Consider the following 112,562-nt stretch of genomic DNA (forward strand, 5'->3'; position numbering starts at 1 on the left):
AGAAAGTCGCGCTCGATCTGGTCGACGCCATGGTTGCTGCCGCCGACGATAAGATCAGCGACGAGGACGTTCAGGTCATCGAGCGTTCTGCCTGTCCGACCTGCGGTTCCTGCTCGGGCATGTTCACGGCCAATTCGATGAACTGCCTGACGGAAGCTCTCGGCCTGTCCTTGCCTGGCAACGGCTCGACGCTTGCAACCCACTCGGACCGCAAGGAACTCTTCCTCGAGGCCGGCCGCCGGGTCGTCGCGCTGGCAAAACGCTATTATGAGCAGGACGATGTGACGGCTCTGCCGCGGACGATCGCCAGCAAGGGTGCGTTCGAGAACGCCATGGCGCTCGACATCGCCATGGGCGGCTCGACCAATACCGTGCTGCATATTCTCGCGGCTGCCCACGAGGGCGAAGTCGATTTTACCATGGATGACATCGATCGCCTCTCTCGCCGCGTTCCGTGCCTTTCCAAGGTGGCGCCGGCCAAGGCCGACGTTCACATGGAAGACGTGCATCGCGCCGGCGGCATCATGGCTATCCTCGGCGAACTGAATCGCGCCGGACTATTGAATGCCGATCTGCCGACCGTCCATGCCGCAACGCTGGGCGAAGCGCTGGCTCAATGGGATATTGCCGTCACCGACAACAAGGCGGCTCTCGAACTCTTCAGTGCTGCCCCTGGCGGCGTCCCCACCCAGGTTGCCTTCAGCCAGAGCGCACGCTGGGAAGAGCTTGATCTCGATCGTGAAAAGGGCGTTATCCGCGATGCCCAGCATCCCTTCTCCAAGGATGGCGGTCTTGCCGTCTTGAAGGGCAATCTGGCGCTCGATGGCTGCATCGTGAAGACGGCCGGCGTCGATGAATCGATCCTGAAGTTCTCCGGTCCGGCCAAGGTCTTCGAAAGCCAGGACGCCGCCGTCAAGGGCATCCTCAGCAACGAGGTTGTGGCGGGCGACGTCGTCGTCATCCGCTACGAAGGCCCGAAGGGCGGCCCGGGGATGCAGGAAATGCTCTATCCAACGAGCTATCTGAAGTCGAAGGGCCTCGGCAAGGCCTGCGCCCTGATCACCGACGGCCGCTTCTCCGGCGGCACCTCCGGCCTGTCCATCGGTCACGCTTCTCCGGAAGCGGCAAACGGCGGCACGATCGGTCTGGTGCGCGAAGGCGACATGATCGACATCGACATCCCGAACCGCACCATCAGCCTGCGCGTCGATGAGGCGGAACTTGCCGCTCGCCGCGAAGATCAGAACGCCAAGGGCTGGCATCCGGCCGAGCCGCGCAAGCGCAACGTCACCACCGCGTTGAAGGCCTATGCCGCTTTCGCGACGAGCGCTGACCGCGGCGCCGTTCGCGATCTCGGCGGGAAATAACTAAGCTCCTTCGCCCCGCGAAGCGGGGAGAAGGTGGACTCCAACGGTCGAGCGTAGCTCGGCCGTGAGAGGACGGATGAGGGGCTTTTTCGAGCTTTATCGTGACGGCAGAGTTTGACTTAGGCGCGCTTGCCCCTCATCCTAGCCCTCTCCCCGCAGGCGGGGGGAGGGGATATCTCCGACGAAGCCCTCCAAGCCTTTGCAAAACACGCCCTTACAGCGGCCGATTGATCTGCTTATAGGCCTCGTTCAGCTCCTTTTGACGCTCCTGATAGGAAGAGGTGAGGCAAGCGACTTCGGCGCCGCAAGCCTGCCGCTTCTTTAGCCATTCCGTCTGTTGATCCTGCATCGCGCCGCGCGCACTCATGGCGAGCAGGCCCGAGAGCAGGTCGAACGTCGTCACCATTCTCACGTCCGCATCGTTGAGCGCTCTGACGCTGCATATCGTCTTCTCGTCCGGTTTCAGGTTCTGTGCCTCGCAATCGAAGCTGGCAGCATGGGAGGGGCCGGCCATACCGAAGGAGATGATGAAGGCGGCTGCGGCAAGATGGATCGATCGCATGTGTGGCTCCCTTTGACGATTCCCAACGCGAAATGCATGACAACATGTTTTTGTTCATCGAACCTGTTTTTTATCGCCGCCAACGTCCATTTATGCTTCATGCTTCCGCCCTCTTTTCTTTCTAGCGTCGGGCGCTACAACGTTGTTTCAAGAGCATTAAAGAAGGAAGTTTCCATGCAAGTCCTCCTGAGGGGCACCGCCGTTTCGATGATTGCCCTCATCATGGCGATGCCGCTTTCCGCCGAGGCGCAGACGGCGAAGTCGGTGCCGCAGAGCCAGGTGCAGATGCAGCTTTCCTTTGCGCCGCTGGTCAAGCAGACTGCCGGTGCGGTGGTGAACGTCTATGCCGAGCGTATGGTGCAGCGTCAGTCTCCCTTTGCCGGCGATCCCTTCTTCGAGAAGTTCTTCGGCCAGCGCATGCCGAATCGCACCGAGAAGCAATCGTCGCTGGGCTCCGGCGTCATCGTGGAGGCGAACGGCACCGTCATTACCAACAACCATGTCATCGACGGTGCTGACGACATCAAGATCGCGCTTTCGGACGGCCGTGAATTTCCCTGCAAGGTGGTGCTGAAGGATGATCGCGTCGATCTCGCCGTCCTGAAGATCCAGTCGAAGAACGAGAGCTTCCCGATCCTGCCGATCGCAAATTCCGATGCCGTCGAGGTCGGTGATCTCGTGCTGGCGATCGGCAATCCGTTCGGTGTCGGACAGACCGTCACGAGCGGCATCGTCTCGGCGCTTGCCCGCAACCAGGTGAAGAACGAAGTCGGCTTCTTCATCCAGACCGATGCATCGATCAATCCCGGTAATTCCGGTGGCGCGCTGGTGAATATGAATGGCGAGCTGATTGCGCTCAACACGGCCATCTTCTCGCAGGGCGGCGGCTCCAACGGCATCGGCTTTGCCATTCCCGCAAATCTCGTCAAGGTCTTCCTTGCGGCTGCCGATCGTGGCGACAAGTCTTTCGAGCGTCCCTATATCGGCGCCTCTTTCGAACCGGTGACCTCGGATGTCGCCGAAGCGCTTGGCCTGGACAAGGTGCGCGGCGCGCTGGTGACCAAGGTCGTCGATGGCGGGCCGGCGGCAAAGGCCGGCCTCAAGCCGGGCGAAGTGATCACGGCGCTGAACAATATTCCGGTCGAGCATCCCGATGCGCTCGGCTATCGCCTGACCACGGCCGGCCTCGGCGCGACTGTATCTTTGACGGTACTGGACAGCGGCAAGGAACATCAGACCACGATGACGCTTGCCGGAGCGCCTGAATCCACGCCGCGCGACGAACGGGTGATCGAGGGCAACAATCCCTTCTCCGGTGCGACCGTCGCCAATCTCTCGCCGCGCGTTGCCGATGATTTGCACCTGCCACCCGATTCGACCGGTGTCGTCATTGAACGACTGAAGTCCAATTCGCCAGCCGACCGTCTGGGATTTGCGGCGCGGGATATCGTCATTTCGATCAATGGAGTTGCGATCAACACCACGGAGATTCTTCAGAACACCGTCACCTCCAACCCGAGCTTCTGGCGCGTGGAAATCGAACGCGACGGGCAGCGTATCCGGCAGTTCTTCCGATGAGCGATGATCTGTTTGCACCGCGGATACCGGAGGAGGTCGCCAACAAGCGGCCTCTGGCCGATAGGCTGCGGCCGCAAACGCTGACTGATGTCACCGGTCAGTCGCATCTGACCGGCGAGGACGGCGTTCTGCGCCGGATGATCGAGGCGGGTTCGCTCGGATCGATGATCTTCTGGGGCCCTCCTGGCACCGGCAAGACGACCGTTGCCCGGTTGCTTTCGGGCGAGGCGGGTCTCGCCTTCGAACAGATCTCCGCGATCTTCTCCGGCGTCGCCGACTTGAAGAAAGTGTTCGAGGCGGCAAGGCTGCGCCGCATGGACGGCCGCCAGACCCTGCTCTTCGTCGACGAGATCCATCGCTTCAATCGCGCTCAGCAGGATAGCTTCCTGCCGGTGATGGAAGACGGCACCGTCATTCTTGTGGGAGCGACGACGGAGAACCCGTCCTTCGAACTCAACGCCGCTCTTCTCTCCCGTGCCCGTGTCCTGACGTTCCGCTCGCATGATGAGGAGAGCCTGGAGGAGTTGCTGCGCCGGGCCGAAGCCGTGGAAGGCAAGCCGCTGCCGTTGACGGAGGATGCCCGTGCCAGCCTGATCCGCATGGCCGATGGTGACGGGCGCTCGGTGCTGACGCTGGCGGAAGAGGTCTGGCGCGCTGCGCGCAAGGACGAGCTCTTCGATCCCGATATGCTGGTCAAGATCGTTCAGCGCCGCGCACCGGTCTACGACAAGGCGCAGGATGGGCACTACAATCTGATATCGGCGCTGCACAAGTCCGTTCGCGGTTCCGACCCGGACGCCGCCCTCTATTATCTCGCTCGCATGTTCGACGCCGGCGAGGATCCGCTTTATCTCGGCCGCCGGCTGGTGCGCATGGCGGTCGAGGATATTGGCCTTGCCGATCCGCAAGCCCTGGTGATCTGCAACGCCGCCAAAGATGCCTATGACTATCTGGGGTCGCCGGAAGGCGAGCTGGCGCTGGCGCAGGCCTGCGTCTATCTCGCAACCGCGCCCAAATCGAACGCGGTCTATACGGCTTTCAAGGCGGCGACGCAGGCGGCCAAGCAGAACGGATCTTTGCTGCCGCCCAAACATATCCTCAATGCGCCGACGAAGTTGATGCGCACCGAGGGATATGGCGACGGCTATCGTTACGACCACGACGAGCCTGACGCCTTTTCAGGCCAGAACTATTTTCCGGAAAAGATGGGCCGTCAGACCTTCTACGATCCGCCGGAACGCGGCTTCGAGCGCGATATCCGCAAGCGGCTGGACTGGTGGGCTAAGCTGCGCAAGGAGCGAGGCGAGCACTAGTCCTTACTCACTTGCCGGTGACGTCTTGCGGCGCTTTCTGCATGCGTGGCGCAGGTGTCTTGTCGACGATCTTCACGCTCGATTCCGCCAGGCCGTTATGGCCCTCCATGTCGACAACGACATGCCAGTGACCGAATTCCGGGATCGCGAGCCGGATCGGCGATTTCTTGGCGACGCCGCCTAAGAACTGATGCTTAAGGGTTTCCGTGAAACGCTCGAAATTCGAGCCGTTCATCAGCCTGACATTGGCGATGGCCGAGAGGGTGATTTCGATCACCGTGCCAGCGCGTTGCTCCTTGAGATCGTAATGGCTGTAGCGGAAGGCAGGCTTCGACATCGTGGTTCTGTTTTCTGGGACACCCGGTGCGAAAACCTACCCGAATCCGGGTTAAGGAAGCGTTCGGTCGGGTGGCGGCTGTCGAAGCCTGCGTGGGGCGGGGTCTAGTGCAGATTGGATGAGGAGGATGCGAAGCCGTCCAGATCGAGGACGGTGCCCTCGGGCGCATGGCAGATATCGGCGGGGTTATGGTTGCATTCCTCAGCCGCAAAGTGCAGGGCGGCGGCTTCGCTGCGGAAGAGGCCGCCTACTAGTCCCTCGCGGTCTTGAACGATCCAGCTGCCGCGACGGTCACGGCCGACAATGAAGCGGGCCGGGACGGCTGACAGGTGATTGCGGGCCGAGCGGCGTTGAATATGCAGTGCATTTGCCATCTTTTTTCCTCTTGGATCTCTTCAGCTGCGCTCAATGTCCGGCCAGACGCATTGCCAGCTGCAACGCGCCGGCAATGAGGAAGACAAGTCCGAGACGAGGAGCGATGGAACGGATGCCATGCAACACAACATCTGAGGAGATAGGCCGCTCGCCCTTGGCAAGAGCCGCGGCACGAGGACGTTGAAGGGGATCGGCGGATGAGCCGGCATGCGTAAAGCGTGACATCATAGTTCCTTTCCAGTGTCACCCGCACCGCAAGTCCAAAGGACCCATTCCGGTGCTACACTGTTGAATCTATGGGTGAGTTGCTAGGATTTCCATTTGTCTGAACTGGGGAAAATATAAAAATCTCATAGGGATAGATCGGATTTATAAACAAAGCCGGAAGGCTTGGTGTGAGCTCGGGCGGCCGCTGCCGTCGAACTGGAACGGCGCGATGGCAGTCTCGATCTCCGCTGCGGTTTCGGCCGTGACGCCGACAAGCGGCAGGCGCACTTCTGGTTCCATATGCTTCATCAGTGCCAGGGCGTGCTTGACTGTAGCAGGCTCGTTTTGACGAGCGAGCGCTTTGAATAGAGGTCGCAACCGCTCGTCGATCGAAAGGGCGGCGCCAAGGTGACCACAGGCGGCCGAGTGCTGCATCGAATGGAAAAGCCTGGGAACGATATTGGCCGCATTGGAAAAGCAGCCATGGCCGCCGGCAGCCGTGAAGGCGAGCGAGCTGGTATCGCTCGAGGTATAGAGACCGAACCATTCCGGCAGCAGAGAGCGCCAGAGATCGATGCACCGGAGGTCGCCACTGCCGTCCACGATCCCGACAATGCCGGGAATTTCGGCCAGTCGGGCGATCGTCGCCGGCGCGAGATCGATGGCGGTATGCGATGGCTGGTTATGGATGATGAGCGGCGTGCCGGTCCGCGCCGCTATCTGCTCGAAGTGATGAACAACGCCCTTCTGTGTCGGCTTCGAATAATAGGGAACCGTCACAAGCGCTGCATCCGCGCCAAGCCGCTGAGCTTGCAGCGTTTCTTCGATTGTTGTCGCCGTGTCGTTCGTGCCTGTCGCAACAATGACGGGCGTCCTGCCTTCGGAAAGCTCGACGCAGATTTCGATGATGCGCGCGCGTTCGGCCTCGGTCAGCGTCGGGCCTTCGCCGGTCAGCGAACAGGCCAACAGCCCATCGACGCCATAAAGCAACTGCCGTTCCACATGTGCCATCAGATCGACGGCGTCGAGTGCGCCGTCACGAAATGGCGTGACAAAAGCGGTGATTGCACCGCCGATGCGCCTCTTCAAGCCTGGTTTGCCCATAGTGGCGACGGCTCAAAGATAATGCAGCACGATGAACAGCTCCAGGCCGCCGAGTAGCAGCCCGAAGGCGAGCATCGACCAGAATGTGCGTTTCTCGCGAATCTGGCGTTCATGAGATTGGCGCTTTGGCTGAGTCTTTGTCGCTGGAGCCGATGCGGCTGCGCGGTGGTGCCGCTCGTCGCTGTTGTGAACGAGGACCCTGATGGATTCCGTCAGATTGGGTGCGTGCGTGTCGAGCATGGCATCTACCTCCATATTTCGACAGAAGCGTAATCCCTGGTCGCATAGGAAATCCATTCGCGGCGGAAGGCGAAGAAGTAAGTGCGATATAAAGAGCCGCTTAAGGCCAAAATGGGCCGCGCAGAGCGCTGTCGTGGATGGCGAAAACGGGTAGGTGCGGCCCCGGCGGCGAGCCGCTATCCGGCCGCCAACAGGTTGTTCCGGTCAAGCTGTGTGACCAGCGCGAGGATCGTCGCGGAGACCGGCGTCGCGACACCCGTCAGCTTGCCGAGCGAAACGACGACGCCGACGAGAGGCGTGATTTCCAGCGCCTTGCCGGCAAGCAGGTCCTGCAGCATCGAGGTGCGCACAGGCCCGATCTGCCGTGAACGGCCGAGTCGTTCCTCAACGGAGAGGGCCAAATGCGAACCCAAAGCCTCGGCAACCGCTTTCACCTCGCTCATGACCTGACCGACCATCGCCGAAAGAGCGGGATCGTTCATGATATCGGACATCAGTGCCCGTGTGAGCGCGCTGATCGGGTTGAAGGCGGCATTGCCCATCAGCTTGCTCCAGATATCGTCGCGTATGCGTTCGGAAATGGAGATCTTGACGCCGGCCCTTTGCAGCACCGCTGCAATGGCTTCTATGTCCGCGGTCGTCTCGCCGGACGGCTCGCCCAGAATGAAATGGCCGTTGTTGGCGAGCCGAACCTCCCCTGGACCGACCACTTCCGCCCCCTGATAGGCAACGCAGCCGATAACGCGTTTGGGGCCGATCAGCCGCCAGAGATCGCCATTCGGGTCAAGCTCTTCCATCTGGTGTTCCGCGTGGCCGCTCTGCCGGTCCCGATGAAAGTACCACCACGGCACGCCGTTGAGGATCATCACGACGCGAGTGCCGGCATGCAGGAGCTTGGCGATGCCGGGCACGGCTGCGGCCAGCTGATGACCTTTAAGCCCTGTGATGACGAGATCCTGCGGCGGCAGCTCGCCCGCATCGTCCGTTGCTGTCATCTGCGCCACGAGGGGTTGATCTGCCTCTGCCTCCCAAAGGCGTATGCCGCCCGAGCGAATGGCCTCCAAATGCGCCCCTCGTGCGACGACGGAGATCTGAGCTTGCTCGCTCGAGGAGGCCAGCTTTGCCGCAATCGCACCGCCGAGCGCGCCGGCGCCGTAGATGCAGATGTTCTTGAAGGGGGAAGACGTCATGGCGTGGTGCTCCGAGTCAGATCGCATGCGCTGCAAACTATGTCATGCCGGTGATTTGGCGAGTGGTTTCTTGAACCGGCCGCAATCGGAATCGAAAATCGCCGGACCTTCCTGCACAGTACAACCATACGGAAATTTCACCATGCTCGTTTGGGTAGCGATGAAATCAATCCGGCGGGAAAAAAATGGCTTCGGGGGTGCCGAGCAGGTTTCTGTAAGGATCACCCAAACTTGATCGGCGTTTCGCAGAGGCGCTCATCATCGCCGCCTCTCTCCTTCAAGCACATGTTTTCCAATCGCCGCGTGCTCGGGCTATTCTTTACCACAATCGCATCCTAACCTGGACGATATCGCTCTGGACCGGGGACAACCGGTACGGTATCGGTTTGTCGCTCGTCCTTTCTAAGTTGATGAATTCACCGGGGAAGATCATTGCGTTTTGAAGCCCTAAACCGTCTATGGGACAGCGTTCGGGAGACCAGCCATGATTTCCGCGCCTCGACGGACGTCTTTCCTGTCGTCGATATCGAGAAGCTTGGCTCTACCCTCGATCTGAAAGAGAAGGGTGCCGCAGCAGGGCGGCAAAACCGACCGACACCGGACGCGCAGTCTTTCGACGAAACGGAACAGCGTATCGTCGCCTGGGTCGAGGCGGAGAAGAAGAGTTCCTACCAGATCCTCGAAGACCAGTTCCAGACCTTCGACAGCCGCTTGCGCAACCTCGATTTTGAAGGCCAGTTCGGACTGATCCGCCAGGCGAATGCCTCCAGTGTCTCGGATTTCAAGGCGGAAGTGGCAAGCGGCGTCGATGAGCTTCATGGCCTGCGCCGCAAGCTGAAAACCGCCGAGGACGAGATGGTGGCTTTCAAGGCTACACACAAGCTGCAGCGCGCCGCCAAGGTTTCCAGCAAGGCGGCCTGGGGCTTCAAGGTCTCGCTCATCGTCTTCCTCGTGCTCATCGAAATGGTGATGAACGGCAGTTTTCTCGCCAAGGGAAGCGAGCAGGGCCTTGTCGGTGGGGTGACGGAGGCAGCCGCCTTCGCCTTCCTGAATATCGGCATGGCGCTGATATTCTCCTTCTTCTGCGTCCGCTTCCTGGTGCATCGGTCCTACGCGCTGAAACTGCTCGGCCTTCTCGGGCTCGTCGCCTATGTCGCCGTCGCGCTGGGCATCAACATCGCGCTCGCGCACTACCGCGAGGTCTCGGCGACGATTTTGAGCGGGGCCGGTGCCGAAGTGATCCAGCGCCTGAAGGCAGCACCGCTTGGGCTGCAGGAGCTGAACTCCTGGATGCTCTTTGCCATCGGACTGATGTTCTCGCTCGTCGCCTTCATCGACGGCTGCTATCTCACCGATCCCTATCCCGGCTTTGCCGGCGTGCAAAAGCGGCTCGATGCGGCGAGAGACAATTATATCGACCGCAAGCTGGACCTGATCGAAGACCTTCGCGAGATCCGCGACGAGCACAACGGCAAGATCGAGGAGATCATCCGTGACCTCTCGCTGCGCCGGCAGGAAACGGCCGCTATCATCGCCCATCGTGCGAGGACCGCGGGCCTTTTTGCCGAACACCAGAACCATCTCGAGCGCGCCGCCAATGTGCTGCTCACCTCCTATCGCGACGCCGATCGGGCTGCACGCGCTGAGCCCGAACCGTCCTACTTCAACTCGGCTTACAAGATGGAGCGCCTGACGCCAGTGATCCGCACCGAAGAGGAATGGGACGACAAGGTGTTGGGCTCGCGCATCCAGGGTGCCCAGGCGGAGTTGTCTGAGCAGATCAAGCGGATCGGCGACGAATTCGAGCGCGCCATCGAGAAATACCATCAGCTCGATAATCTTTTCCCGGAGAGCATCCTTGGCTCGACGCAAGCGGCGTAGCCGGCGCGGCGGATCCGCCGGTCTTATCATCGCAACGGTTTGTCTCGCCGTCCTGTCTCTCGGGATCGTCGGCGCTTATGGCTGGCTGCGCTACAAGGCGAACGGCAATGTCGCCGTCGATCAGGCCTCGCTCTGCCCGGTGGATGGCCCGAAGGCGGAAACGGCCATCCTGCTCGATGTCACCGATCCGATCTCAGATACAACGGCGCTCGACCTGCGCAACCAATTCCAGAAAATCGTGACTGATGTGCCGATAGGCGGCGCCATCGATATTTATGCGTTGACCGAGAAGGAAGGCGAGCTCATCCAGACCTTCCACGGCTGCAACCCCGGAAGCGGTGCGAGCGTCGACGAATGGACCAGCAACCCGCGTCTTGCGCAGGCACGCTGGGAGAAGGGATTTCAGAAGCCGCTCGCCGATATCGCCGGCAAGCTGACCGAGGGCGAGTCCGGCAGGCTGTCGCCGATCATGGCGGCCATCCAGAAGATCAATCTGGAAGTCTTTGCCAGCGCTCCTCATGGTCTGCCGAAGCGCCTCTACATCGCCTCCGACATGATCGAACACACCGCCGCCTTTTCGAATTACCGTGACGGCGCCTCCTATCAAAAGTACCAGCATAGCCCGGCAAACGACCGTTTCCGGACGTCACTGGATGGTGTCACGGTCAAGATCCTCGCCTTTCAAAGGCCGAACATGAAGTTCAGCATGGAGGATCTCGCGAATTTCTGGGCGCAGTGGATCAAGAGCAACAGCGGTTATTTCGACGGATTCGTGCGGTTGGAGGGGATACGCTGATGGCCGGAACCGAAGCGAGATATGTCATCCGGGATTACGGGCCGATGGTGCTTTTCGCCTCCATCACCATTGGCGGCATGATCTTCATCTGGTCGTCCAAGCTCATGGAATGGTCGCTGCCGATCGTGACGGGCGTACCGCTGGTGCTGATGGCGATCTACTTCGTCGTATCGCTGGCCTTTGCCGGTTTCCGGCTGCACAACGAGCAGGCAGGCGACAACCTTTACTACATGGGTTTTCTCTTCACCCTATCGAGCCTCGGTGTATCGCTCTATCTCTTTGCAGGCGAAACATCGATCGAGACCATCGTTCGCAATTTCGGCATTGCCGTCACCTCGACCATCGCCGGTGTGACGCTGCGCATCCTCTTCAACCAGATGCGGCGCGACCCGATCGACATCGAGCGCAGCGTGCGCCACGAGCTTGCGGAAATGACGCGGCGCGTCCGTACCGAACTTGATTCCTCGTCGCGCGAATTCTCGCACTACCGGCGTGTCAGCAACCAGATGCTGTCGGAAGGGTTCGAGGAGATCGCGCGCCAGGCCGAGCGCAACGGCCAGGAGATCAACAAGATCCTGGAAATGCTGGCAAAGCAGGCGGTAACTCCGATCAACGAAGCAGCCGCCCAGCTGACGACGACGACATCGCAGCTTTCGGAGATCATCGGCACGTTCGGTGCTGCCGTCGAGAATGTCGGCAAGAAGCTGGAAGAGATCCGTTCGCCGGAGGATGTCGTGCGCGCCGAGCTTGCGCCGGCAATTACGGCGATCAAGGAGATGTCGGAGGCACAGCTGCAACCCTTGCGCAACATCGAAGCGGCGCTCGGTCGCATGGCGGAAGCGATGGGGCAGACGCCGCCGGGATCAGCCGCTGATCGCGATGCTGTGTCGACAAGCGAAACGGTGCCGCAAAAACGCTGGTGGCATCTATGGTAGCAGGAGGCTCGGACACTCAGCCGAAACTGGAGCATAAGGGCTACAATCGCGGCCTGATCCTTGGCCTGACGATGGCCGAATCCATGTTGCTTCTGGTCTTCTGCCTGCTGCTCGTAGCCGCCGCCTTGATTTCGGCGGAGAGAAACAAGCGCTATGAAGTCGAACGCAAGCTGCAGAAAGCCGAACAGCAGGTCGCCGTGCTTGAGAAGAAACGGGCCGAGCAGGCGACCGAGATCGTCTTGCTGCAGTCCAAGGTCGTCTCGGGCGATCTATCCGCTGCCGATAAAGCTGCGGTGGACAAGCAATGGCGGGAACTGGTGCTGGCGAAAAAGACGCTCGACAGTATGGCAGACGAGGGTGCGACACCGGGCGATTTGCAATCGCTTGCCAAGGTTGCGGCTGTTCTGAAAGAACATGGGGTCTCGATGGCGGCCGCGTCCGACCAGGTCAACAAGCTATTGGCCGGCAATGGCGGCGGGAACGGCATGCATGACTGGCCGCCCATCATCAATCTCGACGACGCCAAGAAGAATTATTTCCAATCCGGAAGCGCCGAGCTCACCGGCACCTTTGCGCAACTGCTCGACGGCACCATTACGGACGAAATTGCCACCAATCTCAGCCTCTACGGTGCCAACATCGTCGAAGTGATCGGCCACACGGACGAGCAGCCGGTGTCGCGCGAGAAATCCAATCTCGACGATACGCTGATCAACGCGATGGCCGGCAAGCTGCCGGTCTCGGCCTTGCTGCCGGCTGACAATGCCGGGCTTGGGCTCGCCCGCGCGATCGCGGTCGCCAACGTGCTCAAGGCCAATCCCAAGCTGAAGGATGCCACGATCCTGCCGATGTCCGCCGCCCAGCTGATCTTGCCGGGCGACACCATCACGTCCGGCCAGCGCGGTGCCGTCGAGTCACGACGTCGCATCGAAATCCGCGTACGCGGCAGGACGACGCCCGTTGCCGTCATCAACGCCGCCGCTGCACCGTCTGCCAATACGCAATAGCGCCGCTCTGCGAAGCTATCAGCTTCTGAGGCCGGGCGCCTCGTAGCCTGTCCGCTCAACGTACTCCGTATAGCCGCCGGTATACTGATGGATACCCTCGGGCGTCAGCTCCAGAACGCGATTGGAGAGCGCCGCCAGGAAATGCCGGTCGTGCGAGACGAACAGCATGGTGCCCTCATATTGCGACAGCGCTTGAATGAGCATTTCCTTGGTGTCGAGATCGAGATGGTTCGTCGGCTCGTCCAGCACCAGCAGGTTCGGCGGATCGAAGAGCATGATCGCCATGACCAGCCGCGCCTTCTCGCCGCCCGACAGCACGCGGCATTTCTTCTCCACGTCGTCGCCGGAAAAGCCGAAGCAGCCGGCGAGCGCACGCAGGGAGCCCTGGCCTGCCTGCGGAAAATCGTGTTCTAGCTGCTGAAATACGGTGCGCTCTCCATCCAGCAGATCCATGGCGTGCTGGGCGAAGTACCCCAACTTCACGCTGGCGCCGAGCGCGACACTGCCTTCATCCGGCTCCGTCGACCCGGCCACCAGCTTGAGCAGGGTGGATTTGCCGGCACCGTTGATGCCCATGATGCACCAGCGCTCGCGGCGGCGTACCATGAAATCCAGTCCTTCGTAGATGCTGCGGCTGCCGTACTTCTTGTAAACGTTCTTCAGCACGGCCACGTCTTCGCCGGAGCGCGGTGCCGGCTGGAACTCGAACGCAACGGTCTGGCGCCGCTTCGGCGGCTCGACGCGATCGATCTTTTCCAGCTTCTTCACGCGGCTCTGTACCTGCGAGGCATGCGAGGCGCGCGCCTTGAAGCGTTCGATGAACTTGATTTCCTTGGCAAGCATGGCCTGCTGGCGCTCGAATTGCGCCTGCTGCTGCTTTTCGTTCTGGGCGCGCTGCTGCTCGTAGAACTCATAGTCGCCCGAATAGCTGGTCAGGTTGCCGCCGTCGATTTCGATGATCTTGGTGACGATGCGGTTCATGAACTCGCGGTCGTGCGAGGTCATCAGAAGCGCGCCTTCATAGCCCTTCAGGAAGGCTTCCAGCCAGATCAGGCTTTCGAGATCGAGATGGTTGCTCGGCTCGTCGAGCAGCATGACATCAGGGCGCATCAGCAGGATGCGGGCCAGCGCCACGCGCATCTTCCAACCGCCGGAGAGCGCGCCGACATCACCGTCCATCATCTCTTGGCTGAAGCTCAAGCCCGCCAGAACCTCACGGGCGCGGCCCTCGAGCGCGTAGCCGTCCAGCTCTTCGTAGCGCGCCTGCACTTCGCCGTAACGCTCAATGATTTCATCCATTCTGTCGGCCTGATCCGGATCGATCATCGCGGCTTCCAGCTCGCGCAGTTCCGCAGCAACGGCGCTCACGGGGCCGGCACCCTCCATCACTTCCGCAACGGCGCTACGCCCGGACATCTCGCCGACGTCCTGATTGAAGTAACCGATGGTGACGCCCTTATCGACGGAAACCTGGCCCTCGTCGGGCTGCTCCCGTCCGGTGATCATGCGGAAAAGCGTCGTCTTGCCAGCGCCATTGGGGCCGACGAGCCCGATGCTCTCGCCCCTGTTGAGCGCAGCGGATGCCTCGATGAAGAGGATGCGGTGGCTGTTTTGCTTGCTGATATTTTCGATACGAATCATGTTTACGCGAGGCCCGGATAAGTTTTCGGCGCCCTTATGCCACGGCTCAGGCGCTCTGTCGCAGCTTTTTGGCCGGAAGATGTGGTCAATGGCAAACTGACGTCAGCCGCGATAAGCAGGCTGCCGCCGTGTCGGTCGCATTCTCCGGAGTATCGGCCGCTCTATATACAGGTAACAGACGATCGCAAAGGCCAGAGAACCCAATGCGATTAATACGGGCTGCGCGGCATGCGGCACGCCGAAGCGGAGCAGCAGCGCCGTGACTAAAATACCGGTCAGCACATGCCAGACGTAGATGGAATAGGACGCGTCCCCGAGGAAATGCAGGAACGCCAGTTTGGGCGCGCCCCGCTCCCGTTCTGCGAAAACAGCGCCTGACAACAACAGCACTGCGGGCACGCCCCAGCGAAGGGCTCGGTCGACATGCGCCAGCAGATCACTCGCCAGCAGCAGTATAAATCCGACGATCATCAGGCCGATGGCGGCGCCAAACGGCAGCCGGAAGCCCTGTTTCCACAAACGCCCGACGATGATTCCTGCCGCAAATTCCAGAATGACCGGCTGCGTGAAAACACTGATATAGCCGAGGGGCAGCAGATAATGCGCCATGACCGCAGCCACCAGAGCCACCACCAGGAACCATAGCCGCCTGAACTCCGGCAAAAACAATGAAATGGAAAAGATGAGATAGAAGAACATCTCGTAGGACAGGGTCCAGCCCTGTTCGACAAGCGGATGCAGCGCCTCATCCTTCGTGACCGGCAAGAAAAACAGCGAGCCGATCAGATTTCCTATGCTCGAATTCGTGTTGAAGAAGAACTGCGGCTTCGACATGGCGACGGCGAATGTTGCTGCCGTCGCAATCCAGTAAAGCGGCACTATTCTGCTGAGCCGACGCAGCATGAATTCCTGCGGACCGATCGGTTTCCCCTCGGTCGTAATCCACATGATAAAGCCACTGATGACGAAGAATATGTCGACACCCGCTGCGCCGGCCTTGAATTCCAGTCCGTATGCCTCGCTGACATGGAAGCAAAGAACGGAAATTGCGGCGATGGCCCGCAGATATTGAATGCTCGTGATATCGTTGCCGATCTTCATGACGGTGCCTCGCGCGACTGGATTGTCATCGCCGACAGCTGGCCGGCAGGGCTTAGCGATAGAATGCGTCGAAAGGCCGAGCACCCATGCAGAACGGCTTGGAGGGCACGGCGGACCGAATGTCACCGCGGCAACAATTCCAGTGAAAAGGGATCATTTCGTGGCCGAAATCGGGCATTTCGGCTGAGAAGCGGTGGCGCCGATCAATCGAGGCTCTCCTTCATGCGCCGGATGCCTACTGATCTGCCGATCGCCCGTAAAGGGGCTTCGATGTCATCTGCGTATTTCGGGGAAGGCGAAATTTTCCACCCAAAGCGGCAGGTCTTGCTCTTAGCGGTGTCCATTCCGAAGCCGCCGGTGCATTTGTTTCACTGTTTGTTCTGCAAAGCATTTTCCAGGCGCCGAAACGCCTGGAAAGAGAGTTTTAGCTGAATCGGCCGTCTGCCGATTTTTAGTGCCGTTCGGTCAATACCTCGGCCGGATCAGCTGCAGCCGCTCGTTGCGCCGCAAGTGTCGCACTTCTCGCAGGTGCCGTTGCGCACCATCGTGAAGTTCTGGCACTCGGTGCACATGTTGCCGGTGTAGCCCTGCATGATCGAGCGGGCGCGGCGTTCGGATTCCAGCTTCTTGGCTTCCGTTTTGGCCGTCGCGGCGTCGCTTGCGGCTTTGTCGGTGAAGAGGCCGGTGGTGGTTTCGTCCGCCAGTTCTTCGGCGATCTCTTCGGCCAGTTCCTTGGCGCGCTCTTCATAATCGCGCTTGAAGGCGACGACTTCGGAGGTCGAGACGGCACTCGTCGGCTCCAGCTTGCGGACCGTGTTGCCGGCAAAGGCTGTGACGGTTGCAAGCGATGCAGCGCGTGCCGGGGCGGCCGTTGCCGAACCCTTGACGTCGGCTGCCGGGCGCTCGCCCGATGTCGGAACCAGCGTCGGCTTGTAGCCGCGGGTCAGGCCCTTGGAGACGACATCGGCCTTGCCTTCGGACACGCCGCGACCAAGCGCCGTGTTGTTGAAGTCCGAGGTGTCGACATGGGCAAGGTCATGGCGACCGAGATAGGAGATCGCCAGTTCGCGGAACACGTAGTCGAGGATCGATGTTGCGTTCTTGATGGCGTCATTGCCAGTAACGATGCCGGCCGGCTCGAACTTGGTGAAGGTGAAGGCGTCGACATATTCCTCGAGCGGCACGCCATATTGCAGGCCGAGCGAGACGGAGATCGCGAAGTTGTTGATGAAGGCGCGCAGAGCCGAGCCTTCCTTGTTCATATCAAGGAAGATTTCGCCGAGGCGGCCGTCGTCATATTCGCCGGTGCGCAGGAAGATGGTGTGCCCACCGATCTTGGCCTTCTGGGTGTAGCCCTTGCGGCGGCCGGGGAGCTTCTCCTGGCTGCGAACGACCTTCTCGATGACGCGTTCGATGATCTTCTCAGTGATGGTGACGGCCTGGGCCGCAGCCGGAGCCTGCAGGAATTCCTCCAGCGTATCCTCATCATTGTCGTCTTCGATCAGCGAGGCATTCAGCGGCTGGCTGAGCTTGGAGCCGTCGCGGTAGAGCGCGTTGGCCTTGAGGCCAAGCTTCCAGGAGAGCATGTAGGCGTTCTTGCAGTCCTCGACGGTTGCCTCGTTCGCCATGTTGATCGTCTTGGAGATGGCGCCCGAAATGAAGGGCTGGGCTGCCGCCATCATGCGGATGTGGCTTTCGACCGAGAGGTAGCGCTTGCCGATCTTGCCGCAGGGGTTGGCGCAATCGAAGACGGCGAGATGCTCGTTCTTGAGGAACGGTGCGCCTTCCAGCGTCATCGCACCGCAAACATGGATGTTGGCGGCCTCGATATCTTTCTTGGAGAAGCCAAGATGGTCGAGCAGGTTGAAGCTGATGTCGGCCATCTGCTCGTCGGAAACCTTCAGCGTTCCCTTCAGGAAGTCGGCGCCGAGCGTCCACTGGTTGAAGACGAACTTGATGTCGAAGGCGCTCTTCAGAGCGGCGTTGACGGCATCGACCTTCTCGGCAGTGAAGCCCTTCGCCTTCAGCGTCGACGGGTTGATGGCAGGAGCCTGGTTCAGGTTGCCATGGCCCACGGCGTAAGCTTCGATCTCGGCGATCTGGCTTTCGGAATAGCCGAGCGTGCGCAACGCTTCCGGAACGGCTCGGTTGATGATCTTGAAGTAGCCGCCGCCAGCGAGCTTCTTGAATTTCACCAGAGCGAAGTCCGGTTCGATGCCGGTCGTGTCGCAATCCATGACGAGGCCGATCGTGCCGGTCGGTGCGATGACGGTGGCCTGGGCATTGCGGTAGCCATGCTTTTCGCCGAGTTCCAGCGCCTTGTCCCAGGCAGCCTTGGCATGAGCGACGAGGTCCTGGTCCGGATTTTCGGAGTGGATCAGCGCCACCGGATTGACCGACAGGCCCTCATAGCCCGAAGTTTCGCCATAGGCGGCGCGGCGATGGTTGCGAATGACGCGCAGCATATTCTCGCGGTTCGGCTTGAACATCGGGAAGGTTCCGAGTTCGGATGCCATTTCGGCCGAAGTCGCATAGGCGATGCCGGTCATGATAGCGGTCAGCGAGCCGGCGATGGCGCGAGCTTCGTCACTGTCATAGGGAATGCCCGACGACATCAAGAGGCCGCCGATATTGGCGTAGCCGAGGCCGAGCGTGCGGTATTCGTAGGAAAGCTCGGCGATGCGGCGCGAGGGGAACTGCGCCATCATCACGGAGACTTCGAGAACCACGGTCCAGAGGCGCACGGCGTGCTCGTAGTCGGCAATGTTGATGCGCTTCGTCGCTGCATCCTTGAAGGTCATCAGGTTCAGCGAAGCGAGGTTGCAGGCCGTGTCGTCGAGGAACATGTATTCCGAGCACGGGTTGGATGCGCGGATCGGGCCGGCAGCCGGGCTGGTATGCCAGTCGTTCATCGTCGTGTTGAAGTGCAGGCCCGGATCTGCCGATGCCCATGCGGCGTAGGAGATGGATTCCCACAGGTCGCGGGCCTTCAGCGTCTTGATGACCTTGCCGTCCTTGCGGGCGGTCAGGTTCCAGTCACCGTCATTCTCGACAGCACGCAGGAAGTCGTCCTTGATGGAAACGGAATTGTTGGAGTTCTGGCCCGATACGGTGAGATAGGCTTCCGAATCCCAGTCCGTGTCGTAGGTCTTGAATTCGAGATCCTTGTAGCCCTGGCGGGCGAACTGGATGACGCGCTGAACGTAGTTCTCCGGAACCTGGTCCTTCTTGGCGGCGCGGATTTCGCGCTTCAGGGCAGGGTTCTTGGCCGGGTCAAAGCAATCGTCATTGTCGCCTTCGCAGTTGACGGTCGCCTTCATGATCGCCTTCAGATGCTTGGCGACGATCTTCGAGCCGGTGACGAGGGCTGCAACCTTCTGCTCTTCCTTGACCTTCCAGTTGATGTATTCCTCGATATCCGGATGGTCGATGTCGACGACGACCATCTTGGCGGCGCGGCGCGTCGTGCCGCCCGACTTGATGGCGCCGGCAGCGCGGTCGCCGATCTTCAGGAAGCTCATCAGGCCAGAGGAGCGGCCGCCGCCGGAAAGCTTCTCGCCTTCGCCGCGCAGCATCGAGAAGTTCGAGCCGGTGCCCGAGCCGTATTTGAACAGGCGAGCTTCGCGAACCCAGAGGTCCATGATGCCGCCTTCGTTGACGAGGTCGTCCTCGACCGACTGGATGAAGCAGGCATGCGGCTGCGGATGCTCATAGGCCGACTTAGACTTGGTGAGCTTGCCGGTGAAGGGGTCGACATAGTAGTGGCCCTGGCCGGGACCGTCGATGCCATAGGCCCAGTGCATGCCCGTGTTGAACCACTGCGGCGAATTCGGCGCGACGCGCTGGGTGGCCAGCATATAGGCAAGCTCGTCGCAGAAGGCAGACGCGTCTTCTTCCGACGAGAAATAGCCGCCCTTCCAGCCCCAGTAAGCCCAGGTGCCGGCCAGGCGATCGAAAACCTGGCGCGCATCGGTTTCAGAGCCGGTCTGCTGATCCTTGGGCAGGTTCTTCATGGCCGCATCGTCGGGCACGGAGCGCCACAGGAAGGAAGGAACGTCGTTTTCTTCGACCTTCTTCAACTTGGCGGGCACGCCGGCCTTGCGGAAATACTTCTGCGCCAGAATGTCGGCGGCAACCTGCGAGAACTGCGCGGGAACGTCGATGTTTTCGAGACGGAAGACGATCGAACCATCGGGATTCTTGATCTCGCTGGTCGCCTTGCGGAATTCGATATCCGCGTAGGGTGATTGCCCGGCCTTCGTAAAACGACGTTCGATGCGCATAGTCCCAATCCTTATTCGTTGGTACGCGCCAAGGTGAAAGCAAGGCGCAGAAATTCACATTCCAGCATCGCGATTTCAACGCGCAGCCAGTCTTCAGTCCGCTTTCTGACAGGAGGTGTCACCCGGAGATGGCTTCCTGTATCTTGTGGTGATGGTGGCTGCAAACACTAAATATAGTATTAACAGCTTATTGCCGCCAGTCCCCGCATCTGTTTTTTCGGCAGCATCGATATCGGCACAAAAACCCCCGAGGCGGTCACCAGCAATGGTGAAACGCCTTGAATCCAAATCCGATTTCGAATTGAGAACCAGCCCTTGTAAACCCGCCTGGTTCAGTCGCCGCCGCAACGTCGTCCATTAACTTTGAAAGACCCGATTCCGTCAAGGGGTGGTTTGTAATGGATTGCTAACCACAATATCTTGTGGGCTTGCCTGTGGAAACTGGGGAAACGCCAGTAGGGTAAGAGATTCAAGAGCTTGGGGGAGGGTGCTCGCCCTCCGTGCGATCGCGAATGAAGCATGCGCCTTCACCGCCGGTGTCAAAAACGACAAAATTGTGACCGTGGCCTCAATACCATTGGCAGCTTGGCAAAATCATGCCGTCACGCATGATGATTCGCGCGGAAACCCTTGAATCCCGTGCATTCCAGCGGATGCGGCGCCCACTAAATGTAGTGGGCGCCGCAGCGCCCACGTCTATTAACGTCATAGAGCCATGCTCCGGCAATGCGCACGGAATCACAACTGATTCGCGGCATGAGCCTCCGAGATCAGCCGCGATGACCCTTGGCGATCGGCTCTTGATAGGTGAAGCCCATGTCCCACGGGAAGTAGATCCAAGTGTCCTGGCTGACTTCCGTGATGAAGGTGTCGATGGTTGGCACACCCGTCGGCTTGGCGTAGACGCAGGCGAAATGCGCCTTCGGCAGCATGGCGCGGACTTCGAGAGCCGTTTTGCCGGTATCGGTGAGATCGTCGACAACGAGCACGCCTTCGCCGCCATTGGCAGACAGTTCCGGGGCGATGCCCTTGAGCAGGTTCATTTCGCCCTGGCTGGAATAGTCGTGGTAGGAGGCGATACAGACGGTATCGATCAGGCGGATATTGAGTTCGCGCGAGATGATGGCTGCGGGCACAAGGCCGCCGCGCGTTATGCAGACGATCGCCTTGAATTCGCGGTTAAGGCCAGCAAGCCGCCAGGCAAGCGCGCGGGCGTCTCGATGGAACTGATCCCAGGATACGGGAAAGGCTTTATCGGGCAGGGACATGGCAGAAGCTCCGGGGCATGGAATAATGACGCACCGGCAACACCGGCGACCCTGAGCAGACCCCGCGAAGGGCACGGACCTTGATCCAAGTCCGGAACGCGATCGCCGACTGTCTACTTGAACAGGATCTCATCCGGGAAAAGCTACAGGCCTTTCGGGATCATGCTCCTTCGACCGCGTGATCGGTTCCCTGGCGGGAGTTCTGTCATCGGTCGCTGCTTTCTGCTGGATTTACTGGCAAAAGGCAATAGCTGCAGTGCAGCGAACCGGTGCACATCCGGACCGGCAGCCGCCCGTTTCGATCTTTAAGTCGATCAGCGCGCCAGCAGCGTCATTGCGGTCATAGACTGCAGCAATGTGCGTGTCGTGCCGCCGAAGATCATCTGCCATAGCCAGGAGTGCGTGTAGGCGCCCATGACCAGCAGGTCGATACTGTCATCGGCAAGGCGGTTTTCGATGACTTGTGATGGCGTCGACTTGCCGCTGCAAGCTGCCATCTCGAACCTGGCGCGAACACCATGGCGCGTCAGCGCAGCTGCAATCTGGGCACCGGTTTCCTTGGACGGATGCGGGTCCTTTTCATGCGTGCTGACCGAAAGGATCTCGACGGAATCGGCTGACTTGAGGAAGGGCATGGCATCGAAGGTGGCGCGCGCCGCTTCCTTGGAGCCGTTCCAGGCGATCAGGACACGGCGGATAGGCTTCGGCTCCTTCAGTATATAGGGGATCAGCAACACAGGCCGACCGCTGTCGAACAGGAAGGTTTCGACATCGACCTGGGAGTCGGCATATTTCGACGGGTCGGGCTGCACGGCAACCAGCAGATCTGCGCTGCGGGCGGTCTCGACCAAGGGCTCTGTGCCGTAACCGATCGTGCTGGCAAAACTATACCAATCATAGTCGAGACCCGCGCTCTCCATTTTCCTGCGGAACAGGCGCTCGATTTCGACCGCCTGATTGTGCGCAACATCCTGCAATGCCTGAACTGCGACGGGATCGGGGATCTCCATCGGTGCCACGAGCGGCACGGTCGAGACGATTTCCGCATGGAGGCCGACGACATGGGCGCCATGCTCCTTGGCGAGCGCCGCCGCAAACTCGGCAGCGACCCGCGTATTGTTGGGATTATCGAGAACGGTCACTATCGTTTTGTAGGACATGAAGAGATCTCCCACGCGGAAGGGTTGGATCGGATCATGATATCAGCATTCCGCTACAAGATAATGCCCAGAATACGTTCCTGGTTCCCCGCAACATGCACGCCGTCGTTGAATGTCACGCTTCAGCCGACTGATTTTCCTTGGCTTTCGATTGCCGGATGGTTTCGATCATTGCGCGCACTTCCGCCGCGACATTTTCAACCAGCTCGGCCGAGCGGCCCCTCACGACGATCTCGGTCGAGAAGAATTGACCGACGTAGCGCGGGTAGGAGCCGATGCTGGTATCGGGATGCGCCTTCTGGATGAGGCCGAGCGGCGTGCCGATCTCGCCCTCGCCATAGGGGCAGGAAATGGCGGTCGACAACACCCGCGCGCCGGTCTTAAGCGTCGGGATAACATTGTCGAGCATCGCCTGGAAAACCTGCGGCACGCCGGCCATGACATAGACGTTGCCGATGTTGAAGCCGGGGGCCGTCGAGACCGGATTGGCGATATGCTTCGATCCCAAAGGCATGCGAGCCATGCGCTGGCGAGCCTCGGTGAACTCCATCTCACGCCGGGCATACATTTCGCCCATCAGCCGCATCGCCTCGGCATCGTGCTCGCAGGGCACGCCGAAAGCCTTGGCAATGGCATCAGCGGTAATATCGTCATGCGTCGGGCCGATGCCGCCTGAGGTGAAGACATAGTCATATTGGCTGCGCAAGGCGTTCAGAGCTGACACGATGGCATCCTCGTCGTCGGCAACGATGCGAACTTCCTTCAGGTCGATGCCAGCCAGTAGCAGTACGTCGGCGAGATGGCCGATATTCTTGTCCTTGGTCCGGCCGGAGAGCAATTCGTCGCCGATGGCCAGCATGGCGGCTGTGACAATGGTTTCGTTTGACATGAAGACATCCAGGAAAATGCGCATTGGCGCGTTCGCAAAAAGTTCGAAATAGGTAGCGCTGTTTACTGCGAATGCAAACGCTCGTTTTCACATCGCCATCAGTGATCGCAAGATGTTGCAAATGAATTCTCGTCTACGCAGAATGAACAGTGCGTTCTGAGCATGGGGGCTGCTCGGCTGTCGTATCGCTGATAAAACCTAGTGCAACACTTAACGCGTCCAGCAAACAGGAGACGTTCTTATGGCTAAGGTTCTGGTTCTCTACTATTCCGCTTACGGTCACATCGAGAAGATGGCCTATGCCGTCGCAGAAGGCGCAAAGTCCGCAGGTGCCGAAGTCACCGTCAAGCGCGTGCCGGAACTCGTGCCGGAAGAAGTTGCGAAAGCCTCTTACTTCAAGCTCGATCAGGAAGCTCCGATTGCAACGCCGGACGAACTGGCCGAGTACGATGCGATCATCGTCGGCTCCGGCACCCGTTTCGGCACCGTCGCCTCGCAGATGCGCAATTTCTGGGATCAGACGGGTGGCCTCTGGTTCGCTGGCAAGCTCGTCGGCAAGGTCGGCTCGGTCTTCACATCGTCCGCGACCCAGCACGGCGGCCAGGAATCGACCATTCTTGGCTTCATCCCAACCTTTTTGCATCAGGGTATGGCCGTTGTCGGCCTTCCCTATGCTTTCCAGGGCCAGATGGGCACGGAAGAAGTCAAGGGCGGCTCGCCCTACGGCGCTTCCACCATCACCAACGGCGACGGCTCGCGCCAGCCGTCCGAAATCGAGCTGGAAGCAGCAAAGTATCAGGGCGCCCACGTCGCCAAGATCGCTGCCAAGCTCACTGCTTGATCTGATCTAACGGAAATCCGGACGGGGCGCGGCGAAAGCCGCGCCTTTTGTTTGAGCGATAGCAGCCGGCGATCTGCGGCACTTGCATCGACTTGACCGCGCTCACCAGCCGGGTTGAAGGCGCCAGAGGCGCGTATCTCAGAAAGCTGCAGTCCAATTCAAAAAACGATTGCGCGACGCTTTCCAAATCACACAACGCAAGATATTGAAATCGCCCAGCGCGGACGTGGCGAAACTGGTAGACGCAAGGGACTTAAAATCCCTCGGCCTTTGGCTGTACGGGTTCGACCCCCGTCGTCCGCACCATCGGCTTATCAGGAAACGGGTGGCTGCCGCTTTGGCCGATGGCTAATCTGATCCAATCAACCGGATCGGAGTATGCCATGTCCATCTTCCTTCATCTGCATGAGATCGCGGCAAAGCGTGGAGACGGTTTGCGCCCGGAATTGATCAGGGCCTTGCAAGACACATGTCAGCAAAACGAGGTCATCTCGCTGGCTGCGCAACGGTCAAAGGCTGTCTTCGAGACAGCGGACTCACCGGAAATGGAGCAATCAGGCGATTGGAAGCATCGCACGCATGCGAAGTGAGTAAGGCGAAGCCCGCCGGCGCCGACGGATCGGTGTTGGGCGGGCCTCTAACCATCGTCATGATGGCTGTGTCATATTGGATGCAGGGGGAGCTTTGCTGTCAACTCGCAGATTTTGGGAGTTCCTCTGTCAGAGGCATAAATGGTTAACTGCCCGTTTGCGGCAATGATATCGCGACGGCAGGTCTGAAAGCGCGACAAACAGGCTTTCTTTGCTCATGTTTCCTGTGTCATAGCAGGGATGGATTGAAGAAGGACGGATAAGCCTTGGACAAACAGACTGTTCTCGACGCAACCGAGGCCATGCGTGGCCTTTTTTCCGCAACGCCGCTGCAGCTGAACGAGCATCTTTCCGCCCGCTATGGCGCGGATATCTGGCTGAAGCGCGAGGATCTGACGCCGGTGCGTTCCTACAAGATTCGCGGCGCCTTTAATTTCTTCCGCAAGGTGATTGCCGAAGGCGGCACGGAAAAGACTTTCGTCTGCGCATCCGCCGGCAATCATGCCCAGGGTTTTGCCTTCGTCTGCCGCCATTTCGGCGTGCCCGGCGTGGTCTACATGCCCGCGACGACGCCGCAGCAGAAGATCGACAAGACCCGCATCTTCGGCGGCGAATTCATCACCATCAAGCTCTTCGGCGATTTCTTCGACCAATGCTATCACGCCGCGCGCGAACATGTTGAGCGCATCGACGGCGTCATGGTGCCACCCTTCGATCATGTCGATATCATCGAGGGGCAGGCGACCGTTGCAGCCGAGATCGCGGAGCAGCTCCCCGCGGGCGTTGTCCCCGACCATGTCCTTCTTCCTGTCGGCGGTGGCGGTCTTGCAGCCGGCATCACCGGCTATTTCGCCGACAAGCTTTCCCGCGACGCCTTCGTTTTTGCAGAACCTGCGGGAGCGCCGAGCCTGCGCCGCAGCATCGAGGCGGGACATGTGATCACGCTGGCTAAAGTCGACAATTTCGTCGATGGCGCTGCCGTCGGCCGTATCGGCGAGCTGAACTTCGCCGCCTTGAAGGGCTTTGCAGCCGATCAGGTCAAGCTGATCGAGGAAAACGCCATCTGCGTCACCATCACCGATATGCTGAACGTCGAAGGCGTTGTGTTGGAGCCTGCCGGTGCGCTGGCGATCACGGCGTTGGAAAAGCTCGATCGCGACAGCATCCGCGGCAAGACCATCGTCGCCGTCGTCTCCGGCGGCAATTTCGACTTCGAGCGCCTGCCCGACGTCAAGGAGCGCGCCATGCGCTATGCCGGGCTGAAGAAATACTTCATCCTGCGTCTCGCGCAGCGCCCCGGCGCGCTTCGGGATTTCCTCAACATGCTCGGCCCGGAAGATGATATCGCCCGCTTCGAATATCTGAAGAAGAGCGCCCGCAATTTCGGTTCCATCCTGATCGGCATCGAGACGAAGAACCCGGATAATTTCAAGCAGCTTATCGCCAACTTCGAAAGTTCCGGCATGGGCTATGAGGACATCACCGAAAACGAGATCCTGGCAAACCTGATCATTTGACTTTGCGACCCCGCAACCTTCATGCTAAAGGCGATCCATGGCTTCGTTCTTTTCAAATATCATCTCGATCTTCACCGGCGGCGCAACGCAGCCGGGCACTGAAAAGTCTACCGCTCCGGCCGTCAGCGCCGAGCCGCAGGTGCATGCCGGCTGCACGATCTATGCGACGCCGCAGCGCGAGGGCAATCAGTTCCGCCTCATGGGCCGGATCGAGAAGGATGTGAACGGCGAGATGCTGGTGCGGACGTTCATTCGCGCCGATGTTTTCACCTCGTCGGACGATGCCGTGGAATCGGCGTTCCGCAAGGCGCAGCAGATCATCGACCAGAACGGCGCATCGCTGTTTGGCGATGGCGAAAAAAGCCGCCAAGTTTGATAGCAAGCGGATTCATTTAATATGCGTCTGATGCAGGGCCGCCTCTCGCATCCGCTTTTGGCGGCCCATAACACTTACTGAAATCGATGGCTGTTGGATCTTCGCAGGCTTAGGCCGCGCGGAACAGCTTTGCGCCGGAGGGCGCATTGACGGCGCCGCCGTCGACCGTGATTTCGATGGCCGTAACGTTGGCGGAATCGCCGGAAGCCAGATAGAGCGCGGCCTTGGCGATTTCGTCGGCTTCGCTCATGCGGCCGAGCGGGCTAAGACTGCCGAAGCGCGCCTCCAGCGCATCCATCGCCTCCGGCGTGGCAGCGCGCGTACCCCAGATCGGCGTCTTGGTGGCGCCCGGCGTCACCTGGTTGACGCGGATGCCGCGGGGGGCGAGTTCAGAGGCGAGATTGCGGGTCATGGCGCGAACGGCGCTCTTCGTGCCCGCATAGGCGGAATAGCCGGGAATGCCGAGGACGGCATGCACGGAGCCGTTCAGGATCACCGAACCGCCGTCGTTCAGATGCGGCAGCGCCGCCTGCACGGTGAAGAAGACTCCGGTGAAGTTGACCCGTACGATGGTCTCGAATTGCTCAAGCGTGGTTTTGCCGAGCGCGGTTTCGCCGGCAATTCCGGCATTGGCGAAGACGACATCGAATTTTCCGAGCTTCTCTGCAGCCTCGGCAAACGCCTTCTCCATGGCCGGGATATCGGTGGTGTCGGCCTGTAACGCCAGCACGTCGCCGCCGAGCTCCTCGGCTGCCGCAGCAAGCGTCTTGGCATTGCGGCCGGTGATGGCGACCTTGGCGCCTTCAGCTAGGAAGAGGCGGGCGGTGGCGAAGCCGATACCGCTGTTTCCGCCAGTGATGAGGGCAACCTTGTTCTTGAGACGCATGTTCGTAGCTCCTGTTGGCTTTTGTCACGATCTGGATTATGATCGTTATCTATAAGGATTATGATCGTAATCCATTTTGTCAAGCCAGGCAGGAAAGGATTTTCGATGGGCCGCTCGCAATTGGAAAAGCAAAAGACGCACGAACGCATCGTGACGCTTGCCGCCAAACGTCTGCGCGAGGAGGGATTGGAGGGAATCGGCGTCGCCGATCTCATGAAGGAAGCCGGTTTGACCGTCGGGGGCTTTTACAAGCATTTCGCCTCCCGCGACGAACTCGTGGCGGAAGCCATGGAATCGGCGATCGGATCATGGCGACGGCAACAGGAGGAACAGGGGATTGACCCCGCGAGCATCTCGCTAAACGACTATGTCGATAGCTATCTCAGCGAACGTCACCGCGATCATTGCGGCGAGGGCTGTGCCTATGCGGCGCTCACGGCAGATATGGCGCGCAGCAGCGATGCGGTCCGCACCGTGGCGACGGAGGGCTTGCAAAGAAATTTCGAGACCATGACGGCGCGCATGCGACAGCCCGAAACCGCCGAAGTCAGACGGAAGGCAATCATCGCCTCCTGCCTCATGACCGGCGCGCTCGGCCTTGCGCGCGTGGCGAACGACGAAGCGCTTTCCAGTGAAATTCTGGAGACCGTGAAGCAGTTCGTGAAGGAGCTGCCACAGGCAAAATAGCAAAGCGGCCGGTTGGAGCCGGCCGCCTGTCATCATCAGAATAATGCTGTCGATTAAGCGGCGAGAGCCAGCTCGGAAGCGCGGGCCTGAGCGGCGCCGACAGCCTTTTCGGCGGCTTCCGGACCAAAAGCGACGCCTTCGACGTAGACAGTCTCGACATCGGTGATGCCGATGAAGCCGAGAACCGACTTCAGATAGGGAACGGCATGGTTCAGCGGAGCAGCCGGGCCTTCGGAGTAGACACCGCCGGAGGCGAGCACGATGTAGGCCTTCTTGCCGGTCGCCAGGCCCTTCGGGCCGGTTTCCGTGTAGGTGAAGGTGCGGCCGGCGCGGGCGATGTTGTCGATCCAGGTCTTCAGCGAAGAGTAGATGTTGAAGTTGATGAGGCCGGTGCCAATGACCAGCGTGTCGGCGGCGAGCAACTCGTCAACGAGCGCTTCGGAAACCTTGATGGCTTCGTTCTGCTCGAGCGTGCGGGCGTCGGCCGGCGTGCGGATAGCGGCCGTGAAGGGGCCGTCGATATGCGGCAGGTTGTCGGCGGCGAGATCGCGACGAACAAGCGTCTTGCCCGGGTTGTTGGCCTTGATCTTCTCTGCAAGCTCGACGGCGATCTTGCTGGAGAGCGAATCCGAGCGGGGGCTGGAGGTCAGAAGCAGAATGGAGGACATATCCGTTTTCCTTTTCAATGGGTTGCGAAAATCGGCTGGGAGAATCCGATCACGTTCGGTTCAGTAGATAAGTCCTCAGTGCTATCGAGAGAAACTGTGATAATATGGATTGTAATTATCGATAGAATGGATGGCCGATGCTTCCCAATCCCACCCTTGACCAATTGCAGGTGTTCCTGACCGTCGCAGAGTCCGGCAGTTTTTCCGCGGCTTCGCGTGCGCTCAATCGTGCCCAATCGGTCATCAGCTATACGATCGCCAATCTGGAGGCTCAGCTGGAAATGCCGCTGTTCGAGCGTTCCGGCTCCCGCCAGCCGAAGCTGACGGATGCGGGCAGGGTGATGCTTGAGGATGCGCGCCGCATCCTCTCCGATCTTCAGGTGATGCGCGCCAGAGTGAAGGGTTTGAAGACCGGGCTGGAGGCAGAAGTGGCTGTCGCCATCAGCGTCATGGTGCCCGTCCATGCCACGGTCGAAGTGCTACGCGAATTCCGCGATCGCTTTCCTTACGTTTCGCTGCGTCTCGACACCGGCGAACTCGGCACGATGCTGGAACTTGTTGCGAGCGGCAAGTCGACGATCGGCATTGGCGGGGCGGTGATCAGGCAGGACGATGCGTTGATGATCGAGCGTATCGGTCATTCCTTCATGATGCCCGTCGCAGCACCGACGCACCCGCTGGCACAGATCGGAGGGCCGCTGACGCTTGCCGATGTCCGCGAGGAGGTCCAACTGGTCGTCACCGACGCCTCAAGCCTGACGAATGGCAAGGATTTCAATGTCCTGTCTTACAAGACATGGCGCGTCAGCGATATCGCCACCAAGCATCAGCTAATACGAGGTGGCCTCGGTTGGGGTGGGTTGCCGGCATCCTTTATCATGGAAGATTTGCAAAAAGGGCGGCTCGTGCCGCTGCCTCTCGATGCCTACGATCAGAGCGAATACCCGATCTATGCGATCCGCAAGCTCGACAATCCGCCCGGCCCGGCGGCGGCCTGGATGATCGAAGCCTTCCGTTCACGCCTGTCTCAATGTCCGAACCAGGCGGATTTCAAGGCGGCGGTCGAGATGTTCCATCCGGGAGACAAGCGGCTGGCCGCTGAATGAAAGTCCTCTCCCCGCAAGGAGGAGAGGACCATATCGTTGGGACTTACAGCACCAGACGGTAGTTGCGGAAGCCGTCCGTGCCTTCGCCGGCGTCCTCGATCTTCACGCTCTTGACCTGAGCGAGGAAATCCTTGGCCTTTGGCGAACTCTGGAACAGGACGGTCGTGCCCGGCAGCGGCTTGAAGATCCAGTTGCCGTCGGCGGTCGGGTTGATCGTGCCCTGATCGTGGACATAGCGCACGATGACGTCGCGGTTGGTGTCGGGCGCCTGGTAGATGACCTTGTCGGCCCGGATTTCCGGGAAGTTGCCGCCGCCGCCGGCGCGGTAATTGTTGGTGACAACAACGAACTTCTGCGCGGGGTCGATCGGCTTGCCATTGAACTGCAGGTTCTCGATGCGGTTCGAATCGGCATTAAGGAGCTTGCCGTCATCGCCGAAGCGGCGCGGCTGCGAGACATCGATCTGGTAGGTGACGCCGTCGATGACGTCGAAGTTGTAGGACGGGAAGCTATTGTTGATGATATCCGCATCCTTGGCGCCCGGCTTGACCTGGTTGAACATCGCGGCCGACATTTCCAGCCAGTTCTTGACCTGCGCGCCGTTGATGACGACGGCCTGCACCGTATTCGGATAGAGATAGAGGTCGGCGACGTTCTTGATGGCGATATTGCCGGCGGGAACGTCGGTATAATAGTCGGCGCCGTTGCGGCCGCCGCACTTGAAAGGTGCTGCAGCCGAAAGGATCGGCAGATCCTTGTACTGCGTTTCCTTCAGCATCTCCTTGATATACCAGACCTGCGCCTGGCTGACGATCTGCACCGACGGATCGTCGGCAACCAGCGCGAAATAGGAGTAGAGCGGTGCGGAGGTCTTGCCGACGGGCGTGCGGACATAGGTCAGCGTCGCCTCATGCTCGGCCTTAGCGGCTTCGACCACTTCCTTCTTGTCGGCGACGTCGGCGACGACCTTCTTCTTGTCGTCGCGATGATAGATCGGCCGTGCTTCAGAGGTGAAGTCGACGATCTTCCAGCTCTTGCCGTCCTTCTCCAGCAGAAGATCGATCAAGCCAAGATGCGAGCCCCAGAAGCCGGCCATGACGGTGGGCTTGCCGTGCAGCGTGCCCTTCACCGGATCGGCATCCTTGATGCCGTCCCAGGTCTTCGGGCCGGGGAAGACGAGATGCTGGTGGCCGGTGAAGACGGCATCGATGCCATCGACCGCGGCCACGTAGAGCGAGGCGTTTTCCATTTTCTCGCTCGGGCCGCTGCCGTCGATGCCCGAATGCGAAAGGGCGATGACGATATCGGCACCTTCGGCCTTCATGACCGGGACCCAGGCCTTGGCGGCTTCGACGATATCGCGGGTCTGCGCCTTGCCTTCGAGGTTCTTGATGTCCCAGAGCATGATCTGCGGCGGCACGAAGCCGATGAAGCCGATCTTGATCGGGCTTTCATTGCCGGAGCCGTCCTTGATCTTCTTTTCGAGGATCAGATAGGGCTTGAAGAACAAGTCGTCTTTCGTCGGGTCGGAGGCAAGCTGACCCTTGGTCAGGTTGGCGCACACGAACGGGAAGTTTGCACCACCCAAGACCTTGAACATGAAGTCGAGGCCGTAGTTGAATTCGTGGTTGCCGAGCGTTCCCACAGAATAGCCGAGCGTGTTCATCGCCTTGATGACGGGATGGACGTCGCCGTCCTTCATGCCGTGCTGATAGGCCATGTAGTCGCCCATCGGGTTGCCCTGCAGCACGTCGCCGTTGTCGATGAGGAGCGAGTTGGTGGCTTCAGCGCGGATATTGTCGATGATCGTTGCCGTACGCGTCAGACCCATCGTGTCGTTCGGCTTGTCGGCATAATAGTCATAAGGGAAGACGTTGACGTGGATGTCGGTCGTTTCCATGAGACGCAGATGCGCCTGGTTGCCGGCTGCGCGCGCGGCGAAAGGATGCAGCACGATCAGCGCCGCCGTGGCGCTGAGGCCTTGCAGCAGTGAGCGGCGCGACATGCTGGGCAAATCCAGAATGGAAGACATGAAACACTCCTTCAACGATAGGGCTATTGTCCGTCGATCATCTCTCGGGTGAAGGGAGACTAGGACTATTTTCGAAGGTGTGCACCAGGAATGTGACAGGCTTATTGTGGTTATATGCCAGTCGGTGCCAACATTTGTTCAGCGTTTCAGAACCGGCTTTATGTCCTTGTGGAAAAAGCGAAAATAGGAAGCGACCTTTGCCGCGGCATTGGACGAGCGATCGAACTCGATGCCGATGCGGCCATTATGGGCCCAGCGCACGAAACCATCGAGCAGGCCGATATCGTCGCATTCGACGCGAACCTTGCTGCCTGCCGCGGCATAGAGCGGCGACTGCAGATCGAGTGCGATCCCGCTGGTGGAAATATCGACGACGCGACCGGCGACGAGCTTGGTGAAATAGCGAACCTGACCCATCAGCCGGGCGTGTTGGCGCGGCGAACCTCGTGTCTTGATTTTCAGATTGCCTTGGACGAGAGATTTCGAAGAGAACTGCATGATGTTATCCCGGCTCATACATCTTTTTCCCCTTCTGGATAGCAGGCGTGCATTGAGGGATGCTTAGCATAGTCGCTAAAATTGTAGGCGGTCGTCCCGAATCGGTACCGGCACCCAGGTGCCTGAACGCGACCCGCGATGTGACTATTGAGAGGTGCAGAACATGCGTATCGTGTCGTTAAATGCGTGGGGCGGCAGGCTGTATGGGCCGCTGATGCCCTATCTTGTCGACGTTGATGCGGATGTTCTGTGCCTGCAGGAAGTGGTTCGCACGCAGGATGCGGACACCGGATGGCTGGTCTATCGCGATCACGGCGTGGAGCTTCCGCAGCGCGCCAATCTCTTCGAGGAGCTGAAGGTTGCTTTGCCGGCTTACGATGCCTTCTTCCTCCCCGTAGCACGGGGCGACCTTTTCGATGGGGACCGACGGTTTCATTCCGAATTCGGCTTGGCGACCTTCGTGCGCAAGACCTATCCGATCATCGGCCAAGCAGCCGGCTTCATCCATGGCGAATTTTCGGGCGATGGCTACGGGCCGCATCCGCGCTCGCGCAACGCTCATTGCATCCGCCTTTTCGACTATGAACACGGCTATCCCGTCACCATCGCCCATATGCATGGCCTGCGTGACTTGGAAGGCAAGGGCGACACGGCTGCACGCCGCCATCAGGCAAATGCGTTTGTCGAACTCATCCGGCAGGTGAAACAGGACGGCGACCGGCTGGTCGTCTGCGGCGATTTCAACGTGCTTCCTGATAGCGAAACCTTCGAAATCCTCGGCAGCCTCGGGCTCGTCGATCTGGTCACCTCACTGGGACATGACGACACGCGCACGTCTCATTACCGAAAGCAGCCGCGCTTTGCCGACTACATGCTGGTGACCTCGAATGTCGAGGTGATCGGCTTCGATCCCGTCGCCGAGCCCGAAGTCTCAGATCACCGCGCGCTGCTGCTGGATCTGCGTTGAAAATGATCAGAGGCCGACATTCGGCCTCTCTATGACTTCGCGCAGGGCAAAGCTCGAATTGATCTTCACGACATGCGGCAGCGCCGAGAGCCAGTCGCGGTGAATGCGCTCGTAGTCCTCAAGATCCCGGGCGGCGACGCGCAATATGTAGTCGTATTCCCCAGACATCAGGTAGCAGGCCAGCACGTTCGGGCAGCGCTTTACCGCCACCTCGAATTCCGAAAGCGTCTTGGCGAACTGGCCGGATAGCGAGATGTGCACGATGGCGATCATCTTGTAGTCCAGCGCCTTCTGCGACAGATGCGCGTGATAGCCGGCGATGACGCCGCTCTTTTCGAGGATATCGAGCCGGCGGGAGCAGGCCGAGGGCGATAGGCCGACCTTTTCGGCCAGTTCCGCATTGGTGATCCGCGCGTTCTGCTGCAGCATCCGCAGAATCGAATGATCTATGGCATCAAGGTCGGACATTCGAAGATCTTTCGAAAAAACTCCTATCCACGCAATAAATCACGAAAAATGACTGCAGCGCAATTTGTCTTTGCAAGGACATTGCGGGGCTGTGGTGGTCTGATCTCAGGCGGAGAAAATATGAGACGCACAAGCGTTCGAGGAGGAGTGAAATGCGCGTTGGTTGCCCCAAGGAAATCAAGAACCATGAATATCGCGTCGGCCTGACACCGGCGTCCGTTCGTGAATATATCGCCCACGGCCACGAGGTCTGGGTGGAAACGAAAGCCGGTGCCGGCATCGGTGCCGACGATCATGCCTACGTGGCCGCCGGCGCCAAGATCGCGGCAAGCGCCAAGGATATTTTCGAGAAGTGCGACATGATCGTAAAGGTCAAGGAGCCGCAGCCCTCCGAATGGACGCAGCTCCGCGAAGGCCAGCTTCTCTACACCTATCTGCATCTCGCGCCCGATCCGGAGCAGACCAAGGGCCTGCTCGCTTCCGGCGTGACCGCCATCGCCTATGAGACCGTGACCGACGAGCGCGGCGGCCTGCCGCTGCTGGCGCCGATGTCTGAGGTCGCCGGTCGTCTGTCGATCCAGGCCGGTGCAACGGCGCTGCAGAAGGCCAATGGCGGCCTCGGCATCCTCCTCGGCGGCGTGCCGGGCGTGCTGCCGGCCAAGGTGACGATCATCGGCGGCGGCGTCGTCGGCCTGCATGCTGCCAAGATGGCGGCCGGCCTCGGCGCCGACGTCAGCATCCTCGATCGCTCGCTGCCGCGTCTGCGCCAGCTCGATGATATCTTCAACGGCCGCGTCCACACGCGCTATTCCAGCATTCAGGCGCTGGAAGAAGAGGTCTTCTCCGCAGATCTCGTCATCGGCGCCGTTCTGATCCCCGGTGCGGCAGCGCCGAAGCTGGTGACGCGCGAAATGCTGTCCGGCATGAAGAAGGGCTCGGTCATCGTCGACGTCGCCATCGACCAGGGTGGTTGCTTCGAGACCTCGCATGCGACGACGCATTCCGATCCGACCTACGTCGTCGAAGGCGTCGTGCATTACTGTGTCGCCAACATGCCGGGTGCCGTTCCCGTCACTTCGGCACATGCTCTGAACAACGCCACGATTTATCATGGCCTTGCCCTGGCTGATCGCGGCCTGCGCGCCATCGCGGAAGACAAGCACCTCCGCAATGGCCTCAATGTTCACAAGGGCCGCGTTACCAACAAGCCGGTGGCCGAAGCGCTCGGCTATGAGGCCGCAGCACCCGAAAGCGTCCTCAACGTCGCGTAATATCAATCAAGTGGAGGCGCCAGCATCGGCATGTGCCGGCACCTCCACCTTGTCGATCCTGCATTGATAGCAATTATTGCGCGCCGAGCGGACGTGGATATAGGCGATGTCGGGACGTTCCAGCAGCGAAGCCGCATAGGCTGCGATATCGCCGGTCGGCGTCACGGCGCCGGTTCCGTAGACAATGCGATCGTTCTCTCCATAGCCACGCACGATGAAATCCCGGCTGCTCGCCAGCACGGGCGGCAGGATTTCTTCCGCGTCGTAGCGCTGGCACGGCGTCTTGTGCAGGAAGATGGGACCGGTTTCTGCATAGGGCTGCAATTCCGGGAAGGGACGGTAGGCGAAGACGAATAGTTCCTCGCCGGCATCGATATTGCGCAGGCAATGGCGGCAGGGATGGCCCGGACCATCGGAGATTATAGTCTCCGGCTGGTAACCATAGGCATCCGCGCCGCCGCGCCACATAACTTCGGCATCTGTCGCGGGCATTGCTGCAAAAGCGATGGAGAACATGGCAAAGCTCCTTTCGAGATCTGCCATGTGATGCGCCGGTATGGGGTGGGAAACCACCCGATTCCTGCCGCCTATCTCTTTGACTCTCGCCAACTCAACATCGTGCCGAGCGATTGCGCAGGCTAAGGCGTTCTAGCCCTTTTTGGCGAGCTCGAGCAGTTCCTTGTCGCTCAGCGGCCTGACGATGCCTTCACCGGTCGAAGTCGGCGAGAAGCCGAACATCTGGTAGAGCTGCAATGCCCGCGGATGATCGAGGTTGTTCGTCGTCGTCACGATCCGCTGCGGATTGAGCGTCCATATCGCGTAAAGCGCCTGCAGCAGGAACCATTTGCCGATGCCAAGGCCAAGAGCGTGCTCCATGAGGCCGAAATGACTGAGCTCGATCGTCTCCTCATCCTGACGGAAATATTCGAAAAAGCCGGCCGGAGCGCCATTGACGTAGAGCACGCTGATATTGTTGCGCTGGTCGTGAAGCGCGGTCGCCAAGTCCTCGTCAGAGAGGCGGATCCGGTCCACCCAATGCCAGCGGGCCCCCACCTGGCGGTAGAGATGGCGATAGAAGGGCAGCGGAATATCGGGCGCACGCATGATCGCCGTCTGGATATTGACGGGCACCGCCAGGCTGGTCTTGGGCGGCGCAGTCATTTCCAGACGGGTGATGTGAACCTTGATGGACGAGGGCGTTTTCACCACGATGCTGCTCAATCTTGACCGGTGACGATTGGCGTGTCCGCCCGGCTGCCCCATTCCGACCAGGAGCCGTCGTAGAGTCTGTTGCTGCCATGGCCGAGGGATTCGAGCGCCAGCGTGATGATGGCGGCGGTAATGCCGGAGCCGCAGGTCGTCACCACAGGCTTGTCGAGATCGATGCCGGCCATCTCGATTGTTTCGCGTAGTTCCGGCAGCGACTTGAACTTGCCGTTCGTGGCGAACACGCCGGACGGCAGGCTTCTTGCGCCCGGCATGTGGCCTGAGCGCATGCCTTCGCGCGGCTCAGGCTCAGTCGCCGCAAAGCGCCCGGCGCTGCGGGCATCGGCGATCTGCGAAGAGCTGGAGTCGACAATGCCACGCATCTCATCGAGCGCGACGACGCGACTGCCGTTGAACTTGGGCTTGAAGATCGCGGCTTCGAAGGCGGGCAGGGCCGTTTCGAGCGGTCGCCCTTCAGCCTTCCAGCCATCCAGGCCGCCATCGAGCACAAAGACGTTCGGCGCACCCATGACGATGTGGAACAGCCACCAGACGCGCGGCGACGCAAAGACACCGGGGCCGTCGTAGATGACGATGCGGTCTGTCTCGCTGATGCCGAGCTTGCCGACTTCCGCGGCGAAGAATTCGGGCGAAGGAACCATATGCGGCAGGTTGGTCGAATGATCTGATATCTTGTCCTGATCGAAGCGGATGGCGCCCGGAATATGGCCGCTGGCATATTCGGCGTCGGCATTGCGCTTCTGCGCCGGCAGATAGAAGGATGCGTCGAGGATGCGCAGATCCTTGGTGCCCAGCTCGCCTTGCAGCCAGTCGGCGGATACGACGAAACGGCTCTTGTCCGCGGCCATGATGATCTCTCCCTGCTATGATTTCTTGGTCTTGATATCGGGATCCAGGCGCTTGCCCGGTCAATTCTCGTCGGTCGGCGTGCCGAAACGAATGCGGAAGCGGCGGTTTTCCTTGCCCTTCTTCTCGATCTTGGCGATGTGGATCGCACCGACCTCCTGCGTCTCGGACACATGCGTGCCGCCGCACGGCTGGCTGTCGACGGCCGAATCCTCGCCGATGCAGACGAGGCTCACGCGGCCGAGCCCCATCGGCGGGCGCACATTCTTGGATTTGACGATGTCGGGATTGGCGACCAGTTCCTCATCTGTGATCCAGCGGAGGAATACGGGATGGTTCTCGTTGACGAGCGCCATCATCCTGGTCGTCACCTCGTCCTTGTCGATGGTTTCGCTCATGTCGAAATCGACGCGGCTTTCTTCCTCGCCGACCGCCGCACCTGTGATCGGGTAAGGGCAGACAACCGAGAGCAGATGGCAGGCCGTATGCATGCGCATCAGCTTGTAGCGACGCGCCCAGTCGATATGCAGCACCAGCTTCTCGCCGACGATGGGCCGCGGTTCGCCGTCGAGCGGAACGTGGATGATGATGTCCTTGATAGGACCATGCTTCGTCTGACCAAGCGTGATCCTGGAGCCGTCACCGCGCTCCAGGAAACCCGTATCGCCCGGCTGACCGCCCGAGGTGGCGTAAAAGCAGGTCTGATCGAGCTCGATGCCCCCGTCTTCGTGAATTGCGGTTACCACTGCTTCGGCGGTCGAGAGATAGAAATCATCACGATAAAGGGCATTGACGGTCATATGATCACGCTGTTGCTTCGTATGGGACGGTAATTTCCGCCCGCTTTTCCAGATAGGCCGGCAGCGGCAGGCCCTTGGACTTCAGGAAGTCCGGATTGAAGAGCTTCGACTGATAGCGATTGCCGTAATCGCACAGAATGGTCACGATCGTATGTCCGGGACCGAGATCCCTAGCGAGACGGACCGCGCCGGCGATATTGATGGCCGTCGAGCCGCCCAGGCAGAGGCCCTCGTACTCGACCAGGTCGAAGACGTAGGGCAGCGCTTCCGCATCGGTGATCTGGTAGGCGAAGTCAGGCGTAAAGCCCTCCAGATTGGCCGTCACGCGACCCTGGCCGATGCCTTCGGTGATCGAGGAGCCGGAGGATTTCAATTCGCCATTTTTGTAGAATTCGTAGAGTGCCGCGCCTTCAGGATCGGCAATGCCGATCTTGATGTCCTTGTTGAAGGCGTGCAGGCCCATGGCGACGCCGGCCAGCGTGCCGCCGGAGCCGACCGAGCAGATGAAGCCGTCGATCTTGCCATTGGTATCGGCCCAGATTTCCTTGGCCGTCGTCTCGATATGTGCCTGCCGGTTGGCGACGTTGTCGAACTGGTTCGCCCAGATCGCGCCGTTCGGCTCCGTCTTTGCCAGCTGTTCGGCAAGCCGGCCCGAGACCTTCACGTAGTTGTTCGGATTTCTGTAGGGGACGGCGGGAACCTCGACCAATTCGGCGCCGAGCAGCTTCAGCGCGTCCTTCTTTTCCTGGCTCTGCGTTTCCGGAATGACGATGACGGTACGATAGCCAAGCGCCTTGGCGACGAGCGTCAGGCCGATGCCGGTATTGCCGGCCGTTCCCTCGACGATGACGCCGCCAGGCCTCAGCAGCCCCTTTTTCTCGGCATCGCGAATGATGTAGAGCGCGGCCCGGTCCTTGACCGACTGGCCGGGATTCAAAAATTCGGCCTTGCCAAGAATGGTCGAGCCCGTCGCCTCGGAGGCGCCCTTGAGCTTGATCAACGGCGTATTGCCAATTGCTTCTAGGACGGACGGATGGACGGTCATTGGAATCTGCCTTCTGTTCACAACTACTGTAAGAACGGTCTTTTCCCTTCACAAGGCTACATAGGCAAGAAATTCTGTTCCTCGCTATTTGTTCGCGCTGCAAAATTCGACTTGGCGGCATTCATTTGCCGAAGCCGTCTATGGGATTGGTCAGTCTCCGATCGGTGACATCGATTTCCCCATCGAGCCGCTAAACTGGCCGAAAGCGGCCACAATGATACGCTATTTCTAAAATGCCACGGACGGTCGCGGTTTAAGCGTTTGATTGACGCGGCCGCCAGTCAAGGAGAAGAGCCATGAGCCCGTTCATCGCACGTCCTGAACACGGAGTCGTCTGGATTACCGGCGCCAGTTCCGGTATCGGGCGCGCGCTTGCGCTGAAGCTGGCGGAAGAAGGGTACAAAGTGGCCGTTACGGCCCGCAGCCACGAGAAGCTCTTGGCGCTGCAGGCCGAGGCAAGCGCGCTTGCTGGCAGCATCGTCGTGCTCGACGGCGATGTCACCGATACCGCGGATATGGAGCACACCGTTGCCGCAATCGAATATCAGCATGGCCCGGTTGCCATGGTGGTCTTGAACGCCGGCATCTATCTGCCGGCGCGGGGCGAAGACCTCAATCATGAGGTGTTCGAGCGCAGTTTTGCGGTCAATCTGCACGGTGTCGTCAACTGTCTCGTTCCGGCCGTCCGGCATATGCGCGCCAGGGGATACGGCCAGGTTGCCCTTGTGTCGTCTGTCGCCGGCTTCGGCGGTCTGCCCGGCGGCGCCGCTTACGGAGCGAGCAAGGCCGCGCTCATCAACATGGCCGAAAGCCTGAATTTCGAGCTAGACCGAATGGGCATTCATATCCAGCTCGTTACTCCCGGCTATGTCGAGACGCCGCTGACGGCGCAGAACACGTTCAAGATGCCTGATATCGTATCGGCACAGAAGGCGGCAGACGCAATCGCGGCCGGATTGAAATCGCCTGCCTTCGAGATCAGCTTCCCGAAGGGTCTGATCTATCGGGCGAAGCTGCTGAAGTTCCTGCCTTACAGCCTCTATTTCCGGGTGCTCAGGTATTTTCTCGGGAGCGGTCAAAAACGCCGGTCGGTCGGGCCGCGCATAACCGCGCATCCGGCCGAATAGCGCCTATCCATCATTGTTAAGCGATGCGTGTGCCGCGAGTGCACGCTGTCGCGCCATGGTGTGATCGACGATCGGCCGGGGATAGTGCTTGCCGAGTTCTATGCCGGCGCGCTTCAGCACATCGTCGGGCGCTTCGAATGGCCGATGGATATATTTGCGGTCGAGGTCGGCGAGCTCCGGCACAAAGGTCCTGACATAGCCGCCATCCGGATCGAATTTCTCGCCCTGCAATATCGGGTTGAAGATGCGAAAGAAGGGCGAGGCATCGGCGCCGGAGCCTGCGACCCATTGCCAGTTCGCAGCATTTGCTGCCGGATCGGCATCGACGAGTGTGTCGCGAAACCAGGCCTCGCCCTCGCGCCAGTCGATCAACAGATCCTTGATCAGGAAGGAAGCCACGATCATCCGGACGCGATTGTGCATCCAGCCGTGGCGCCAGAGTTGCCTCATGCCGGCATCGACGATCGGATATCCCGTTTGCCCCCGCCGCCAGCTGTCGAAGAGTTTGGCGTCCGCATGCCAGGGGAAATCGTCGTAGCGATCATTCCAGTTAGCGGAGCTCAGCTTCGGAAAATGGAAGAGCTGGTGATAGCAAAATTCCCGCCAGGCAAGCTCCTTGCGAAAGCGAACGATATTGTCCGTGGGGACCTTGCCGGTGAGCCGTCGCGTTGCATGCCATATGCGGGCGGGCGAGATTTCTCCGAGTGCCAGATGCGGTGAGAGCAGGGAGGTTGCCGGTCTGTCCGGAAAGTCGCGATCGATTGCGTAGCCGTCGATCGCGGTCTCGATGAAATCCTGCAGTTTCTCACGTGCGGCGGCTTCGCCAGGTGTCCACATCTCCGGAAAAGCGGCTGCCCAGTTCGGCTTGGTCGGCAGCAGCGACCAGGAGCCGAGGGAATCCGATTGCGGCGAGTGCAGAGGAGACAGAAGCTGGTCGGGCGCATCGATCGGAAATGGCGGCTCGCCGGATTGCTCCAATGCACGCCAGAACGGCGTATAGGTCTTGTAATGGTTGCCGGTGCCTGTGCGTAGGCGCGTCGGTTCATGCAGCAGCTGGCCCGCAAAGCTGTTGGCCTCGATGCCTTTGTCTCGCAGCGCCTTCTTGACCTGCGTGTCGACCGCTATGCCGGCTGGATCGTAACGCCGGTTCCAGACGATGGCCTCGGCGCCAGTTTCCGCAAGCAGCTCTTCGAGCACCGCGAGCGCATCGCCTTGTCGAAGAATGAGCTTGCTGCCGAGCGCATCAAGAGCTTTCTGCAGGGCAGCGAGCGAATGATGCAGCCACCACTCCTGTGCTCCGCCGAGCGGTCCGCACCCCGTCGCTCTCGGCTCGCGAATATAGACCGGAATGACTGGGCGGCCCGATGTCGCGGCGGCATGGAACGCGTGGTTGTCGTCAAGGCGAAGATCCTTGCGAAACCATAGCAGGATGGGAGTTGGCTCTTTCCTCGATGTCGTCATGATCCTGGCCGATCGCCCGTTCTTTGCTTCTTCATGCGCTTTTTCGCCACCGGAACCAGTATACTTTGTCCGTCTTCAAATAGTTCCACCACCGCGCGTTTTATAAGCGAATCCTACACGCAACTCTCGTGAGGAAATCTGGATGTCGTTTGTGATATAAGGGGTCCTTGTCACTGTTCTGTAATGCAAATTCGTTAGCAGTCCACCCGATTGACATGCCCAGATTTGACAGGCGGGGAAGATTGAAATGGCGGAAATTCGGATCGAACAAGTTCGCAAGGCGTATGGACGCAATCAGGTTGTCCATGGCGTCGACCTGAACTTCCGCTCGGGAGAATTTGTCGTCATTCTCGGCCCGTCCGGCTGCGGCAAGTCTACGCTGCTGCGCATGATCGCTGGTCTTGAGGACATATCGTCAGGCGAGATCGTCATCGACGGCAAGGTGGTCAACCAGCTCGAGCCGCGCGAGCGCGGCTGCGCCATGGTGTTCCAGAACTACGCGCTTTACCCTCACATGAATGTCGCCGCCAACATGGGCTATGCCTTGAAGGTGGCGGGCGTGCCGCGCGAGGAGCGTGACCGCCGCATCAAGGAAACCGCCAAGATCGTCGGTCTCGAAGATTTCCTCGCCCGCAAGCCGGCCGAGCTTTCCGGCGGCCAGCGTCAGCGCGTCGCCATGGGCCGCGCCATCATCCGCGAGCCGAAGGTCTTCCTCTTCGACGAGCCGCTCTCCAACCTCGATGCCAAGCTGCGCGTCCAGATGCGTGTCGAGATCCGCCGCCTGCACAAGCGCCTGTCGGCGACATCGGTTTTCGTGACCCACGACCAGGTCGAGGCCATGACGCTCGCTGACAAGCTCGTCGTCATGTACAAGGGCAATGTCGAGCAGGTCGGCACGCCGCTTGAAATCTACAATACGCCGCGCACCCGCTTCGTCGGCTCGTTCATCGGCTCGCCGGCGATGAACTTCCTCGAAGGGACCTTCTCGGCTAACGGCGAACAGTTCATCTTCGATGGCCTGCCGATCGACATCGATGCCAATATCGGCAAGCGTCATGCCGGCGACCCGGTCGCTCTCGGCATTCGCCCGGAACATGTACGTCTCGTTCCGGCAGGCACTCTGGGCGCTATCCCGGCAACGGTGGATTTCGTCGAAGAGCTCGGCGCTGGCCGCGTCATCCATTGCGATATCAACGGATCGAGCTTCGCCGTTGCCGTATCGGATCACACCACAGGTCAGACCGGCCAGTCCGTTGGGCTGGAGCTGCCGCAGCAGCACACGCATCTCTTTGCCCAGGATACCGGCCTGCGGCTTGATGCCGTTGCCTCCGTCGCGCCGCTCAAGGTGTTGGCACACTAAAATTTCAAACATCAATTTTCAGTACGCGCGCCCGGAAATCCTCACCGATTTCCGGGCTTTTTTGTCTGCGCGAGTGAGGAGAGGCGCCGCCAAAGGTCCAAGACACCCGAGCCGAGATCAGCGCATCACGCAGACCATCGCTGTCAGCTGCTCGTGAGTACCGTCCAGTTTGAAAATCAAGTCTTGGCGGGACTTAGCCGCTATCCTGGCGGGTAGCTTGATCAGCGCGGTTTCTGCGCTGCTATCCCTTGGAGAGGGACAACTTGTCCCAAGTGGTCGATCGACGCTTTTAGACGGACCAATGTAAATGCCTGCCGCTCGTTTCGATAGGAGCGGCAGGCTGCTCGATCACTTTTCGGTAGCGATCAGGCCGCGAACGAACCAGCGCTGCATGAGAACGACGACGGCAAGCGGCGGCAGCATGACGATCAGCGTGCCGGCCATGGCGATATGCCATTCCGGAAGGCCGCCGATGTTCGGGATGAGCTGCTTGAGCTCTGTTACAGCCGTCATGTGTGCCGGATCGGTGGTGACAAGCAACGGCCACAGATACTGGTTCCAGGCCCAGAGGAACATGATCGTCCCGAGTGCCGCCATATTGGTGCGCGACAGCGGAAGCAGGATGTCGATGAAGAAGCGCAACGCTCCGGCGCCGTCCATGCGTGCGGCCTCGGTCAGCTCGTCCGGTATGGTCAGGAAGAACTGACGATAGAGGAAAGTGCCGGTCGCCGTCGCGATCAGCGGCAGGATCAGGCCCATCGAGGAGTTAAGCAGCCCGAGGTTCAGCGAGACCTCAACGCCTGTAAGCTTTTCGATGAGCCAAGTCATGCCGGTGATGTCGAGAATCCCCTGGAAGGGCGACAGGACGTTCGCTGCGACCGCATAGGTCGGCACGATACGCACTTCGAGCGGCAGCATCAGTGTTATGAAGATCAGCCAGAAGATGAAGTGGCGGCCGGGATAGCGGAAATAGACCAGCGAGAAGGCGGTGATCGCCGAAATGAGCACCTTGCCTATCGCCACGCCGGTGGCGAAGATCAGGCTGTTCAGCAGCTTGGGGCCGAGGTTGGCGGTCGTCCAGGCCGTCTTCATGTTGGCCCAGAATTCCGTGCCGGGAATGAGCGACATCGGCACGTGGTTGACGTCGGTCATATTGTGGGATGCGGCGATGGCGACGATGGCTATCGGTCCCACGGCTACCACGAAGCCGATAAACAGGATCAGATGGGTAAAGAAGTTGAGAATAGGTGTGCGCTCGACCATGTCAGCCTCAACGGTAATGCACGCGCCGCTCGATGAAGCGGAACTGGAAGATGGTAAGCACGATGATCAGCAGCATCAGAATGATGCTCTGCGCCGCCGCACCGGAAAAATCGAGGCCTTTGAAGCCGTCGGAATAGATCTTGTAGACCATGAGGTTGGTCGAGTTGTGCGGGCCGCCTGATGTCATGATGTCGACGATGCCGAACGAATCCTGGAAGCTCTCGGTGATGTTGATGACCAGCAGGAAGAAGATCGTCGGCGTTATCAACGGGAACTGGACGTCCCAGAAACGTCTGAGCACGCTCGAACCGTCCATGGCAGCCGCTTCGATCAACGAGCGAGGAATTGCCTGGAAAGCGGCCAAGAAGAAAATGAAGCTGTAGCCGATATATTTCCACGAGAAGGCGGCGATGACGCAGGCCATCGCGGCGTTTCCGTCGAGGCCCGGGTCCCAGATTCCTGGCCACCACTGATTGACCACGGCAACGAGGCCGGCTTCTGGCGCCAGGATGAAGCGGAAGGCCATCGCCGCCGCGGGAGCTGCGATGCCGTAGGGCCAGATGAGCACGACGCGGTAGATTTTCGAGCCGCGCAGCTGCCGGTCGGTCAAGGCTGCGAGCACCAGCGCGGCCACCATGGAAATACCGGTGCTGATCGCCGCGAAACTGATGCTGATCGTAACTGAGTTCCAGTAGTCGGCGTTGGCAAGAATGGATTTGAAGTTATCGAGGCCAACCCAGATATTGCCGCCGCCCCAAGGCTGCTGCAGCGTCAGCGACCAGAAGACTGCCTGACCGGCCGGCCAATAGAAAAAGGTGAAGATAAGGAGCAGTTGCGGCACTGCGAACAGGATGCCGACGCTCCACTTGTTGAAAGTTATACGTTTTTCCATTGTCTCTTCCGGCTTGGAATCCCGATGGCACTCTTGCGCTCATAACGAACGTCCGCCGGGAAACCCCGGCGGACGCTGCCTGTCATGCGATGCGCTGCTTACGGCAGCTGCTTGCCCTTGTAGGTGGCTTCGAAGCGGTCAAGGACGGCGTCGCCGTTCTTGACGAGGTTGTCGATGCCTTCCTGAACGCTGACCTTGTTGGCGAAGATGGCCTGCATCTGATTGCCGAATTCAGCGCGGATCTGCGTGAAGTTGCCGAGGCGAACGCCGCGGGTGATCGGAGTCGGCTCGGAAGCGGTCAAGCTGGCGATCGCGACTTCGCGGCCCTTATAAGGCGCCTTGTCGTAGAAACCGCTGGACTTCATGAAGTCGAAGCCGGACTTCTTCACCGGGATGTAGCCGGTGTTGGTCGACCAGAAGAGGGCGGTTTCAGGCTTGCCGATGAAGTCGAGGAATGCTGCCGCACCCTTGTATTCGCCAGCCGACTTGCCGGAGAGAACCCAGAGCGACGCGCCGCCGACGAGCGAATTCTTGCGCTCGGTGCCGGCGTAGACCGGAAGTTCGGCCACATCCCAGGTCATCCCAGCCTTCTGGGTTTTGGTGACCGAACCATGGTCACCGACCGAGGTCATGATCATCTGGCAATCGCCCGATGCAAAGGCCTGAACCATGTCCTGGCCGAGATCCTTGGACTTGATCTTGATGAGGCCCTGGTCGTACCAGCTCTTGAGGTCGGTTACGTACTTGACGAACTTGGTCTTGTTAACCGTCAGACGGGCGTCAATGCCGTCATAGCCATTGTTCTTCGTGGCAACCGGCTGGTCGTGGATGGCAGAGAACTGCTCCATCAGCTGCCAGCTTTCGTTGCCGGAGATGTTGATGGCCATCGGGCAATCATAGCCGGCGCCCTTCAGCGCCTTCATGGCTTCGGCGGCTTCTTCCCAGGTCTTCGGAGCGGCGGTCTTGCCGATCTTGGCGAACGCGTCCTTGTTCCAATAGAGCAGGGCGGTCGAAGAGTTGAACGGGAAGGAAAGCAGCTCACCCTTGGACGTTGCGTAGTAGCGGGCGATGCCGGGGAAGTAGTCGTTCCAATCGACCTTGTAGCCGTTTTCAGACATCAGCTTGCCAACCGGGTAGTAGGCGCCCGAAAGCATCATGGTCGCGGTGCCGACGTCGTAAACCTGAACGATGGCCGGCTGCTTGCCAGCGCGGAAGGCGGCAATCGTGTTCTGCAGGGCGGCGTCGTAATTGCCCTGGCTGACGCAAGAAACTTCATAATCCTTCTGGGAATCGTTGAAGTTCTTGCACAGCGTCTGAACGACACGCTCCAGATCGCCCGACAGGCCGAACCAGAAATCGAACTTGGTCGGAGCGGCAGCTGCAGGCAGAGCCAGCGCTACGCTCATGACGCCGGCTGCAGCAGCCGAAATGCAATTTTTAAGTTTAGACATAATCCCTATTTCCTTTTTGAAAGCTCGGAACCGGTGGTCTTGCGCAAGTCCGCGGTAGCGGCGTTATAGACAAGCTGTGTGACAGTTTGTTGAGGGCAGGAATCCCCGCGTTGGCGGGCTTTTTCACTCAGGGAAGAGGTTTGCGAACAATCGTTCTTCGCAGGATCGTGCATTTGAGATTTTGCTAATCAAGGCCGGCAAGGTGCCTTGCCTCGCCCTGAGTCTGTTGGCGGGCGGGAGGCGTGCGATCGTCTTTATTGCTGACGCGTCGAATGCTGTTGCAAGATGACCGTCAGCGAATCCCGAAGGCAGTGGAAGGAATGAGGATATGGGTCTAAGCGAGCGGCAGAAAATGTCAGCGGGAGAGTGGTACTGCTGCTTCGATCCCGAACTCGACGCCTTGCGCTGGCAGGCGCGTGAGGCCGTACATGCACACAATACAATGCCACCCTCGCAGCGCGGCAATCTCGCTCCGGCCTTGTCTCTGCTCTTTGCCGACATCGGAAAGGGCGCTTTTATCGAAGCGCCGTTTCACTGCTCCTACGGCATCAACATTTCGCTCGGTCGCAGGGTCTATATGAATGCCGGCTGCACCATTCTCGATAGCGCCGGCGTGCGCATCGGTGATGGCAGCATGCTGGGGCCGGGCGTCCATATATATTGCGCCGAGCACCATAAGGATCCGAAGCTGCGGGGAGCGGGGATGGAAATCGCGCGGCCGGTCACGATCGGCGCGAGCGTGTGGATCGGCGGCGGGGCCATCCTTGTCGGCGGGGTGACGATCGGCGACGGCGCGATCATAGGGGCGGGTGCGGTGGTGACAAAGGATGTTGCGCCAGGCGCTACCGTCGTCGGTAATCCTGCCCGGCCGGTTGGTGCAAGATAAAGGGAGCTAGTTCGCCGGACGGCGCCTTCTTGCCCACCACACGGCGAAGCGACGGCGCCAGCGGCGTACTGCGGGCATATCGTGCGACAGCACGATGAGGCCCAGTGGCAGCATCCAGAAGCCGAGGATCGGCAGAAAGCCAAGCAGGCCACCGAAGACGAGCGCTATCCCCAGGCCGAGGCGGGCAAGGCGCGACCGGGGCAGGGGAATTCTCACCGAGCCAAAAACAAGCTCGCGAGTGGAGGGATCGATGCCGAAACGCCTTGTTTTCCGGGCATTTCGATCGGCGTTCGCTGTCGTTCCGCTTTGATCGGTCATCCACAGGAAATGGTGAGGCGACAAAATAATGCAAGAGAAATACATTTTTTTGAAAAAACCGCTTGGCAAATCGGGAAAGCATTTGTAGAAGCCCACTCACACCGCGCCAAGCGCATTCCCTGGTAGCTCAGCGGTAGAGCATTCGACTGTTAATCGACAGGTCGCCGGTTCGAATCCGGCCCGGGGAGCCACTTTCTTCCACAGAACTTCGGAAGTTTATCGCATCGACATGGTGCCGATTGGCTTATGCCGATGGGCAACAGCGGGCGGACCCTATCAGCGCAATTTTGCAGTTTTATTGCATCCGCTTCTGCCCGCGCGATTTTGACCGGAATCGTTTCGATGCGCTAGGTCCCTTGTCCTCGTTGACCTGCCTCCTCTCTCCATGTCAGCTTGCCGCCGTTCGTCCGGTGGACTTCGGCCTATGAGGCGGTACCGGGAATATGGGCCGGATCGGCATATTGGGGAGGTGACAAATGGTTGAGAATGCGAGCCTTCGCAAAGGGGCAATGCTGGGATGGGTCCTCAGCGCCATCGTCATTCTGGCACTGGCGGCCGATGCGGCTGTCGATTTGTTTGCGCCCGCATTGGTCAGTGCGGAAATCGAAGCGACGGGCTTTCTGATCGACCAGGCAAGGTTGCTGGGTCTCATCATCCTCGTCTGCGCGATCCTTTATGCAATTCCAGGCACGGCAGTTCTCGGAGCGATCCTGACGACGGGCTTTCTGGGTGGCGCTATCTGCACTCATTTCCGCCTTGGAGAAGTCGGCTCTCCTCCGCAACTTATAAGTTTATTTTTAGGCGCCTTGGCATGGGGCGGCCTCTACCTTCGCGACGAACGGATTCGAGCACTGCTGCCAATCCGTTCCGCGATCGACTGAAGAACCGAGAGCGCGCTGCGGCAGAGCCGCCTTTATGCTGCAACAACAGGCGCTTGCATCCATGTCGATCCGTTGTTTCGCTGTCCAAGGTCGTTCTTGGGTGAGAGATGTGTCGGCTTGATGCCGCGGTAGTTTTGCCGTAGGCGCGCGGGGCATTTCATTAAATTTCGTTCACGTTGTGGTTGCTCTCGCTAATGTGAGCAGATGTTCATGTGTCGTTAATGTGAGCCGGCGCATTTGCTTAACAGCGCGATATGCGCAGCATAGTCCCCAATGCTTTAGAGGTTCGACATGAAAAACCTGCTTCTTGCTTCTGCACTCGCACTGGCATCGGTCTTCGCCGTCAGCGTACCATCCGAGGCGGCTCCGATGTATCATCGTCACCACCATCATCATCACTGCCAGATGAAGAAGGTGAAGCATAAGGTTCACGGCCACTGGGTCGTCCGCAATGTCCGCGTTTGCCGCTAACCGGTAGGAGCTTCAAACCGGCGCAAGTTAGGTTTTCACAGCAATTCGGCCGCTACCGATATCTCGGCAGCGGCCGTTGGTTTTTGGGCTCCCGTTGTGACCGGGACGCATGCCGGGCGGGCAGCACATCGCTACCGGCATATGCCTTTTTAGAACTGTGCGGCGACCTCAGGGACGGATTTCCAGTATCACGCCGCCGTGGTGTGGGTGGTGATAGCGGCCCTCGTCATACCAGCCGCGATGCCAGCCTCGGTCCCAATGCCGGCGATCCCAATCCCGGTCGTCGCGCCAGTGGCGGCGCTCGCGATCGCGCCAATAGGCCCGGCGATCATAGTCTGAATCGGGGTGCCAGCGTGAGCCCTGTTCCTGCACGAGAATGACATTCGCGGTCGTCGCCGGCGAAACGCCGAGCGGGGCTGCCGTCGTCGGCAACGCGACCGACAGCACCGAACCCACGGTCAATGCGGCGGTCAGAGCGATTGAAGCGAGATATTTCAAGGCGGTAACTCCTTTATTCAGCTTCGTCCCTTTGCCGGTAAACGCCACGGCTGCGACAATGTTCCCCCTTCTGGTTGATCGGGGTGATGCCGCGACACGCGCTAATGGAGAGGAAGCCTTCGTTTTCAGGAGCTTACCGACAAGAAAAAAGGGGGCCGGCAGGGAAAGCCGGACCCCTTTCTTCTCTGATCGGAGGTCAAATCTGATCAGGTTAGAAGTTGCGTTCGAAGCGCAGGATGCCTGAAACCGTATCGTCGTTGGCATAATCATAGTGAACGTAAGTCAGTTCCGGCTCGATGAGCAGGTTCTTGACCGGGTTCCACTTGATGTTCGTGGTTGCTTCGAAGATCTTGCTGTCGGTGTAGGCGAGCTGGACGTTCCACTTCAGCTTGTCGTTGACCGGAACGCTTGCGCCACCCCAAACTGCCCAGTCACCCCAGCCGCACTTGGACGCGTTGACGGTGCCGTTCGGTGCCGTGCAAGCAGAGACGTCCTGGTTGGTGCCGGCGTACTTGTTGAGCTTGTCGCCGTCGGTGTTCCAGCCGCCCATCAGGAAGGCAGAGAATGCGCCGAAGTCGGCATCGACGCGAGCCTTGATAGCGCCTTCTTCGACGATCGAGTCATAACCACCGACAACCTTGAAGCCCCATGCGCCAGACTTGAAGCCGGCACCGGCAACGACATCAGGAGCGTAGTGGTTTGCCTTGTCGTCCGTCCACCAGCTTGCGCCGTAGGAAGCGCCGGAGCCGCTGGAGTTGCTGTCTTCAACCGAGACCACGGCCGAGAAGCCGTTGCCGGCATCATATTCGTAGGTGATCTGGTTCAGTTCGTACGGGCCGTCATAGATCACGTCGTCGTTGATGACGTCGCCGGCGTAACCGATGTACGAGTTGTACTGCGAGTCTTTCTTACCGACCGTGAAGCCGCCGAGGCTGATGTAGGACCACAGCAGGTTGGTGCTGGTGGCATTGCCGTCGTGCCAGTCCCAGCGAACGATGGTTTCGGTCTTCAGCGGGCCGTATTCGGTGTCGGTCGCGGTGCTGACGTTCAGCTCGGCGCGGGTGTGCCACAGCGTGCCATTGTGGCTGTTGCGGTTGTAGGCGTCGTACCATTCACCTTCCGTACGAACCTTGCCGCCGATCTTGAGGCAGGTCTCGGTACCCGGGATGAAGAAGTAGCCTGCACCGTATGCGTCGCAGATGCGAACGTATTCCAGCGGCTCCGGCTCAGCAGCAACGATGGCGTCGGCTGCGTGAGCGCCGGAAACTGCTGCCAGCGCAGCAGCGGAGCCGAGAAGAAGGCTCTTGATGTTCATAGTAACTCCAATCTCTCTTGATTGGGCCTGAGATATTGCGCCGAAAAACAACGTGCCCAACCCCATCCCGCTCATGTTCCCTATCAGTAGGTGCGAAGTAATAAGCTTCGCGAACTAATTCCTGAACCCGCTTCGCTGATTTGGCAAGATGATAAGGTGAGCGAACTATATGCGTGCTATTCGAAAAAGAGGTTTGTTGCAAAAATGACGCAAATCATCGGCTGCCGACGATAGATCGCGCTTTGCGTTCAACTAGGAGTGCTGAGACAAAGAGATGCCGTTGCAACGGAAGCTAGGAAGAAGCCTAGCTGTCACTGTCGCATCTCACGCAGCATGGGAATTTTCGACGCCAGAATCTGGAGAAGTTTGCGGCTAATGACGACAAGGGAAGCGATTCTATTGGCGTCGGAGATGACGAAGATAAAGCTTGCCCCGCCTTATGTCTGTGCCCTAGCGGCGAACGAAGGCGGCGTTGGTGCGTCCGACGACACTACTGGGGGCGCAGTCTCGTCGGACGCGGCACTGTCCGGTTCAGGGGTGGCATCCAAACCGGTAGCAAAGAGCCTAGCATCTACCTTAGGTTTCTATAACCTACCTGAATGGGCTGGCAGCGGATGAACCCCTGCGACGAATTCGGTACGCGGCAATGACCGCTGTTCTAGAAGGGTCCGAAATGCGCTCGATTCTCAATCTTTCTGGGGCGGCACTACAAGCGAGGCTAAGCGTATTTGCAGCGCATGTCGGCACTTCGTTGGATAACCAAATCGATGAGGATAGCAGCTCACTTCGACGGGGATCTCTCCCATCGCAAATGAAGGATCGGGTAGGGACGGCCCTGATCGTCCAGCTCCGAACGGCTTGTCACCTTGAATCCTAGCCGCGCATAAAGCCGATCGCTTCGGGATTCTGCTCGTTGACATCGACAGTGACGACATCCTTCTCCGTCCGGAAGCTCTCGAGGAGGAGGCGCCCCAGGCCCATTCCTCGGCTATCGGCATGAACGAAGAGCGCGTTGATGTGATGCCCGGTGGTCCCCAGGAAGGCATGGGGCAGGTCATTGCCATCGACCGCCACCGTAAACCCGGCATTCGGCAGATAATCCTCTGCAACCATCTTGCCGATCGCCTCGCGATCCGACGTATCAAGAAACTGGTGGGTGGCTTCGACTGCAGTCCGCCATATTTCATAATTACGCGCTAGATCGCCCGGCTTTGCTCGCCGCAACTGGAACATGTCAGATCCTCGGATATCTTTTCGTCGTTTTCAGATACTCGCTTGAAGTCGCATATCCGGCGCCGAATCTCCGCTTATGGGCGGGGCCTGCGTGGAGCCGATCTGCAACGCTACACCGAGCTTTTCGGATATCGTCCATCGTGACGTGATCCAAAAGTGGCAAGAAGCCGATGTACTCAACTTCTGTTATATGGGAGCAAGGCGCGGTCAACCCGTCGGTTCGAGGGTGGGGCCGACGGGGACTAACTGACTTCCTTGGCAATGAAGCCATCGGTCTGGCGCTTCCACAGACGGGCAAAGAGGCCATTTTGCTCGACCAGTTCGTCCGGTCTGCCTTGCTCCACGATGCGTCCCTGGCTCAGCACAATGATTCGGTCCATCCTTGCGATGGCCGCATTTCTCCCATGCGGAGGGACAATTGCCGTTATTAAGTGCATAGACTTGTCACAAGCCGCCGCCGATGACGAAAAAAGAGCGATATTCAGAATGAGGCCCTTGCGTCGATTCAAGATTCGTTCTAAACGCCCGCCATCACTCGCCTTTATACATCGGATGGCCTCGTGGCGGAGTGGTTACGCAGAGGACTGCAAATCCTTGCATCCCGGTTCGATTCCGGGCGAGGCCTCCATCCTTCCCCAAGCGCTCGTATAACTAGCTGAATCCCATCGGAATTTCAGTTTTTGCGAATGGGGTTTGAACGTCCTTCGGCTCCCAAAGCCAAGCGTGGCAATTCGTTCTCGCGTCCTCTCAATCGGACACACCGACGACCCCTCGACGGCGTCGCATCCGCAAGCTGCAGGCCCATCGGATGGGAACAGGAAGGGCGCCTATTCTTCCAAGCAGGGAAAGGCGAATTTGAAGGAGCGTGCGATCAGCGCGCTGGCGGGCCGCTCGAGCTGCCAGGAATGCTCCGACATCCATTTGCAAGCGATCATGGTCGCTCTTGCGTTGCTGAGATCGGGCGGGAGGCAGAAGGCGCCGACGAACTGCTGAAGATAGCGTTCGTAGCGGGATGAGTTCTTCGGCGTCTGCTTTGTGGCGCGGATCGTCAGATTCTTCGTGCGCTGCGCTTCGTCGAGAATTCCCTGCACGTAGACCGAGGCAAGCGCCTGTTCTTCCTCGCACCATTCATCGAGCTGTTTGCCGGTAACGGCATGTTCGATGACCGGTGCTGCTTTTTCTGAGCTTTCTTCGCAGAGCGCGATCTGAGGCATGAGGAGAAGGGACGCTGCGAGGGAGAGCGAAAGCCTCATTCGACGACCTACATCATGGAGGAAAGACTGGCAGCCAGAAAAACCACTAACGGCAGGGAAGTTGCCACGAAAAGCACGAGAGAGACAGGCATCCAGCCACCTTCTATTCAAATTTAATCTTAGCCCGAAGAGCTTCGGGCCGGAAGGTCGATCGGTCACCACGTTCAGGCGGTCCAATATCATCAAACGTGGTCCTGGGAGGTTAACATTTTATTAATAGATGTACCGCTTTGACGGGCCTCCTGATTTTAGGAACGTGGAGGCGGAGGGTTTTGCCCTAGCTCGCTTTCCCTTCGAAGAAGTCGCGTTCGCTTGAGAATATGAGGTGAGGGCACCTGGATCGGGGTGCCTGGCCCCATATTCGAGCAATCGGTTGTTGTCTGGCGGCGACGCATCGGTATGAATCTCGGCGCCTGTTGCAGCGATGCCTTGAAAGCGTAGCCGCAGGCGATTAAGACACGCGTAGCACTGTAGCAAAGCCGGCCTGGTAAAGGCGCAAGAGGATATGATGGATTTCGAAGCAGCACGCGTGAAGATGGTCGAGAACCAGGTCCGTACGACGGATGTCACCTCCCATTCCGTGTTGAGTGCATTTTTCGCGGTGCCGCGCGAAAATTTCGTGCCGGAGAAGTCGAAGCTCCTGGCCTATATCGATTGCGATATCGAGACTGCCCCGGCAGCCGCAGGCAAGCCCGCTCGCTTCCTGATGGAAGCCTCGCCGCTGGCCAAGCTGCTGCAACTCGGTGCTATTACCAAGGAAGACAAGGTTCTAGATATCGGTTGCGGCACGGGCTACGTGTCCGCCGTCCTGTCGCTCGTCGCAGGCAAGGTCGTCGCTCTCGAATCGGATGCGGATCTCGCCGCCCAAGCCAAGACCAATCTCGCAGCACTCGGCTATGAAAACGTCACGGTCGTGACCGGCGATCTCGAAAAGGGTCACGCCGGCGACGCACCCTACGATGTCATCTTCCTGAATGGCTCGATCGAGCAGCTGCCGCAGGCGCTTCTGGACCAGCTCGGCGAGGACGGACGCCTGATCGCCGTGCTTGGCTATGGCCATGCGGCGCGCGCCACCGTTTTCATGCGCGAGCGCGGCGCTTTCTCGGAGAATGTCTTCTTCAACGCGTCGATCAAGCCGCTGCCTGGCTTCGCCAAGGCCAAGGAATTCGTATTCTGATTATTTGAAGATCGGCAATGCATTCGGCAGGCGCCTTCGGGCGCCTGTTTTTTATTGTGCGCGCATATGGCAGAATCAGCCGTAGCGGTGCGATTCGCCGTCATCGTTACAAAACTGTGCATCACCGGGTTTAGTGCTTTCCAGGTGATTTTTTTCCCGGGGACAGTCATCTAGGGTGGCCCTGGTTCGAGCGCCGCTTTGGTGAGTTTCCGGTCGCTGAATATGGGAAAACGGGGATGAATATGGCTCAGCCAAATGTAGTGCGTGAACCGTCCATGGAAGAGATCCTGGCGTCGATCCGCCGGATCATCGAAAGCAACGAGCCCGGCAGCACGAAGCCGATGCCAGCGACACATTTTGCCGCTGGCGGTGGAAGTGAAGACGATATCCAGCTGACCGTCGATGAAGAGTTCGCTGCTGCCGATCGAGCTCGTGCTTCTACACAGGATCCGCGTTTCGTCGCTGCAAACTCGCAGGTGCCCGTTTCCGAGCCGGAAAGCGCCAACCGTGGCCTGTCGCTTGCTGATGTCGCCGCGCGCGTTCGTGCCGCTTCCGAGCGCAATGCCGCATTGCTGAGTGCCGGGCGCGAGCTGCCGCAGCAACGGGAATTGCCGCCGGCCATGGCTGCACGCCTTGCTGAAGCGCGAGTCGAGCCGGCTATCGACTATCCGTTGCGACACGCGATTTCCGAAGTCGCGCCGCCTGTGGCGGTGGTACCGCCTGCTGCCGAGTTGGAACCCGAGATGGAAGAGATCAAGCCACCGGAAGCTGTCGCAGCTCCGCAGCTGGTTGTGCCGCTGGTGGAGACGCCGGCCTTCCACGCTCCAGAAGTACCGCGGCCGGCTGCATTGGAAGCCGAAGCCGCGCTGACGCCTGCTCAGGCTGCGCCCGCATCGTCGGCGCTGATGTCCGAAGACACTGGTGCGCAAGTCGCCCGCTCGTTTGAAGAGCTTGCTGCCATCGTCGATGGCGGCCCGCGCCGCTCTCTCGATGAACTGGCCCAGGAGATGCTGCGGCCCATGCTGCAGGAATGGCTCGACGACAATCTGCCGACCTTGGTGGAGCGCCTCGTGCGCGAAGAAATCGAACGAGTGGCACGCGGCCCGCGCCGCTGACAGCCTTGAGCTTCGGGTAGACGATCCGCCGCTCCGGGCTCCGGGGCGGCTTTTTTATTGACTCGCTTCCAGCCATCCTATTTACAACCCGCATCACCCAGTCCTCTAGATCCGGTCAAAAAATGCTCGACAAAACATATGATTCCGCCGCCGTCGAACCGAAGATCGCCCAAAAATGGGATGAAGCCGACGCTTTTCGCGCCGGTGCGAACGCCAAGCCGGGCGCTGAAACCTTCACCATCGTCATTCCGCCGCCGAACGTGACCGGTTCGCTGCACATGGGTCATGCGCTGAACAACACGCTGCAGGACATCATGGTGCGGTTCGAGCGCATGCGCGGCAAAGACGTTCTCTGGCAGCCCGGCATGGACCATGCCGGCATCGCCACGCAGATGGTCGTCGAGCGTCGGCTGGCCGAAAGGCAGCAGCCGGATCGCCACAAGATGGGCCGCGAAGCCTTCATCGACAATGTTTGGGAATGGAAGGCTGAATCGGGCGGTTTGATCTTCAATCAGCTCAAGCGCCTCGGCGCTTCCTGCGACTGGTCGCGCGAGCGCTTCACCATGGATGAGGGCCTGTCGAAGGCCGTTCTCGAAGTCTTCGTCACGCTCTACAAGGAAGGCCTGATCTATCGCGACAAGCGGCTGGTCAACTGGGATCCGAAGATGCTGACCGCGATTTCGGACATCGAAGTCGAGCAGCACGAGGTCAATGGCAATCTCTGGTACCTGCGTTACCCGCTGGAGCCGGGCGTCACCTATCAGCATCCGGTCGCCTTTGACGAAGACGGCAAGCCGACCGAATGGGAAACGCGCGACTATCTCGTCGTCGCCACCACCCGCCCCGAAACCATGCTCGGCGATACAGGCGTCGCAGTTAACCCGGACGACGAACGTTACAAGTCGCTCGTCGGCAAGCATGTCATCCTGCCGATAGTCGGCCGCCGCATCCCGATCGTGGCCGACGAATATCCGGATCCGACGGCTGGAACGGGCGTAGTCAAGATGACGCCGGCGCATGATTTCAACGACTTCGACGTCGGCAAGCGCCGCGGTCTGCGCGTTGTCAACATTCTGACCCCGGAAGCCACCATTGCCATCAAGGACAACGAGGATTTCCTCGAAGGTCTCGATCATCCTGCCGCACTGCACGGCGCTTGGGATGAGCTGGAGGGCAAGGACCGTTTCGAAGCGCGCAAGATCATCGTCCGCATTTTCGAAGAATCCGAATTGCTCGACAAGATCGAGCCGCACAAGCACATGGTTCCGCATGGCGACCGCGGTGGCGTGCCGATCGAGCCGCGACTGACCGAGCAATGGTATGTCGACGCCAAGACGCTAGCCGAACCGGCGATCGCCTCTGTTCGCGAAGGTCGCACCAAGCTCGTTCCGAAGAGCTGGGACAAGACCTATTACGACTGGATGGAAAACATTCAGCCGTGGTGCGTTTCCCGTCAGCTTTGGTGGGGTCACCAGATTCCCGCCTGGTACGGACCGGATGGCCAGGTCTTCGTTGAGAAGACCGAGGAAGAAGCGCTGCAGGCCGCTATCCAGCACTATCTCTCGCATGAAGGGCCGATGAAGGCCTATGTCGAGGATCTGCTTGAGAACTTCAAGCCGGGCGAAATCCTGACGCGCGACGAAGACGTGCTCGACACCTGGTTCTCGTCTGCGCTCTGGCCGTTCTCGACGCTCGGCTGGCCAGATGAGACGCCGGAACTGGAGCGCTACTATCCAACCAACGTCCTCGTCACCGGCTTCGACATCATCTTCTTCTGGGTTGCCCGCATGATGATGATGGGCCTTCATTTCATGAAGGATGAGAACGGCGAATCTGTCGAGCCTTTCAGCACCGTCTATGTCCACGCCTTGGTGCGTGACAAGAACGGGCAGAAGATGTCGAAGTCCAAGGGCAACGTCATCGACCCGCTGGAGCTGATCGACCAGTACGGCGCCGATTCGCTGCGTTTCACGCTGGCGATCATGGCCGCACAGGGCCGTGACGTGAAGCTCGACCCGGCCCGCATCGCGGGTTACCGCAATTTCGGCACCAAGCTCTGGAACGCTACGCGCTTTGCCGAAATGAACGGCGCCAAGAGCGATCCGCATTTCGTGCCCGAGGCTGCCGAGCTGACCGTCAACCGCTGGATCCTGACCGAGCTGGCGCGTGCGGAGCGTGATGTCACCGAGGCGCTGGTAAGCTTCCGCTTCAACGATGCGGCGGGCGCGCTCTATCGCTTCATCTGGAATCAGTTCTGCGACTGGTATCTCGAACTGCTGAAGCCGATCTTCAATGGCGAAGACGAGAATGCCAAGGCGGAGGCTCAATCCTGTGCCGCCTATGTTCTGGAAGAGACCTATAAGCTGCTGCATCCCTTCATGCCGTTCATGACCGAAGAGCTTTGGGCGCACACGGCGGGCGAGGGCAAGGAGCGTGATGGCCTCATCTGCCATGCCGATTGGCCGGCTCCGTCCTATGCCGACGACGTTGCTGCCGACGAGATCAACTGGCTGATCGACCTCGTCTCCGGCATTCGCTCGGTTCGTTCGGAAATGAATGTGCCGCCCGCTGCTACCGCGCCGCTGGTCGTCGTAGATGCCAATAGCCTGACCCGCGAGCGCCTGTTCCGCCATGACGCCGCCATCAAGCGTCTGGCGCGTGTCGAGGCGATTTCGCTGGCCGACACGGCACCGAAGGGTGCCGCCCAGATCGTTATCGGCGAGGCGACCGTCTGCCTGCCGCTTGGCAGCCTTATCGATCTGTCGGCCGAAAAGGCCCGTCTCGAGAAGGCGATTGCGAAGAACGAGCAGGAGATCGCCCGCATCCTCGGCAAGCTCTCGAACGAAAAGTTCGTGGCCAACGCGAATCCGGACGTCGTTGCCGCCGAACGCGAGCGTCTCGGCGAACTCGAAGGGCAGCAGGCCAGCCTCAAGGTGGCGCTGGCCCGGGTCAGCGAGGCCGGCTGAGGACGAAGATCCAATCAATTGAAATAGTTAGAAGGGCATGTGACGAAGGTCGCGTGCCCTTCTTTTTTGTCCGGCCGATTCTGGACGAGCCTGTTGGGCGATGGAATTCCCGGCCGCCAGCTTCGCGCAGGCGAAATATATTATCCTTAAAATCAGTGGGCATTTTCGAAAAGCTGAACTGTTGTCAGATTGTAACAGAAATGTTGCAGTGAAGAATGGGAATCTACGCGGGGATAAAAATGATATTAAAAAGGCAAAATCTGACTAATTTTACCGCCCCAGTGATGCGGAGTTCACTTTCTTACGTAAACCAATTGCTAACTCAGGTGTTCATCGCTCTTCCTGGCCGCATTGCCAATTCACTCGATCGTCGCAACAATCGAATAAATGAATGCACCAGTGGGGGAGACACAATGGCATTTTCAATTGCGTTGAGGGGCGCAGTCGCACTCGTCATCGGCACGTCTTTCGCGGGCGCCGCTTTTGCGGGCGGCCTGGATCGTGGCGGTTACGACATCGACCTGCTCTTCGACAAGGGACGTTATGTTTTCGAGTCCGGCGTTACCTACGTCATGCCCGACCGCAAACTGAAGAACGCCAAGGACATTAATCCGCTCGACGGCAATCTCAACAATCGCAGCCGTTCGGTCGATGCGTCCGCAAATTATGCGATACCCTATGCGGCCTTTAAGGTCGGTATTACCGACGACCTCGATTGCATGGCCGACTATTCCCAGCCATTCGGCGGCCATCTCAACGAGGGCCCGAATTGGGCCGGCGCCAACAATGAAATTGAGACGAAGGTGCGGACGAACAATTATTCGGCCACCTGCTCGTACAAGTTCGATATGGGTCCGGGGCAGCTGCGCGTGATCGGCGGCGGCTTCTATCAGGAAGTCAGCGGCTTCAAATCGCGACTGGTCTTCGACACTCCGGCGCCGATCTCTGCACTTTATAACGGCGTCGGCTCGCTTGACGTCGACGGCCATGGCTGGGGCTGGCGTGCCGGCCTTGCCTATGAAATTCCGGAATACGCTTTCCGCACCAGCCTCGTCTACAACAGCCGGGTCAAATACGACAACCTTAAGGGTAGCGTCGATTTGACCCAAGTGCCTCCACCCGTTGTTCCCGGCGGCTTCGGTGGCAAGGTGACCTCCGTCTTCGGATCGGCCGATGCGCCTGACTCGCTGGAGTGGAAGGTTCAGACTGGTATCGCGCCGGACTGGCTCGCTTTCGGTTCGGTCAAGTGGACGAACTGGAGCGTTCTGCAAAGCATCGCGCTCTGCCCGACGGCCAATAGCAGCATCGCTTGCAACCGAAAGACTCAGTTGACGTCGCTTGATCTGCTCTATCAGGATGGCTGGACCATAACCGGCGGTATTGGGCACAAGTTCAATGACCAGTGGAGCGGTGCGGTCAGCCTGACCTGGGATCGCGGCACGAGCGAGGGCTATGGCATGAACAGCGATACGTGGACGCTAGGCGCCGGCGTTGCCTATAAGCCGACGGAGCATGTTCAGTTCAATTTCGGTGGCGCGCTTGGTCTGATGACCAGCGGCAAATCCGGACCGGTCACCCGCGGCGGCGTCGTCTATGGCAATGATGCCACCTATAGCTTCGGTAATGATTTGGTTGCAGCTCTTCAGACTTCTGTGAAGGTCAGCTTCTGACGATAAACTCCTGGATTGAATAGGTTTATCGCTTATTCTCTCCTGTCGGACTCAGCGCTGCGAGCTCCATCGAGCCTCACAGCGTTTTCTTGCCGGGTCGTCGCCCGTTAGGCCGCGAAAATGGTCTGTGTGCGCGATTCATGGTTAAGGAAATCTCAGCACCGGTAAAATTTTTGTGACGAATTAGCAACACTCTATTTCAAGAGACTGCAGGTCCGTGATCAGATCGCAATTTGTCCATTTCCCGCCACAAATGGGGAGCAGCGATTACGTGGGCACAGGGGCAAGCCTTGTAGAAAGTGCGTAAGCGGTCGATGGGTGAACTTCCACTTTGGCATAAGCAACAATCCGGGATCGGAGCCGTCATGCTTCCGATGCGGGGGGGAAGTCTTTGTCTGCCAAGGGAAGTCGTCGACCCGACGATGTCCAATCTCACTCATTGGAATTCGAATGAGAACGCCGGTTCGGCGGTGAGATACGATAACGGCCGCGCAAATGCTGGTTTGGACATAATTGCAAGCTATGCTCGCAATTGTGGCAAACAGCCTCGGTTGAATGCCACGGGAACCGTCCTTTCCAAGGATGATCCAGTCTCGTGCGCCATCAGGGAAAACATTCGCGAATCTGGCGGCGCGTGTACAAACGCCGTGACAGGTCCGAATGGAGCGAAAGAAATCGACTGTTATGTTTAAGTCCGAGTTCATATCAGCGAGAGTCATGATGCTCAGCCTGTCCCTTGCCACCGCGGTGGCGCTGGCAGGCCAAGCCCGGGCATTTGATATCAATGCCGGCATCAGCAAGGAATCAGGTCCGTTCGATCTCTTCAAGTTCGGTTTCAAGGCCTACAAGAACGGACAGAAGGAAGAGGCGGTCGAGGCCTATCGCTACGCCGCCGAAAAGGGCCACACGGGCTCGCGATGGGCTCTCGCCAACATGTATGCCGATGGCGATGGCGTCACGCAGAACGATTTCGAAGCCTTCAAGATCTACAGCGAGATCGCCCAGCAGGGCGTGGAGCCGGGCTCGGAAGACACCGGCTTCTTCATTAATGCGCTCCTGGCTCTCGCCGGCTATTACAAGAAAGGCATTTCCAACAGCCCGGTCAAGGTTGATCTCGGTCAGGCTCGCCAGCTCTATTTCCAGGTCGCATCGACCTTCGGTGTTCCCGAGGCTCAGTTCCAGCTTGCGCAGATGATGCTGTCAGGCGAGGGCGGTGCCTCCAACGTGCAGCAGGCCAAGAAGTGGCTGAACCAGGCGCGCAAAAGCGGCCATCCTGGCGCCATGGCCGTCTTCGGCAATCTTCTTTTCCAGGAAGGGCAGTCCATTCGCGGCCTGGCCTTCATGACGGCCGCGCTCGACAAGTGTAAGCCGAAGGACTGCGGCTGGATGGAAGACATCCAGGAGCAGGCGTTCTCTGTCGCCAATGAGAACGACCGCCGTGTCGCAGTATCGATGGCACATCAGCTCGATGTTGCCGGCCCCGACTGATCGGCTGACACTTTAGGACGCGAAGAGCCGCAATCGAGCCTGATCGGTCAGATTTGAAGCCTAGTTGCTGAAATCAAGGTGCGCGATTACAGGGACATGATCCGAGGGTTTTTCCCAGGCGCGTACATGCTTCTCAATCGCGGTCGCGGTGAGGCGATCGGCAGCTTCCGGCGACAGCATCAGATGATCGATGCGGATGCCGTTGTTCTTCGGCCATGCGCCGGCCTGATAATCCCAGAATGAGTAAAGCTTGACCGCGTCCGTCGTTGCACGCACCGCATCGGTAAAGCCGAGATGTTCGAGCTGACGGAAGGCTTGGCGCGTCTGCGGCAGGAACAGAGCATCGCTTTCCCAAACCTTCGGATCGAAGCAATCATAGGGCTCCGGGATGACATTGTAGTCGCCGGCAAGCACCAGGGGTTCCTCCAGCGCCAGGCGACCGACTGCGAATTTGCGCAGGCGTTCCATCCAGGCGAGCTTGTAGGGATACTTTTCCGTATCGACTGGATTGCCGTTCGGCAGATAGAGGCAGCAGACACGCAACGCGCCATGCCCTTCGACCGAGAACACCGCCTCGATGAAGCGGGCCTGTTCATCACCATCGTCGCCCGGCAAGCCACGCGTCACTTCATCCGGCTTGGTCTTGGAGAGGATAGCAACGCCGTTGAAGCCTTTTTGCCCATGCGTCTCGACGTGATAGCCGAGCGCCTCGATCTCCAGCCGCGGAAAACCTTCGTCGACCGTCTTGATCTCCTGTAGGCAAACGATGTCCGGGTTTGAATCCTTCAGCCACTGGCAGAGGTTCTCGATACGCGCTTTGACGCCGTTGATGTTCCAGGTGGCGATTTTCATGGGTGGCCCATTCCTTTGCTTCGCTCCGTTGTATCCGCAGCGGATCGACTTGACTACAGCCCATATGAGAACCGGCCCGGAGCAACTGCTCCCGGCCGGCGATCAAGCTGTGGAAAAAGGGTAGGGATCAGATTGCGAAACTCGTGCCGCATCCGCAGCTTGCGACCGCATTTGGATTCTTGATCTGAAAGGATTGTCCGAGAAGATTATCGACGAAATCGATCTCCGAGCCGGCCATATAGACCAACGAGAGCTGATCGATCAGGACGGTCGCGTCACCCTTCTCGACGACCACATCATCGTCTTCAGGACCGTCGACGAGATCGAATTTATAGGAAAATCCGGAACAGCCGCCACCTTCGACGGCGACGCGAAGCGCACGTTTTCCAGCTTCCGCACCGACGATAGCAGCGATTCGCTTCGCCGCGGCATCCGACAGGGTAACACTTGTCTCAGTCATAACTTCCTCCTGCCGGGGTCAAGATCCGGAGAGAACCATTCAGCCGTCAAACTTTCAAACGGCTGATATCCATAGCCTTTATCATGAAAGTCAGGCCGGTGACAGCAATGGTTTCATGGTTGAGCCACGCACCATTTTGCTGTTTTCTTGTCTATAGGTATGAAGGCCGCAAAGCGGCGTCAATGGGGCCGGGCGTTCGAAGACCGGATGGAATGTCCGAATGCCAGGAAGCGACTGCAGGGAAACGACGATCGCGCCTATAGTGGTGCGGGAGCCAAATGCCGGAATGGATTGATAATGACAATTGATACGCATGCATTGGGTTTCGGGTATGGGGAAAAGGCAGTCTATGCGACAGATCCCTGGGCGTCGCGAGGGAGGCTCTATGAGGAGGGCGGCAGCCCGACACGCTCCGAATTCCAGCGCGATCGCGACCGCATCGTCCATACGACCGCTTTCCGCCGGCTGAAGCATAAGACGCAGGTCTTCATCGCCCAGGATGGCGATCACTATCGCACGCGGCTGACGCATACGATCGAGGTGGCGCAGATTGCTCGCGCTCTGGCGCGTGCCCTGAAGCTGGATGAGGACTTGGCGGAAGGCGTGGCGCTGGTTCACGATTTCGGCCACACGCCTTTCGGCCATACCGGCGAGGATGCGCTGCATGAGGTGCTGCTGCCCTTTGGCGGCTTCGATCACAACGCCCAATCCCTGCGCATAGTGACGAAGCTCGAGCGCCGCTACGCCGATTTCGATGGTCTCAATCTGACCTGGGAAACGCTCGAAGGCCTGGTCAAGCACAATGGCCCGCTGATGACGCCGGACGGCAAGGGAATCCATGGTCCCGTGCCGCAGCCGATCCTCGATTATTGCGAGATCCACGATCTCGAAATCGCATCTTTTGCCAGCCTGGAGGCGCAGGTCGCCGCGATCGCCGATGATATCGCTTATAATACCCACGATATCGATGATGGGCTGCGTTCCGGCTATCTGACCTTCGAGATGCTGGAGGAGGTGCCATTTCTTGCGGGGCTGATGGCCGAGGTAAGTGCGCGCTATCCGCATCTGGAGCCGAGCCGCTTCACGCATGAAATCATGCGCCGCCAGATCACCCGCATGGTCGAGGATGTCATCGCTGTTTCGCAGCAGGCGCTTGCCGAGATCAAGCCGGAAAGCGTTGCCGATATTCGCGCCGCCGGCCGCGTCACCGCGACCTTCTCGCCCGAAATGGCCGAAACCGACAAGCAGATCAAGCAGATGCTGTTCAAGCGCATCTACCGTCATCCGGATATCATGCGCATCCGCGCCGGTGCGGCGCAGATCGTCACGGATCTGTTCCGTGCCTATATGGACAATCCGAAGGAAATGCAGAGCCACTATTGGGTCGATCATATCGCCGGGCTTGCCGTCGCCGCCAAGGCAAGGCATGTCGGCGACTATCTGGCCGGCATGACGGACACCTATGCCATCAGTGCCCACAAGCGGCTGTTTGACCAGACTCCCGATTTGCGGTAGGCAGCGGCGGCGTCGGGCCGATAGCGGCCCGCCGAAGCTATTGCGTGGACCAGATCATGAACCTTTTCACCGACTTCGAAGTTAGAATTAAGAACGCTCTCGAGCAAATTGATATTGTAAGAGAAAAGCGATCCGAACTTGACTTCGGGCGTGTCGGTGTGGAGCCGCCGCGAGATGCCAGCCACGGTGACGTCGCGACCAATGCGGCCATGGTCCTGTCCAAGCCGCTGGGCACGAACCCGCGGGCGCTCGCCGAAATTATCGTCGCGAAGTTGAAGGAAGATGCCGACGTCGCCGAGGTTTCGGTGGCCGGCCCCGGCTTCATCAATATCCGCCTTTCCGTCGGCTACTGGCAGCGCCTCCTGTCGACGATGATCTCCGAAGGTGAGAAATTCGGCCGCTCCAAGCTCGGCGAGGGGCAGAAGGTCAACGTCGAGTATGTCTCGGCCAATCCGACCGGGCCGATGCATGTCGGCCATTGCCGGGGCGCCGTTGTCGGCGATGCGCTCGCGAACCTGCTTGCCTTTGCCGGCTATGCCGTCACCAAGGAATATTACATCAACGACGCCGGTTCGCAGATCGATGTGCTGGCGCGCTCCGTCTTCATTCGCTACCGCGAAGCGCTCGGCGAGCAGGTCGGCGAAATTCCGGCCGGCCTCTATCCCGGCGATTACCTGGTTCCGGTCGGCGAGGCGCTGGCCAAGGAATTCGGCACTAAGCTGCGCGGCATGCCGGAAGATCAATGGCTGCCCATCGTCAAGGATCGTGCTATCGACGCGATGATGGCGATGATCCGTGAGGATCTGCAGGCCCTGAACGTTCATCATGACGTGTTCTTTTCCGAGCGCACGCTGCACGCCAACGGCGCGGCCCTGATCCGGACCGCGATCAACGACCTGACCTTCAAGGGCCACGTCTACAAGGGTGCGCTGCCGCCGCCGAAGGGCCAGTTGCCGGAAGATTGGGAAGATCGCGAACAGACGCTCTTCCGCTCGACGGAAGTCGGCGACGATATCGATCGCCCGCTCATCAAGTCGGATGGCTCCTACACCTATTTCGCCGCCGACGTTGCTTACTTCAAGAATAAGTTCGACCGCGGCTTCAACGAGATGATCTATATTCTCGGTGCGGACCATGGCGGCTACGTCAAGCGGCTCGAGGCCGTGGCGCGTGGTGTATCGGAAGGAAAGGCCAAGCTGACCGTCCTTCTGTGCCAGCTCGTCAAGCTGTTCCGTGATGGCGAACCGGTGAAGATGTCGAAGCGGTCGGGTGATTTCGTCACGCTCCGCGAAGTCGTCGACGAAGTCGGTCGCGATTCGGTACGGTTCATGATGCTCTACCGGAAAAATTCCGAGCCGCTGGACTTCGATTTCGCCAAGGTGACGGAACAGTCCAAGGACAATCCGGTCTTCTACGTGCAGTACGCACACGCTCGCTGCATGTCGGTGTTCCGCCAAGCCAAGGAGGCCTTCCCGGATCTCGATATCGGCGCGCTCGACCTGTCAAAGGCCGTCATCGACACGATCTCCGATCCGGCCGAGCTTCAGCTGGTCGCCAAGATTGCAGAATTCCCGCGAATCATCGAAGCTGCGGCACAGTCTCAGGAGCCGCATCGCATCGCCTTTTACCTGTATGATCTGGCAAGTTCCTTCCATGGACACTGGAACAAAGGTAAAGATTTACCTGAATTACGATTTGTTAACGATAAGAACCGAGAATTGAGCATTGCCAGACTTGGGCTGGTGTACGCTGTCGCGTCGGTTTTGAAGTCGGGTCTCGGTATCACCGGGACCGCAGCACCGGATGAAATGCGATAAACGTCACCATTTACCCACATTGCACTGGCATTAGTTGTATCGTTTGCGAGTGGAACGGGTGATGGCAGAAAAACAGTTGGCGTATCGCGCAAGCGGAAACGACGGGTTCTTTGCGGAGGACGATCCGCTAGCCGAACTCGCCCGCATCGTGGGGTTCGAGCCGCGCCCCGCTGCTCAGGCAGCTCCCGCCGCGCATCGGCAGGAGCCCGCCTTCAATCTCGAGGACGAGCTTCTTCGCGAATTCGAGCGTTACGATACGCCTCGTATGAGTCCGGCAAATGACGTTTCCGCTCCCGCGGCACAGGTGCCCTCCGTTGAGCAGGGTCAGGCTTCGCGTCCCGCCGAGCCGGTGCGGGCTGAGCCCGTATTCGAAGCGCCGCCCCAGCCTGTGGCTCCGGCCAAGCCGATCATGGGTGCTCGCGATCTGATCGATGAGCTGGAAATGTCGATTGCTCCGGCTTTGCAGCCGGTTGTTCAGCCGGCTCCGCAGGCCGCTGTGGTGGAGCCGCCGGTCGCACCTCCGGTCGTCAAGACGCCGCAATCGGCCGCAGCCACCGTTCGGCTGCCGCTTGCCAACTTCACGCTGGCATCTGCCTCGCGCGAGCAGCCCGCTCCGGCCGTAGTATCTCCCGTTGCTCCTCAGGCGCCGAATGCCGCGTCTGTCGAGGCAATGTTCGAAGACATGGCGGTCGATTTCGCACCTGTCGAAGTCGCGAAGCCAGCCTATGAGCCGCAGCTGGTCGCAGCGGCGCAACCGGCTCCTGCAGTCGCCCAAGTGCCCGAGCCGGCGAAATCCCCGAATGTCGATGCGGCTGCTCTTTCTGCAGAGATTGACGCTTTGCTGGCGGATGTGGATCGTTATCCCGTTCCGTCGAGAGCGAGTGCCCCGGCAGAGAAGGCCGAGCCCATTTTCGGGAATTTCGGTCCCGCCGTCACCGAATATCCGGCTGAACCTGTCGCTGCTCCGCAGCATCATGAAGAGCCAAATCCGATCACCTTTGGTGCCGAGGATCCGTTCGCGGGCCAGGACTTCGAGTTCGATCTTGCCGATATCGAGATGGAACTTGCCGAACTCGATTTCGCCGAAGCTGAAAAGTCCGCCGTAGCCCGTCAGCCGGCTCCTTCTGCTTCGTTTGTAGAGCCGGTAGTTTCCCGCGCGACGCCGGTTGCGCCGGCGCCTGTCGCTCCTGCTTCTGTCGCCGCAGTAGCGCCGCAACCGATCCCGGCTGCACCCGTTGACGTGCCTGCCGCCCGCAGCGCTGCCCCGATGTTCGATGCAGACCAACTGTTGCCCTTCGACCCGACGGAAATCTCCGACACGGAAGAGCGCGTCGAAACCTTCGAAGGATCGCATGTTCCGCATCTGCCTGTAATCGAGCCGGAGGAACCAATCGCCGTTCCGCCGGAATATGATTTCGATATCGATTCCGAAATGGCGAGCCTCTTGGGTACGCCGGCGAAGGAAGCAGCACCGGAAGCGGTCAAGTCCGCAGCCGCTGCCGCGCTGGGTGTCGCTGTTACCGCCGCCGCTTCTTCCTGGTCGAAGAACGCCGCTGCCCAGCCCGCTGCGGCCGTTGCAAAGCAGCCGATCGAAGAATTCGATGAGTTCGAGCGCGCGCTCGAAGAGGATTTCCGCCGCAGCTATCGCGAGGCATCCAGCCCGGTTGAGAACGTTGCCCGGATGACGCTGAACCCGGCAGCGGGTAGCCGTCGTCCCGTTCGTTCCGTGCGCGGCATGGTGACGGCAGCTGCTGTCATCGCTGTACTCGGCGCCGGTGCCTACGGTGCCTATAGCTGGGTCCGTCACGGCGCGCCGATCTCTACGTTCTCCGGCGAGCCGCGTGTGATCACTGCCGATGCCGATCCGGTGAAGGTCGCTCCGGAAAATCCGGGCGGCACCGTTGTACCGAATCAGGACAAGGCTGTTTATGACCGCGTGGCCGGCGACAGCACGGCGGCGCCGAAACAGAAGGAACTGGTTTCCTCCAACGAGCAGCCCGTCGATGTCGTTCAGAAGACGCTGATCCCCGAATCCATCTCTCCGGATGATGGTAGCGGTGATCAGGTGACCCCGACCGCTGTTGGAGAGACCCAGGATCCACGCCTGCTGCCAAATCAGAACGGCGGCAACACGAATGTTGCAGCCAATGGCGACGATCAGGTGCCCGCGGTGTCGCCGCGCAAGGTACGTACGATGATCGTGAAGCCCGACGGTTCGCTGGTTGCACGGGACGATACAGCTCCTGCGGCCGCCGACAAGCCGGCGCCTGCTGCAGCCAAGCCGGCTGCGAACAATCAGGTCGCCTCGGCGAATGCCCGGCCGGCGCCAGCCAATACCCAGGCCGCAGCTCAGCCTAACAATGGGGATGCGGCAAGTGCTGAAAGCACGCCGATCCGCGTCGTCAAGACCAACCCGGTCCCGACGACTCGTCCCGAACCTGCCAAGGCAGCCACTCCCGCTCCGGCGCAGGAGGCTCAGCCCAAGCCGCAGCCGAAGCAGGTGGCCTCGGCAGCTCCGGCCGCCGCCTCTGCCGCAAGCGGTGGTGCTTATGGCGTGCAGATCGCATCTCTGCCGACCGAAGCCGACGCGCAGAAGTCGCAGGCGAACCTCAAGATCAAGTTCGCCAGCGTGATCGGCAATCACCCGCTCGAGATCCGCAAGGCCGAAATCGCCGGCAAGGGCACCTACTATCGCGTTCGTGTCGTCGCCGGCACGAAGGATGAAGCCGCAGCCATTTGCGAGCGCTACCGTGCCGCTGGCGGCACCTGCCTGATTTCGAAGTAAGCAGTCGGGGCTATCAAACTTAGCCCGGTCTAGTTTGAAACAATCCGCCCGCAGAGATGGACCTGCGGGCGGATTTGCATTTGATGGCTTCCTATCCGGACATTTGGCGAGAGAATTTGAGCTTCGAAGGCTGTCGTTTCCGTTGAAACGCCCTGTTCTTGTGTATCCCGCCTTGACGTCACTCGCGTTTCGCGGCGTCAGACTCTATGATTCGGATATGACCGAATCGAAATCCATGATCCTTGGCTGTAGCGGCCATACCATCACGCCCCAGGAGCGCTCTTTCTATCAAGGGGAACAGCCATGGGGCTTTATCCTGTTTGGCCGCAATATCTCGGAGCCGGCGCAGATCGCCGATCTCGTTGCGTCCCTGCGTGAGAGCGTCGGGCGTGACGCACCGGTCTTCATCGATCAGGAAGGCGGCAGGGTGCAGCGCATCCGTCCGCCGATCCTGCAGCATTATCCGTCGGGACAGGCTTTGGGCGACATCTATCGCCAGGATCGCGAGCGCGGCCTGCGCGCCGCCTGGCTGATGTCGAGACTTCATGCCTTCGATTTGCTGAAGTTCGGCATCAATGTCGATTGCCTGCCCGTTCTGGACGTTCCGGTCGAGGGATCGAGCAACGTCATCGGCAATCGCGCCTATGGGGCCGATCCGGTGACAGTAACAGAGATGGGGCGCGCAGCGGCGGAAGGGCTGAAAGCTGGCGGCATGCTGCCCGTCATGAAGCATATGCCCGGCCATGGCCGCGGCTTTGCCGATTCGCACCACGAACTGCCCGTCGTCTCCGTTCCTCGTGCGGAGCTCGAGGCCCACGATTTCGCACCGTTCGTGGCGCTCAGGGACGAGCTGATGGCGATGACCTGCCATGTCGTCTTCACCGACATCGATCCGGAGAACCCAGCGACGACGTCGCGCAAGGTGATCGGGGAGATCATCCGCGATCATATCGGCTTCCAGGGGCTACTCTTGTCGGACGACACCTCGATGAATGCGTTGAAGGGCACGATCGGCGAGCGCGCAGCAAATATTATTGCCGGCGGATGCGATATCGTGCTGCATTGCAATGGTGTCATGGACGAGATGCAGCAGGTGGTTCGCAATGTTCCCGCCCTAGCGGGTGCGTCGCTGGCAAGAGCCAAGGCGGTCGAAGCGGCATTCGGCAAGAATGATGGCGCCGACGAAGCCGCGGTTCGCGCCGAGTTCGATGCGATGTTTGCGGTGGCGTAGAGCGAGGCTCCGAGGAACTGATAGGTGACAAGGTGAGCGGCACGGAAAAGCTTCAGCAGGCGGCAACGCCGATGGACAAGCTCTGGCAGGAGGGCGAGACGCAGCGCGGCTCGCACGAGCCGGCCTTGGTCGTCGATATCGCTGGCTTCGAGGGGCCGCTCGATCTTCTGCTGCATCTGGCCCGCACGCAGAAGGTCGATCTTTCCCGCATTTCCGTGCTGGCGCTTGCCGAGCAATATCTTTCGTTCATCGATCGGGCCCGGCGCATTCGCATCGAACTTGCCGCCGACTATCTCGTCATGGCGGCTTGGCTCGCTTATCTGAAATCCAAATTGCTGATCCCGCAGCAGAGCAAGGAAGACGGTCCGACGGGCGAGGAGATGGCAGCGACGCTCGCCTTCCGCCTGAAGCGCCTTGAAGCAATGCGCGATGCGGCAACGAACCTGGTGAACCGCAATCGTCTCGGCCGCGATATCTTTGCCCGCGGGGCGCCGGAGCATATTCCGAATCGGCGTCAATCCGCCTTCGATGCCAGCCTCTACGACCTCTTGACCGCTTACGCCGGCTTGCGCCAGCGCCAGGCCGTCACACAGGTGACGATCGAGAAACGCCGCGTCTGGTCGTTAGCCGATGCCCGGACTATTCTGGACAGGATGATCGGCGAAATCACAGATTGGACCGCTCTGGAACACTATCTGCTGCGCTATATGACAAGCTCCGCCGACCGTGTGACGGCCATTGCCAGCGCCTTTGCGGCGTCGCTTGAACTGGTGCGCGAAGGGCAGATGGAAATACGCCAGGACGGCGCGTTCCAGCCGCTTTACATGCGGCGCGGGCCGAAGCATTCCTCGCTGGAAGCAGCGGAATAGGGCAGGGTACGAGCGTGACCGAGCCGCGAGACGATCAGGAGAGCACCGAGCACGAGACGGCAGCGCCGGAAGCCGTCGAGCACCGCCTCGGCGAGGCCGAGCGCATTGCGGAAGCGCTGGTTTTCGCTTCGGCTCAACCGGTCTCCGAGTCCTTCATTGCCGAACGCGTCGCGAAAGGCGTCGATGTCGCCGCCGTGATGCGGAAACTCAGGGCCGATTATGCCATGCGCGGCGTCAATCTCGTGCAGATAGATGGCGCCTGGGCGTTTCGGACGGCCGCCGATCTCTCATTTGTGATCCGGCGCGACGAGAGCGAGGTGCGCAAGCTGTCCCGTGCTGCGCTGGAGGTCTTGGCCATCATTGCTTATCACCAGCCGGTGACGCGCGCCGAAATCGAAGACATCAGGGGCGTGCAGACATCGAAAGGCACGCTCGATGTATTGATGGAATCCGGCTGGGTCCGTTTCCGCGGTCGCCGCCGTACGCCGGGTCGGCCTGTCACCCTCGGTACCACTAGGGATTTCCTCGATCACTTCGGTCTGGAAGAGCTGCGCGATCTGCCCGGTCTCGAAGAATTGAAGGGGGCGGGGCTGCTCTCAGGCCGTATTCCGGCCAATTTCAATATTCCGTCGCCATTGATGAGCGACGAACTGACGGAAGATGAGGATCCGATCACGCAGATGGATCTGGAGGAGCTGGGCTTGCTGCCGCCCACTGGGGCGCCCTCGGAAGACTGAGCCCTCGCTCGCAACAGCCCTCGGAAAAACATTAGCATTTTCTTTCGAAAGCCGATGGCAGGTCTCTCTTTTGCCATCAGTGGATGCGAATATGAAAGCATCCTCTCGACCCGGAGACGTTTGGCCGCCGCTACCGGCGTTTGTCATTCCGATATGCGTGGATGTACTCAATTTTGTTGTTTGAAAAACATCCGCAAACGTCTTACATCGGGGGAACATTGAAATCGGGAGTTATCGCAATGGGTTCTCTAAGCATATGGCACTGGCTGATCGTCCTCGCCATCGCGCTGTTGTTGTTCGGTCGTGGAAAGATCCCGGAGCTGATGGGTGACGTTGCCAAGGGTATCAAGAGCTTCAAGAAGGGCATGAACGACGAGGACGAAGCTCCGGCGCAGCCGACAACGTCCCGCACGGTCGAGCACAAGGCTGACGAAACGAAGTAATCATGTCGGGCAGGCGGATGCTTTAAGGCGTGCCGTTGGCCCAGGAGCCTTTGCATGTTCGATATTGGCTGGTCCGAGCTGGTGGTTATTGCCGTAGTGGCCCTGGTGGTTATCGGCCCCAAGGAATTGCCGGCGACCTTGCGGACAATCGGCAAGATGACGGCCAGAGCCAGGAAGGTCGCTGGCGATTTCCGCGCGCAGTTTGATGAGGCCATGCGCGAGGCGGAGCTGGGCGATGTGCGCCAGACGATCGCCGATGCCCAGAAGCTCAATCCGGTCAACTCGCTGCGCGAAGCCATGAACCCGCTGAGGGAGATGGGCAACGAGATCAAGGCCGATCTGCAGCGCTCCGCAACGCCGGACAAAGCAGCTCCTGCCGCGACGCCATTGCCCTTAGAGCCGGTGGCTGGTGTGTCGAATGGCTTGGAGGAGGCGCTTGCGGCTACCGCTGCCCCTAGCAATCCGTTGCCGGTCGTTGCCCCGGCGCCGCAGCCCGCAGCCGTCGTAAGTGCAGCTGTCGATCAGCCGAAAGCCGTTCGCAAGCCTCGCGCAAAGACAGCCGTCGCTGTTAAGAGTGCCGCTGCCGCCAAGACGCCTGTCGTTGCGGAGAAACCAAAGCGTGCCCCGCGCAAGATCGCGGTCGCTGCTGCAGAGAAAGCGCCCGCAGCTCCCAGGGCGCGTTCCACAGCCAGCAAGACGGCGCTGAAGACGCCTAAGAAGAAGGACCAGGCATGACGGGTGATATCGACGATAAGCCGCAGCCGCTTATCGAACACCTCATGGAATTGCGCACGCGGCTCATCTGGTCGCTCGTGTCGTTCTTCATAGCCTTCATCGGATGTTTCGCCGTGGCGAAGCACCTGTTCAACTATCTGGTCTATCCCTACAAATGGGCCGTCGAATGGGCTCATCTCGATCTTGCCAAGTCCGAGCTGATCTATACGGCACCGCAGGAGTTCTTCTTCACCCAGGTGAAGGTCGCCATGTTCGGCGCCTTGGTCATTTCCTTCCCGATCATCGCTGCGCAGATCTACAAATTCGTCGCCCCCGGCCTCTACAAGAACGAGCGTTCTGCCTTCCTGCCGTTCCTGATCGCATCGCCCGTCCTGTTTCTGATGGGGGCCGCGCTCGTCTATTTCTTCTTCACTCCCATGGTGATGTGGTTCTTCCTGAAGATGCAGCAGACGCCGGCCGAGGGCCAGGTGGGCATCGCATTGCTGCCGAAGGTCTCGGAATATCTGAGCCTGATCATGACGCTGGTCTTTTCCTTCGGCCTGGTCTTTCAATTGCCCGTCATTACCACGCTGCTGGCGCGCGTCGGCCTGCTGACGTCGACGTGGCTGGCGGAAAAGCGCAAGTTCGCGATCGTCTTCGCCTTCATCGTTGCTGCCGTGCTGACGCCGCCGGATCCGATGTCCCAGATCGGTCTTGCACTGCCGACGATCCTTCTCTACGAGATTTCCATCTACGCGGCGCGACTCGTGGAACGCCAGCGTACCCGGCAAACGCTTGAAGAGAGTGGCGAGAGTTCCGACGTCGCCAAGACGGATTAACGTCTAAGCGACGGAGACCCCAGCCTCGTTTCTCAGGTATTTGCCGTTTCGACCTCCGACCGAAGCCTCGGTCGGAGTTATACTCATGTGAAACGACCTGGAACGAAGATGCTTGATATCAGATGGATTCGTGAGAATGCCGAGGCTTTCGATGCTGCGCTTGCCAAGCGCGGTATGGAGTCTCTGTCGCAAAGCCTCATCGCGCTCGACGAGAAGCGCCGCTCCGTCATTCAGTCCGTTCAGGATATGCAGTCCCGCCGCAATACCGCCTCGAAAGAGATCGGCGCGGCGATGGCGCAGAAGAACAGCGAGCTTGCCGAAAAGCTGAAGGTCGAAGTCGCCGACATCAAGACCTCGCTTCCGGCTGCGGAAGAGGAAGAGCGCACGCTGACGGCCGAGCTCAATGATGCGCTTTCGCGCATTCCCAACATTCCGCTCGAGGATGTGCCCGTCGGCAAGGACGAGCATGACAACGTCGTCAAGCATTCGTGGGGCGCAAAGCCCACCTGGAACCATCAGCCAAAAGAGCACTTCGAGATCGGCGAAGAGCTCGGCTACATGGATTTCGAGCGCGCGGCGAAACTGTCCGGCTCGCGCTTTACGGTGCTGACCTCGCAGCTCGCACGCCTGGAACGGGCGCTTGGCCAGTTCATGCTCGATCTGCACACCAACGAACACGGCTATACCGAAGTCAGCTCCCCCTTGATGGTGCGTGACGAGGCGATGTTTGGCACGGGCCAGCTGCCGAAGTTTGCCGAGGATCTGTTCAAGACCACGGACGGCCGCTGGCTGATCCCGACTGCCGAAGTGACGCTGACCAACCTCGTTTCCGGCGAAATCCTCGATCACGAAAAGCTTCCGCTGCGCTTCACGGCCCTGACGCCATCCTTCCGCTCCGAAGCAGGCTCGGCCGGCCGCGACACGCGCGGCATGTTGCGCCAGCATCAGTTCTGGAAGTGCGAGCTGGTGTCGATCACCGACGCCGAGAACTCCATTGCCGAGCATGAGCGGATGACGGCCTGCGCCGAAGAGGTGCTGAAGCGCCTCGGCCTGCACTACCGCGTCATGACGCTCTCGACCGGCGATATGGGCTTCGGCGCGCGCAAGACCTACGACCTCGAAGTCTGGCTGCCGGGGCAGGATACCTATCGCGAGATTTCTTCCTGCTCCGTCTGCGGCGATTTCCAGGCCCGGCGCATGAACGCGCGCTATCGCGGCAAGGACGACAAGAACACGAAGTTCGTTCATACGCTGAACGGCTCCGGCACTGCCGTCGGCCGCTGCCTGATCGCAGTCCTTGAGAATTATCTCAATGCCGACGGTTCCGTCACTATCCCAGACGCACTCCTGCCATATATGGGTGGTCTGAAGAAGATCGAGAAAGCAGCATAATCGAACGGTGGGGCGATGCGTATTCTTCTGACCAATGATGACGGCATTCATGCCGAAGGACTGGCTGCGTTGGAGCGTATCGCCCGCACTTTATCTGATGATGTCTGGGTTGTCGCGCCGGAGACGGATCAGAGCGGCCTTGCGCACTCGCTGAGCCTTTCCGAGCCGCTGCGCATGCGCAAGGTCTCCGACAAGCATTATGCATTACGGGGCACGCCGACCGATTGTGTCATCATGGCGCTTCGGCAGGTTCTGGATAAAAAGCCCGACATCATCCTTTCCGGCGTCAATTCCGGCTCGAACGTCGCCGATGACGTGACTTATTCCGGGACCATCGCCGGCGCGATCGAAGGCACGCTTCAAGGCGTGCGCTCCTTCGCGTTGAGCCAGGCCTATATCTATGAGAATGGCGCCAGAATCGTACCTTGGGAAGTTGTCGAGACGCATGCATCGGCTTTGCTCGGCAAGCTGATGGATGTCGATTTGCCCGACGGCACGTTCCTGAATCTGAACTTCCCGAATTGCCGTCCCGACGAGGTCGCCGGGACCGAGGTGACGGCGCAGGGCAATCTTGCTTTCAACGTTCAGATCGAAGAGCGGGCCGACGGCCGCGGCTTCCCATATTATTGGCTTCGTTTCGGCGAACGCAGTGGTATCTTCCGTCCGGGAACCGATATTCAGGCGTTGAAGCAAAATCGCATTTCGGTAACGCCTTTGAAACTGGATCTGACAGATTATTCGGCGCAGGACCGCGTGGCGCGGGCGCTTGGTATGGAGTAACGGGTTGACACCTCGTTTGGTGGAAAAGGAAGGCTTTGCGGCCGTGGTTCTGCGGCTGCGGGCAGAGGGCATATTGGACATCGATCTGATGACGGCGGTCGAGCAGACGCCGCGCCTGCCTTTCGTGCCGCCGCAGTTTGCCGATGATGCTTATTCCAGCCGGACCATTCCCATCGAGTGCGGCGCCTTCATGGAAGGCATCGACCTAGTGGTGCGCATTCTTCACAGCCTCAAGATCAAGCCGGGCCACCGCGTTCTCGAAATCGGAACCGGCAGCGGCTTTACCGCCGCCGTCATGGGACGAATCGTTGAGCGCGTGCTGACCGTCGATCGCTACAAAACGCTGACGACATCGGCGCAACAGCGCATGGATACGCTCGGGCTGCGCAATGTCATCATCCGCCAAGCCGACGGCAGCGTCGGGCTGCAGGGCGAGGGCACCTTCGATCGCATCCTGGTGACTTCCGCCTTTTCGACCATGCCGCGCTTCTATGCCGAGCAGCTGGTATCCGGCGGATCCATGATCGCGCCCCTGATAATCTCCGATGAAGTCTGCCGCCTGGTGCGGCTGACGAAAACCGGAAGCCGCTTCGAGCGCGAGGAACTTTTCGACGTTCCTTATCAACCGATCGTGCCGATGCTCGCCTCTTATCTCTGAGGCCCAATTCAGGTTTCTGTAGCTGAAGCGGCCGGGTAGACGGCCGTTTCGCTTTTCTATGGTTAGCAATTCCTCAAAAAAACATATGCCTCACCAGTGCTTTAACCGCATGGTAAGATTAACGCGCTTTAATAGACCCATAAACGGTTGCGTCTAAGTGGGTCGAGTCATGGGTTTCAGTCTTTCTTCAAACTTCGGTAAATCGGCAGGGAAAGTCCTTGTGGCCATTCTTCTGGCGAGCACTGCAACAGCTTGTAGCTCAGACACGACCCGTTTCGGCGGGCTCTTCTCCAAAACGGATAATGTGACGACCGGTTCGATCAACCGGCGCAGTCTCAATGGTCCGAATGGAGATCCTGTGCCGCGCGCCGACGTCGCCCAGGCGGGCGGCTACGGCCAGCAGGATTATTCGCAGCAGAGCGCACCGGTGGCGCAACCCTACCCGAACTCGTCGGCTCGCTACAATCCGTCTTATTCCAGCGCTCGCGCATCCGCAGCCCCTGTCGCGATCCAGCGCTCCGAACTTGCACCCCCCGGCGCATCTGCCCAGGCTGTTCGTCCGCGGGCCGTCTCCAGAGCGGAAAATGAAGCGCTGGCACAGCCGTTCCCCGCATCGCGCAACAATAATGGTTCGCGCAATGCTCCGGCTCTCGCCCCCGATACCTTGTCGACGGGCACGATCAAGGCAGCCGCTGCAACGCCGCAGATGTCTCCGGGCTGGACCACCGTCAACGCTCCGAGCGTGACGCTGCATCAGGGTGAGAACATCGCATTGCTGTCACGTCGCTACGGCGTTCCGGAAAAGGAAATCCTCCGGGCCAACGGCCTGCGCAATGGCGCCGGTGCCCAGCCCGGTCAGCAGATCATTATTCCGACCATGAATGGCGCAGGTGCCGCAAGCCCCGCCAAGATGGCCTCGGAAGCGACCGATCTTTCCAAGGGCGGCAAGATGCCCGGTCCGGCAAAGGCGCCGCAGCAGCAGGACACTCTCGCGCTGCCTTCGGGCAATCAGATGCGCGGCAAGTCTCAAGCCGGTCTCGCTGATCCGAACAAGCTCGCTGCCGGCAACGGCAAGGGTCCAGGCCCGAAGGGTGCCGGCAGCTATGTCGTCAAGCCAGGCGACTCGCTGGCAAGAATTGCCAAGGAAAGCGGCGTGACGGTTGCCGAGCTGAAGCGGGCGAACGGCATGCAGGCTGGCGACGGCATTCGCATCGGCCAGGCGCTGACTTTGCCGCATGGCGCAGTCGCTGCCGCCGATCCCGTCAAGACGGCTTCCATCGAGCCGCAGAAGGTCTCGGTCAAGCCGGGCGTGGCGCCGGTGGCGGAACCCGTTGCAAAGCAAGCACCGAAGGTTGCTGCTCGTGCCGACACGTCGACCGATGCCGCAAAGCCGAAGGAGGTTGCCTCCGCTTCTCCGAGCCAGTCGATCAACGATGCCGCCAAGTCCGATACGCAGGCGGATGCGCCTGAGGCGACCGGCATCGGCAAATATCGCTGGCCGGTCCGCGGCGCCGTCGTCGCCGGCTATGGCTCCAACGTCAATGGCAGCCGTAACGACGGTATCGACATCTCCGTTCCCGAGGGTACGCCGATCAAGGCTGCCGAGAACGGCGTCGTTATCTATGCCGGCAACGGCCTGAAGGAACTCGGCAACACGGTTCTCGTTCGCCATGACGACGGTACGGTCACGGTCTACGGCCATGCGGATGCGCTCAGCGTCGCTCGCGGGCAGAAGGTCCAGCGCGGTCAGACTCTCGCGACTTCGGGCATGAGCGGCAATGTTAACCAGCCGCAGTTGCACTTCGAAGTCCGCAAGAATTCGGCCCCGGTCAACCCAATGACGTTCCTTGAATAATAGGTAGTGCGTCTTCAAGGACTCTGCAAAAAGCCCGGCCAAAGCCGGGCTTTTTGTCGTTTGCGGTTTGGTTGGAGGATCAGTCCCGATTGAGCGCGATGCGCAGCCGACCGGCGCGATCCTGGATATATTGCCAGGCAACGCGGCCGGAACGGGCGCCGCGCGTCGTCGCCCATTCGAGCGCCTCGTGATGCATCTGGGCGCGGTCGAGATCGAACTTGAAGTGATCGGCATAGGCGTCGATCATCTGCAGATAGTCTTCCTGGCTGCACTTATGGAAGCCGAGCCAGAGGCCGAAGCGATCGGAGAGCGAAACCTTCTCTTCCACGGCTTCGGATGGATTGATCGCAGTCGACTGCTCGTTTTCCATCATATGCCGCGGCAGCAGATGGCGGCGGTTCGACGTGGCATAGAACAGCACATTATCAGGCCGTCCCTCGACACCGCCGTCCAGCGCCGCCTTCAGCGACTTGTAGGCGGTGTCGTCGTGGTCGAAAGAGAGGTCGTCGCAGAAGATGATGATGCGATGCGGCGTCGCCTTCAGGATGTCCAGCAACACCGGCAGGGACGAAATGTCCTCTCGATGCACCTCGACCAGCTTGAGGGAGATGCCCGTCGAGCGGCGCACATCCTCATGCACCGCCTTGACGAGCGAAGACTTGCCCATGCCGCGTGCGCCCCAGAGCAGCACGTTGTTGGCGGCAAAGCCGTCCGCAAAGCGCAATGTGTTCTCGTGCAGAATGTCGCGCACGTGATCGACGCCGCGAATGAGGGTGAGAGCCACGCGGTTTGGCCGCTGTACCGGCTGCAGATGAAGCCGGGCAGGGGCCCAGACGAAGCAGTCGGCGGCGTTCCAGTCATTGACGGCCGGAGCCGGTCCGGCCAGTCGTTCGAGCGCATCGGCAAGACGGCGGACTTCGGCAAGGATCAGGGCGTTTTGGTCTTCAGTCACCGTTTTCCTCCTGAATGTTGAACAAGAAAGTCGTAAAATGCGCGCTGTCTTGCCGGGTATCATGCTCCTTCCGGAGCTGAAAGGCTAAGAGACCGGGAAAACGGTACGGTTGGCGGCTGTTTTTGTTGCAATCGCCATGCGCGTAACTATATTCCGGCCACCTGACGCGGGGCCCGTTCCCGCTAGGAGTTCAAGGGAGTTCTCGATGTTTATCACCAACGCATATGCGCAGAGCGCGACAGATTCGGCCGCGAGCGTTTTTGGCGGGTCCGGCTTTGAAATGATCATCCTGTTTGTGCCGCTGATGGTCGTTTGGTATTTCCTTCTCATCCGTCCGCAGCGCGCGCAGGCGAAGAAGCGTGACGAGATCCTGAAGAATATTCGCCGTGGCGATCAGATCGTCACCAGCGGTATCGTCGGCAAGGTCACCAAGGTCGTCGACGACAAGGAACTCGAAGTCGAAATCGCCGAAGGCGTCCGCATCCGCGTCGTCCGCAGCGCCATTTCGGAAGTTCGCGTCAAGGGTGAACCCGTCAAGGCCGACGCCGCGTAAGCTTCTCACGTGCAGGCAGCTCGCCTGACAGTGCATGTCCTCGAAAATCGGAATCGACTTTCTTGCAGGACTATGCACAAATTCAAGGTGTTACTGCGCCCTTCGCAATCCTCGGTGAAGGAGGGGCGCAGTAGAGAAGCCCAAATTCGAGAGAGCGATGCTGCACGTCTCCTGGTGGAAGACCACCCTGATCTGGTTCGCCGTTCTCCTGAGCGTGCTCCTTGCCGTTCCCAATCTGCTTGGCGAACGCACCCTTTCCTCTCTTCCTTCCTGGTGGGCGCATAGAAAGATCGAGCTCGGGCTCGATCTGCGCGGCGGTTCGCATCTCCTGTTGAAGATCGAACGCGACGACGTCGAGAAGGATCGCCTCGAATCTATCGTCGGCGATATCGCGACGCGGTTACGCACCGTCAACATCGCCTATTCCGGTCTGACCGGAACCGGCCGCAAGATTCAGCTTCGCGTCAACGACCCTGCACAGGTTCAAGCTGCCGTGACGGCATTGCAGCCGCTCACTGCCGGCTCGGATAAGCCGGCTGTCAAGCTTTCTCAGGGCGAGAATGGCGCGATGACGCTCGATATTACCGACGTCGATATCGACAGCCATGTGTCCTCGGCAATCGCTCGCTCGATCAAGGTTATTCGCGACCGCATCGCGCAGCTGGGCGTAGGCGAGCCCCTGATCCGCCGCCAGGGAAGCGATCGCATTATCGTGCAGGTGCCTGACCTCGCTGATCCGCAGCGGCTGAAGAACCTTCTTGGCCAGCCCGCCAAGCTCAGCTTCCGCCTTGTCGATCAATCGATGTCGGTTCAGAACGCCATGGATGGCCATCCGCCGGCTGGCTCCGATATCATGTTTTCCGAGGACGATCCGCCAGTCGGCTATCTCGTACAAAGGCAGCCGGTTCTCTCCAACGTGGATTTCGCCGATGCTGTTGCCGTGGCGAACGGCCAGAATGGCGGTGGTACGGTTTCCGTCAAGCTGACGCAGGAAGCGGGGCACCGTTTCGCGCAGGCGACGGCAAGCAATCTCGGCAGAATCATCGTCGTGGTGCTCGACGATCAGGTTATCTCGAGCGCCGCGCTGAAAACGGTGATCGCAACAGGTGAAGTCGACATTCCCGGGGACTTCGCGGCCAGAGGCGCCCAGGATCTGGCAGTCATGCTCAAGAGCGGGCCGCTGCCTGCGACGCTGACCACGGCCGAGGAACGGACTATTCAGCCTGGCCTTGGCAGCGATACCGCACGCTACGGCATCATAGCCTGCGCCGCCGCCGCGGTCTTCGTGACCGCATTGATGATCGGCTTCTATCGCCTGCTCGGTGTTGTCGCGACCATTTCGCTGGTCATCAACATCATCATGGTGGTGGCGATCATGGGGTTGCTCGGCGTCGCGCTGACGCTGCCGGGTGTCGCCGCCATCGTCCTGATCATCGGTATCGGGCTGGATGCCCTGGTGCTGATTTACGAGCGCGTGCGTGAAGAGGAAAAGAAGACGCATCTTCTCGTCGACGCGCTGCGCCACGGCTTCAACAAGGCTGCCGCAACCGCAGCCGATGCCAATCTGACCGTGCTCATCGTCGCCGCCATTCTCTTCTATGCGAGCAGCGGCTCGGTGCGCGGCTTCGCCGCCACCCTGATCGTCGGCGTTTTTACCACGTTCTTCACGTCCTGCTTCGTCACGCGCTCGCTTGTGGATATGTGGATATCGCATCGCAAGCCGCGCACATTGCTGGTTGGCGTGCGCAGCGGCATTTTCGACAATGCCAATATCCGCTTCATGGGCATCCGCCGCTATACGTTCACGGTATCTGCGGCCTTGTCGGTCGCGACGCTTGTTGCCTTTGCGACGATCGGCATGCATCTCGGCATCGATTTTGCTGGCGGCTCCATCATCGAGGTTCGCGCCAGGCAGGGCGTAGCCGACCCGGCAAATATCCAATCGCGGCTTCAGGATATCATTCCAGGCAACGTGCAGGTCGATCGGCTCCCCGATCGCCTGGGTGCCGTCGTCCGCGTGCACGCGCAGGAAGGCGGGGAAAATGCGGAGCAGTCTGCGGTCACCCTCGTTCGCGAAGAGCTGGGGAAGGATTACGACTTCTCCCGCGTCGAGGTGGTTGGGCCTGCCGTATCCGGCGAGATCACGAGAACGGCTTCCTTTGCCGTTCTTGCGGCGCTGATCGCGATCCTTGTCTACATATGGTTGCGCTTCGAGTGGCAGTTCGCAGTCGGCGCGATCATCGCGACGTTGCACGACGTCATCCTGACGCTTGGCCTCTTCGTCCTGACCGGCATGGAATTCAACATGACCAGCATCGCCGCGATCCTGACCATCGTCGGCTATTCATTGAACGATACCGTCGTCGTCTACGATCGCATGCGCGAGAATCTCAAGCGCTATTCGAAGATGCCGTTGCCGATCCTGATCGATGCTTCCATCAATCAGACACTATCACGTACCATTCTGACTTCCGCGACGACGCTTGTGGCGCTGCTCGCGCTCTACATCTTCGGCGGCCAAGTGATACGTTCGTTTACTTTCGTGCTGCTTTTCGGCGTCGCGGTCGGCACTTTCTCGTCGATTTATATTGCGGCGCCCGTGCTGATCCTGTTCAAGCTGCGTCCGGACAAATTCCAGACCGGCGGTGAAAGCAATGGGCCCGCGGCCGGTGACATCCAGTCAGGCAAACCAGCGGTGTGATACATTGGCAAAAGGCATAGAAATTCGTAAGGCGCATTTTCCCGGGCGCGCACCGATCGACACTTATGGCAATGGCGGTTTCCGTTTCGCCGACATGTCGCATCGCGGCTCGCTGCTTTGCCTGCCCTCCGGCATTTACGGCTGGGACATAGTGGAAGGCGATGCGCTGACAACGGAACGCTTCCAGAAGGTGCTCGACGAAGCCGCGCAGATCGAGGTCCTGCTTGTCGGCACGGGCACGCAGCTGCGTCCCCTGCCGGCCGAGCTGAAGGCAGCTTTGCGCGCCAGACAGATTTCGTCGGACCCGATGAGCACGGGAGCGGCCGTGCGCACCTTCAATATCATGTTGTCCGAGTCGCGTGCCGTCGCCGCCGCATTGATTGCCGTTTGACGCCGGATCCTTGAGCATGACGACAACAGCCGCGCCCCGGGGCAATCGAGACATCTGCCTCGCCACTCTTCGCGATACCGACCGCGATCGCTATCTCGCCTGCCTGCTGGCACCGGAGGAGAAGCGTCCGGCGCTTGCAGCGCTTTATGCTTTCAATGCCGAATTGGCGCGCATACGCGATCTCGTGCATGAACCGCTGCCCGGTGAAGTGCGCATGCAGTACTGGCGCGACCTTCTCGAGGGGCAGGCGCACGGCTCGAGCGAAGCCAATCCGATCGCCGCCGAGCTTCTGACTGCCATCGAGCACTACCGTTTGCCGCGCCAGACGCTGATCGACATGATCGACGCGCGCATCTTCGACCTCTATGACGATCCGATGGAGACGCGCGGCAATCTGGAGGGCTATGCAGGCGAGACGGCTTCGGCGCTTATCCAGCTTGCCAGCCTGGTTCTATCAGCGGACGAGGCCAAGCGTTCCGCCGATGCGGCAGGCCATGCCGGTGTCGCACAGGCGATTGCCGGTCTATTGTTGCTGATGCCGCTCCATCGTCATCGCGGCCAGCTCTATCTGCCGCTCGAGATCCTGACCGCAACGGGCCTCGATCGCGATTCCTTCCTCGCCGGCAGGGACAAGGCGCGCATTTCCGTGGCGATCGAGGCATTCGCGGGGCTCGGCCGCGAGCATCTGGCCAAGGCAAGGGCGGCGGGCGCCATACCGCAGGCGGTATTCCCGGCCTTTCTACCCGCGACCTTGGCCGAGCCTGCTTTGAAGAAGGCACAGAAGCTCGGCGCCGGTCTCTTCGATCAGTCTCCGGCATTGACGCAATGGCGTCGGCAGACGCGCATGGCGATAGCATCGATCACAAAGAAAATCTAAAATACACCAAGCTCGCACAAGTCTCGCCGTCTATGGAGATGGATGGCACTTGATTTGCATTTCAGGGGGAGCTGCCATGGGTATTATCGTCTGGTGCATACTGTTTGCGATTGTCATCTTCTTTGCCTATTTCGCGACGCGCATGGCATCGCAGAACAAGGAAGACGGCCTGCACGATACCGGCCTTGCCATTCTGGAATTCGGCCGCGCCTTCCCGAAGGAAGCGATCAGGCAGCTGCAGACAACGGCCGACGGGCAGGCGGTCTTCGTGCGCCTGCATGACGACAAGGCTGGCTTCATGCGCAATGTGCGCAATCATTTCAGCGTCCACCTGATCGAGCCCGGCCGGGCGCGCGCCAAGATCTCAGGAACCGGCCGCGGTTTGACGGTCGATTTTCTAGATGTGCCGCATCACAACGGCACATTCGAGTTCAAGACACCAGCCGAAGCTGCCGAGGTCTCGCTATGGCTGCTCGGCAATTATGTCGCTGCCGACGAAGTCCGGCCTGAACACCACGCGCCGCCCGCAGAGGCTTGAAATCTCAGGCTTTAGATTTCAGGCGCTTTCCGCAAGCACAGGTGCCGACACGCCAAGCCATTTGGCGCAATCGGCAAGGGCGCGCTTGGCGATGAGCTGGCGCTTCATGATGGTCTTGTCCTTGCCACGAAAGCGCTTGATGCCCTCCGGCTTGACGATCGAACCTGGCTCCAACTCAGGGAAGAGCCCGAAATTGATGTTCATCGGCTGGAAGGAGCGTTTGCCCGGCTCTTCGTCCGAAACGATGTGCCCGCCAGTAATGTGGTTCAGCAGCGAACCGAGCGCCGTCGTATCCGGCGGCAGCAATGGCGCTTCGCCCTTACGCTCCGCTGCGGCGAAACGGCCGGCGAGCAGTCCGATGCTTGCGCTTTCGACATAGCCTTCGCAGCCGGTGATCTGGCCGGCGAAACGCAGGCCAGGCCGGGACTTCAGCACCAGCGAGCGATCAAGCAACGTCGGCGAATTGATATAGGTATTGCGGTGCAGGCCACCGAGGCGGGCGAATTCGGCATTCTCGAGCCCGGGAATCAGCCGGAAGATCTCTGCCTGCGCCCCATACTTCAGCTTGGTCTGGAAGCCGACCATGTTATAGAGCGTGCCGAGCGCATTGTCCTGGCGCAGCTGCACGACGGCATAGGCCTTGACCGTGGGATTGTGGGCGTTGGTCAGGCCCATCGGCTTCATAGGCCCGTGGCGCAGCGTTTCGCGACCGCGCTCGGCCATGACTTCGATCGGCAGGCAACCATCGAAATAGGGCGTGCCTTCCCATTCCTTGAAGCCGACGGCGTCGCCGGCGATCAGCGCATCGACGAAGGCGTTATATTGAGCTTCGTCCATCGGGCAGTTGATATAGTCCTTGCCGGTTCCGCCGGGGCCGACCTTGTCGTAGCGGGATTGGTACCAGCAGACATCCATGTTGATGCTTTCGCGATAGACGATCGGCGCGATGGCATCGAAGAAGGCAAGCGCATCGGCGCCGGTTTCCGCCTGGATGGCGCTGGCAAGGCCGGGTGCGGTCAGTGGGCCGGTGGCGATGATCGCCTGGTCCCATTCCGCGGGTGGCAGGCCCTGGATTTCTTCCCGGAGGACAGTGATCAGCGGATGGCTTGCGATCGCCTGCGTCACCGCAGCCGAAAAACCATCGCGGTCGACCGCGAGCGCCCCGCCGGCAGGCACCTGATGCTTGTCTGCACATGCCATGATGAGCGAACCAGCCATGCGTATCTCGGCATGGATGACGCCGACCGCATTGCTGGTCGCGTCGTCTGAGCGGAACGAATTGGAACATACGAGCTCGGCGAAGTCGTCGGTCTTGTGGGCTTCGGTGCCACGCACGCCGCGCATCTCGTGCAGGATGACCGGCACGCCGGCATTGGCGATCTGCCATGCGGCTTCCGAGCCGGCAAGGCCGCCGCCGATGACGTGGATGGGGAAGTGAGAACTGGTCTGTGTCATGCGCGCGTCATTATCACGACCGGGGCGGCGATCCAAACGCTTTGCCAAAGCATGTTGCGCAAAAGTGCGCCACGGTTTTGCGGTAACGACACGCACAAGGCCGGCAGTTTGAAACGCAAAGAGCGAATCTGAAAGATCGCGACGCGCTTTAAGTGTCGGAATCAAAAACGGCGCCGAAGGGCGCCGTCTTGAAGCAGTCTGCAATTCCCAACGATTAACGGAAGGAACGAGCAGCGATGTTGCGGATCTCGTAACGGCTGACGCCGATGTCCGACAGGGTCTGGCTGGAAAGGTTGCCGAGTTCGTTCAGAGTGCGGCGGTAGCTGATCCAGTTCTTTGCAATGCGAATCGGGTTCATGATCTTATCCTCAGTAGCTTGGTTGCGGGCGGAACGATTACCGCCTCAGCGATTGCATTCTATATAGGCGCAAACCCGTCTTTTGTGCAGTGCAAATAAAAGGCGTCTGCTATGCGTTTGTGCAATATGACGCCCAAAAAGCCACCAATGCCTAGAATTTGTACGCCACGTTTCTTGCGAATGGCTCAAGGCGGATCGTGTCATGTTGCGTCGCACAACGGACAAAAAAGAACGCCCGTCGCGGAGGTCCGCAACGGGCGTTGAGAAGGCTATCGCTATGGGGCGAAGCCTATCCGGCGATTAGCGGCCGGTGGCTTCGCGGGCAACCCGATGAATGTCGGCGCGGTCGATGCCGAGGTCGTGCAGTTCGCGGGCGCTCATGCGGCCGAGTTCGTTTACGGTCTGACGATACTTGCGCCAGTTGTTGAAAGAGCGGGTCAGGTTCATTTTCAGTCCCTTTCGAGGATTTGGAGATCTCGCGGCCCCGTGGTTGGTTCCGTCGTTGATCCGATGCCTCTTTATATATGCTGCGGTGCAAGAACTAAAAGCGCCAAAGCATCATGTCACCTATGCATTGGGCGCACGTCTTCCGGGCGCTTTGCCTAAGAAGATGGCTGATTTGTGTGCATATCGCGGCCGAACGACGAGCGCCATCTCGGCCCAAGCCCAGCGTCTCAAGGGGCATTCTTGCGCTTGCCTCCATTGAGCCATGTTTTCGTCAGCCTTGCTATTTTGAAGTAGGTCGAGCTCCTCAATGGCTGCCGTCATCTTGTCGATTTCCGCTCTGCCAATTCCAGTGCCTGATGTCGGCCAGTGACGAGCTTAAAACGGTTTAAAGGGCAAAAAATAACGCCCACCGCGGGAGGAGGATGCGGTGGGCGTCATTTGTGGTGATTGACGACTGGGAGGAGGAGTGTCGTCAATCCATCGGAGCGCACTGGGAGGAGGAGTGTGCGGCTCCGAATTCTATGGTCAGGATATCAATCCTCAGGCTCTTCCGACTTATGCCGGCCCGGCGCGCCACCGCCGTGTGCTATTGCATTATCAATAGTATGATTTTTTGATTTTGTGCAGCGCAATAAATTCATGAGAGGTATGTCGTCTGCGCATATCTTTTATCGGTATCGCGATACCGATGCCTATAATACCAATCAATCGATTAATGTCGTATTAACGAAGAGCGTACTCGCTTGCAGTGCGTCGATTGGGAATGTGCGCCGGCCCGCATCGATTGAACGACGATTTGTGATAACTCTTCTCTATGCGGGGAGTCGCAGCAAGGGGGCGGGGATGTATAGGGGCAGGCTGGAACGGGACCTGAAGATCTGGGTCGACAAAGGTCTCGTCGATGCGTCGACGGCAAAGGCCCTGTTGCGCGAATATGACGGCCGCGAGACGAGTTTCAGCGCGGGCCGGGTATTGGCCATCATAGCCGCAGTGCTGCTCGGTCTCGCCATATTGCTGTTCATTTCCGCAAACTGGGAGGCTCTTCCGCGGATTGTTCGCCTCACCGGGCTGGTGGCGATGATATGGGCCTTCTATCTTGCATCAGCATACTTGCTGGCGCAGGGGCGTTCCATCCTCGCGTCCGGATTGCTGATTCTCGGCACTTTGAGTTTCGGCGGCGCCATGGCGCTGGTTGGCCAGATGTATAATCTGTCCGGCGATGAACTTAGCATGATGGTCGTCTGGTTTGTGGCGGCCTGCGTCGTGGCGGCGCTGTTTCGCTCCGCAGCGCAGGTCGGCCTCGCGGGCTTTCTGGCCTGGGCATTTTGTGGTGTCTATCTCTGGGAGCACTTCGATCAATGGTACGGAATCATGCCATGGATACCGCCGCTGATGGCCGTGGTTCTGATTGCGCTTGTTCGCTATGCCGATGCGCCGCTCGCCAGGCATTTGGCTTATCTCATGCTCGTCGGCTGGCTGACCTGGCTTTTTCCCCGGCATGAGGGACTGACTACGGCGATTTTGTTTGCAGCCCTCGGGATGGTAGCTTTTCTGGTCGTCAGCATATCTGCCTCGCCACTCATGCCCTTTGCGCGAACGGCGGGAGCTGCGCCGGCCTTCTATGCATTTCTGATCGCGTCGATCGGTTTCTTTCTGGTCCATGCCGAGATCAGTAACGGCTCCTTTGAAAATAATGTCTGGGTCGAAGACAAGGTGCCGCTTATCGTTGTGGCCGCGGCGACGCTGGTCGGCTCGGTCGTTGCCATTGCGCTTAGTGGTCGTGACAATGGCGCGGTACGCTACCTCGCTTACTTCGTCTTTGCCTGCGAGATTCTCTATCTCGCCAGCGAGACGATCGGCTCGATCATCGGCACGGCCGGTTTCTTCCTCGTCGCAGGCGTGCTCGTTGCGATTGCCGCCTGGCTGGTCATCCAGCTCGAACGGCGCTTTTCCAACAATGGCGGGCAGGGGACACGGGTATGAGCGATATAGCCGAAAGGAGCCCAGCCGTCGGCGCCCGTCGCCTATGGACCGCGGCCATCATCGTTGCAGTCCTGCAAACCGCCGTTCTCGCTTATATGGTCGGCGAGCGGGCCTGGGGGCTGCGAAGCGGCGTCGAAGTCATCCTGAAGACCGCGCCCGTCGATCCGCGCGATCTTCTACGCGGCGACTACGTCACTTTGAACTATGATATCTCCCGAGTGCCGGTCTCGACGCTGGTCGGTGGACCGCCGAAAGAGAGCCTCAGCAATCAGGTTCTGTCGGTGCGTTTGAAGAAGCAGGACGATGGCTATTGGGGCATCGCCGAATCGTCCCTCGGAACGCTCGAGCCCAAGCCTGACACGGTCATCTTGAAAAGCCTGCCATTCGACTATGTTTCCTATGGTGACCAAGCCGACGGTAAGGCGACCATGTTCGTAAACTACGGTATAGAGCGTTTTTATGTGCCCGAGGGGCAGGGGCACGATATCGAAAGCGCACGCAACGATAGGCGCGTCTCAATCGCCGCTCGCGTTTCCTCGGATGGCGCCGCCCATATCCGAAGCCTGCTGCTGGACGGCAAACCCGTCTATGAAGAGCCGCTCTACTGACGATATCTGCGCGACTATGTCCGATAAGCTTTGGGCGTCGTCGCGGAACCGTCATTTTTCCTTTGCGTGGTTTGAAACGGGTGATATAGAGACGCCGCGCTCCGGAAGGCCCATGGGCAGGCATCGCCATGCGGTTTTGGGAACGCGGGTATGGTGAAATTGGTAGACACGCCAGATTTAGGTTCTGGTGCCGCAAGGCGTGGGAGTTCAAGTCTCTCTACCCGCACCAACACTGTCTTGTGGACGGGGGGAGGCTCTAGCCTGTCTTCCTATATGCCGCAGGGCGCGCCATCTTGCCCAAAGCATCCCGCTTTCGATGAGGAAGGGGATAAGATGTTTTGGCTCGTGACGGGATAGAGCTGCCTTTTGCGCGTTCATTCGAAGGCGCGGCGCTCTTGCAAGGTGAAAGAGAATTGCATCCAAGCCACGCTCGGGATTTTCCGGCGTCGTGCTCATCGAAACGAACGGCTGTCTGGGCACGGCCGCCATGAATGAAGGTAGGACAATGCAGGTTATCGAAACGCTCGCTGAAGGGCTGAAGCGCGAAATCAAGGTGGTCATCCCGGCCAAGGACATGGAAGTGCGCATGAACGAGCGCCTCGCCGAGGTCAAGGACAAGGTCCGCATCAACGGCTTCCGTCCCGGCAAGGTTCCGGTCTCGCACCTGAAGAAGGTCTACGGCAAGTCGATCATGGCCGATCTCGTCAACGAAATCGTTCGCGATCAGCCCCCGGCGATCCTCACCGAGCGCGGCGAAAAGTCGGCAACCCAGCCGGAAATCGCCATGACCGAAGATCAGGCAGAGGCAGAAAAGATTCTTGCTGCGGAAGCCGATTTCGAATTCACGCTTTCCTACGAAGTCATCCCGGCGATCGAGCTGAAGTCCGTCAAGGGCATCAAGGTCACGCGCGAAGTCGCTGAAATCGCCGAAGACGAAGTCACCGAGCAGATCCTCAAGATCGCTGAAAGCGCCCGTAGCTACGAGACCAAGAAGGGCAAGGCTGCCGACGGCGACCGCGTCACCATCGACTATCTCGGCAAGGTCGACGGCGTTGCCTTCGACGGCGGCAAGGACGAAGACTCGCAGCTCGTTCTCGGTTCCAACCGCTTCATCCCGGGCTTCGAAGAACAGCTCGTTGGCGTCAAGGCTGGCGATGAGAAGGTCATCACCGTAACCTTCCCGGCCGACTATCCGGCCAAGAACCTCGCCGGCAAGGAAGCCACCTTCGACATCAACGTCAAGGAAGTCGCAGCTCCCGGCGAAATCGAGATCAACGACGAGCTCGCCTCCAAGCTCGGCCTGGAATCGGCCGATCGCCTGAAGGAAATCGTTCGCGGCCAGATCGAAAGCCAGTACGGCTCGGTCACCCGCCAGAAGGTCAAGCGCCAGATCCTCGACCAGCTCGACGAAATGTACCAGTTCGACACGCCGCAGAAGCTGGTCGAAGCTGAATTCGCCAGCATCTGGCGTCAGGTCGAAACCGACCTCAGCGAATCGGGCAAGACTTTCGAAGACGAAGACACCACCGAAGAGAAGGCTCGCGAAGAATACCGCAAGCTCGCTGAGCGTCGCGTTCGCCTCGGCCTCGTTCTCTCCGAAATCGGCGAAAAGGCCGGCGTCGAAGTCAGCGAAGACGAACTGCAGCGCGCACTTTATGCTCAGCTCCAGCAGTTCCCGGGCCAGGAAAAAGAAATCCTGGAATTCTTCCGCAAGACCCCCGGCGCTTCCGCCAACCTGCGCGCGCCGATCTTCGAAGAAAAGGTCATCGATCACCTGCTGACCGAAGTCGACGTCACGGACAAGACCGTTTCCAAGGAAGCGCTGCTGGCTGACGACGAGGAAGAAGAAGGTAAGCCGGCTGCTAAGAAGGCTGCTCCGAAGAAGAAGGCTGCCAAGGCCGAAGCAACGGAAGCTGTCGCTGAAGGCGAAGAAGCCGCCGCTCCGAAGAAGAAGGCCGCTCCGAAGAAGAAGGCTGCTGAAGACAGCGCCGAGTAATCGGTTCTCTCCCGGACTAAAATTAAGCCCTGCCGTTCGCGGCGGGGCTTTTTTGTTGGCCCATAAGGGAAAAAGGAAAAGCTCCCTCTCCCGTCAAAACGGGGAGAGGGAGCTATCTCGCAATTACCGTACCTCAGGGACTAGGGAAATTAATTCAAATCTCTGACTTGATATCGCCCATGCGGTTCCAGGCATCGAGACCGGCGATCTTGTAGGCTTCAGCGAGCGTCGGATAGTTGAAGGTGTTTTCGACGAAATACTCGACAGTGCCTTTGAGGTTGAGCACGGCCTGGCCGATGTGGACCAGCTCGGTCGCGCCTTCGCCGACGATGTGGACGCCAAGGAGACGGCGGGTTTTCAACGAGAAGATCATTTTCAGAAGGCCGGTGTCGAGGCCCATGATGTGACCGCGTGAAGTCTCGCGGAAGCGCGCGATGCCGCACTCGTAAGGAATGTGGCGCTCCTTGACCTCTTCTTCGGTTAGGCCGCAGGTGGAAATCTCAGGAACGGCATAGATGCCGTAAGGAAAGTATTTCGGCGGCTCCTTGGCGATCGCGCCGACGGCGACGCGCGCGGCGATGCGGCCCTGTTCCATCGAGGTGGACGCTAGGCTCGGAAAGCCGACGACGTCGCCTGCCGCAAAGATATGCGGAACCTTCGTGGCGAAGGTCTCCGGATTGACGCTCAGGCGGCCGCGGGCGTCGGCTTCAAGGCCGGCAGCGTCAAGATTGAGCGTATCCGTCGCGCCCATGCGGCCGGCGGCGAACAGAACCATGTCGGTGACGATGCGCCGGCCATTGTCGAGCGTCAGCTCGACCTTGCCGTTCTCCCGAACCACTTTCTCGGCCTTCTGGCCAAGCAGCAGCTTCATGTTGCGGTCGCGTAGCTGATAGATGAAATCCTCGACAATCTCCTTGTCGATGAAATCGAGCATGGTGGATTTCGGATCGATCAGCGTCACCTGCGTATCGAGCGCGCTGAAGATGGTCGCATATTCGATGCCGATGACGCCAGCGCCGATGACGACCATAGACCGCGGTAATTCCGCGATCTCGAGCAACTCGTCGCTGTCGAGCACCGTCTTGCTGTCGAAGGGTATGTAATCGGGACGAAACGGCTTGGTGCCGACCGCGAGCAGGATGCTGGCGGCGGATACCGTGACCACCTCCCCATCGTCCTTGACCACCTGCATGGTCTGGGGGTCGACGAAGCTCGCCTTGCCGCGAATGTGCTGCACGCGATTGCGCGCAAACTGGTGTTCCAACACCTCGACTTCGTGGTCGAGCGTGATCAGCAGGCGGCGGCGCAGATCTTCGGCGCTGATTTCCTGCTTGACGCGATAGGCGCGTCCATAGAAGCCGCGTTCGCGCCAGCCGGACAGGTTGAGCGCAGTTTCGCGCAACGTCTTCGAGGGAATGGTGCCGGTATGGACCGAGACGCCGCCGACGCGTTTGCCCTGTTCTATGACAAGCACCTTCTTGCCGAGTTTGGCGGCCTGAATGGCGCCTCTGCGGCCGGCGGGGCCGCTACCCACGACTAGGAGATCGAATTGGTCCATCGGGAAGCCTCGGATGATTGGACAGGGAATCAATGTCGCAACGCAACATGTTGTCCGTCAACCGGTAGCGGCTCAATGTTACAGATTATCTAACGGGAATTGCGGTTCTCAGGATGCCGGGAGGCCAAGCCAGGGTTCGAGTTTCTCAAAGGTCCTGTCCATCGCATAGGCGCGGGTGAAGGACAGCGACAGATGGCCGTAGACGATTGACATCTGGCGCTCGGCAGTCGCCTCGTTCGTCTTGGTGATGGCGGCAAGATAGAGCGCGGAAGCAAGCCCTGTGCGGTCGGCTCCCGCCTGGCAGTGAATGAGGATCGGCTTCGGCGCATCGCGCATGATCTGGACCAATTGCGCGGCCTGCTCCCGCGTCAGTTCCCGGCCGGAAGACATGCGAAAATCGATATGGTTGATATCGAGCTGCTTGGCCTGGGCAACTTCCCGGTCGTACCAATTATGGCCGCTGTTGTCGCCGCGCAGATTGATGATGGTCTTGATGCCGTACCGCTTTTGAAACTCGGCGATCGTCTCTGCCGACGGCTGGGAGGAGCGATAGAGCTCGCCAGCGATGACAGGATGGAAGTTCGTCGTCCAGATCATATGGGCATAGAAGCCGCCGGCAACCGCCAGGACGACTCCCAAAGCGACAGTCGCGCCGCGTCCCGCAAGAAGGAGGTAACGGGCAAGCCTTGGCGATGTCTTCTGCATGTGATCTCCGGGCCGTCCGAACTCTCGGGCAAACAGGCCAAAACAAAACAATAGCTTCCGCCGACGAATTTGCCGTTCCGGATGCGGCGATCCTTCTGCCAGATCATCCTGACGCCGAACTGAAAAATGGAAATGGAGGCGGAGGGGCTAGACTGAACGATTTCAGGAGGGAGTGTGATATTAGCTAAGTAAGAAAACTAATATATATTAGCATGATATGCATTTATTCTAATGTAATACTTTATTTCAAATCAGCCGCAATGCCCGGAAGCTGACGTGGCCGTTCTTGCCAATGATAATATGATCGTGAACGGTAATGCCTAAAGGCTTGGCCGTATCGATGATCGTCTTCGTCATGTCGATATCGGCGCGAGACGGTGTTGGGTCTCCGGATGGATGATTGTGCACGAGAATAACTGCCGAAGCGGAAAGCTCGAGCGCGCGTTTGACGACTTCGCGCGGATAGACGGGCGTATGGTCGACCGTACCGAAACCTTGCACCTCGTCCGCGATCAGGGCGTTGCGCTTATCAAGAAACAGCAGGCGGAACTGCTCGCGCGTTTCGTGCGCCATGGCGGCGTGACAATAGTCGATGAGCGCTTTCCAGGAGGAGAGCACGGGCTTGCCCGTCAACTCGCTTTTCAGCATGCGTTGCGCGACGCTGGCGATCAGCTTCAGGTCGAGGGCGACGGCATCTCCGACACCACTGACCTCCGTCAGCAGATTGACTGGAGCACCAAACACGCCACCCAGCGTACCGAAGCGGGCTAGCAATGCCTTGGCGATCGGCTTCGTGTCTCGGCGTGGGATCAGCCGGAATAGCAACAGTTCGAGAATTTCGTAATCGGCGAGCGCGGCATCGCCACCGTCACGATAGCGGTTGCGCAACCGCTCGCGATGGCCGTGATAGTGTGCTTCAGCGTTCGTGGGTGCAGCTTTGGCGGCCACCGGTGATTGGGCGAAGAATAGTCGCTCGTCCAGGAGCGGCGCCTCTTGCAAAGCCTCCGTCTTCCCGCCTGTTTCGAGCGGCATGTCGCCATGTCCGTTGGAAGAAGCGGGACGTTTCGCCATGAATTATCCCTGCAGCGGCGGCAGGCCGGGGCGGTCGAGGCCGCCGGGCGACAGGGTAAAGATTTCGCAGCCCGTTGCGGTGACGCCGACCGTATGCTCGTACTGTGCCGAGAGAGAGCGGTCGCGGGTGACGGCCGTCCAGCCGTCGCCCAGCACCTTCACATGCGGCTTGCCGAGATTGATCATCGGCTCGATGGTGAAGATCATGCCTTCGCGCAGTTCCGGGCCGTCATTGACCCGACCGTAATGCAGGATATTCGGCGAGTCATGAAACAGGCTGCCGACGCCATGGCCGCAGAAGTCGCGCACGACCGAGCAGCGTTCGCCCTCGGCAAAGGTCTGGATCGCTTCGCCGATGGCGCCGGTGCGGGCACCGGGGCGCACCGCGGCGATGCCGCGCATCAGGGACTCATAGGTGACTTCGAGAAGCCGCTCGGCCGAACGCTTGATTTCGCCAACCGGATACATGCGGCTGGAATCGCCGTGCCAGCCATCGAGCACATAGGTCACGTCGATATTGACGATATCGCCTTCGCGCAGCGGCTTGTCGTTGGGAATGCCGTGGCAGACGACGTGGTTGATCGAGGTGCAGGAGGATTTCATGTAGCCGCGATAGTTCAGCGTCGCCGGATAGGCGCCATGATCCATGCCGAATTCGAAGACGAAGCGGTCGATGACATCGGTCGGCACGCCCGGCTCGACGATGGCGGCGAGTTCATCGAGGCAACGGGCGGTCAGCTGGCATGCCTTGCGCATTCCGGCAAACGCATCTTGCCCGTAGAGGCGGATAGCGCCCGTATTTTTCGCCGGCGCCGTTGCCGCTTCGATGTAGTTCACCATGGTTAGCCTTCAGCAGAAATCTTTATACTGGTATCTAATGCAGCTATGCCGGGTTCGTCTATCGGGATCAACCCGGCAGGCGCTATTTCCATCGGCGAAACCCTGCATTTCAGCGCATACACTTCGACGCCACGCGCCAAAGCGCGATCGTAGGCCTTGGCGTAGACCGGATCGAGATCACCGCAAATGCGGAAGCGATCGCAATCATTGCGTTGGATCACGAACAGCATGACGGCCCGATGGCCCGCCTCCACCATATCGCCAAGCTCTTCCAGATGCTTGGCGCCGCGTGCCGTTGCCGTATCGGGAAATTCCGCAAGACCTGGTCGTCGCATGAAATGGACGTTTTTCACCTCGACATAGGTGGTTGTCCGCAAAGGGTCGGTCAAGAGCAGGTCGATGCGGGAGTTGCGGCCATAGTTCTGTTCGCGCTTGACCGTCGTATAGTCGCCGAGATCGGAGATTTGACCGAGAGCAATCGCTTCCGCTGCTATACGGTTCGGCATCGCGGTATTGACGCCGACTGTCGTACCGTCGGCTTCGATCAGCTCGAAGACATGACGGTATTTTCGCTTCGCACCTTCATGTTCGGAAAGCCATATGCGCGAGCCGGGCGAAGTCAGACCGAGCATCGATCCGGTATTCGGGCAGGAGCCCGTGATGAAGGTACCGTCCTCCAACTCGGCATCGAAGAGGAAGCGCTTGTAGCGCGCGATCAGGCGGGCAGGGACCAGAGGCGAAGGGAAGAGCATGATCTTGCGGTCGTCACGCCCGTTCCATGACGAAGCTGCCGGGTGCCTCTTCGAGCGCGTTGAGGGCAGTTCCGCCCGGCTGGCGCGCTGCCGTCATGCGATGATCCTGCGCGCGGATCCAGGCATGCCAATGCGGCCACCACGAGCCCGGTGTCTCACTCGCCTCGGCCAGCCAGTTCTCGTAGTCGCCCTTGATCGGGCCGCCGGTCCAGAACTGATATTTATGTTTGTCCGGCGGGTTGACGACGCCGGCGATATGACCCGAGCCCGTCACAACGAATTCCACAGGCCCGCCGAAATATTGGCTGCCCATGAAGACCGATTTGGCCGGCGCGATATGATCCTCGCGCGTTGCCAGATTGTAGACGGGAATGCGCACGTCCTTCAGTGATAGCGTCTTGCCATCGAGGACCATTTTGCCCTGGCTCAACGCGTTGTTGAGGTAGCAATTGCGCAGGTAGAAGGAGTGGTTGGCCGCCGCCATGCGCGTGGAATCGGCATTCCAGAACAGCAGATCGAAGGGCAGGGGGTCCTGACCCTTCAGGTAGCTGTTGATGAAATAGGGCCAGATGAGCTCGGAGGCGCGAAGCATGTTGAAGGCCGTCGCCATCTTCGAGCCTTCGAGATAGCCGATCGCATTCATCTGCTGTTCGAGCGATGCGATCTGCTCTTCGTCGACGAAAACCTTGAGGTCGCCGGCAAAGGTGAAATCGACTTGCGTGGTCAGGAAGGTCACCGTGCGGATACGCTTGTTCTTCTCCTTGGCGTGCAGGGCGAGTGTCGCCGCCAGCAGCGTGCCGCCGACGCAATATCCGACAGCATTGACCTCCTGCTCTCCCGTGGCCTTCTCGACCGTCTCCAGAGCGAAATCTATGCCTTCGCGGGCATAGGAGGTCCAGTCTTTCGCCGCATGCCGCTGATCGGGGTTCACCCAGGAGATGACGAAGACGGTATGACCCTGCTCCACGCACCATTTTATGAACGATTTCTGTGGGTTGAGGTCTAGAATGTAGAATTTGTTGATCCAGGGCGGGCAGATCAGTAGCGGCCGCTTCAGCACCTTGTCCGTCGCAGGCTGGTATTGGATCACCTGGCAGACATCGCTTTGCGCGATCACCTTGCCCGGTGTCAGCGCCATGTCGCGGCCGACCGCGAATTTTGTCATGTCGGTCTGCCGCAGGCGCAGCTCGCCGTGACCGAGACTGATGTCCTCGGCCAGCATCTTCATACCGCGCACCAGATTTTCAGCATTGGACGCAATGGTTTCGCGATAGAGCTGCGGGTTCGTCACCACGAAATTGGTCGGCGAAAAGGCTGCGGTGATCTGCTTGGTATAGAATACCGCCTTGTGACGCGTATGCTCGTCCATTCCTTCGGCGTCGCCGACCAGCTTTTCCGCCCAGCCGGCGGTCAGGAGATAGGTCTGTTTCAGGAAGTCGAAGAAGGGGTTCTTCTGCCAGTCCTCGTCGGCGAAGCGCTTGTCCTTGACCGGCTCAACCTCAGGCGCTGCGGACGAATCGCCGCTCAGGCGCTGCATGGTTTTCGTCCAAAGGCTGAAATAGCCGGACAGAAGATGTGTTTGCGCCTCGAGAGTCCGTCGGGGATCCGAGAGCCAGTATTCGCCGACCTTGGAAAGCGTCTTGACCATGTCGGTGAAAGGATCGGCGGCCGTATCGATCTTCTCACCGCGCTCGCGCGGCGCAAGCCAGGCGGAGGCCGCCTTGCCGAGATTTTCCAGCGCACGGGCAAAGTTGACAGCCATCGCCTCGGGATCCCTAACGATGTAAGGTTCGACTGACTTTGGATCAAAGCCAGGGAAGCCGCCATTACCTTCACTGTTATCCCGCTTGCTGTCGGTCACGCATCATCCTCCCGGCGGCAGCTATGTCTTGTTTTCCATTTGTACATCTTGCGGGAAAAGGAATACAAGTCGAATGAAACACAAGCCTGCTCTTGCTTTGCCGCTGCGACAAATTTAACAGTCTCAACCCACGGCAAGGAATTGGCAGAAAGACAATTATGGGCAGCGGCATGGTGGCAAGACTGAACCGATATTCCGTACTCTGCGGTGCAATGTGCGGGATTTTCGCATTGACGCTCGCGGGCTGCTCAACGCCCGAGGAAAAGGCTGCTTACGCCAAGCGCAAGCAGCCGCCCGAGGCGGTGATTATAAAGCCCACAAAAGGCACCCCGATCACGGAAACCAGCACGCAGCAGCATTATAAGGACGGCTATCCTTCCTTCAACGCGCCGCCGACGGCTGCAAACGTGCAGATCAACGATCAGCAGGCGGGCGACATGGTCAAGCAGCTGTCGGCTCTCGGATCTCAGCGCAAGGCAGGCGTTATCTCGGAGGCTGAATACCAGAAGCGCGTCGCCGAGATGCGCAAGCTGGCGGCCGAGCATGGCCAGGATACGCTGCAGGAAATTCAGAAAGAGAGCAGCGGCCAACCGGGCCAGACGCAGAATTAGCCTTGCGTTTCAGGCGATTTGGACGCAAAGCGTTCGGATAGACCGGGTTTGGATGCATCTTTATCGGTTAAGTGCACTTCGTGTGCGCAGCCGCCCAAGATTCACCTCATCTTTCGAGAAAACATGGTTGCGGCGCCGCGATTCCGGAGTTCGTATTGCGGCTGACCGGTAGATCAACGAACTTCAACGCGGTTTTGAGGGCCGCTGTCCCATGGGGAAAGAAATGGAAGAGTTTCATAAAGTCCGGCGTTTGCCGCCCTACGTTTTCGAACAGGTCAACCGTTTGAAGGCGAGCGCGCGAGCGGGCGGCGCGGACATTATCGATCTCGGCATGGGCAATCCCGATCTTCCGACTCCCAAGGCCATCGTCGATAAGCTGTGCGAAGTGGTGCAGGACCCACGCACGCATCGCTACTCTTCGTCCAAGGGCATTCCCGGCCTTCGCCGGGCGCAGGCCGCCTATTACGCACGCCGTTTCGGCGTCAAGCTCAATCCGGATACGCAGGTGGTCGCCACCCTCGGCTCCAAGGAAGGCTTCGCCAACATGGCGCAGGCGATCACGGCGCCGGGCGATGTCATCCTCTGCCCGAACCCGACCTATCCGATCCACGCCTTCGGCTTCCTGATGGCGGGTGGCGTGATCCGCTCGATGTCGGTCGAGCCGGACGACAGCTTCTTCCCGCCGCTGGAGCGGGCTGTGCGTCATTCAATCCCGAAGCCGCTGGCTTTGATCCTGAACTATCCGTCGAACCCGACGGCTTACGTGGCAACGCTCGATTTCTACAAGGAAGTCATCGCCTTCGCCAAGAAGCATGACATCATCGTGCTTTCGGATCTCGCCTATTCGGAAATCTACTTCGACGACGCACCGCCGCCGTCGGTGCTGGAAGTTCCGGGCGCGATGGACGTCACCGTCGAGTTCACTTCGATGTCGAAAACCTTCTCCATGCCCGGCTGGCGCATGGGTTTTGCCGTCGGCAACGAACGGCTGATCGCGGCGTTGACGCGCGTGAAGTCCTACCTCGATTACGGCGCTTTCACGCCGATCCAGGTGGCGGCGACGCATGCGCTGAACGGCGACGGTTCCGACATTGCGGAAGTGCGCAGCATCTACAAGCGCCGTCGCGACATACTGGTCGAGAGCTTCGGCAAGGCCGGCTTCGAAGTGCCGCCGCCGGCGGCGACCATGTTCGCCTGGGCGAAGATCCCGGAAAAGTTCCGTCATCTCGGCTCGCTGGAATTCTCCAAGCTTCTGGTCGAGAAGGCCGACATCGCAGTTGCTCCGGGCATCGGCTTCGGCGAGCAGGGTGACGATTATGTCCGCATCGCGCTCGTTGAAAACGAGCATCGCATCCGCCAGGCAGCGCGCAATCTGAAGCGCTTCCTCTCCGCCGCGGATGAAACGATGCATAATGTGATTTCGCTGAACGCACATCGTTCATAATGTTACGCGGCAGCCGCTCCGGCGGCTGCCGTCCCAAAAATACTGATCAGGAATTTTTCATGGCAGATGCCCTCAAAATCGGCATTGCGGGCTTGGGCACCGTCGGTGCCTCGCTCGTCCGCATCATCCAGAGTCGTGCCAACGAACTTGCTGTTACCTGCGGCCGCCCCGTCAAGATCGTTGCCGTCACTGCGCGCGATCGCACGCGGGATCGGGGCATCGATCTCCAGGGCATCGAGTGGTACGGCGGTCCGGTGGATCTGGCTCAGAAGGCCGATATCGATGTCTTCGTCGAGCTGATCGGCGGTTCCGAAGGTGCTGCCAATGCCGCCGTGCGCGCAGCACTTGCACGCGGCCTGCATGTCGTTACCGCCAACAAGGCGCTGCTTGCCTATCACGGTGTCGAGCTGGCGCAGATCGCCGAAGAGAAGGGCGTGCTGCTGAATTTCGAAGCGGCCGTTGCCGGTGGCATTCCGGTCATCAAGGCGCTGCGCGAATCCCTGACCGGCAATACGATCTCGCGCGTTTACGGCATCATGAACGGCACCTGCAACTACATCCTGACCCGGATGGAGAAGGAAGGCCTGTCCTTTGCCGATTGCCTGAAGGAAGCCCAGCGCCTCGGCTATGCCGAAGCCGATCCGGCTTTCGACATCGAAGGTAACGACACGGCCCACAAGCTCGCCATCCTGACGACGCTTGCCTTCGGCAACCGCATCGCAGCCGACGACATCTATCTCGAGGGCATCACCAACGTCTCCATCGAGGATATTCGCGCGGCTGCCGATCTCGGCTATCGCATCAAGCTGCTCGGCGTTGCCCAGCGCACCGAAAGCGGCATCGAACAGCGCGTGCATCCGACCATGGTGCCGCTTGATTCGGTCATCGCCCAGGTTGATGGCGTCACCAACGCGGTGGCGATCGAATCGGATATTCTCGGCGAGTTGCTGATGGTCGGCCCCGGCGCCGGCGGCAATGCAACTGCCTCTTCCGTATTGGGCGACATTGCCGATATCGCCAAGAGCCGTCCTGGCGAGCAGCGCGTGCCGGTATTCGGCCACCCCGCCAAGACGCTCGAGCCCTACCGCAAGGCACAGATGCAGAGCCATGAGGGCGGCTATTTCATCCGTCTGACCGTTCTCGACCGCACAGGCGTCTTCGCGAGCGTTGCCACCCGCATGGCGGAGAACCAGATTTCGCTCGAATCGATCGTGCAGCGGTCGACGCAGCACCTGTCGCCCTCGACACACCAGACCATCATCCTCGTCACCCATGCGACAATGGAGGATTCGGTGCGCAAGGCCGTTGCCTCCATCAGGAACGAAGGCTATCTCGTCGGCGAACCGCAGGTCATCCGCATCGAGCGGCCGAAGGAATAGGCTGATAGACGGCGGCATAGCTCAAAGGAGCGCTGCCGTCTGCCAATTTTGGGAGAGATGGTGGAACAACCGGTCGATCCAGTTCAGCGGGCCTTTCTGGGCGTCGAGCGGTCCGTTTCCGGCAATCGCTGGGTTTCCCGGCTCGATCAGGCCGGTCTGAACAGAGCGCTCGCCATCGCTCAGGTGCATGGCTTGCCGGAGCTGATCTCCCGCGTGCTTGCCGGGCGTGGTGTCGGCATCGATGAGGCCATGGCCTTTCTCGATCCGACGATCCGCGCTCTGATGCCTGATCCATATTTGTTGACCGATTGCGAGAAGGCAGCGCAGAGGCTGTTGCGGGCGCTCAAGACGGGCGAGACTGTCGCGATCTTCGGCGACTATGACGTCGACGGCGCCGCCTCGTCAGCGCTGCTCTATCGCTTTCTGACGCATTTCGGCGTTCCCGCAAGCATCTACATCCCCGACCGCATCTTCGAAGGCTACGGCCCTAATCCCAACGCCATCAATCAGCTCATCGACAATGGCGCGAAGCTCATCGTGACCGTCGATTGCGGCTCCACCAGTTTTGAAGCGCTTGACGCGGCGAGGGCACGCAATATCGACGTCGTCGTCATCGATCACCATCAGGTCGCACACGAATTGCCGCCGTGCCATGCGCTGGTCAATCCGAATCGCGAGGACGATCTGTCCGGGCAGGGGCATCTTTGCGCTGCCGGTGTGGTCTTCCTGGTTCTGGTCGCCGCCCTCAAGCAGCTGCGCGAAGCGGGCGATTCCCGGGTGCGCTCCGTCGATCTGCTGGCATGGCTCGATATCGTCGCGCTCGCGACCGTCTGCGATGTCGTGCCGCTGAAGGGCCTAAACCGCGCTTACGTCGTCAAGGGCCTGATCGCTGCCCGCCATCAGGGCAATCCCGGCCTTGCCGCACTGTTCCGCAAGGCGGGGCTTGGCGGCCCGGTAACGCCCTATCATTTCGGCTTCCTGATTGGCCCGCGCATCAATGCCGGCGGCCGTATCGGCGATGCTGCGCTTGGAGCACGCCTTCTGACCTTGGATGAGACGGGTGAGGCCGAGACGATCGCCGCGAAGCTCGACGAGCTCAATCGCGACCGGCAAGCCATGGAAGCCGCCATGCTGCAGGAGGCCGAAGCAGAAGCACTGGCGGAATATGGCAATGGCGACGGCGCCTCGGTCATCATCACGGCGCGGGAGAGCTGGCACCCCGGCATCGTCGGCCTGATCGCGTCACGGTTGAAGGACAAGTTTCGCCGGCCGGCTTTCGCCATTGCCTTCGATTCGTCGGGCAAGGGCACGGGTTCCGGCCGTTCGATCAATGGCTTCGACATGGGTCGCATGGTCCGCGCCGCCGTCGATGCCGGCCTGCTGGTCAAGGGCGGCGGCCATGCGATGGCGGCCGGTTTGACGGTGGAGCGAAGCAATCTCGGAAAGCTGCGCACCTTTTTCACCGAGAAGGCCGAAAAGCAGGTGGCTGGCCTGGTCGCCAATGAGACGCTCAAGATCGACGGCGCGATCGGCGCAAGCGGCGCGACGGTGGAGCTGATAGACCGCCTTGAAACGGCCGGCCCCTACGGCTCCGGCCATCCCCAGCCCATCTTCGCTCTGCCGAGCCACAGGCTGCGCGATTCCCGCCTTGTCGGCCAGTCGCATATCAAGATCACGCTTGAAGCGCAGGATGGCGGCCGGGTCGATGGCATCGCGTTTCGCGCGGCAGAGACGCCGTTGGGTGAATTGTTGATGTCTTCCCGCGGCGCGCAGATCCATGTCGCGGGCACGCTCGGCGCCGATCACTGGCAGGGCAGCAGGCGCGTGCAGCTTCGGGTCATCGATGCGGCAAAAGCCGTCTAAGAGCAGAATTGGGTTTTCCCAATTTCGGATGCAAAATCATCGATTTAATGAGAGGGACAGTGGCACGCCCTAGGGGAGTCGAACCCCTCTTTACAGAATGAAAATCTGTCGTCCTAACCGATAGACGAAGGGCGCGTGCTGTGGCGCCCTTATAGTCAGCACCTTTCATTCCCGCAAGCGGAAAATCGAGAAAAATCCAGGACTAGACGCAGATTTTTTGAGGCGATTGTGGAAAACTTTGCACCATCGCGATTTGGTACGCCCTAGGGGAGTCGAACCCCTCTTTACAGAATGAGAATCTGTCGTCCTAACCGATAGACGAAGGGCGCATGCTGCATAGGCTAGATAAGAACGACATATAGCATCCGCAAGCGGTAGCTTATGAATTCATGATGGGGAGAGGAACAACAGTGGCACGCCCTAGGGGAGTCGAACCCCTCTTTACAGAATGAAAATCTGTCGTCCTAACCGATAGACGAAGGGCGCGTGCAGCTGTTGTGTGGCGCGCTTATAGCGGGGTGATTTCAATCCTGCAAGCGCCAATTTTGCTTTTTTGTGGAAAAAATGACAGCTGGATGAAATTGCCGCCGGCACTGAATAAGTGAGACTTAACAGGACGTTGCCGACGACATCGAAGATTCCCTGGAAACGCGGGCTCCTTACTGGCCGCCGGCACCTTGTATCGGTTGCACCAGCAGCTTGCCGTTCTGAGGTTGGTTTTTCGCCGCGATGAATTGTGCCAGGGCAGCGGCTTGCTTGCTGTTCAATTCGCGGACATTCGGGTTCGGAGCGGCCATAACGCCCGACGAGGTCACCTGCGCAATCGGCTGCGGCGAATTGGCCACGGGGGCGGTGGCATTGCGGATGACGGGCGGCGGCAACACATCGGCCGAGGTGAGGCCGTTCGGCGCGGCGGTGGCACCAAGCGACTGCTGTGTGGCGGGCTGCTGCATGCCGGGCGGCGTGCTGTAGACGCTGCGCATCATCGGCGTGATGGTCTGTGGGCCTTGGGACTGGTTATTGGCGAGCGTCCCGTCCGGATTGACGGCGACGGGCGGCGGCGCTGAGAAGATGCTGCTTCTGTTCGCGTTCACGCCGGTCGGCTGCGTGACCAGGCCGCCTATATTGGGCTGTCCTTCCGTGGGCGTCGCCGTCGGGGCGGGATAGAGCGCCTGGTTCTGCTGGGCGATGATCTGCTGGCGCGTGCCGCTGACGCTATGCACCATCGGATCGCGGTAAGTGCCGTCGGCTTTGCGCCGGCGAGCATCTGCCTTGCTGTTCATGTCGGCCGCGAGTTGTTCAGCCGCCGTCGGCTGCGCCGCGGGCGCGGCTTCCGCAGTCTCTGTCGACTGTTTGCCGGCGGTCGCGCAGCTCGCAAGCATCACAAATGAGGCGAAGACGGCAATAGTGCTTGCTAGCTTCTTCCTGCCGTATAAAATCTGTTGATCGCACATGGGACGTTCCCCGCAAAAAGGTTTGCATCGGAACGGCCTCCTGCGAGGGACGACGATATCGCACGCGCCGACCGGGAACGATGACGGCGCGATATCCGATGCATGATGCTTCGAGTCGTCTAAGCATGCCGGAGGATGGGCATGGGCGGCAAGCGCGAAACGGATGGCTCCGCGCGTGCCGTAAGCCTCGCGAAAGCTTGCCCCTTACCAGGCGCCGGTATTGGGCATCGAGGCCCAGGGCTCGGCAGACGGAAGATTTGCGCCCTTTTGCAGGATCTCGATGGAAATGCCGTCGGGGGAGCGCACGAAAGCCATGTGACCATCGCGCGGCGGGCGGTTGATCGTGATGCCATTGTCCATGAGATTCTGGCAGGTCGCATAGATATCGTCGACCTCATAGGCGAGGTGGCCGAAGTTACGTCCGCCGGTGTATTCTTCCTGATCCCAGTTGTAGGTCAGTTCCAGGCTGGGGGCGCCGTTGCTGCGGGACGATTCGGCGTCTTCGCCAGCTGCAAGGAATACGAGCGTATAGCGGCCTTTCTCGTTTTCGTAGCGGCGGGTTTCGACAAGCCCGAACAGGGTGCTATAAAAATGCAACGAGGCGTCGAGATCGGTGACGCGAACCATTGTGTGGAGATAACGCATTCTATTTCCTCTCTTAATATTGAGCCGACCGGATTTTCGTTCGAAGCACCAGCTTCGCGCAAGTCTTGGAGCAATAATCTTAGGGTGGGAATAAACGAAAACTAGGACTTGCGCTTTTCCGTTACCAAGATGTTAATCTTGATATCAGGGAATCAGTTAACCGTAACAGTGTGACGCGTAATCGAGGGCTGGCTAGGATGGGTGACAGAATTTCATCGAAGGGAGTTGACGACTTCGAGGAGATGTCCGGCGATGCCGTCGAGCTCATCGAAATCTCCGGCGTCGTCAAGTGGTTCGATGTGGCCAAGGGCTTTGGCTTCATAGTGCCTGACAACGGCATGCAGGACGTATTGCTGCATGTGACGTGCCTGCGCCGCGATGGTTATCAGACGATTCTCGAAGGAACCCGCATTGTTGCGCTGATTCAGCGCCGGGAACGCGGCTATCAGGCTTTCAAGATCCTCTCCATGGATCAGTCGACTGCCGTGCATCCATCGCAGATGCCGCCGGTGCGCACACATGTGCAGGTGACCGCCACCAGCGGCCTCGAGCGCGCGCTCGTGAAATGGTTCAACCGGACCAAGGGCTTCGGCTTCCTGACGCGTGGCGAGGGCACGGAGGATATCTTCGTGCACATGGAAACGCTGCGTCGCTTCGGCCTGGCCGAATTGCGGCCGGGGCAGGTGGTGCTTGTTCGCTTCGGGCCAGGCGAAAAGGGCCTGATGGCGGCGGAAATCCATCCGGATGCGCCGAGCCCGGTTACGCGGCCGCATTGATATGAAAAGAGACAGGTCTCTCGGACTTATGAAAAGCGCCATTTTGGCGCTTTTTCTCGTTGGGGCCACCGTCTCATCCTCCTTTGCGGCTCAGACGGCAGCGCAGCAGTCGATGGCCTTTGATTCGGAGCCGCTTTCGATCGCATCGCCCAAGGGCCAGGCTCATAAATTCACCGTGGAGCTGGCACTGACGCCGCCGCAGCTGGAATTCGGCCTGATGTATCGCGACAAGATGCCGGCCGACCACGGCATGCTGTTCGATTTCGGCACGTCGCGGCCCGTGATGATGTGGATGAAGAACACCGAGCTGCCGCTCGACATGCTCTTTCTGGACCAAAAGGGTGTCGTCACCCACATCCAGGAAAACGCCGTGCCCTTTTCGGAAACGATCATCAACTCCGGCGGCCCGGTCGCCTATGTCATCGAGCTGAACGGCGGAGTGGTCAAGAAACTCGGCCTTGCCGTCGGCGACAAGGTGACGAGCGCCACCATTTCGGCGAAACTCAAAAAATAGATTTTCCTCGGGGAAGATCCGCCCGGCGTGATTTTACCTGTTGCAGCAGGCAGATGAACCGTGTATCTCCCCACTCGTTCCGACGGATAGGTGTTCGGCGGTGCAAAACTTAAGTCATGATCCCTTTCCTTCGGCGATCATGCTGACGGTACGGAGTGTAGCGCAGTCTGGTAGCGCATCTGGTTTGGGACCAGAGGGTCGGGAGTTCGAATCTCTCCACTCCGACCATTTAAACAATCCCACAATCTTTTGATCTGAGAGCGGCGGAAGTCGCGGACCTCGCCGAAACGCCCATTTCAAATCTGCGCCAACGGCGGTCGCGCGACGTCAGGCGTGACATGGCCGGTGCCGGTAAACTATCTGCGGAGCGATCGTGCGAGCTGTCAGCGAACGCGCCTTATCCGGCGGCATCGCCCGCCTTTTTGCTTGAAAGCAAAGGGAATCGCGGCTAATCAAACTTTACGTGCGCTCGGCTCGCAAGGGCCGTGCCAAGGCAAGAGAAGCAAAGAGGCGGGGCGTTCCCGCGTTATTCGGAGGCGCTGCAGCGATGCCTGCCAAGATCTATCGTCCCGCAAAGACCGCCATGCAATCCGGCAAGGCCAAGACCCATATATGGGTTCTGGAATTCGACCAGGAGATCCCGCGCAAGATCGATCCGATCATGGGCTATACGTCTTCTGCCGATACGCGCCAGCAGCTGAAGCTGACGTTCGACACGCAGGAGTTGGCGGAGGCCTATGCCCAGCGCAACGGCATCGAATATCGCGTCATCGCTCCGAAGGATGCCATTCGCCAGACGGTTTCCTACTCCGACAATTTCCGGTTTTCGCGCATCCAGCCCTGGACTCACTGAGGCAGGAACTTATTGAACCCTGCCCATTGAGTTGGACGGCGGTTTCAGGCATGTGTTGGCCGCCGCACGCAAGATGCGGCAGGCTTCACGGCCCCTTAGCTCAGCTGGATAGAGCACTTGCCTTCTAAGCATGTGGTCACAGGTTCGAATCCTGTAGGGGTCGCCATTTCTCTCAATGATCTGTTGCATGGCTGTGTGAGCGCAGCATTTGGAGCGTGCTCGAATTTTGCTCGCGACGGGCTAGCTCAATCTCAATTCGCCACTGTCGACCAGCCACCAGCACCTGCAGGTCTCGTCGCATCGACCGCCATCTGAATGAGATCGTAGCCGAACATTGCTCCCGCCAGTTTGATAACGATGATGGCCGCGCTCAAAAGTGCAAGCCCGCCGATGATCCTGTCGCTCTTCTTCACAGTCCGCTTCCCCTAACGCCTTGTGAATGCCGCATATTTTGTGATTGTCAGGCAGTATATCGCGTTTTGCACGAAGCGCCATATGGCTTGCTCACGCCGCCAGTCGTCCCGCGGCGACAAGCAGAAGGCAACCGGCGATACCTTCTGTCCACCGGCGGCGCCGATCGCTGATGCTTGCCCGCGCGCCGAGTGCCGCAAGGGTGAGGCTGAGAATAGCATAGAATGCCCCGCACAGCCCGATGAATACGGCCGACAGAAGGGACGCCTGCACTGCTACGCTCCCATTGTGGCTGATGAATTGCGGCAGGATGGCGAAGTAGATCATCATGCCCTTTGGGTTGAGAACGGCCGTCAGGAAGCCGCGCCGAAGCCCGTCTGCTGCCGCTGTCGCCTTCGGCGTGACCTTGCCGGCCTTCATTGAGGAGCTGATGAGGCGGGATGCCAGGTAGCCGAGATAGGCGATGCCGAGCCAGCGCAGGACCATGAACAGGGCGGGAGAGGCGGCAATGATGGCTGCGACCCCGAGGGCTGCAAGCATGGAATGGATGACGTAGCCGATGCAGATGCCGGCCGTCGATCGCAGCCCGGCGCCTGCGCCACCGGACATTGCCTGTGACGCTATGAACAGCATGTCCGGCCCCGGCGTGCAGATGAGGGGCAGGACGGTGGCGGTGAAGAGAAGGAGATTGGCGCTTTCCATGAATGAAAGCTTAGATCTTTGTGAACGCAATTGGCTTGCGTAGATGCCAGCTTCTATCGAATAATTGGCATTAGAATTCACGAAATGCATTCTGTTGGTAGAGGATGCCAATGAAGCTGGACGAGATAGACAAGCGTATTCTCAGCGTACTGCAACGCGACGGGCGAATTCAGAATGTGGAACTGGCAAGGGAAGTCGGTTTGTCGCCATCGCCCTGCCTGCGGCGCGTGAAGCTGCTTGAGGATGCCGGCATCATCGATCGCTATGTGGCGGTGCTGAACCCGGTCAAAGCCGGCTTGCCGCTTTCGCTGTTTGCCCGCGTTTGGCTGACCGCCCAGGATGCTGAAACGATCGATCACTTCATGGCGGCAATGAAGAAGCTGCCGCAGGTGATGGAGTGCTATATCATGCTGGGCGAAAGCGACGCGCTTCTTCGCGTCGCCGTATCCGATCTCGACGACTACCGGCAGTTCCAATCCACCCATCTGACGAAGGTCAACGGCATCCAGAATGTTAAGACGGATGTGCCGAGCCAGGTCGTCAAGCAGACTTACGCTTTGCCTTTGCGCTGATGGTCCCGAGCGTCGACAAGCCATAAAAAACCCGCCTGCTGCGATGCAACGGCGGGTTTTTCTCATTCGATCTTGGCCGGATTAGTGCAGGATCTGGCTGAGGAAGAGCTTGGTGCGCTCATGCTGCGGATTGTCGAAGAATTCCTTCGGCGAATTCTGCTCGACGATCTGGCCCTGGTCCATGAAGATGACGCGGTTGGCGACCTGGCGCGCGAAGCCCATTTCGTGGGTCACACACAGCATGGTCATGCCTTCTTCGGCAAGGCCCACCATCGTGTCGAGCACTTCCTTGATCATTTCCGGGTCGAGCGCGGAAGTTGGCTCGTCGAACAGCATGATCTTCGGGTTCATGCAGAGCGAGCGGGCGATCGCCACGCGCTGCTGCTGACCGCCGGAAAGCTGGCCGGGATATTTCTTCGCCTGCTCCGGGATCTTGACGCGGGTGAGGAAGTGCATGGCGATTTCTTCCGCCTGCTTCTTCGGCATCTTGCGCACCCAGATCGGCGCCAGCGTGCAGTTTTCCAGAATGGTCAGGTGAGGGAAGAGATTGAAGTGCTGGAACACCATGCCGACTTCGCGGCGCACTTCGTCGATCTTCTTCAGATCGTTGGTGAGTTCGACGCCATCAACGATGATCTGGCCCTTCTGATGCTCTTCCAGACGGTTGATGCAGCGGATCATCGTCGATTTTCCCGAGCCGGACGGGCCGGCAATGACGATGCGCTCGCCGCGCATGACCTTCAGATTGATATCTCGCAGTACATGGAAATCACCGTACCACTTGTTCATGTTGATCATGTCAACCGCGACTTCCGTCTCGGAGATAGTCAGTTTTTTGGGTTGGGCTTCAGCCATATTTTCATTCCCTCAATTTTATCGCTTGTGGCCGGTGTCGAGATGGCGCTCCACGAAACCTGAATAGCGCGACATTCCAAAACAGAACAGCCAAAAAATGAAGCCGGCGAAGACAAGGCCAGTGATTGGCGTAACGGCGCTTGCCCAATTTGCGTCGGAGAAATTCTGGCGGACGATGCCGAGCAGATCGAACATGCCGATGATGGCAACGAGCGACGTGTCCTTGAACATGCCGATATAGGTGTTGACGATACCGGGAATGACCAGCTTGATCGCCTGCGGCAAAATGATCAGCCGCATCTTCTGCCAGTAGCCAAGGCCGAGCGAGTCGGCTCCCTCGAATTGACCCTTAGGTATTGCCTGCAGGCCGCCGCGAATGACTTCGGCCATATAGGCCGAGGTGAAGATCGCAACGCCGACCACGGCGCGCAGCAGCTTATCCACCGTCCAGCCCTGCGGCATGAAGAGCGGCAGCATGTAGCTGGCCATAAACAGCACCGTGATCAGGGGCACGCCGCGGATGATTTCGATGAATACCACGCACAGCATGCGTACGACGGGCATCTTCGAGCGACGCCCTAGCGCAAGCAGGATGCCGAACGGAAAGGAGACCGCGATTGCGACGAAGGAAATCACCAGCGTCACCATCAGGCCACCCCATCTCTCCGTCTCCACGGCCTCAAGGCCGAAGCCGCCATGGAGCAGGAAGAAAGAGATAACCGGCAGCACGAAGAATGCCACGATCGCATTCAACCCTTTTCTGGGAACCGACGGCATCAGCAGCGGTGCGAAGCTGATGATCATCAAGATCGCGACGAGCACCGGCCGCCAGCGCTCGTCTGGAGGATAAAGGCCGAACATGAAGACGACGAATTTCGAGCGGATGAAGGCCCAGCAGGCGGCATTCCAGCCGTCCGGCTGCGTCCCGCCCTGCACGGTCGTGGCGCAGAAGGTGCGGTCGGTTCCGCTCCAGACTGCGTGTATGAACAGCCAATTGACCAAATGAGGGATAGCCCAAGCCAGAAAGGCGACGGCGAGGACAGTCAAGACGATGTCCTTCGGCGTGGCAAAGAGGTTGTTGCGGACCCAATGCCACACGCCTCTTTCACTGGCGGGTGCAGGCTGTCCCGACAAAAGTGCCTTGCTGACGAAGCTCTGATCTACACTGGACATCTTATCTCTCCACCAGGGCCATCTTGGCATTGAACCAGTTCATGAACAGCGATGTTACGATGCTCAAGGCGAGATAGATGACCATCCATATGACGACGACTTCGACGGCTCGACCGGACTGGTTGAGGATCACGCCGCCGACGGCGACGAGATCGGCATAACCAATGGCGATCGCGAGCGACGAGTTCTTGATCAGATTGAGATACTGGCTCGTCAGCGGCGGGATGATGATGCGCATTGCCTGTGGGATGACGATAAGCCGATTGATGGCTGAGGCTCGAAGACCGAGCGCGCCTGCCGCTTCTGACTGCCCCTTTGCCACACCGCGAATACCGGCGCGTACGATTTCGGCAATGTAAGTTGCGGTATAGAGGGAAAGAGCCAGCAGAAGAGCGATGAACTCCGGCCCCACCACCGTTCCGCCGGTGAGGTTGAATTTGCCAGCGATCGGATAGTCGAAGGAAAGCGGCATGCCCGTTGCCAGGAAGGCCAGTAGCGGCAGGCCGATCAAGATGCCGATCGACGCCCAGATCGTATGGAATTGCTGACCGGTCGCCGCCTGACGCCTATGCGCCCAGCGTGCCACGAAAAACACGGTCGCTATCGCGATAAGGAGAGCAATACCGACGACCCGCATGCCTGCGCCGAAAATCGGGCTGGGGAAGGCGAGGCCACGATTGCTGAGATAGCTGAAGAACGGCAGATGAACGGCATCGCGCGCCTGCGGCAGCAGTACCAAGACGCCGCTATACCAGAAGAAGATGACGAGCAGCGGTGGAATGTTGCGGAAGATCTCGACATAGGTCTGGGAGAGCTTCGCGATCAGCCAGTTG

General features: G+C 59.6%; 105 protein-coding genes and 9 tRNA genes (2 of these 114 cut by a window edge). 59 read left to right on the top strand and 55 right to left on the bottom strand.

Annotated elements, in window-relative coordinates:
- Nucleotides 1–1,367, top strand: partial view of a dihydroxy-acid dehydratase gene (gene ilvD, locus GA0061102_RS06055; protein ID WP_092845277.1) — the 3' portion only. The gene continues 472 nt to the left of window position 1, outside the view; 1,367 of the gene's 1,839 nt are visible here — the last part of the coding sequence; the start codon falls outside the window, past its left edge; its stop codon occupies nt 1,365–1,367.
- A 214-nt stretch (nt 1,368–1,581) separates the two neighbouring features.
- On the opposite strand, the gene GA0061102_RS06060 is transcribed toward ilvD, so the two are convergent.
- A complete protein-coding gene (locus GA0061102_RS06060) occupies nt 1,582–1,929 on the bottom strand; it encodes a lysozyme inhibitor LprI family protein (RefSeq protein ID WP_092844957.1) in 348 nt (115 codons plus the stop codon).
- Nucleotides 1,930–2,103: 174 nt separating this feature from the next.
- Between GA0061102_RS06060 and GA0061102_RS06065 the strand changes: the two genes are divergently transcribed.
- Both GA0061102_RS06065 and GA0061102_RS06070 read left to right on the top strand, forming a co-directional pair.
- Entirely contained in the window at nt 2,104–3,507 is a 1,404-nt protein-coding gene (locus GA0061102_RS06065; RefSeq protein WP_092844959.1) for a DegQ family serine endoprotease, read from the top strand.
- Nucleotides 3,504–4,820 (top strand): replication-associated recombination protein A, encoded by a 1,317-nt coding sequence (locus GA0061102_RS06070; protein WP_092844961.1) that lies wholly within the window; start codon nt 3,504–3,506, stop codon nt 4,818–4,820. Before GA0061102_RS06065 ends, GA0061102_RS06070 begins: the two co-directional genes overlap by 4 nt.
- Before the next feature lie 7 nt (nt 4,821–4,827).
- Here the strand turns inward: GA0061102_RS06070 and GA0061102_RS06075 are convergent, their stop codons facing one another.
- The 6 genes from GA0061102_RS06075 to GA0061102_RS06100 form a co-directional block, all read right to left on the bottom strand.
- Complete coding sequence (locus tag GA0061102_RS06075) at nt 4,828–5,157, bottom strand: DUF1883 domain-containing protein (RefSeq protein WP_092844963.1); 330 nt, start codon at nt 5,155–5,157, stop codon at nt 4,828–4,830.
- A gap of 104 nt (nt 5,158–5,261) precedes the next feature.
- Nucleotides 5,262–5,531, bottom strand: a complete 270-nt coding sequence (locus tag GA0061102_RS06080) for a hypothetical protein (protein ID WP_092844965.1) — start codon at nt 5,529–5,531, stop codon at nt 5,262–5,264.
- 31 nt (nt 5,532–5,562) lie between these two features.
- Nucleotides 5,563–5,760 (bottom strand): hypothetical protein, encoded by a 198-nt coding sequence (locus tag GA0061102_RS06085; RefSeq protein WP_092844967.1) that lies wholly within the window; start codon nt 5,758–5,760, stop codon nt 5,563–5,565.
- A gap of 141 nt (nt 5,761–5,901) precedes the next feature.
- Nucleotides 5,902–6,843, bottom strand: a complete 942-nt coding sequence (gene dapA, locus GA0061102_RS06090; RefSeq protein WP_092844969.1) for a 4-hydroxy-tetrahydrodipicolinate synthase — start codon at nt 6,841–6,843, stop codon at nt 5,902–5,904.
- 12 nt (nt 6,844–6,855) lie between these two features.
- Complete coding sequence (locus tag GA0061102_RS06095; RefSeq protein WP_139115035.1) at nt 6,856–7,083, bottom strand: hypothetical protein; 228 nt, start codon at nt 7,081–7,083, stop codon at nt 6,856–6,858.
- A gap of 176 nt (nt 7,084–7,259) precedes the next feature.
- Entirely contained in the window at nt 7,260–8,273 is a 1,014-nt protein-coding gene (locus GA0061102_RS06100) for a ketopantoate reductase family protein (RefSeq protein WP_092844973.1), read from the bottom strand.
- A 432-nt stretch (nt 8,274–8,705) separates the two neighbouring features.
- Here GA0061102_RS06100 and GA0061102_RS06105 point away from each other — a divergent pair, with 432 nt between their 5' ends.
- The 4 genes from GA0061102_RS06105 to GA0061102_RS06120 are packed head-to-tail and all read left to right on the top strand — an operon-like array spanning nt 8,706 to nt 12,892.
- Nucleotides 8,706–10,154: a hypothetical protein gene (locus GA0061102_RS06105; RefSeq protein ID WP_092844975.1), complete on the top strand. Its 1,449-nt coding sequence runs from the start codon at nt 8,706–8,708 to the stop codon at nt 10,152–10,154.
- On the top strand, nt 10,132–10,950 hold the full coding sequence (locus GA0061102_RS06110) for a hypothetical protein (RefSeq protein WP_092844977.1): 819 nt from the start codon (nt 10,132–10,134) through the stop codon (nt 10,948–10,950). Before GA0061102_RS06105 ends, GA0061102_RS06110 begins: the two co-directional genes overlap by 23 nt.
- A complete protein-coding gene (locus GA0061102_RS06115) occupies nt 10,950–11,885 on the top strand; it encodes a hypothetical protein (protein WP_092844979.1) in 936 nt (311 codons plus the stop codon). Before GA0061102_RS06110 ends, GA0061102_RS06115 begins: the two co-directional genes overlap by 1 nt.
- Entirely contained in the window at nt 11,879–12,892 is a 1,014-nt protein-coding gene (locus GA0061102_RS06120; RefSeq protein ID WP_092844981.1) for an OmpA family protein, read from the top strand. The genes GA0061102_RS06115 and GA0061102_RS06120 overlap by 7 nt, the downstream gene beginning before the upstream one ends.
- A gap of 18 nt (nt 12,893–12,910) precedes the next feature.
- Here the strand turns inward: GA0061102_RS06120 and GA0061102_RS06125 are convergent, their stop codons facing one another.
- From GA0061102_RS06125 to GA0061102_RS06155, 6 genes are all read right to left on the bottom strand, one after another.
- The gene (locus GA0061102_RS06125) at nt 12,911–14,533 is read right to left on the bottom strand and encodes an ABC-F family ATP-binding cassette domain-containing protein (RefSeq protein WP_092844983.1); all 1,623 of its coding nucleotides are present in this window, start codon (nt 14,531–14,533) and stop codon (nt 12,911–12,913) included.
- 102 nt (nt 14,534–14,635) lie between these two features.
- Nucleotides 14,636–15,634: an acyltransferase family protein gene (locus GA0061102_RS06130; RefSeq protein ID WP_092844985.1), complete on the bottom strand. Its 999-nt coding sequence runs from the start codon at nt 15,632–15,634 to the stop codon at nt 14,636–14,638.
- Nucleotides 15,635–16,116: 482 nt separating this feature from the next.
- A complete protein-coding gene (locus tag GA0061102_RS06135; RefSeq protein WP_092844987.1) occupies nt 16,117–19,917 on the bottom strand; it encodes a vitamin B12-dependent ribonucleotide reductase in 3,801 nt (1,266 codons plus the stop codon).
- Nucleotides 19,918–20,687: 770 nt separating this feature from the next.
- The gene (gene gpt / locus GA0061102_RS06145) at nt 20,688–21,185 is read right to left on the bottom strand and encodes a xanthine phosphoribosyltransferase (RefSeq protein WP_004118505.1); all 498 of its coding nucleotides are present in this window, start codon (nt 21,183–21,185) and stop codon (nt 20,688–20,690) included.
- A 314-nt stretch (nt 21,186–21,499) separates the two neighbouring features.
- Nucleotides 21,500–22,345: a universal stress protein gene (locus GA0061102_RS06150; protein WP_092844991.1), complete on the bottom strand. Its 846-nt coding sequence runs from the start codon at nt 22,343–22,345 to the stop codon at nt 21,500–21,502.
- A gap of 115 nt (nt 22,346–22,460) precedes the next feature.
- Nucleotides 22,461–23,234 carry a competence/damage-inducible protein A gene (locus GA0061102_RS06155; protein ID WP_092845279.1) on the bottom strand — a complete coding sequence of 258 codons (774 nt, stop codon included), beginning with the start codon at nt 23,232–23,234 and terminating at the stop codon, nt 22,461–22,463.
- A gap of 241 nt (nt 23,235–23,475) precedes the next feature.
- On the opposite strand from GA0061102_RS06155, the gene wrbA reads away from it, so the two are divergent.
- The 4 genes from wrbA (at nt 23,476) to GA0061102_RS06180 (ending at nt 26,558) form a co-directional block, all read left to right on the top strand.
- Complete coding sequence (gene wrbA, locus GA0061102_RS06160) at nt 23,476–24,075, top strand: NAD(P)H:quinone oxidoreductase type IV (protein ID WP_004118508.1); 600 nt, start codon at nt 23,476–23,478, stop codon at nt 24,073–24,075.
- A 220-nt stretch (nt 24,076–24,295) separates the two neighbouring features.
- A tRNA-Leu gene (locus tag GA0061102_RS06165) sits at nt 24,296–24,381 on the top strand.
- A gap of 550 nt (nt 24,382–24,931) precedes the next feature.
- Nucleotides 24,932–26,182, top strand: a complete 1,251-nt coding sequence (gene ilvA, locus GA0061102_RS06175; RefSeq protein ID WP_092844994.1) for a threonine ammonia-lyase — start codon at nt 24,932–24,934, stop codon at nt 26,180–26,182.
- Nucleotides 26,183–26,219: 37 nt separating this feature from the next.
- The gene (locus GA0061102_RS06180) at nt 26,220–26,558 is read left to right on the top strand and encodes an HlyU family transcriptional regulator (protein ID WP_092844995.1); all 339 of its coding nucleotides are present in this window, start codon (nt 26,220–26,222) and stop codon (nt 26,556–26,558) included.
- 109 nt (nt 26,559–26,667) lie between these two features.
- On the opposite strand, the gene GA0061102_RS06185 is transcribed toward GA0061102_RS06180, so the two are convergent.
- The gene (locus tag GA0061102_RS06185) at nt 26,668–27,444 is read right to left on the bottom strand and encodes an SDR family NAD(P)-dependent oxidoreductase (protein WP_092844996.1); all 777 of its coding nucleotides are present in this window, start codon (nt 27,442–27,444) and stop codon (nt 26,668–26,670) included.
- A 105-nt stretch (nt 27,445–27,549) separates the two neighbouring features.
- On the opposite strand from GA0061102_RS06185, the gene GA0061102_RS06190 reads away from it, so the two are divergent.
- Nucleotides 27,550–28,131: a TetR/AcrR family transcriptional regulator gene (locus tag GA0061102_RS06190; RefSeq protein WP_092844998.1), complete on the top strand. Its 582-nt coding sequence runs from the start codon at nt 27,550–27,552 to the stop codon at nt 28,129–28,131.
- 53 nt (nt 28,132–28,184) lie between these two features.
- Here GA0061102_RS06190 and GA0061102_RS06195 read toward each other — a convergent pair whose 3' ends face one another.
- The gene (locus GA0061102_RS06195) at nt 28,185–28,799 is read right to left on the bottom strand and encodes an FMN-dependent NADH-azoreductase (protein WP_092845000.1); all 615 of its coding nucleotides are present in this window, start codon (nt 28,797–28,799) and stop codon (nt 28,185–28,187) included.
- Nucleotides 28,800–28,936: 137 nt separating this feature from the next.
- Here GA0061102_RS06195 and GA0061102_RS06200 point away from each other — a divergent pair, with 137 nt between their 5' ends.
- The gene (locus GA0061102_RS06200; protein ID WP_092845002.1) at nt 28,937–29,905 is read left to right on the top strand and encodes a LysR family transcriptional regulator; all 969 of its coding nucleotides are present in this window, start codon (nt 28,937–28,939) and stop codon (nt 29,903–29,905) included.
- A gap of 43 nt (nt 29,906–29,948) precedes the next feature.
- Here the strand turns inward: GA0061102_RS06200 and GA0061102_RS06205 are convergent, their stop codons facing one another.
- Nucleotides 29,949–31,937 carry a bifunctional 2',3'-cyclic-nucleotide 2'-phosphodiesterase/3'-nucleotidase gene (locus tag GA0061102_RS06205; RefSeq protein WP_092845004.1) on the bottom strand — a complete coding sequence of 663 codons (1,989 nt, stop codon included), beginning with the start codon at nt 31,935–31,937 and terminating at the stop codon, nt 29,949–29,951.
- A 138-nt stretch (nt 31,938–32,075) separates the two neighbouring features.
- Nucleotides 32,076–32,453, bottom strand: coding sequence for a PilZ domain-containing protein (locus tag GA0061102_RS06210; RefSeq protein ID WP_245297936.1), 378 nt, complete (start codon nt 32,451–32,453; stop codon nt 32,076–32,078).
- A gap of 145 nt (nt 32,454–32,598) precedes the next feature.
- Here GA0061102_RS06210 and GA0061102_RS06215 point away from each other — a divergent pair, with 145 nt between their 5' ends.
- Nucleotides 32,599–33,402 carry an endonuclease/exonuclease/phosphatase family protein gene (locus GA0061102_RS06215; RefSeq protein ID WP_092845006.1) on the top strand — a complete coding sequence of 268 codons (804 nt, stop codon included), beginning with the start codon at nt 32,599–32,601 and terminating at the stop codon, nt 33,400–33,402.
- Between the two features lie 6 nt (nt 33,403–33,408).
- Here the strand turns inward: GA0061102_RS06215 and GA0061102_RS06220 are convergent, their stop codons facing one another.
- On the bottom strand, nt 33,409–33,870 hold the full coding sequence (locus tag GA0061102_RS06220; RefSeq protein ID WP_092845008.1) for an Lrp/AsnC family transcriptional regulator: 462 nt from the start codon (nt 33,868–33,870) through the stop codon (nt 33,409–33,411).
- 152 nt (nt 33,871–34,022) lie between these two features.
- Here GA0061102_RS06220 and ald point away from each other — a divergent pair, with 152 nt between their 5' ends.
- Nucleotides 34,023–35,141, top strand: coding sequence for an alanine dehydrogenase (gene ald / locus GA0061102_RS06225; RefSeq protein ID WP_092845010.1), 1,119 nt, complete (start codon nt 34,023–34,025; stop codon nt 35,139–35,141).
- 6 nt (nt 35,142–35,147) lie between these two features.
- Here ald and GA0061102_RS06230 read toward each other — a convergent pair whose 3' ends face one another.
- From GA0061102_RS06230 to GA0061102_RS06250, 5 genes are all read right to left on the bottom strand, one after another.
- Complete coding sequence (locus GA0061102_RS06230) at nt 35,148–35,657, bottom strand: DUF1203 domain-containing protein (protein WP_092845283.1); 510 nt, start codon at nt 35,655–35,657, stop codon at nt 35,148–35,150.
- Between the two features lie 132 nt (nt 35,658–35,789).
- The gene (locus tag GA0061102_RS06235; protein ID WP_092845285.1) at nt 35,790–36,350 is read right to left on the bottom strand and encodes a GNAT family N-acetyltransferase; all 561 of its coding nucleotides are present in this window, start codon (nt 36,348–36,350) and stop codon (nt 35,790–35,792) included.
- A gap of 8 nt (nt 36,351–36,358) precedes the next feature.
- The gene (gene sseA, locus GA0061102_RS06240; RefSeq protein ID WP_092845012.1) at nt 36,359–37,216 is read right to left on the bottom strand and encodes a 3-mercaptopyruvate sulfurtransferase; all 858 of its coding nucleotides are present in this window, start codon (nt 37,214–37,216) and stop codon (nt 36,359–36,361) included.
- Between the two features lie 60 nt (nt 37,217–37,276).
- Entirely contained in the window at nt 37,277–38,014 is a 738-nt protein-coding gene (locus tag GA0061102_RS06245; protein WP_092845014.1) for an alanyl-tRNA editing protein, read from the bottom strand.
- 4 nt (nt 38,015–38,018) lie between these two features.
- The gene (locus GA0061102_RS06250) at nt 38,019–39,059 is read right to left on the bottom strand and encodes a cysteine synthase A (RefSeq protein WP_092845016.1); all 1,041 of its coding nucleotides are present in this window, start codon (nt 39,057–39,059) and stop codon (nt 38,019–38,021) included.
- Nucleotides 39,060–39,355: 296 nt separating this feature from the next.
- Here GA0061102_RS06250 and GA0061102_RS06255 point away from each other — a divergent pair, with 296 nt between their 5' ends.
- Nucleotides 39,356–40,186 carry an SDR family NAD(P)-dependent oxidoreductase gene (locus tag GA0061102_RS06255; RefSeq protein ID WP_092845018.1) on the top strand — a complete coding sequence of 277 codons (831 nt, stop codon included), beginning with the start codon at nt 39,356–39,358 and terminating at the stop codon, nt 40,184–40,186.
- 3 nt (nt 40,187–40,189) lie between these two features.
- Here GA0061102_RS06255 and GA0061102_RS06260 read toward each other — a convergent pair whose 3' ends face one another.
- Nucleotides 40,190–41,647, bottom strand: coding sequence for a cryptochrome/photolyase family protein (locus GA0061102_RS06260; protein WP_092845020.1), 1,458 nt, complete (start codon nt 41,645–41,647; stop codon nt 40,190–40,192).
- A gap of 247 nt (nt 41,648–41,894) precedes the next feature.
- Between GA0061102_RS06260 and GA0061102_RS06265 the strand changes: the two genes are divergently transcribed.
- Entirely contained in the window at nt 41,895–43,007 is a 1,113-nt protein-coding gene (locus tag GA0061102_RS06265) for a sn-glycerol-3-phosphate import ATP-binding protein UgpC (protein ID WP_092845022.1), read from the top strand.
- A 348-nt stretch (nt 43,008–43,355) separates the two neighbouring features.
- Here the strand turns inward: GA0061102_RS06265 and GA0061102_RS06270 are convergent, their stop codons facing one another.
- The 3 genes from GA0061102_RS06270 to GA0061102_RS06280 form a co-directional block, all read right to left on the bottom strand.
- Nucleotides 43,356–44,270, bottom strand: a complete 915-nt coding sequence (locus GA0061102_RS06270; protein WP_092845024.1) for an ABC transporter permease subunit — start codon at nt 44,268–44,270, stop codon at nt 43,356–43,358.
- A 7-nt stretch (nt 44,271–44,277) separates the two neighbouring features.
- Nucleotides 44,278–45,162: a carbohydrate ABC transporter permease gene (locus GA0061102_RS06275; RefSeq protein WP_092845026.1), complete on the bottom strand. Its 885-nt coding sequence runs from the start codon at nt 45,160–45,162 to the stop codon at nt 44,278–44,280.
- A 98-nt stretch (nt 45,163–45,260) separates the two neighbouring features.
- On the bottom strand, nt 45,261–46,613 hold the full coding sequence (locus tag GA0061102_RS06280) for an extracellular solute-binding protein (RefSeq protein ID WP_092845028.1): 1,353 nt from the start codon (nt 46,611–46,613) through the stop codon (nt 45,261–45,263).
- A gap of 328 nt (nt 46,614–46,941) precedes the next feature.
- On the opposite strand from GA0061102_RS06280, the gene GA0061102_RS06285 reads away from it, so the two are divergent.
- Nucleotides 46,942–47,499 carry a sugar O-acetyltransferase gene (locus GA0061102_RS06285; protein ID WP_092845030.1) on the top strand — a complete coding sequence of 186 codons (558 nt, stop codon included), beginning with the start codon at nt 46,942–46,944 and terminating at the stop codon, nt 47,497–47,499.
- A gap of 6 nt (nt 47,500–47,505) precedes the next feature.
- On the opposite strand, the gene GA0061102_RS06290 is transcribed toward GA0061102_RS06285, so the two are convergent.
- Nucleotides 47,506–47,817 carry a hypothetical protein gene (locus tag GA0061102_RS06290; protein ID WP_004118561.1) on the bottom strand — a complete coding sequence of 104 codons (312 nt, stop codon included), beginning with the start codon at nt 47,815–47,817 and terminating at the stop codon, nt 47,506–47,508.
- A gap of 116 nt (nt 47,818–47,933) precedes the next feature.
- Here GA0061102_RS06290 and GA0061102_RS06295 point away from each other — a divergent pair.
- From GA0061102_RS06295 to GA0061102_RS06305, 3 genes are all read left to right on the top strand, one after another.
- A tRNA-Asn gene (locus GA0061102_RS06295) sits at nt 47,934–48,008 on the top strand.
- 285 nt (nt 48,009–48,293) lie between these two features.
- A complete protein-coding gene (locus GA0061102_RS06300) occupies nt 48,294–48,698 on the top strand; it encodes a DoxX family protein (RefSeq protein ID WP_092845032.1) in 405 nt (134 codons plus the stop codon).
- Between the two features lie 291 nt (nt 48,699–48,989).
- The gene (locus GA0061102_RS06305) at nt 48,990–49,169 is read left to right on the top strand and encodes a hypothetical protein (protein WP_092845034.1); all 180 of its coding nucleotides are present in this window, start codon (nt 48,990–48,992) and stop codon (nt 49,167–49,169) included.
- A gap of 168 nt (nt 49,170–49,337) precedes the next feature.
- On the opposite strand, the gene GA0061102_RS06310 is transcribed toward GA0061102_RS06305, so the two are convergent.
- From GA0061102_RS06310 to GA0061102_RS34025, 4 genes are all read right to left on the bottom strand, one after another.
- Entirely contained in the window at nt 49,338–49,667 is a 330-nt protein-coding gene (locus GA0061102_RS06310; protein WP_092845036.1) for a hypothetical protein, read from the bottom strand.
- Nucleotides 49,668–49,878: 211 nt separating this feature from the next.
- The gene (locus GA0061102_RS06315) at nt 49,879–50,982 is read right to left on the bottom strand and encodes a porin (protein ID WP_092845037.1); all 1,104 of its coding nucleotides are present in this window, start codon (nt 50,980–50,982) and stop codon (nt 49,879–49,881) included.
- Between the two features lie 873 nt (nt 50,983–51,855).
- A complete protein-coding gene (locus GA0061102_RS06325; protein ID WP_245297937.1) occupies nt 51,856–52,215 on the bottom strand; it encodes a GNAT family N-acetyltransferase in 360 nt (119 codons plus the stop codon).
- Nucleotides 52,216–52,457: 242 nt separating this feature from the next.
- Nucleotides 52,458–52,595 carry a hypothetical protein gene (locus tag GA0061102_RS34025; protein ID WP_159432147.1) on the bottom strand — a complete coding sequence of 46 codons (138 nt, stop codon included), beginning with the start codon at nt 52,593–52,595 and terminating at the stop codon, nt 52,458–52,460.
- Between the two features lie 174 nt (nt 52,596–52,769).
- Between GA0061102_RS34025 and GA0061102_RS06330 the strand changes: the two genes are divergently transcribed.
- Nucleotides 52,770–52,843: transfer RNA gene (locus GA0061102_RS06330), tRNA-Cys, on the top strand.
- A 199-nt stretch (nt 52,844–53,042) separates the two neighbouring features.
- Here GA0061102_RS06330 and GA0061102_RS06335 read toward each other — a convergent pair.
- Nucleotides 53,043–53,468: a Rap1a/Tai family immunity protein gene (locus GA0061102_RS06335; RefSeq protein ID WP_092845041.1), complete on the bottom strand. Its 426-nt coding sequence runs from the start codon at nt 53,466–53,468 to the stop codon at nt 53,043–53,045.
- 505 nt (nt 53,469–53,973) lie between these two features.
- Here GA0061102_RS06335 and GA0061102_RS06340 point away from each other — a divergent pair.
- The 5 genes from GA0061102_RS06340 (at nt 53,974) to exoR (ending at nt 61,884) form a co-directional block, all read left to right on the top strand.
- Nucleotides 53,974–54,645 (top strand): protein-L-isoaspartate O-methyltransferase family protein, encoded by a 672-nt coding sequence (locus tag GA0061102_RS06340; RefSeq protein ID WP_208858613.1) that lies wholly within the window; start codon nt 53,974–53,976, stop codon nt 54,643–54,645.
- Nucleotides 54,646–54,887: 242 nt separating this feature from the next.
- A complete protein-coding gene (locus tag GA0061102_RS06345) occupies nt 54,888–55,760 on the top strand; it encodes a PopZ family protein (protein ID WP_092845287.1) in 873 nt (290 codons plus the stop codon).
- A 122-nt stretch (nt 55,761–55,882) separates the two neighbouring features.
- Nucleotides 55,883–58,726 (top strand): valine--tRNA ligase, encoded by a 2,844-nt coding sequence (locus tag GA0061102_RS06350; RefSeq protein ID WP_092845045.1) that lies wholly within the window; start codon nt 55,883–55,885, stop codon nt 58,724–58,726.
- A gap of 413 nt (nt 58,727–59,139) precedes the next feature.
- On the top strand, nt 59,140–60,396 hold the full coding sequence (locus GA0061102_RS06355) for an OmpP1/FadL family transporter (RefSeq protein WP_092845047.1): 1,257 nt from the start codon (nt 59,140–59,142) through the stop codon (nt 60,394–60,396).
- Nucleotides 60,397–61,080: 684 nt separating this feature from the next.
- A complete protein-coding gene (exoR, locus tag GA0061102_RS06360) occupies nt 61,081–61,884 on the top strand; it encodes an exopolysaccharide production regulator ExoR (RefSeq protein ID WP_092845049.1) in 804 nt (267 codons plus the stop codon).
- A gap of 60 nt (nt 61,885–61,944) precedes the next feature.
- On the opposite strand, the gene xth is transcribed toward exoR, so the two are convergent.
- Entirely contained in the window at nt 61,945–62,736 is a 792-nt protein-coding gene (xth, locus tag GA0061102_RS06365) for an exodeoxyribonuclease III (protein ID WP_092845051.1), read from the bottom strand.
- Nucleotides 62,737–62,863: 127 nt separating this feature from the next.
- Nucleotides 62,864–63,196, bottom strand: a complete 333-nt coding sequence (erpA, locus tag GA0061102_RS06370; RefSeq protein WP_092845053.1) for an iron-sulfur cluster insertion protein ErpA — start codon at nt 63,194–63,196, stop codon at nt 62,864–62,866.
- A gap of 297 nt (nt 63,197–63,493) precedes the next feature.
- On the opposite strand from erpA, the gene GA0061102_RS06375 reads away from it, so the two are divergent.
- The 13 genes from GA0061102_RS06375 (at nt 63,494) to GA0061102_RS06435 (ending at nt 78,831) form a co-directional block, all read left to right on the top strand.
- A complete protein-coding gene (locus tag GA0061102_RS06375; protein WP_092845055.1) occupies nt 63,494–64,711 on the top strand; it encodes a deoxyguanosinetriphosphate triphosphohydrolase in 1,218 nt (405 codons plus the stop codon).
- A 56-nt stretch (nt 64,712–64,767) separates the two neighbouring features.
- Nucleotides 64,768–66,528 carry an arginine--tRNA ligase gene (argS, locus tag GA0061102_RS06380; RefSeq protein ID WP_092845289.1) on the top strand — a complete coding sequence of 587 codons (1,761 nt, stop codon included), beginning with the start codon at nt 64,768–64,770 and terminating at the stop codon, nt 66,526–66,528.
- Nucleotides 66,529–66,589: 61 nt separating this feature from the next.
- A complete protein-coding gene (locus GA0061102_RS06385) occupies nt 66,590–69,313 on the top strand; it encodes an SPOR domain-containing protein (protein WP_092845057.1) in 2,724 nt (907 codons plus the stop codon).
- A 217-nt stretch (nt 69,314–69,530) separates the two neighbouring features.
- A complete protein-coding gene (nagZ, locus tag GA0061102_RS06390) occupies nt 69,531–70,544 on the top strand; it encodes a beta-N-acetylhexosaminidase (RefSeq protein WP_092845290.1) in 1,014 nt (337 codons plus the stop codon).
- A 71-nt stretch (nt 70,545–70,615) separates the two neighbouring features.
- Complete coding sequence (locus GA0061102_RS06395; protein ID WP_092845292.1) at nt 70,616–71,413, top strand: segregation and condensation protein A; 798 nt, start codon at nt 70,616–70,618, stop codon at nt 71,411–71,413.
- A gap of 104 nt (nt 71,414–71,517) precedes the next feature.
- Nucleotides 71,518–72,150 (top strand): SMC-Scp complex subunit ScpB, encoded by a 633-nt coding sequence (scpB, locus tag GA0061102_RS06400; RefSeq protein ID WP_245297939.1) that lies wholly within the window; start codon nt 71,518–71,520, stop codon nt 72,148–72,150.
- A gap of 239 nt (nt 72,151–72,389) precedes the next feature.
- Nucleotides 72,390–72,593, top strand: coding sequence for a twin-arginine translocase TatA/TatE family subunit (locus GA0061102_RS06405; RefSeq protein ID WP_092845061.1), 204 nt, complete (start codon nt 72,390–72,392; stop codon nt 72,591–72,593).
- Between the two features lie 54 nt (nt 72,594–72,647).
- Nucleotides 72,648–73,328 carry a Sec-independent protein translocase protein TatB gene (tatB, locus tag GA0061102_RS06410; protein WP_092845063.1) on the top strand — a complete coding sequence of 227 codons (681 nt, stop codon included), beginning with the start codon at nt 72,648–72,650 and terminating at the stop codon, nt 73,326–73,328.
- Nucleotides 73,325–74,146 (top strand): twin-arginine translocase subunit TatC, encoded by an 822-nt coding sequence (gene tatC / locus GA0061102_RS06415; RefSeq protein ID WP_092845065.1) that lies wholly within the window; start codon nt 73,325–73,327, stop codon nt 74,144–74,146. Before tatB ends, tatC begins: the two co-directional genes overlap by 4 nt.
- 108 nt (nt 74,147–74,254) lie before the next feature.
- Entirely contained in the window at nt 74,255–75,538 is a 1,284-nt protein-coding gene (gene serS, locus GA0061102_RS06420) for a serine--tRNA ligase (RefSeq protein ID WP_092845067.1), read from the top strand.
- A 15-nt stretch (nt 75,539–75,553) separates the two neighbouring features.
- The gene (gene surE, locus GA0061102_RS06425; protein WP_092845069.1) at nt 75,554–76,318 is read left to right on the top strand and encodes a 5'/3'-nucleotidase SurE; all 765 of its coding nucleotides are present in this window, start codon (nt 75,554–75,556) and stop codon (nt 76,316–76,318) included.
- A gap of 4 nt (nt 76,319–76,322) precedes the next feature.
- Nucleotides 76,323–76,976: a protein-L-isoaspartate(D-aspartate) O-methyltransferase gene (locus GA0061102_RS06430; RefSeq protein ID WP_092845071.1), complete on the top strand. Its 654-nt coding sequence runs from the start codon at nt 76,323–76,325 to the stop codon at nt 76,974–76,976.
- 169 nt (nt 76,977–77,145) lie between these two features.
- A complete protein-coding gene (locus GA0061102_RS06435) occupies nt 77,146–78,831 on the top strand; it encodes a peptidoglycan DD-metalloendopeptidase family protein (RefSeq protein ID WP_092845073.1) in 1,686 nt (561 codons plus the stop codon).
- Between the two features lie 79 nt (nt 78,832–78,910).
- Here GA0061102_RS06435 and GA0061102_RS06440 read toward each other — a convergent pair whose 3' ends face one another.
- A complete protein-coding gene (locus tag GA0061102_RS06440) occupies nt 78,911–79,783 on the bottom strand; it encodes an ATP-binding protein (RefSeq protein WP_092845075.1) in 873 nt (290 codons plus the stop codon).
- A 205-nt stretch (nt 79,784–79,988) separates the two neighbouring features.
- Between GA0061102_RS06440 and yajC the strand changes: the two genes are divergently transcribed.
- The 5 genes from yajC (at nt 79,989) to GA0061102_RS06465 (ending at nt 84,843) form a co-directional block, all read left to right on the top strand.
- Nucleotides 79,989–80,336, top strand: a complete 348-nt coding sequence (gene yajC, locus GA0061102_RS06445; RefSeq protein WP_092845077.1) for a preprotein translocase subunit YajC — start codon at nt 79,989–79,991, stop codon at nt 80,334–80,336.
- Nucleotides 80,337–80,493: 157 nt separating this feature from the next.
- Nucleotides 80,494–83,037 carry a protein translocase subunit SecDF gene (gene secDF, locus GA0061102_RS06450; RefSeq protein ID WP_092845079.1) on the top strand — a complete coding sequence of 848 codons (2,544 nt, stop codon included), beginning with the start codon at nt 80,494–80,496 and terminating at the stop codon, nt 83,035–83,037.
- Between the two features lie 4 nt (nt 83,038–83,041).
- A complete protein-coding gene (locus GA0061102_RS06455) occupies nt 83,042–83,428 on the top strand; it encodes an Mth938-like domain-containing protein (protein ID WP_092845081.1) in 387 nt (128 codons plus the stop codon).
- Nucleotides 83,429–83,444: 16 nt separating this feature from the next.
- Nucleotides 83,445–84,305 (top strand): phytoene/squalene synthase family protein, encoded by an 861-nt coding sequence (locus GA0061102_RS06460; protein ID WP_092845083.1) that lies wholly within the window; start codon nt 83,445–83,447, stop codon nt 84,303–84,305.
- 76 nt (nt 84,306–84,381) lie between these two features.
- Nucleotides 84,382–84,843 (top strand): hypothetical protein, encoded by a 462-nt coding sequence (locus GA0061102_RS06465; protein ID WP_092845085.1) that lies wholly within the window; start codon nt 84,382–84,384, stop codon nt 84,841–84,843.
- A gap of 18 nt (nt 84,844–84,861) precedes the next feature.
- On the opposite strand, the gene trmFO is transcribed toward GA0061102_RS06465, so the two are convergent.
- From trmFO to GA0061102_RS06480, 3 genes are all read right to left on the bottom strand, one after another.
- Nucleotides 84,862–86,298, bottom strand: coding sequence for a methylenetetrahydrofolate--tRNA-(uracil(54)-C(5))-methyltransferase (FADH(2)-oxidizing) TrmFO (gene trmFO / locus GA0061102_RS06470; RefSeq protein ID WP_092845294.1), 1,437 nt, complete (start codon nt 86,296–86,298; stop codon nt 84,862–84,864).
- A gap of 214 nt (nt 86,299–86,512) precedes the next feature.
- On the bottom strand, nt 86,513–86,656 hold the full coding sequence (locus GA0061102_RS06475) for a DUF1127 domain-containing protein (protein WP_069611985.1): 144 nt from the start codon (nt 86,654–86,656) through the stop codon (nt 86,513–86,515).
- Nucleotides 86,657–86,956: 300 nt separating this feature from the next.
- Entirely contained in the window at nt 86,957–87,103 is a 147-nt protein-coding gene (locus GA0061102_RS06480; RefSeq protein WP_081615319.1) for a DUF1127 domain-containing protein, read from the bottom strand.
- A gap of 843 nt (nt 87,104–87,946) precedes the next feature.
- On the opposite strand from GA0061102_RS06480, the gene GA0061102_RS06495 reads away from it, so the two are divergent.
- The 4 genes from GA0061102_RS06495 (at nt 87,947) to tig (ending at nt 91,690) form a co-directional block, all read left to right on the top strand.
- A complete protein-coding gene (locus GA0061102_RS06495) occupies nt 87,947–89,086 on the top strand; it encodes a DUF2157 domain-containing protein (protein WP_092845091.1) in 1,140 nt (379 codons plus the stop codon).
- Nucleotides 89,083–89,694 (top strand): GDYXXLXY domain-containing protein, encoded by a 612-nt coding sequence (locus tag GA0061102_RS06500; protein ID WP_092845093.1) that lies wholly within the window; start codon nt 89,083–89,085, stop codon nt 89,692–89,694. The genes GA0061102_RS06495 and GA0061102_RS06500 overlap by 4 nt, the downstream gene beginning before the upstream one ends.
- Before the next feature lie 144 nt (nt 89,695–89,838).
- Nucleotides 89,839–89,923 (top strand) — tRNA-Leu (locus GA0061102_RS06505).
- 276 nt (nt 89,924–90,199) lie between these two features.
- Nucleotides 90,200–91,690, top strand: coding sequence for a trigger factor (tig, locus tag GA0061102_RS06510; protein WP_092845095.1), 1,491 nt, complete (start codon nt 90,200–90,202; stop codon nt 91,688–91,690).
- 154 nt (nt 91,691–91,844) lie between these two features.
- Here tig and sthA read toward each other — a convergent pair whose 3' ends face one another.
- From sthA to GA0061102_RS06540, 6 genes are all read right to left on the bottom strand, one after another.
- On the bottom strand, nt 91,845–93,248 hold the full coding sequence (sthA, locus tag GA0061102_RS06515) for a Si-specific NAD(P)(+) transhydrogenase (protein ID WP_092845097.1): 1,404 nt from the start codon (nt 93,246–93,248) through the stop codon (nt 91,845–91,847).
- A 108-nt stretch (nt 93,249–93,356) separates the two neighbouring features.
- Complete coding sequence (locus GA0061102_RS06520) at nt 93,357–93,953, bottom strand: dual specificity protein phosphatase family protein (RefSeq protein ID WP_092845099.1); 597 nt, start codon at nt 93,951–93,953, stop codon at nt 93,357–93,359.
- A gap of 246 nt (nt 93,954–94,199) precedes the next feature.
- Nucleotides 94,200–94,985 carry a RadC family protein gene (gene radC / locus GA0061102_RS06525; protein WP_425348519.1) on the bottom strand — a complete coding sequence of 262 codons (786 nt, stop codon included), beginning with the start codon at nt 94,983–94,985 and terminating at the stop codon, nt 94,200–94,202.
- Between the two features lie 42 nt (nt 94,986–95,027).
- Nucleotides 95,028–95,864: a type I methionyl aminopeptidase gene (gene map / locus GA0061102_RS06530; RefSeq protein WP_092845103.1), complete on the bottom strand. Its 837-nt coding sequence runs from the start codon at nt 95,862–95,864 to the stop codon at nt 95,028–95,030.
- A 2-nt stretch (nt 95,865–95,866) separates the two neighbouring features.
- Nucleotides 95,867–96,616 carry a DNA/RNA nuclease SfsA gene (gene sfsA / locus GA0061102_RS06535; RefSeq protein ID WP_092845105.1) on the bottom strand — a complete coding sequence of 250 codons (750 nt, stop codon included), beginning with the start codon at nt 96,614–96,616 and terminating at the stop codon, nt 95,867–95,869.
- A 13-nt stretch (nt 96,617–96,629) separates the two neighbouring features.
- On the bottom strand, nt 96,630–98,477 hold the full coding sequence (locus GA0061102_RS06540) for a PHA/PHB synthase family protein (RefSeq protein ID WP_092845107.1): 1,848 nt from the start codon (nt 98,475–98,477) through the stop codon (nt 96,630–96,632).
- A 158-nt stretch (nt 98,478–98,635) separates the two neighbouring features.
- Here GA0061102_RS06540 and GA0061102_RS06545 point away from each other — a divergent pair, with 158 nt between their 5' ends.
- The 4 genes from GA0061102_RS06545 to recJ all read left to right on the top strand — a co-directional run bounded on the left by GA0061102_RS06545 (nt 98,636) and on the right by recJ (nt 103,774).
- Nucleotides 98,636–99,088 (top strand): hypothetical protein, encoded by a 453-nt coding sequence (locus GA0061102_RS06545; protein ID WP_092845109.1) that lies wholly within the window; start codon nt 98,636–98,638, stop codon nt 99,086–99,088.
- Nucleotides 99,089–99,311: 223 nt separating this feature from the next.
- Nucleotides 99,312–100,532 carry an LL-diaminopimelate aminotransferase gene (locus GA0061102_RS06550; RefSeq protein ID WP_092845111.1) on the top strand — a complete coding sequence of 407 codons (1,221 nt, stop codon included), beginning with the start codon at nt 99,312–99,314 and terminating at the stop codon, nt 100,530–100,532.
- Nucleotides 100,533–100,591: 59 nt separating this feature from the next.
- Nucleotides 100,592–101,911, top strand: coding sequence for a homoserine dehydrogenase (locus GA0061102_RS06555; protein ID WP_092845296.1), 1,320 nt, complete (start codon nt 100,592–100,594; stop codon nt 101,909–101,911).
- 57 nt (nt 101,912–101,968) lie between these two features.
- Nucleotides 101,969–103,774, top strand: a complete 1,806-nt coding sequence (gene recJ / locus GA0061102_RS06560) for a single-stranded-DNA-specific exonuclease RecJ (RefSeq protein WP_425348516.1) — start codon at nt 101,969–101,971, stop codon at nt 103,772–103,774.
- Between the two features lie 60 nt (nt 103,775–103,834).
- Here the strand turns inward: recJ and GA0061102_RS06565 are convergent.
- The 5 genes from GA0061102_RS06565 to GA0061102_RS06585 all read right to left on the bottom strand — a co-directional run bounded on the left by GA0061102_RS06565 (nt 103,835) and on the right by GA0061102_RS06585 (nt 105,873).
- Nucleotides 103,835–103,909: transfer RNA gene (locus tag GA0061102_RS06565), tRNA-Glu, on the bottom strand.
- A 119-nt stretch (nt 103,910–104,028) separates the two neighbouring features.
- Nucleotides 104,029–104,103, bottom strand: a tRNA-Glu gene (locus tag GA0061102_RS06570).
- Between the two features lie 82 nt (nt 104,104–104,185).
- A tRNA-Glu gene (locus GA0061102_RS06575) sits at nt 104,186–104,260 on the bottom strand.
- A 173-nt stretch (nt 104,261–104,433) separates the two neighbouring features.
- The gene (locus GA0061102_RS06580) at nt 104,434–105,228 is read right to left on the bottom strand and encodes a hypothetical protein (protein ID WP_092845113.1); all 795 of its coding nucleotides are present in this window, start codon (nt 105,226–105,228) and stop codon (nt 104,434–104,436) included.
- Nucleotides 105,229–105,432: 204 nt separating this feature from the next.
- Nucleotides 105,433–105,873: a VOC family protein gene (locus GA0061102_RS06585; protein ID WP_092845115.1), complete on the bottom strand. Its 441-nt coding sequence runs from the start codon at nt 105,871–105,873 to the stop codon at nt 105,433–105,435.
- Nucleotides 105,874–106,070: 197 nt separating this feature from the next.
- On the opposite strand from GA0061102_RS06585, the gene GA0061102_RS06590 reads away from it, so the two are divergent.
- The 5 genes from GA0061102_RS06590 to GA0061102_RS06610 all read left to right on the top strand — a co-directional run bounded on the left by GA0061102_RS06590 (nt 106,071) and on the right by GA0061102_RS06610 (nt 108,182).
- A complete protein-coding gene (locus GA0061102_RS06590) occupies nt 106,071–106,649 on the top strand; it encodes a cold-shock protein (protein WP_092845117.1) in 579 nt (192 codons plus the stop codon).
- A 28-nt stretch (nt 106,650–106,677) separates the two neighbouring features.
- On the top strand, nt 106,678–107,163 hold the full coding sequence (locus GA0061102_RS06595) for a DUF192 domain-containing protein (protein ID WP_208858614.1): 486 nt from the start codon (nt 106,678–106,680) through the stop codon (nt 107,161–107,163).
- Between the two features lie 151 nt (nt 107,164–107,314).
- Nucleotides 107,315–107,391, top strand: a tRNA-Pro gene (locus tag GA0061102_RS06600).
- A 319-nt stretch (nt 107,392–107,710) separates the two neighbouring features.
- Nucleotides 107,711–108,016 carry an ETC complex I subunit gene (locus tag GA0061102_RS06605; RefSeq protein ID WP_092845121.1) on the top strand — a complete coding sequence of 102 codons (306 nt, stop codon included), beginning with the start codon at nt 107,711–107,713 and terminating at the stop codon, nt 108,014–108,016.
- Nucleotides 108,017–108,105: 89 nt separating this feature from the next.
- Nucleotides 108,106–108,182 (top strand) — tRNA-Arg (locus tag GA0061102_RS06610).
- Between the two features lie 85 nt (nt 108,183–108,267).
- Here the strand turns inward: GA0061102_RS06610 and GA0061102_RS33110 are convergent.
- Nucleotides 108,268–108,429, bottom strand: coding sequence for a hypothetical protein (locus GA0061102_RS33110; protein ID WP_167667921.1), 162 nt, complete (start codon nt 108,427–108,429; stop codon nt 108,268–108,270).
- A gap of 91 nt (nt 108,430–108,520) precedes the next feature.
- Nucleotides 108,521–109,129, bottom strand: a complete 609-nt coding sequence (locus tag GA0061102_RS06615; protein ID WP_092845300.1) for a LysE family translocator — start codon at nt 109,127–109,129, stop codon at nt 108,521–108,523.
- A gap of 110 nt (nt 109,130–109,239) precedes the next feature.
- Here GA0061102_RS06615 and GA0061102_RS06620 point away from each other — a divergent pair, with 110 nt between their 5' ends.
- Nucleotides 109,240–109,701, top strand: coding sequence for an Lrp/AsnC family transcriptional regulator (locus GA0061102_RS06620; RefSeq protein WP_092845123.1), 462 nt, complete (start codon nt 109,240–109,242; stop codon nt 109,699–109,701).
- An 81-nt stretch (nt 109,702–109,782) separates the two neighbouring features.
- Here GA0061102_RS06620 and GA0061102_RS06625 read toward each other — a convergent pair whose 3' ends face one another.
- The 3 genes in view from GA0061102_RS06625 to GA0061102_RS06635 are tightly spaced (at most 18 nt apart) and all read right to left on the bottom strand, a layout consistent with a single transcriptional unit that may run on beyond the window.
- The gene (locus GA0061102_RS06625) at nt 109,783–110,556 is read right to left on the bottom strand and encodes an amino acid ABC transporter ATP-binding protein (RefSeq protein ID WP_092845125.1); all 774 of its coding nucleotides are present in this window, start codon (nt 110,554–110,556) and stop codon (nt 109,783–109,785) included.
- A gap of 18 nt (nt 110,557–110,574) precedes the next feature.
- The gene (locus GA0061102_RS06630) at nt 110,575–111,729 is read right to left on the bottom strand and encodes an amino acid ABC transporter permease (RefSeq protein ID WP_092845127.1); all 1,155 of its coding nucleotides are present in this window, start codon (nt 111,727–111,729) and stop codon (nt 110,575–110,577) included.
- A 1-nt stretch (nt 111,730) separates the two neighbouring features.
- Nucleotides 111,731–112,562, bottom strand: the 3' portion of a protein-coding gene (locus GA0061102_RS06635) for an amino acid ABC transporter permease (protein ID WP_092845129.1). It continues 359 nt past the right edge of the window; 832 of the gene's 1,191 nt are visible here — the last part of the coding sequence; its start codon lies beyond the right edge, outside the window; it ends in the stop codon at nt 111,731–111,733.

The organism is Martinezella miluonensis (genome assembly GCF_900094545.1).
Lineage (GTDB): Bacteria > Pseudomonadota > Alphaproteobacteria > Rhizobiales > Rhizobiaceae > Rhizobium > Rhizobium miluonense.

Bases quoted from the DNA above. Each gene is read 5' to 3' on its own strand.
- GA0061102_RS06060 (WP_092844957.1), bottom strand. From the start codon at position 1,929: ATGCGATCGATCCATCTTGCCGCAGCCGCCTTCATCATCTCCTTCGGT.
- GA0061102_RS06065 (WP_092844959.1), top strand. From the start codon at position 2,104: ATGCAAGTCCTCCTGAGGGGCACCGCCGTTTCGATGATTGCCCTCATC.
- GA0061102_RS06070 (WP_092844961.1), top strand. From the start codon at position 3,504: ATGAGCGATGATCTGTTTGCACCGCGGATACCGGAGGAGGTCGCCAAC.
- GA0061102_RS06075 (WP_092844963.1), bottom strand. From the start codon at position 5,157: ATGTCGAAGCCTGCCTTCCGCTACAGCCATTACGATCTCAAGGAGCAA.
- GA0061102_RS06080 (WP_092844965.1), bottom strand. From the start codon at position 5,531: ATGGCAAATGCACTGCATATTCAACGCCGCTCGGCCCGCAATCACCTG.
- GA0061102_RS06085 (WP_092844967.1), bottom strand. From the start codon at position 5,760: ATGATGTCACGCTTTACGCATGCCGGCTCATCCGCCGATCCCCTTCAA.
- dapA (WP_092844969.1), bottom strand. From the start codon at position 6,843: ATGGGCAAACCAGGCTTGAAGAGGCGCATCGGCGGTGCAATCACCGCT.
- GA0061102_RS06095 (WP_139115035.1), bottom strand. From the start codon at position 7,083: ATGCTCGACACGCACGCACCCAATCTGACGGAATCCATCAGGGTCCTC.
- GA0061102_RS06100 (WP_092844973.1), bottom strand. From the start codon at position 8,273: ATGACGTCTTCCCCCTTCAAGAACATCTGCATCTACGGCGCCGGCGCG.
- GA0061102_RS06115 (WP_092844979.1), top strand. From the start codon at position 10,950: ATGGCCGGAACCGAAGCGAGATATGTCATCCGGGATTACGGGCCGATG.
- GA0061102_RS06120 (WP_092844981.1), top strand. From the start codon at position 11,879: ATGGTAGCAGGAGGCTCGGACACTCAGCCGAAACTGGAGCATAAGGGC.
- GA0061102_RS06125 (WP_092844983.1), bottom strand. From the start codon at position 14,533: ATGATTCGTATCGAAAATATCAGCAAGCAAAACAGCCACCGCATCCTC.
- GA0061102_RS06130 (WP_092844985.1), bottom strand. From the start codon at position 15,634: ATGAAGATCGGCAACGATATCACGAGCATTCAATATCTGCGGGCCATC.
- GA0061102_RS06135 (WP_092844987.1), bottom strand. From the start codon at position 19,917: ATGCGCATCGAACGTCGTTTTACGAAGGCCGGGCAATCACCCTACGCG.
- gpt (WP_004118505.1), bottom strand. From the start codon at position 21,185: ATGTCCCTGCCCGATAAAGCCTTTCCCGTATCCTGGGATCAGTTCCAT.
- GA0061102_RS06150 (WP_092844991.1), bottom strand. From the start codon at position 22,345: ATGTCCTACAAAACGATAGTGACCGTTCTCGATAATCCCAACAATACG.
- GA0061102_RS06155 (WP_092845279.1), bottom strand. From the start codon at position 23,234: ATGTCAAACGAAACCATTGTCACAGCCGCCATGCTGGCCATCGGCGAC.
- wrbA (WP_004118508.1), top strand. From the start codon at position 23,476: ATGGCTAAGGTTCTGGTTCTCTACTATTCCGCTTACGGTCACATCGAG.
- GA0061102_RS06180 (WP_092844995.1), top strand. From the start codon at position 26,220: ATGGCTTCGTTCTTTTCAAATATCATCTCGATCTTCACCGGCGGCGCA.
- GA0061102_RS06185 (WP_092844996.1), bottom strand. From the start codon at position 27,444: ATGCGTCTCAAGAACAAGGTTGCCCTCATCACTGGCGGAAACAGCGGT.
- GA0061102_RS06190 (WP_092844998.1), top strand. From the start codon at position 27,550: ATGGGCCGCTCGCAATTGGAAAAGCAAAAGACGCACGAACGCATCGTG.
- GA0061102_RS06195 (WP_092845000.1), bottom strand. From the start codon at position 28,799: ATGTCCTCCATTCTGCTTCTGACCTCCAGCCCCCGCTCGGATTCGCTC.
- GA0061102_RS06200 (WP_092845002.1), top strand. From the start codon at position 28,937: ATGCTTCCCAATCCCACCCTTGACCAATTGCAGGTGTTCCTGACCGTC.
- GA0061102_RS06205 (WP_092845004.1), bottom strand. From the start codon at position 31,937: ATGTCTTCCATTCTGGATTTGCCCAGCATGTCGCGCCGCTCACTGCTG.
- GA0061102_RS06210 (WP_245297936.1), bottom strand. From the start codon at position 32,453: ATGAGCCGGGATAACATCATGCAGTTCTCTTCGAAATCTCTCGTCCAA.
- GA0061102_RS06215 (WP_092845006.1), top strand. From the start codon at position 32,599: ATGCGTATCGTGTCGTTAAATGCGTGGGGCGGCAGGCTGTATGGGCCG.
- GA0061102_RS06220 (WP_092845008.1), bottom strand. From the start codon at position 33,870: ATGTCCGACCTTGATGCCATAGATCATTCGATTCTGCGGATGCTGCAG.
- ald (WP_092845010.1), top strand. From the start codon at position 34,023: ATGCGCGTTGGTTGCCCCAAGGAAATCAAGAACCATGAATATCGCGTC.
- GA0061102_RS06230 (WP_092845283.1), bottom strand. From the start codon at position 35,657: ATGTTCTCCATCGCTTTTGCAGCAATGCCCGCGACAGATGCCGAAGTT.
- sseA (WP_092845012.1), bottom strand. From the start codon at position 37,216: ATGGCCGCGGACAAGAGCCGTTTCGTCGTATCCGCCGACTGGCTGCAA.
- GA0061102_RS06245 (WP_092845014.1), bottom strand. From the start codon at position 38,014: ATGACCGTCAATGCCCTTTATCGTGATGATTTCTATCTCTCGACCGCC.
- GA0061102_RS06250 (WP_092845016.1), bottom strand. From the start codon at position 39,059: ATGACCGTCCATCCGTCCGTCCTAGAAGCAATTGGCAATACGCCGTTG.
- GA0061102_RS06255 (WP_092845018.1), top strand. From the start codon at position 39,356: ATGAGCCCGTTCATCGCACGTCCTGAACACGGAGTCGTCTGGATTACC.
- GA0061102_RS06260 (WP_092845020.1), bottom strand. From the start codon at position 41,647: ATGACGACATCGAGGAAAGAGCCAACTCCCATCCTGCTATGGTTTCGC.
- GA0061102_RS06265 (WP_092845022.1), top strand. From the start codon at position 41,895: ATGGCGGAAATTCGGATCGAACAAGTTCGCAAGGCGTATGGACGCAAT.
- GA0061102_RS06270 (WP_092845024.1), bottom strand. From the start codon at position 44,270: ATGGTCGAGCGCACACCTATTCTCAACTTCTTTACCCATCTGATCCTG.
- GA0061102_RS06275 (WP_092845026.1), bottom strand. From the start codon at position 45,162: ATGGAAAAACGTATAACTTTCAACAAGTGGAGCGTCGGCATCCTGTTC.
- GA0061102_RS06280 (WP_092845028.1), bottom strand. From the start codon at position 46,613: ATGTCTAAACTTAAAAATTGCATTTCGGCTGCTGCAGCCGGCGTCATG.
- GA0061102_RS06285 (WP_092845030.1), top strand. From the start codon at position 46,942: ATGGGTCTAAGCGAGCGGCAGAAAATGTCAGCGGGAGAGTGGTACTGC.
- GA0061102_RS06290 (WP_004118561.1), bottom strand. From the start codon at position 47,817: ATGACCGATCAAAGCGGAACGACAGCGAACGCCGATCGAAATGCCCGG.
- GA0061102_RS06300 (WP_092845032.1), top strand. From the start codon at position 48,294: ATGGTTGAGAATGCGAGCCTTCGCAAAGGGGCAATGCTGGGATGGGTC.
- GA0061102_RS06305 (WP_092845034.1), top strand. From the start codon at position 48,990: ATGAAAAACCTGCTTCTTGCTTCTGCACTCGCACTGGCATCGGTCTTC.
- GA0061102_RS06315 (WP_092845037.1), bottom strand. From the start codon at position 50,982: ATGAACATCAAGAGCCTTCTTCTCGGCTCCGCTGCTGCGCTGGCAGCA.
- GA0061102_RS06325 (WP_245297937.1), bottom strand. From the start codon at position 52,215: ATGTTCCAGTTGCGGCGAGCAAAGCCGGGCGATCTAGCGCGTAATTAT.
- GA0061102_RS34025 (WP_159432147.1), bottom strand. From the start codon at position 52,595: ATGGACCGAATCATTGTGCTGAGCCAGGGACGCATCGTGGAGCAAGGC.
- GA0061102_RS06335 (WP_092845041.1), bottom strand. From the start codon at position 53,468: ATGAGGCTTTCGCTCTCCCTCGCAGCGTCCCTTCTCCTCATGCCTCAG.
- GA0061102_RS06340 (WP_208858613.1), top strand. From the start codon at position 53,974: ATGATGGATTTCGAAGCAGCACGCGTGAAGATGGTCGAGAACCAGGTC.
- GA0061102_RS06345 (WP_092845287.1), top strand. From the start codon at position 54,888: ATGGCTCAGCCAAATGTAGTGCGTGAACCGTCCATGGAAGAGATCCTG.
- GA0061102_RS06350 (WP_092845045.1), top strand. From the start codon at position 55,883: ATGCTCGACAAAACATATGATTCCGCCGCCGTCGAACCGAAGATCGCC.
- GA0061102_RS06355 (WP_092845047.1), top strand. From the start codon at position 59,140: ATGGCATTTTCAATTGCGTTGAGGGGCGCAGTCGCACTCGTCATCGGC.
- exoR (WP_092845049.1), top strand. From the start codon at position 61,081: ATGTTTAAGTCCGAGTTCATATCAGCGAGAGTCATGATGCTCAGCCTG.
- xth (WP_092845051.1), bottom strand. From the start codon at position 62,736: ATGAAAATCGCCACCTGGAACATCAACGGCGTCAAAGCGCGTATCGAG.
- erpA (WP_092845053.1), bottom strand. From the start codon at position 63,196: ATGACTGAGACAAGTGTTACCCTGTCGGATGCCGCGGCGAAGCGAATC.
- GA0061102_RS06375 (WP_092845055.1), top strand. From the start codon at position 63,494: ATGACAATTGATACGCATGCATTGGGTTTCGGGTATGGGGAAAAGGCA.
- argS (WP_092845289.1), top strand. From the start codon at position 64,768: ATGAACCTTTTCACCGACTTCGAAGTTAGAATTAAGAACGCTCTCGAG.
- GA0061102_RS06385 (WP_092845057.1), top strand. From the start codon at position 66,590: ATGGCAGAAAAACAGTTGGCGTATCGCGCAAGCGGAAACGACGGGTTC.
- nagZ (WP_092845290.1), top strand. From the start codon at position 69,531: ATGACCGAATCGAAATCCATGATCCTTGGCTGTAGCGGCCATACCATC.
- GA0061102_RS06395 (WP_092845292.1), top strand. From the start codon at position 70,616: ATGGACAAGCTCTGGCAGGAGGGCGAGACGCAGCGCGGCTCGCACGAG.
- GA0061102_RS06405 (WP_092845061.1), top strand. From the start codon at position 72,390: ATGGGTTCTCTAAGCATATGGCACTGGCTGATCGTCCTCGCCATCGCG.
- tatB (WP_092845063.1), top strand. From the start codon at position 72,648: ATGTTCGATATTGGCTGGTCCGAGCTGGTGGTTATTGCCGTAGTGGCC.
- tatC (WP_092845065.1), top strand. From the start codon at position 73,325: ATGACGGGTGATATCGACGATAAGCCGCAGCCGCTTATCGAACACCTC.
- serS (WP_092845067.1), top strand. From the start codon at position 74,255: ATGCTTGATATCAGATGGATTCGTGAGAATGCCGAGGCTTTCGATGCT.
- surE (WP_092845069.1), top strand. From the start codon at position 75,554: ATGCGTATTCTTCTGACCAATGATGACGGCATTCATGCCGAAGGACTG.
- GA0061102_RS06435 (WP_092845073.1), top strand. From the start codon at position 77,146: ATGGGTTTCAGTCTTTCTTCAAACTTCGGTAAATCGGCAGGGAAAGTC.
- yajC (WP_092845077.1), top strand. From the start codon at position 79,989: ATGTTTATCACCAACGCATATGCGCAGAGCGCGACAGATTCGGCCGCG.
- secDF (WP_092845079.1), top strand. From the start codon at position 80,494: ATGCTGCACGTCTCCTGGTGGAAGACCACCCTGATCTGGTTCGCCGTT.
- GA0061102_RS06460 (WP_092845083.1), top strand. From the start codon at position 83,445: ATGACGACAACAGCCGCGCCCCGGGGCAATCGAGACATCTGCCTCGCC.
- GA0061102_RS06465 (WP_092845085.1), top strand. From the start codon at position 84,382: ATGGGTATTATCGTCTGGTGCATACTGTTTGCGATTGTCATCTTCTTT.
- trmFO (WP_092845294.1), bottom strand. From the start codon at position 86,298: ATGACACAGACCAGTTCTCACTTCCCCATCCACGTCATCGGCGGCGGC.
- GA0061102_RS06475 (WP_069611985.1), bottom strand. From the start codon at position 86,656: ATGAACCCGATTCGCATTGCAAAGAACTGGATCAGCTACCGCCGCACT.
- GA0061102_RS06480 (WP_081615319.1), bottom strand. From the start codon at position 87,103: ATGAACCTGACCCGCTCTTTCAACAACTGGCGCAAGTATCGTCAGACC.
- GA0061102_RS06495 (WP_092845091.1), top strand. From the start codon at position 87,947: ATGTATAGGGGCAGGCTGGAACGGGACCTGAAGATCTGGGTCGACAAA.
- GA0061102_RS06500 (WP_092845093.1), top strand. From the start codon at position 89,083: ATGAGCGATATAGCCGAAAGGAGCCCAGCCGTCGGCGCCCGTCGCCTA.
- tig (WP_092845095.1), top strand. From the start codon at position 90,200: ATGCAGGTTATCGAAACGCTCGCTGAAGGGCTGAAGCGCGAAATCAAG.
- sthA (WP_092845097.1), bottom strand. From the start codon at position 93,248: ATGGACCAATTCGATCTCCTAGTCGTGGGTAGCGGCCCCGCCGGCCGC.
- GA0061102_RS06520 (WP_092845099.1), bottom strand. From the start codon at position 93,953: ATGCAGAAGACATCGCCAAGGCTTGCCCGTTACCTCCTTCTTGCGGGA.
- radC (WP_425348519.1), bottom strand. From the start codon at position 94,985: ATGCCGCTCGAAACAGGCGGGAAGACGGAGGCTTTGCAAGAGGCGCCG.
- map (WP_092845103.1), bottom strand. From the start codon at position 95,864: ATGGTGAACTACATCGAAGCGGCAACGGCGCCGGCGAAAAATACGGGC.
- sfsA (WP_092845105.1), bottom strand. From the start codon at position 96,616: ATGCTCTTCCCTTCGCCTCTGGTCCCTGCCCGCCTGATCGCGCGCTAC.
- GA0061102_RS06545 (WP_092845109.1), top strand. From the start codon at position 98,636: ATGGGCAGCGGCATGGTGGCAAGACTGAACCGATATTCCGTACTCTGC.
- GA0061102_RS06550 (WP_092845111.1), top strand. From the start codon at position 99,312: ATGGAAGAGTTTCATAAAGTCCGGCGTTTGCCGCCCTACGTTTTCGAA.
- GA0061102_RS06555 (WP_092845296.1), top strand. From the start codon at position 100,592: ATGGCAGATGCCCTCAAAATCGGCATTGCGGGCTTGGGCACCGTCGGT.
- recJ (WP_425348516.1), top strand. From the start codon at position 101,969: ATGGTGGAACAACCGGTCGATCCAGTTCAGCGGGCCTTTCTGGGCGTC.
- GA0061102_RS06580 (WP_092845113.1), bottom strand. From the start codon at position 105,228: ATGTGCGATCAACAGATTTTATACGGCAGGAAGAAGCTAGCAAGCACT.
- GA0061102_RS06585 (WP_092845115.1), bottom strand. From the start codon at position 105,873: ATGCGTTATCTCCACACAATGGTTCGCGTCACCGATCTCGACGCCTCG.
- GA0061102_RS06590 (WP_092845117.1), top strand. From the start codon at position 106,071: ATGGGTGACAGAATTTCATCGAAGGGAGTTGACGACTTCGAGGAGATG.
- GA0061102_RS06595 (WP_208858614.1), top strand. From the start codon at position 106,678: ATGAAAAGCGCCATTTTGGCGCTTTTTCTCGTTGGGGCCACCGTCTCA.
- GA0061102_RS06605 (WP_092845121.1), top strand. From the start codon at position 107,711: ATGCCTGCCAAGATCTATCGTCCCGCAAAGACCGCCATGCAATCCGGC.
- GA0061102_RS06615 (WP_092845300.1), bottom strand. From the start codon at position 109,129: ATGGAAAGCGCCAATCTCCTTCTCTTCACCGCCACCGTCCTGCCCCTC.
- GA0061102_RS06620 (WP_092845123.1), top strand. From the start codon at position 109,240: ATGAAGCTGGACGAGATAGACAAGCGTATTCTCAGCGTACTGCAACGC.
- GA0061102_RS06625 (WP_092845125.1), bottom strand. From the start codon at position 110,556: ATGGCTGAAGCCCAACCCAAAAAACTGACTATCTCCGAGACGGAAGTC.
- GA0061102_RS06630 (WP_092845127.1), bottom strand. From the start codon at position 111,729: ATGTCCAGTGTAGATCAGAGCTTCGTCAGCAAGGCACTTTTGTCGGGA.